Source organism: Pseudomonas sp. GW821-FHT03C07 (genome assembly GCF_059420925.1).
Map to the genome: position 1 here is coordinate 1 of NZ_JBWKUQ010000022.1, position 109,249 is coordinate 109,249.

Consider the following 109,249-nt stretch of genomic DNA (forward strand, 5'->3'; position numbering starts at 1 on the left):
CACGCGGACTACTGGTACAAGTACGTGGGCCTGGAAGGTCGTGTGATCGGTATGACCACCTACGGCGAGTCGGCGCCTGCGCCAGCCTTGTTCGAACACTTTGGCTTCACCCTGGAAAACATCCTGGGTCAGGCTGAAGAGCTGCTGGAAGACTAAGTTCAGGAGCAGCGGCGCCTGCTCCGGCCTCTTCGCGGGCAAGCTGCGCTCCCACAGGTTCGATGTCGTGCCAGAACTTTGGCCAGACACGGACACTGTGGGAGCGCAGCTTGCCCGCGAAGACGACCCCGCAGACGCCACTTCACTCCCAGACTCACAGGCAGGCCCGTTTCCATACAATCCATGCATTTGCGTGGGTGCTTGATATTCAAGCTTCGGCGAGATCCCCATGCCCCAACCGCGTCCTTACAGAGTTGCACTCAACGGCTACGGCCGTATCGGTCGTTGCGTCCTGCGTGCGCTGTTCGAGCGAGGGGATCGGGCCGCTTTTGAAATCGTTGCCCTCAACGATCTGGCCGATATGGCCAGCCTCGAATACCTGACACGTTTCGACTCCACCCACGGCCGTTTTCCTGGCGAAGTGCGGGTCGAGGACGATTGTCTGCATATCAATGGCCACTGCGTGAAAGTCTTCCGCTGTGCCACCCCCGAACAAATCGACTGGGCCGCGCTGGACGTCGACCTGGTGCTGGAGTGCTCCGGCGCCTACCACACCCGCGCGGACGGCGAGCGCTTCCTCGCCGCCGGCGCGCCCCGGGTGCTGTTCTCCCAGCCGATGGCCAGCGAGACGGATGTCGACGCCACCATCGTCTACGGCGTCAACCAGGACTGCCTGAGCGGCGACGAGCTTCTGGTCTCCAACGCCTCCTGTACCACCAACTGCGGCGTGCCGCTGTTGCGCCTGCTGGACCAGGCCATCGGCCTGGAATACGTGTCCATCACCACCATCCACTCGGCGATGAACGACCAACCGGTGATCGACGCTTACCACGCCGAAGACCTGCGCCGCACGCGCTCGGCGTTCCAGTCGGTGATCCCGGTGTCCACCGGTCTGGCCCGGGGCATCGAACGCCTGCTGCCGGAACTTGCCGGGCGAATCCAGGCCAAAGCCGTACGGGTGCCGACGGTCAACGTGTCCTGCCTCGACATTACGATGCAGACCGTCAGCGACACCGATGCCGTGGAGGTCAACCGGATCCTGCGCGAGGCCGCCACCAGCGGTCCGCTCAAGGGCTTGCTGGCCTATACCGAGCTGCCCCACGCCAGCTGCGATTTCAACCATGACCCTCATTCGGCGATTGTCGATGCGAGTCAGACCCGCGTTTCCGGCCCAAGGCTGGTGAACGTGCTGGCCTGGTTCGACAACGAATGGGGTTTTGCCAACCGAATGCTGGATGTTGCAGAGCACTACCTGCACACCATTCACCACAAACCGTAAACCAGAGATTGCGACCCATGACCGTGTTGAAGATGACCGACCTCGATCTGCAAGGTAAGCGCGTACTGATTCGCGAAGACCTCAACGTCCCCGTCAAGGACGGTGTTGTCACCAGCGACGCGCGTATCCTGGCTTCGCTGCCGACCATCAAGCTGGCCCTGGAAAAAGGCGCGGCAGTCATGATCTGCTCGCACCTGGGCCGTCCGACCGAAGGCGAGTTCTCGGCCGAGAACAGCCTCAAGCCGGTCGCCGACTACCTGAGCCAGGCCCTGGGCCGCGAAGTGCCGCTGGTGGCCGATTACCTGAACGGTGTCGAGGTCAAGGCCGGCGACATTGTGCTGTTCGAAAACGTGCGCTTCAACAAGGGCGAGAAAAAGAACGCCGACGAGCTGGCCCAGCAATACGCCGCGCTGTGCGACGTGTTCGTGATGGACGCCTTCGGCACCGCGCACCGTGCCGAGGGGTCGACCCACGGCGTGGCCAAGTTCGCCAAGATCGCCGCCGCTGGCCCGCTGCTGGCCGCCGAACTGGACGCACTGGGCAAGGCCCTGGGCGCTCCGGCCCAGCCGATGGCCGCCATCGTCGCCGGTTCCAAGGTGTCGACCAAGCTCGACGTGCTCAATAGCCTGAGCCAGATCTGCAACCAGTTGATCGTCGGTGGCGGCATCGCCAACACCTTCCTCGCGGCGGCCGGTCACCCGGTGGGCAAGTCCCTCTACGAGCCGGACCTGCTGGACACCGCCCGCGCCATCGCGGCCAAGGTCAGCGTGCCGCTGCCAGTGGACGTGGTGGTGGCCAAGGAGTTCGCCGAGAGTGCCGTGGCGACCGTGAAACTGATCGCCGACGTTGCCGCTGACGACATGATTCTCGACATCGGCCCGCAAACCGCCGCGCACTTCGCCGAACTGCTGAAGTCGTCGAAGACCATCCTGTGGAACGGTCCGGTCGGCGTGTTCGAATTCGACCAGTTCGGCAATGGCACCCAGGTCCTGGCCCAGGCCATCGCCGACAGCTCGGCATTTTCCATTGCCGGCGGTGGCGACACCCTGGCGGCCATCGACAAGTATGGCGTTGCCAAGGATATCTCCTACATTTCCACCGGCGGTGGCGCTTTCCTGGAATTCGTCGAGGGCAAGGTACTGCCCGCCGTGGAAGTACTGGAAGCACGCGCCAAGGCCTGAGCCGGCGTTGGCCTTTGACAGGAGTCTCATATGGTCAAGCCGTTAGTGCTGCTGGTCCTGGCGGGTGTGCTGGTCGGTTGTGCCGACAAACACAGCGCCGGGCCAGCGGCGGAGGTCGCCCCGGCGGCCGCTAAAGGTTGCTACCAGGCCGACTGGCAGGCGGAAACCGCGCCGGTGATCAACAAGCGCCTGGGCCCGGATGGGTTGGAAAAATACGACACAGCGTCCGGGACCCGGGAACAGGGTTGTCCTTGACGGGTCAGATTCATTACAGGCAGTGCTGACGGCCAGCAGTCGTCAGTCGAGGAACCGGCATGAAAGGCTTTATTGCCCTTGTTTCACTGGTCGCACTGGGTGGCTGCGCAGCCTTCAATGCCACCTTCAATCAGGCGTCGGCCCCGGCGGACACCTGGACGCGCTGGACCTGTGACAGCCAGGCCGAAGTGTTTTGGCGTTATGCCGACAGTACGCAACAGGCGGTCGACGTGCGTTTGGCCAGCGGTGACCAGGTCTATCGCCTCAAGCCTGAGGCCGGTGCCGTCGATAGCGGTGTGCTGTACAGCGACAACGTCTTGGCGTTTCACAAAAAAGGTGAGGAAGGCCTGGTTTACTGGGTCTCCACCAACGATTTGATCGGCCGGGCCTGCAAGGCGCACTAACGGCCGAGCGCGGTTCCCTGTAGGAGCGAGCTTGCTCGCGATGGTGGTCCAGGCACCGCGGGGTATCAGGTTCCCCGTGTTATCGTTGACGCCCATCGCGAGCAAGCTCGCTCCTACATTCGCAGGTCGGGGTAACCCCTGATCTGCAATGACTTGAATAGCAGCCGCCGCTCCGGCAGGCTTGCACGATTAACGACCCTCGACCGGGAGAGACACACACAATGGCACTTATCAGCATGCGCCAGATGTTGGACCACGCAGCCGAATTCGGCTACGGCGTTCCAGCCTTCAACGTCAACAACCTTGAGCAGATGCGCGCCATCATGGAAGCCGCTGACAAGACTGACTCCCCGGTGATCGTCCAGGCTTCGGCCGGCGCCCGCAAATACGCCGGCGCGCCGTTCCTGCGGCACCTGATCCTGGCCGCCATCGAAGAGTTTCCGCATATCCCGGTGTGCATGCACCAGGACCACGGCACCAGCCCGGACGTCTGCCAGCGCTCCATCCAACTGGGCTTCAGCTCGGTGATGATGGACGGTTCCCTGGGTGAAGATGGCAAGACCCCGACCGACTACGAATACAACGTCCGCGTGACCCAACAGACCGTGGCCATGGCCCACGCTTGCGGTGTTTCGGTTGAAGGCGAGTTGGGTTGCCTGGGTTCGCTGGAAACCGGCATGGCCGGTGAAGAAGACGGCATCGGCGCCGAAGGCGTGCTCGATCACAGCCAGATGCTGACCGACCCGGAAGAGGCTGCGGACTTCGTCAAGAAGACCCAGGTCGACGCCCTGGCCATCGCCATCGGCACCAGCCACGGCGCCTACAAGTTCACCAAGCCGCCTACCGGCGACGTGCTGGCGATCGACCGCATCAAGGAAATCCACAAGCGCATCCCCAACACTCACCTGGTGATGCACGGTTCCTCTTCGGTGCCGCAAGAGTGGCTGGCGATCATCAACCAGTACGGTGGCGACATCAAGGAAACCTACGGCGTACCGGTTGAAGAAATCGTCGAAGGCATCAAGCACGGCGTGCGCAAGGTCAACATCGACACTGACCTGCGTCTGGCCTCCACCGGTGCCATGCGTCGCTTGATGGCCACCCACCCGAGCGAGTTCGACCCGCGCAAGTTCTTCGGCGCCACCGTGACCGCTATGCGTGATGTGTGTATCGCCCGTTACGAAGCCTTTGGTACTGCCGGCAACGCTTCGAAGATCAAGCCGGTCTCCCTGGAAGCGATGTTCCAGCGCTACTTGAAGGGTGAGTTGAACGCCAAGGTCAACTAAGACTATTTGGGGTTATAAAAAACCGTCGAAAGACGGTTTTTTATTGTTTGTTTTTTGACCGCGGCGCGGAGGAGCAGTGAATTTATTTCAAGCTATTGTGATCCTTCTCCTGTCCGACCTCCGAGGGGTGGGAAGACTGGCCATGCCAGATATCGCCTACACACACCTCTTCACCCGGATTGATGGCAATCCAGCGCCAGCCCCGAAGGTGAGTTGGGTGATAGTCAGGCTTGCGTTCTGACTCCACTATTTCACTCACGTAAAAGCCGTGAACGCTGGACTCCATGAGCAAGGCCCATTTCATAGCTACCTCTACATATCGCTGATAGTAGGTTGTGGAAAGTGTTGCCCAGGGTTTGCAAGCCGGTCTACTGTCAATAATGACAGTTTTATAGGCTGTTTCCGAATAGTGAATAGTCCCTTAAAGAATAAAGCGATGTTGTTTGGCAATTGCTGAGTTATTGATTCTGTAAGGTATGTGGATTTATGGAAGATTACAGAATATGAAGCAGTCGAAAATAATATAAAAAACTGTCAGTTCTGACAGTAGTCAGATGGGGTCGAGTGCGACCCTTTCAGGGCTCATTTACTGTAAGGGAGTGTACGGTCATGAGCTCAAAAGACAAAAAAGTGAAAAAGACCAGTGTGGGTTTTAAAGGTCCAGCTGAGGCTACGCTTACGCCGGAGGTGAAACCGGGTTTCAAGGGTGCGGTTGAGGCCACGCTCCAGCCGAAGGTGAAACCAAAAGGTCCGGCCCCCGTCAACTCTCACATTCAAAAAAGCACGACGAACGGTGATGAAACTCACTTGCAATTTATAAAATGCAAAACTAAATTTCTGTCTTATACATAAATATGTCTGAATTTCTCTACGCCGCATGACCCGCAGCAACGTCCAGTAGCGAAGACATCATATTGGAGTCTAGCTATGGAAGAAGCATGGATACTGGTCGATCCAAATGATCGTGAAATCGGTTCTGCCCCGAAGTTGTACGTCCATCAACAGGGTCGGCCGTACCGAGCATTTTTGACGGCAACTGCCGCGTGCTGTTGCAACGACGTGCCTTGGGCAAATACCACTCTCAAAGCCTGTGGAGCAACGCCAGCAGCGAACATCCGCTCCCGCGTCGCGGCCAAGCGCCGACTGCACGAAGAGATAGGGCTCAACTGCAAGCTGACGCCGGTCTCCACGCCGCTCTACCACGAACGCGTGTCGAACCTGCTCATTGAACATGAACACAATCATATGTTCGCCGGTGTCGGCCGCACGGCACCGATTGCCAACCCCGAGGAAGCCCACAGTGGGCAATGGCTGAAGCTCTCCGAGATTCCGCTACGCATCGCGCGCGCCCCTGAAACCTTCAGCGTCTGGTTCCGCTGGATCTTCGAGCAGGTCGGACCAGCCGGGGTGCACCGCTGGAAAGAACTCGCGCATAGCTACCGCTGGACACTGTTGCTTTGTCCGCACCCTCACGAGAAATCCACCATGAGTTGCGCACAAGAGCATGAAGTGAATATCCACAAGGAGAAAGCCATGAGCAGCCAACCTAAAACCAATACCCTCGCCGACGAACCCCGACTGCCTTATCAAATCATCCAGGGCTCGAGCGTCGATAACTATCAGGAAAAAGTCGCGTACACCTACGGTGATAGTCCGGAAGACTGGAGCAAGGCCATTGGTGATTACCGGCTATTCCAGTTCGGTGTCTATGACGATCCACGCTCGACACCACCCATCAGCCTCAATGAATCCGGAATCCGCTACTTCGAACGACAATTGCAACTCGCGGGCCTCGAAGAACCGGATCGTCCACCGCTCAGGCGCATCCTCGACATCGGTTGCGGTTGGGGCTACATCCTTAAATACCTGGCGGATCGTTTCCCTGAATGCCAATGCCTGGACGGGGTTAATGTCAGCCACCGACAACTGGAGCACTGCGCGAAATTCCATGCCGAGCAAGGATTGTCCGAACGCATCAACCTCTACCTGTGCAATGCCAAGGATATCGAGCTGCTGCCGAACAGCGATGAGCTTTACGACCTGGTGATCATCCGCGGCGTGATCTCACACTTCCCCGACGCACTCTACGAAACCACCATGGGCGCGTTGATCGGCCGCGTGCGCGAAGGCGGTGTGGTGGTCATCTCCGACAATCTCTACAACACCTCGCCCGCGACCTACACCTCCGACACCCTGGACGAAGTCGACCGCCTCGCCTGCAAACACCGAAAATCACCGACGTACTTCCTCGATGTGCTGGAACAGAGTGGCTTCACGATCCACGACATGCGAGTACTGCCCTCTAATATCGATGTGGCGCGCTGGTTGATGGATTCGAAAGCCAATATCGAAAACAAGAAGTTGTTCCCTCATGGCGTAACGGGGGCATTGGAAGAGTTACGGATATTGGCGGAGAACTGGTCGGTGGCGCTGCTTAAAAACAAAGTTTCGACATATAGCGTAGTTGTGCATAGACCCATCAGCACTAAAAAGAAACCATAATTATTCACCGCCTAGCTTTAATTCAGACATCAAACTAATATTTCAAGCGTTGGAGAGTCATCAATGAACCCTCTGAGATCACCGCAAAAAATACCCGCACTTTACTGGCCTCACCCCGTAAAAATGCATCCCCAAATAGATGAGCTCGAAAAAAACTCTATCGAATTTCTTGACCGCTTTCGTCTCTACGACGATGAAAAACAACGCAACCGCCTAATACTAGCACGTTGTGCGGGAGGATTAACTGGAATGTTATTTCCTACGGGCCCGATGGAGCTGCAACAAGCGGCGTCAGATTATTCGATGTGGGTATTTGCATTTGACGATTATTACTGTGATGAGGGTCCTACCAGAAACGACCCCGCAGGATTAGCATCGGCAACTGCAAGATTTCACCGGGCCATAGAAGCGCCAGAGCTGGTAATTGATCCTGAGGATAATTATGCCCTGGCACTTCGAGACGTGAGATTACGATTGGATAAATATGCGCCTGCCGAGTTGGTCGCCCAATGGACAGATGCAATTAAAGGATGGTTTTTGATTGAAATATTTAAAGCAAGCAATGTACTTAATAAAGTAAAACCCGGATTAAGTGATGGCGCCAACCTCCGACTACAGTGCGGGGGAGGATACGGATATATCGCCCTCATTCCCATTGTGCGACAAATAAATATATCTATAAAAGCTCTTTGCGACCGGAGAATTCGTGCATTATGGGAAATGTCAAACATGATTGTAAACTGGGGGAGCGAGGCTTATGCCTACCATAAAGAAGCCCACCGAGCTCATGATGAGCACAATATGATTGATGTAATAAAAAATGAATATAAATGCACTTCGGAGCAAGCGCTCGCGCACCTGAACAGCATGTATGAGCGAATTACCAGTCGTTTCCTTCAGCTTCACTCAGAAGTTTTCAAAGATTTGAGAGATACTACAGAGAAAGAATATCTTGAGGCATTAATCGACTATGCAAGTGGAGGGTTGCGCTGGAGCCAAATTAGTAAACGAAATGTTTTTCTAGATACCGTTGATGATGGGACCAAGGCATTTATAGATAGTGGATTAACAGGAGTGGCACACGAAGATCTCTCATGTGAGCCCGTTCCCATTCCGGCGCTTGCTTGGTGGTGGGCGGTCGGCGCGAGAAACAATTGTGATCGAACGGCCCTCCCAGCAGGCTTCCCGGCCGCCCAAGCAACCTGAAAAAAACGACCACGTCACCGCCTTCTTTCCGCCTGCATCACCATCCTTCGATACATTTCGACGCCCTCTGGAAAGAGGCTGTAAAGTGACATAACCTTTGGTGGAGCCTAGCTAGTCGTCACTTGGCAAGGCTTCGAACGATAATCTCAAGCCTGATATAAAAAGGCGGCGGAATGATTGATTATCCGCCGCCTTCCTCGTGCCTGTCCGCGTTTACGTTGGCCGTACGGCCGCACCTTCCAGCAGCGCATCCACCACCGCCCGGGCCATTTCCACGGAGCGGACCATGGAACCGATCAGGCCGTGCTCGATGCTGCTGGCTTCGGTGATTTCATCGGATATTTCTTCCGCCCCAATCAGCAACAGCGAAACATGTCGCAATGCTTCTTCGGCACTGATACCGGAGCGCACGGCAAACAGCGGGTGGTTTTCCCCGTCAAGGCAACCGAAGGTGCTCAGGCCGGTGGAGGGCAAGCCTTCCAGCAGGGGACGTTTGCTGTCGCGCACCACTTGCAGCAAAGCCTCGTTGGTTTCCTTGAGGATCGCGGTAATGCGCTGGCGGGTGTAGTTGATGGGTGGATCGGGGACGAGCTTTTTCATGATTTGTGACTTCCTGTGGATAACAAGAAGCTGCCGGCTCTCACTTCCACGCAAGAAGGTGGCAACTGTACGCAGGTGTGGAAGACCGGGCCACAGAAAACCCCGGCGCACCCGAAGGTACCCCGCGCACAGCCGCCATGACACGAATGAACAGTCGTATTCGTATTTGAGCGTCTGTGCACTTTTCTGTGCTTCGGACTTCCACATCCGACCACTGATCAGCAGTGGTGAACGAAGACTAGACGCGAAGAATTCAAGGGCGCAAGCCGCTCAGGGGCGATTACGATTTTCTAGGAAATGACCTGCAAATGACAGCGTAAAGTTCTGACAGGCCAACCCTGTTGTTTACTTGAGTGCGTTCAATTTGTGAGGGCTCAGAGCTTGTCGGATCACCGCCCCGCCGCGAAGAGGCCCTGAGACCGCTAAAAGCTTCGCGGGCAAGTTCCGCTCCCACAGTTAGAAGGCGTTCGGCTCAAGTAAGCGGCATGACTGACGAGCGTCAATCCATGTACTCTGGGCGAAAAGCAGGAGGCTATTATCGGAAGGCACTGGGCGTTACTGGGGATTTATACAGGCGAGAAAAAGCCCAGACTGGTCGGGCTTGAAGGTTATGCGTGAGCTGCTTCGCGCTCAGGGACCAGGCGGACCTCTACACGTTGACCAAGTGCACGGGCAGCGCTGGCCAGGGTTGCCAATGTCATACCTGCGTCATTCTGATCAAGCGCGCGATCAACAGCCGTACGGCTGGTGTGCATCCTCTCAGCAAGAGATTTCTTGCTGACGCGTTGCAGTTTCATGATCTCGGCAATTTGCCAGGAAATGACGCGCTTGAGGGCGGCAGCGGAGACTTCTTCTGCAAGGCCTTGCTCGGCGAGAAAGTCGTCAAAGTCAGATCCGATGTGTTTGTTCATATGCGGTGCCTCATAGTCTTGCTTTGCGTTGTTTGGCGGTTGCCATATCCGACGCCGGTGTTTTTTGGCTTTTCTTGATGAAGCCATGCAGTAGGACCATATCCGATCCTACGACTGTAAAGAGAACCCTTGCGTTGGTGTCGCCGAGGTCTATCCTGACTTCCCAGAGATCCTTGTCTAGCTTGCGAACCACCGGCATGCCGATTGGCCAGCCAAGCTGGACAGTCTTGATATCTGTACCTATCAGTCGGCGGTGCTCTCTGGGAAGATCGGTCAACCATTCGCGCACTGGTTCGTTACCAGCTTCCGTGCGGAAGAAACGTACGTTGAGTACGGGTGCGATATCTGTCATGGAGGTAGTGTACCTAAATAGGTGCATAGCGCAAGGCTTCACAAGAATTTGGTTGTACCTGCCTCACTGGCATTCCATCCACACTGGATGCCTGACGAGGTGAGCAGCATGACTGACGAACCTCAGCCCTTCACATGATCAATATCCAACTTGTAAAAGGTCACCATCCCGCCCTCGCTGGTATAGCCAGTGTTGTCTTGCACATAGACCCCCGCCTTGAAATACAGCGGTTTGTCGCGCCAAGTGGTGCTGATCTGGGTATACCAGGACGCATCGGCGGCGTGCACGCTCAGGTAGCCGCCGCGACTCAGGTGAATTACATAAGTGAAGGACTTATCCAGCGGCACGTCATCGGCGATCTCGATGACACGGCTTTCCTTGTCGTCAGGGTGGTTGCGGATCTTCACCACGATAATCCCGGTCTTGCGACTGTCCTTGTACTGGTACTCGACCTTGAGCATCGGCTGGGTGCTGTTGTACGCATGGATCTGGCCGATGACGATCTTGCCCGACGAGGGCACCTGGTTTACCGCCAGGGTGGCGCGCAGGTAGTTGTTGGCCTCGCTGTACAACCAGTTGCGCAGCCGGCCATCGGGCCAGGTCTCGCGCAATTCGCTGCGCGGGTAGATGGCGTTTTCGGTCTTGGAGCCGGTAACCGGCGACCAGAAAAACAGGGTGCCGCTGTCGGAGTGAAAGTACTGATCCTTGAAGCCCTGTACCAGCTTGGGCGTATCGATCGTCGCCGGTGGGCTGCCGACGGGAACGCTGAGGTTCCAGGTTGTCAGGTCGATCATGTCCGTTCCTTCCTTGTAAGCCGCTTGCACGCGGGCCGCGATTCAGCCTGGGAAAATTCAGACAAACCGCTTTGGCTCGCGCTTTCGGCGTCCTTTATAACGGTTGAAGAATAGTTTGTTAACGCCGATCCGGCGAACGGTTGACGTCAATCCATCGACGAGCAGCGACCCTCGCGGCCAGCCATAGAAGAGTCGTGTTGGGCTTTTATTAAGAAGCGATATAAACACCTGTTATTTATGACAGTTGTTTTTCACCCGGCGAATTCCCACGATAAAGGTTCAATCGCTAACAACAAGGGTCTCACTATGGACGAAGAGGAAGCACGGAACGAGCCTGAATATCTGAAGTACTTCAAGCGCAAACAAAAGATCAACCTGCGCGGCAGGCTGCATGGCGGGCCGGTGGAGTCCGAGCGCGGCGAGCTGTGTGGTATCGACTGGACGCACCGAACGCTGACTTATCATGGCGAATTCGGTTTATACAACACGGTGCGTTTCGACGAAATCTATGAAATTGAACCTATCGCGCAATATAGAACCTCATAACCTGGACCGAGCGCATTGACGGTCGTCAACGTGGTACGACGTGGGCTTGTAGGCTTGAGGTATTTTCCGAGCCGCGTCCGAGTGGTGATGAACGACCGTTAGTCGGGAGATTGTGGCAGTGGCTGGATGATGGCCTATTGCTCACTACGCTTTGCACAATCCCGGTCTAGAGTAGTCCTTAGGTTTAGCCCGGATTTTTTGATTTCCGGCGGAGTTCCTCGAACAAGAGAAGCAGCATGGATTGCGTGCAACAGATACCCGGTGATGGTAGTTCCGTCCTTCTGGTCGTCGATGATTACCCTGAAAATCTGATCAGCATGCGTGCATTGCTGGAACGTCAGGATTGGCAGGTGGTTACTGCCGCCTCAGGCATTGAGGCGCTGACGTTGCTGCTGGAGCATGAGATTGATCTGGTGCTGCTGGATGTACAGATGCCCGGGATGGACGGTTTTGAAGTGGCCCGCCTGATGCGCGGCAGCCAGCGCACACGCCTGACCCCGATTATTTTCCTCACCGCCAACGAGCAGTCCCAGGACGCCGTGATCAAGGGTTATGCCAGCGGCGCGGTGGATTACCTGTTCAAACCCTTCAATCCGGATATTCTCCGGCCCAAGGTCCAGGCATTGCTGGAACAACAGCGCAACCGCCGTGCCTTGCAATCCCTGAGCCGCGACCTGGAGGCCGCCCGGGCATTCAATGCCTCGGTGCTGGAGAATGCCGCCGAAGGTATTCTGGTGGTCAACGACGACGGCACGATCCGTTTCGCCAACCCGGCGATTTCGCGTTTGCTCAATCTGTCGCTGGAAGCCCTGGCCGGCCAGCCATTCCTGGATTTTCTGCAAAACCCGCACTTTCCCGACTGGCGGAGCTCATTGCTGTACGAGGAGTACCTTAAAGGCGAGACCTATCGCCTGCATGATGCGTATTTGCGCACCAGCCAGGACCAGATGTTGCCGGTGGCGTTGTCCTGCGCGCCGCTGTCCTCCGACCAGAAGGCCATGGTGGTGACGGTGCTGGACATGTCGGTGGTGCGGCATCTGCACCAGCAGTTGGAGTTCCAGGCGGTGACCGATCCGCTGACCGGCCTGCTCAATCGCCGCGGCTTCTACCAGACCGCGGAAAATACCCTGCGCCGCAGTGACGGCGCGGACAAGTCCCTGGTGCTGATGTACCTGGACCTCGATGGCTTCAAGCGGGTCAACGATTCCCTTGGCCATGAAGCCGGCGACCGGGTGCTGCGCTGGGTGTCGGAGCAGTTGAAGTCCTGCCTCAATCCCTTCGATATCCTCGCGCGCATGGGCGGTGATGAGTTCACCACTTTGCTCAATCTGGAGCGTCCCGAGCAGGCGGCGAAAATCGCCGAGCGGCTGATCGAGCGGGTGTCGATTCGCCAACAGATCGACGGCATGGAAATGACGCTCGGGGTCAGCATCGGCATTGCCACTTACCCGGATTGCGGTTCCAACCTCGATGGCTTGCTGCGGGCGGCGGACATTGCCATGTACGAGGCCAAGCGCGCCGGTCGCCAGCAGTATCGCTACTACGATCACGAGATGAACGGCCGCGCGCGCTCGCGCCTGATGCTCGAGGAAAGTGTCCGCTCGGCAATCGAGGGCAAGGAATTCAAGATGGTCTACCAGCCCCAGGTGTCCCTCGTGGACGGTCACCTGCGCGGGTTCGAGGCCTTGCTGCGCTGGCACCATCCGAGTGTTGGCGATGTGCCGCCGGGGTTGTTCCTGCCATTGCTGGAAGAGGTGCGGCTGATCAGCCGGCTGGGCAGTTGGATCTATCGCCAGGCGGCGACCCAGCGACATGCCTGGAGCGGCGTGTTCGCCGAGGACCTGGTGCTGAGCGTCAGCCTGAGCGCCACGCAGTTCAGCATGCCGAACCTGGCGGACGAGCTGCAGGAGGTGCTGGAGCGCCATGACCTGCGGGCGCATCAGCTGGAAGTGGAGGTGACGGAAGAGGCCTTGATGCAGGACTTCGAGGCTTCGCGCAAGCAACTGCGGCGGATCCGCGCCCAGGGGGTGCGCGTGGCCCTGGACGACTTCGGTTCTGGGCACTGTTCGCTGAACCACCTGCGCGACCTTGAGCTGGATACGCTCAAGCTCGACCGCCAATTGATCGCCAAGATCCTCAACTCACCCCGGGATGCGGCCTTGGCCCGCACGGTGATCGACCTCTGCGAACAATTCGGTTTGCTGGTAATCGCCGAAGGGGTGGAAACCATCGAGCAGTGGCAGTGGCTCAAAGCCAACGGTTGCCCGATGGTCCAGGGTTTCCTGGTGGCCCGGCCGCTGACGGCCAAGGACGCCACCGGCTTCGGCTCAGCGTTTGACTGGAGCGCGCTGTCGGCCTGAATTCGCTACACTGAGCTCTTTTAGGTGTACGTAAGGCCTGTCATGACTGTGTTGAAATACCTTCAGGCTTATCCCACGTCCTTGCAGGAACAGGTCCGCCAGATGATTGCCCGGGACGCCCTGGGCGATTACCTGAGCAAGCGTTATCCGGAGCGGCATGCGGTGCAGAGCGACAAGGCGCTGTACAGCTATGCCCTGGCGTTGAAGCAGGAGCATTTGCGCAATGCGCCGTCCATCGACAAGGTGCTCTTCGATAACCGCCTCGACCTGACCCACCGCGCCCTCGGTCTGCACACCGCGATTTCGCGGGTTCAGGGCGGCAAGCTCAAGGCCAAGAAGGAAATCCGCATTGCCTCGTTGTTCAAGGAGGCGGCGCCGCAGTTTCTGAAAATGATCGTGGTGCACGAGTTGGCGCACCTCAAGGAGTCCGATCACAACAAGGCCTTCTACCAGTTGTGCGAATACATGCAGCCCGGCTATCACCAGCTGGAATTCGACCTGCGGGTGTACCTGACCTGGCGCGACCTGCAGGGCAAATCTGCAACCCCGTAGGCGCCGGGTGTGCGCTTGAGTCGAAGCATTGGAAGGTCAACCTTAAGGACTACCGGATGGACGTCAGCAAGACCAAGAGCAGTTTCTACCGCCGTCTGTACGTGGCGTGGCTGATCGACAGCGAGATTGCCAGCAGCGTCCCGGCCCTGACCGAAGCCACTGGCATGCCCCGGCGCACGGCGCAGGACACGATCCTGGCCCTGGCGGACCTGGACATCGTCTGTGAGTTCGAACAGGAAGACGGTGCCCGCAATCATGCCGGGCAGTACCGGATTCGCAGTTGGGGTGCGATCGACAAAAGCTGGATCGGTCGCCATGTGCAACAGATCAAGGACGTGCTGGGCTATCCCTGAGTTTTGTGGTGTCTGTGCTGGCCTCTTCGCGGGCAAGCTCCGCTCCCACAGGATCGAGTCACATCGCAAACCCTCGGTCAGCCCCGGACATTGTGGGAGCGGAGCTTGCCCGCGAAGAGGTCTGGGAAGGCGCCGAAAAACCTCAGGCCTTGCGCATCCCGATATGCGGGATATCGTCTTCCAGATACACCGCGCCCACCACTTCGAACCCATAGCTTCCGTAATAACTCTGCAGGTGCGCCTGGGCCGACAGGTAGATTGGTTGCCCCGGCCAGAGCTTCTCGGCCTGTTGCAAGGCCTCGGCCATCAACTCGTGTCCCAACCCCAGGCCGCGGGCCTCGGGGGCGATCACCACCCGCCCGATCACCACGTCGCCGCCCTGGGAAATCGGGTCGAGCAGACGCAGGTAAGCCACCAGTCGATCATCGCGCCAGCCCATCAGATGGCAGGTGTCACCCTCCAGATCGCGGCCGTCGACTTCCTGGTAGGGGCATTTCTGCTCGACCACGAAGACTTCGGTGCGTAGCTGCAGGATGCTGTACAACTGTTCCTTGCTCAGGTCGCCGTGATGTTTGCAGAGCCAGTCGATGGTCATTCTCGCCTCGGGATTCAATCACTCGCTATCGATACTAGGCGGGTTGTCGGCGGGCGCCAACCGCGGATTTTCTTTGCCCGCCAGGGCCGGGGCTGGAAGGTTCCTTGCAAGGGATTTCGAAGCGGTGTTCCGGTGCGGTAGTAGCTACTTGCCGTTATTCATTTTGCTTGGCGCCGTCATCTTTGTGTAATCTGCTGAGCCATGCTTTTGCTATGGCTTGGATGAGCTAATGTTAGGACCAGGGATGTGGCCGGTTGCTTTGGGACGGTCTCCTCGGGCTTCGGCTAACTGTGCTGGGCTATGTGCCCGCTAAGGATCTTAAGCATGCCGCGATTGCATCGAGCTTTTGTTTTGCTTGGATTGCTGCTGCTTTCACAGGGCGCCACCGCGGATAAATTGCGTTTGGTGGCCGATGGTTGGCCGCCGTTTACCGATGCGACATTGGTTAACGGCGGCCTGGCCACCGATATCGTCAGCACGGCGCTGACGCGGGCCGGCTATGCCAGCGACTTCGAGCAGGTGCCCTGGGCGCGAGCGCTCAAGGGCGTGGGCGAAGGGCGCTATGATGTGCTGATCAGTGCCTGGTACAGCCGCGAGCGCACCCTGCTGGGGCAGTTTTCGGCTGAGTACCTGGTCAACCGCGTGCTGTTTCTCAAGCGCAAGGAGTCGGCCATCGAGTTCGATAACTTGGGCCAACTGCACAACCTGCCGATTGCGGTGGTGCGCGACTATGCCTATAGCGCCGAGTTCGACGGCGACACGCAGTTGCAGAAGATCCCGGTGCACAACTTCGCCATGGCCGTGCGCATGCTCGCGGCGGACCGCGTGAAGTTGACGCTGGAAGATGAGTATGTGGCGCGCTACTACCTCAAGAGCGAGGCGCCACGGGTGCGCAACGCCGTGGAGTTCCTGCCCAGGCCGCTCAGCGAAAACAGCCTGCATATCCTGGTCAGTCTGAAGAATCCGCAGCATGAACAGATTGTCGCCGGCTTCGACCGTGAGATCGCGGCGATGAAGGCCGACGGCAGCTATGAGCGCCTGCTCAAGCTGCACGGGATGTAACCACCCCCGCGAAACCTTGTGGGCGCTGGCTTGCTGGCGATGGCGGCCGATCAGGCGATGCAAGGCTGACTGGCCTCATCGCCGGCAAGCCGGCTCCTACAGGGGAGCGTGGTGTTTCAAGATTCTGCGTTTTCTTCCGGGTCCTTGATCAGGTGCGCCGCCAGGGTGCGCAGCGGTCCTAGCTGGCGGCAGATCAAGGCCAGTTGGGTCTGCACCAACCGCTGGATTTCGTCGATCTCGTCCGGCATCTGTTCCAACCCAGTGGCCAGGGCTTCCTCGGCATCGCTTTGAATGGCAATGGGCGTCTTGTTCGCCAGGCCCATGGCAATCTCTTCGATACTCGCCGCCAAGGTGCCGGCAGCCCCTTCGAGCAGATGATCGCGGACTTCTTCCGGCAACTGGTTGTCGCGGTGCGCGCCCAGCCCCGAGAGGTAGCTGAGCAAGGTGTGCGAGAGCACCAGGAAGCGGAACCCCACGTCGGCTTCCTTACGGAAGTGCCCCGGCTCCATCAGCATATTCGCCAGTGTGGTCGACAGCGCTGCGTCGGCGTTGTGGGCGTTGCGTCGGGCCAGGCGATAGGCGAGGTCGTCGCTCTTGCCCTGGGCGTACTGGCGCATGATCTGGCGCAGGTACAGGCTGTTGCAGCTCAGGGTGTTGGCCAGCACCTTGTTCAGGCGTCGACCTTGCCAGTCCGGCAGGAACAGGAACACCGCGAGGCCGGCGATCAACGCACCCAGCAGGGTATCGAGCAGGCGCGGCAGGAACAGGCCGTAGCCGTCGCCCACCTGGTTGAAGCAGAACAGCACCGTCAGGGTCATGGCGGCGGTCGCCAGGGTGTAGCGGGTGGTGCGGTTGATAAAGAACACCACCCCGGCGGCGATGGTGAACAAGGCCTGGATCAGCGGGCTTGGGAACAGGTCGAACAGCGCCCAGGCGGCGGTCAGACCAATGGCCGTGCCGAGGATCCGCTGGCCCAGTTTGCGCCGGGTGGCGCCGTAGCTCGGCTGGCAGACGAACAAGGTGGTGAGGATGATCCAGTAGCCTTGGGATGGATGCACCAGGTGCACCATGCCATAGCCGATGCTCAGTGCCAGCGGCAGGCGCAGAGCGTGGCGGAACAGCAGCGAGGTCGGGGTCAACTGGGTGCGCAAGCGCGTCCAGACGTCCTTGAGGTTGCGCGGCGAACGGTCCAGCAGGCTGCTGTCGGTGGCGTCGGCCAGGCTGTCGGGGTTACTCGCGTCGCTCAGCAGGCGGTCGAGGGTGCCGAGGTTGGCGGCCAGGGCCCGCAGCGAACGCAGCAGGCCGCGCCAGGCCGGGTTGCTCTGGATGCGCAGGTGCTCCAGGGAGGCGTGCAGGTCACCAAGGGCTTCGGCGAAGCTGGCGTTGTAGATGAACGGCTGGCGCAGCTGGATCGACACCGCGAGAGCCTGGCAGGCCTTGCCTTGCTCACGCAGCAGGCGTTGGCAGCGGAACAGCACGTCGCTGTGAAAGAACGCTTCGGCCAGGGCGTTGTAGGGGTAGTGCGAGGAGCTGGCGCGCTCGTGGATGTCCTGGGCGAGGAAGTACAGCTTCAGGTAGCGGCTGACCTTCGACCCCGGCCGACCGTTGCCGACCCGGTGCAGGATGATTTCCTTGGCGCTGTTCAGCGCCGCCACCACCTTGCCGTTCTGTTGGGCCAGCTCCAGGCGCCGGGCTTCGACGTCCAGTTGGCGGATCGGTTCGAACAGCGAGGACTTGAGCTTGAGGTAGTAACCCAGTTCGCGGAACAGCCGGGCCAGGCTCTGTTGCACCGGCTGGTTGGAGAACAGCGCCTGCCAGAGCACCGAGAGCACGCCATACCAGGCCGCGCCAGTGACCAGCAGCACCGGCTCGTGCCAGAGGTTGGCGACTTCGCCGCCGCGCTGGTCGACGCCGATCATGGTGTAGACCGAGAGGATCAGGGTCGCCGAGGCAATCGCGCCATAGCGTTCGCCCAAGGCACCGAGCATGGTCAGGGCAAAAGCCGCCAGGGCCATGGCGCAGACGAAGATCAGCGGGTAGGGGAACAGCAGCTCGACTGAGAACGCCGCGACACTGAAGCACACCAGCGTTACCGCCAGGGCATTGAGGCGGCCCTGCCAACTGTCGTCGGTCTCGGCCAGGGCACTGGCGATGACCCCGAGGAACAGCGGGATCAGCAGCTTCATCTCATTCTGCAACCAGCACAGGGTCATGATGCCGGTCAGGGCGATAAACACCCGAACGCTATAGCTGAATTTGTCCAGCGCCCAGAGACGGCGCAGGGACTGGTTGAACGAGGTCGATGCCATGAAGGTGAGAGAGCCTGCCAAGCGGTTGATCTGAATGATGGGTAGACGGGCGGCATTGTGATGACGCCACATCGGTCTACAGCAAAATTTGTTCCGTGATCGACAATTGTTCCTGGATGCGGCCTGTTATCAGCATGGAGGTGGGCAATTGCGTCTTGTATCGCCTGTTCGAGCGCCATCGCCGGCAAGCCGGCTCCCACAATGTCCGTGTCGTGCGCACAACCTGCAATCGACGCCGGACCTGTGGGAGCCGGCTTGCCGGCGATGAACGATAACGCGGTCTACCTGCGCTGCCGCATTGCCTGAAACGCGCGCAAACGTCAGGCGAATTGCGCCGCCGCGTACCCCGAGGCCCAGGCCCACTGGAAGTTGAAGCCGCCCAGGTGGCCGCTGACATCCAGCACTTCACCGATGAAATACAGCCCCGGGCTTTTCAGCGATTCCATGGTTTTCGACGACACTTCCCGGGTGTCGACGCCGCCCAGGGTGACTTCTGCGGTGCGATAACCTTCGGTGCCGGCCGGCACCAGGCGCCAGTCGCCGAGTTTCTGCGCGACGTCGGCCAACTCCGCCGGGGTGTACTGCTTCATCGGTTTGGAGACGAACCAGTGCTCGGCCAGCAGGTTGGCCATCTTCTTGGTGAACAGCTCACCGAGCAGGGTTTTCAGTTCACTGTTGGGCCGTTCGGCCTGTTGCTGTTGCAGCCAGTCCAGTGCGTCGTGGTCCGGCAGCAGGTTGATGTGCAACGTATCGCCAGGATTCCAGAACGAGGAAATCTGCAGGATCGCCGGGCCGCTGAGGCCACGGTGGGTGAACAGGATATTTTCCCGGAAGCTCTGCTCGTTGCAGCTCACCAGGCAATCCACCGAGGTTCCGGACAGCTCGGTGCAGAGCGCCTTGAGTTGATCGGTAATGGTGAATGGCACCAGCCCGGCGCGGGTCGGTAACACCTGGTGACCGAACTGTTTGGCCACTTGATAGCCGAAACCGGTCGCGCCCAAGGTTGGGATCGACAGGCCGCCGGTGGCGATGACCAGCGATTGGCAGGTGATCTGGCCGAGGCTGGTTTGCAGCAGGTAGCCGCTTTCCAGCTTTTCGATGTGCTGGATGGCGGTGTCCAGGTGCAGGCTGACACCGACCTGGTCGCACTCGTCGAGAAGCATGCCGAGGATGTCGCTGGACTTGTTGTCGCAGAACAGCTGACCGAGTTTTTTCTCGTGATACGGCACGCCGTGCTTGGCCACCATCGCGATGAAATCCCACTGGGTATAGCGGGCCAGGGCCGACTTGCAGAAATGCGGGTTCTGCGAGAGAAAGTTGCCAGGTTCGCTGTACATATTGGTGAAATTGCAGCGACCGCCGCCGGACATCAGGATTTTCTTGCCGGCTTTGTTGGCGTGGTCGATCAGCATCACCTGGCGCCCGCGGGCGGCGGTGGTAAGGGCGCACATCAAGCCGGCGGCACCGGCGCCGATGATCACAACTTCAGTAACGGGCACAACGATGTCCTCGGGAGTTCAGGTAGGGGAACGCGGTCTTGCAAGCACAACAGAGATCTTTAGCGCGGCACTGAACCTATGTGGGAGCGGAGCTTGCCCGCGAAGAGGCCCTTGAGGCCGCCAAAAGCTTCGCGGGCAAGCTCCGCTCCCACAAAAGCGCCATCAGCTAGACCCGCAGCATTCCCACAGTGATCAGTGTGATCCCGGGATGCAGATCAGTTTCAGAGAATCCGCACGCGCAGCGAGCGGCCCTTGATCTTGCCATCGTTCAGGCGCTGCAAGGCCTGCTTGGCGACGCCGCGCTCCACCGCCACATAGGCCTGGAAGTCAAAAATCGCGATCTTGCCGACCTGGGCACCGGGAATCCCGGCGTCGCCGGTCAGGGCTCCGAGGATGTCGCCCGGGCGGACCTTGTCCTTGCGTCCGCCACTGATGCACAGGGTGCTCATGGCCGGCAGCAGCGGGCTGCCACCCTGGGACTTGAGGTTGTCGAGCTGGTCCCAGTTCAACGGCGACTTCTGCACTTCTTCGATGGCCCGCGCGCGCAGGCTTTCGGACGGCGCCACCAGGCTGATCGCCAGGCCGGTCTCGCCCGCCCGGCCGGTACGGCCGACACGGTGGATATGCATCTCCGAATCACGGGCCAGCTCGACGTTGATCACCATGTCCAGCGCATCGATATCCAGGCCGCGTGCGGCCACGTCGGTGGCCACCAGCACCGAAATACTGCGGTTGGCGAACATCGCCAGGACCTGGTCGCGGTCACGCTGTTCCAGATCGCCGTGCAGCGCAACGGCGGACACGCCCTTGGCGGTCAGGGTGTCGACGGTTTCCTGGACCTGCTGCTTGGTGAAGCAGAACGCGACACAGGACTGCGGACGGAAATGGTTGAGCACCTTGAGCACCGCTTCCATGCGCTCTTCCGGAGAGATCTCGTAGAAGCGCTGCTCGATCTGGCTGTCGGCATGCATCGCCTCGGACTTGACCTGCTGCGGGTTGCGCATGAACTTGGCGGCCAGCTGCTTGATGCTCACCGGGTAGGTGGCGGAGAACAGCAGGGTCTGCCGACGTTCCGGGAGCTGGGCAATGATTTCCTCGATGGCGTCGTAGAAGCCCATGTCGAGCATGCGGTCGGCTTCGTCGAGGACCAGGGTGTTGAGGCCGTGCAGGACCAGCGAGCCCTTGCGCAGGTGCTGTTGGATACGCCCCGGGGTGCCAACGATGATGTGGGTGCCGTGTTCCAGGGAGGCGATCTGCGGACCGAGGGACACGCCGCCGCAGAGGGTCAGCACCTTGATGTTGTCTTCGGCGCGGGCCAGGCGGCGGATTTCCTTGGCGACCTGGTCGGCCAGTTCGCGGGTGGGGCAGATCACCAGCGCCTGGCAGCCGAAGAAGCGCGGGTTGATCGGGTTCAGCAGGCCGATGCCGAAGGCGGCGGTCTTGCCGCTGCCGGTCTTGGCCTGGGCGATCAGGTCCATGCCCTTGAGGATCACCGGCAAGCTTTGCGCCTGGATCGGCGTCATCTGGGCATAACCGAGGGAGTCGAGGTTAGCCAGCATGGCGGCGGACAGTGGCAAAGAGTTAAACGCGGTGGCGATGGTGGTCACGGGACGGGCCTGCAAAACAAAATGTCGCGCAGTGTATCAGTCCCGGCCGGCGGCGCCGCAAATTCTGGACGAAAAGTAGCCAAATACTGGCAGTGCAGGCCAATTATTGTGAGGGGCTGGGTCATACCCTGGAACTGTGGTGTTTTTGCTGGCCTCTTCGCGGGCAAGCTCCGCTCCCACACTGAGATTGGAGCCAGGCGCAAGTGTTGCAGGCACTGCGCAACTTGTGGGAGTGGAGCTTGCCCGCGAAGAGGCCCCAGAGCGCACCCAATAAATCCCTGGCACTCAGTGCTCGATATGCTGCTCCTGGACCACCTTGGCCCGCCGCCCATCCTGGGATGAAAGCTGGAGGAAAATCGTCGCCGCCAGCATCGCCATGATGCCCACGGTGAGGAAGGTCAGCTGGAAGGCGCCGAGTACCGTCTCCACCCCATCGTTGCCGACGGCGGCGGTAAAGCCGCCGAGCAGGGCGCCGGCGCACGCCACGCCAAGGCTCAGGGACAATTGCGCCACCACCGACAGCAGGCTGTTGCCGCTGCTGGCGGACTTGTCGTCGAGGTCGATCAAGGTCACGGTGTTCATCGCCGTGAATTGCAGCGAGTTGATCGCCCCGGCAATCGCCAGCATGACCAGCAACAAGGGGTAAGGCGTGTGCTCGGTGACCAGACCCATGACCGCGAGCATGATGCCCAGCGCCAGGGTGTTGCCGGTGAGCACGATGCGATAACCGAGGCGCTCGATCAGCGGTCGGGCAATCGACTTGGCGAACATCGCCGCCGCCGCCAGCGGCAACATGCTCATCCCGGCCTGGGACGGCGAGTAGCCCAGGGCCACTTGCAGCAGCAGGGGCACCAGGAACGGCAGGGCGCCACTGCCCAGGCGGGCGAACAGGTTGCCGAGGATGCCCACGGCAAAGGTCCGGGTCTTGAACAGCGACGGGGCGAATAACGGATTGTCGATATGCCCGGCCCGCAACCAGTACGCCGCCAGGCAGGCGAGGCCGGCGAACAGCAGCAACATCACCCGCAGGTGCGGCAATTGCAGTTCGCCCAGGCCTTCCATGGCGATGGTAATCAGCAGCATCGCGGCGCCGAACAGCAGGAAACCGATGCCGTCGAAGCGCGTGCGCTCGCTGCCGCGCAGGTCCGGGATGAACTTCCACACCGCGTAGCAGCCGAGCAGGCCCACCGGCAAGTTGATCAGGAAGATCCAGTGCCAGGTCAGGTACTGCACCATCCAGCCGCCCATGGTCGGACCGATCAACGGACCGAGCAGGCCGGGAATGGTGATAAAGCCCATGATTCGCACCAGCTCCGAGCGTGGGTAGGCGCGTAGCACCACCAACCGGCCGACCGGCAACATCAGCGAGCCGCCCAGGCCCTGGATGATCCGCGCGCCGATCAGCATGTTCAGCGAACTCGACAGGGCACAGAGCAGGGAGCCGATGCTGAACAGCAGGATCGCGCTGAAGAAGATGCGCTTGGTGCCGAAGCGGTCGGAAATCCAGCCCGAGGCGGGGATCAGCAAAGCCACGGTAAGCATGTAGGCGATCACCACGCCTTGCATGCGCAAGGGGTTTTCCGCCAGGTCCAGGGCCATGGCCGGTAATGCGGTGTTGAGGATGGTCCCGTCGAGGGACTGCATGAAGAAGGCAATGGCCACCACCCACGGTAGCCAGCGAGCGGTCGTTACGTCGAGAGGGGCACGGTCGGGCATGAGCGGCTCTATTTGTTAGCTGGCTACGTAGTTGCAGTATGCCTGATCGGTCAGGAACGGTGTAGGCGCGTGTTTGATTGTTGCTGTCGGATGCAAGTCCTGTGAGAGATTCCATGGGCTTGCGTTGTTCTCGAGGGCGCCATTGCTGGCAAGCCAACGCCTACAGGGGATCGCGTCGGACACAGGATTTGCGTACGCCCACATCCTGGGTGGGAGCCGGCTTGCTGGCGATGAACGATGACGCGGTGTTTCTGATAGACCGCGTCGCCTGGATCGTCAGCAAGCCGGCTCCTACAGGATGAGGTGTTACCCGGCATTGGGTGTTAACAGGAAACCGAGCAATGCCTGATGCACCGCGTTGGCCGCCTGGCGAGATTCCAGGTCGAGCAAATGGCCGGTGTCCTCGGCGACGCTAAAGCTGCAGTGGGGGATGTATTGCTGAAACACCCGCGCCCCTTCGGCCGGGGTGTAGATGTCCTTGGCACCGTTGATGAAATGCACCGGGCCCTGGATCACCGACAGTGCCCGCAGGTAGTTGCCGTCGCCCAGTTGCAGCACCTGGTCGATATGAAAGCGCGCCTGGCGGTATTCGGTGCTGGGCATCGAGGACAGGTGCTGGTGGTTGGTGGTCTTGAGGCGCGCCGGCAGGTAGTGGCCGACGGTGTCGTTGAGCAGATGGCCGATGGCGGATTTGTCGTCCACCGCGATCAACTCGTGGACCCGCCGCACGTAAGCCAGCATCGGCGGGTTCAGGTCGGGCGCCAGGGCCATCACCACCGAGCTTTCGATGGTCGGCGGGTGCCGGGTCAGGGCCAGCAGGGCGGAAATGCCGCCCCAGGAGGCGGACACCAGGTGATTGACCTCGAAACGTCGCACCAGGGCCAGGAGAATCTCCACCTCGTCATCCTTGGTCACCAGGCCCGGATCGGGGTTGTAGGGTTGTGAGCGCCCGGCGAAAGGCAGGTCGAACAGCACCACATTGAAGTGTTCGGCCAGGCATTTGCCGGTGCGGGTGAAGGAGCTGGTGGTGGCCAGGGCGCCATTGACCAGCAGCACCGTCTTGCGCCGCGGATCGTCGCCGATGCGCTCGACGTGGATGTTGAAATGCCGGTACAGGTTGTTGATGACAAAGCTTCCATGATTCATATCAAGCTCCAGCAAAGCACTTTCGGGGGGGATGAAAGAGGTGCGGTGTTGAGTAAGGAAATCGCGGGTCGAGCCTGGTTTTTCTGAATGTTTCTGGACGAAGGTGGCGTTTTGATAGTGCGACAAAAGCAGAGGGAATGTATAGCGCGCCGGGCGGCGTCAGGGCAACTGGCTGAACGGATAGGTGGGCGGGTATTTCGGTCAGGGCGCCGGGGGCGATTTTTTGGCTGTTGTGGATCTTGTAGGAGCCAGCTTGCTGGCGATGGTCGTCAACGATAACGCGGGGTTCCTGAAACCACGCGGCGTTCTTGAACTCATCGCCAGCAAGCTGGCTCCTACGGGTGTTGCTGTGTCCGCAAGAGGTTACAGGGTCAAGGTCAGTTTGCTGATCAGCGCCCCCGGCAGCAGGTTCGACGCGGTCTGCCGCTGGTCGTAGGTGCTGGCCGACAGCAGCAGTTCGCGCTCCTGGGTCAGGGCTTCCAACTGGCTGCCCAGCAGGCTGTAGGCACTGTCATCGAAGCGCATGGTGCTGACCGGCGCCTGGATCTCGCCGTTCTCCACCCAGAAGGTGGCGAAGCGGGTCATGCCGGTCATCCGCGCCGCCGGTTGGTCCGAATAGTTCAGGTACCACAGGTTGCTGATGTACAAGCCGGTGCCCAGTTGCTTGAGGATATCGGCCTGGGCAAGCACCCCGGCGCGCATCTGCAAGGCGCCGGGGTACTCGCCGCCGCTGGCGCCGTTGGTGGTCAGGCCATATTCGGCGGCACTGCGGGAGTTGATCAATTGTTGATCAGCCACGCCCGCCGCGACCAACGACACATCGCCGCGCGGATAACCTTCGCTGGAAAACGCCGGGCTCAACGAACCGCTGATCTGCTCACCGAGCCAGACCCTGGGACTGAAGCTGGCCTCGCCGGCGTAGAGCTTCTGCAGGGGGCTGTGCTTGCTACCGATGGCCTGGGCCGAGAAACCGCCCCAACTGAGCATGCCCATGACTTCTTCGAGTGCCGCCGGTGCCAGGTAGGCGCGATATTCGCCCGGCGCCAGGGTGCGCAGCGGGCGCCCGAGAAACTCGAGTTGTTCACGGGCCTGCTGGAAGCGTCGGGCAAAGCTGTCGCTGTTCCAGTCATGGCCGGCGAAACTGGCTTTCACCGCCTGGCCGTTTTCGTGGAACAGGCTCCAGTCGAAGTTGAAACTATTGGCCTGGTGCCAGCCGAAAGCCCCGTCGGAACTGGCAAAGCCGCGGCTGATGGGCCCGGCGGCGTAGAACCCGACCAGGTCCAGACCGACCGCGGCCCGGCTGATTTCTTCCAGTACCTGGGCGGTTTCCGGCAATGCGTGGCTCTGCACGTTGTGGCTTTGCCAGGCGTTGTGGTTGAGCAGCAGGTACGGATCCGCCGGCAGCAGCGCAAGGATTTCGCGCAGTTGTTGCAGGCCGTCCGCCAGGCGCTGACGGTCCGGCCCCGGTTCGCCGGAGAGGGTGATCTGCAAGTCAGCGTGGCGCCCGTCGTTGATCAGCTTGAAGCTCAATGTGGCCTGTTGCACCTGCCCGGCCTGGCGCACCCGGCCGTGATTGAAACGGATAAAGTCCGACGCTTCGGCGGCATATCCCAGGGTGAAACGTTCCGGGGCGCGGAGTTGTTCCTGCAAGCCGTCGACCAGCGCGCGGAAGTGTTCGACCTGACTCAGTGAAGTACTCATCAGGCATCTCCTCCAAACACATCGACATTGCTGAAGACACAGGCGGGCGATGCATGCCCGACCCGGATCACCTGGTTCGGCTCGCCCTTGCCGCAGTTCGGCGTGCCCAGCACCTGGAAGGTCTCGGCATTGCCGACAGCGCTGAGGTTGCGCCAGAACTGTGCGGAAATCGCCCGGTAGTTGGGGTTTTTCACCACACCCTTGAGCTCACCGTTCTCGATCAGTTGACCCCACTCGCAGCCGAACTGGAATTTGTTGCGGGCGTCGTCGATGGACCAGGAACGGTTGGTGGACATCAGGATGCCCTTCTCGATACCACCGACCAATTGGGCGAAGGACTGCTCGCCAGGTTCGATATTGAGGTTGGCCATACGGTCGATGGGCGGGCGATTCCAGCTACAGGCGCGGCTGTTGGCGACCCCGTCGAGGCCGGAGCGGAACTGCGACAGCGCGCCGCCCAGTGGGCGCAGCAGCCGGCCCTCACGAATCAGGAACTCCTTGCGTGCTGGTGTGCCATCGTCGTCATGAGCGTAGCTGGCCAGTTGTTGCGCGATGGTTGGATCGAAGGTCACGTTGAGCAGCGCCGAACCATATTGCAGGCTGCCGAAGTCGCTGGTCTTGACGAAGCTGGTGCCGGCGTAATTGCGTTCGTCGCCGAGGATGCGGTCCAGCTCCAGCGGGTGACCGATGGATTCGTGGATCTGCAGGATCATCTGGTCCGGGGTCAGCAGCAGGTCGCGCGGACCTTGCGGGGTGTTGGGCGCCAGCAGCAACTGCAGGGCCTGGTCGGCGATCCGTATGCCGGAACCGATCAGCCCGGAACGGCCGATGACATCGGCGCCGCCTTGCTGGCCGAAGTTTTCCCGGCCCAAGGTGCGGGTCTGGCTGTCCGCGCCGTCGTAGGCGGTGACGCTCAGGCCCGGGTAGACGAAGCGCAGCGCCTGGCGCAGCTCGGCGCCGGCGTTGTTCAGGTAGATCTGCTCGACCTGGGTCAGGCCGAGGCTGACTTCCCAGTTGACCAGCCGCTCGTCCTTGGGCACCGCGGCCGATTCGGCGCCGAGCAGGGCGTAGCAGTCGCTCAGGGACGGGAAGGGCTGGTCGAGCTGGGGCGAGCGATAATCGGCGCGGTCGCTGGACACGGCCTGTTGGCGCAGGTCGAGCAGGGCGTGGGGGGCCATCAACCGGGCGTAGTTTTCGGCGCGTTCGAGAGCGCTTTGCAGGCCGGCCTGGGACAGGTCGTTGGTGGCGGCGTAGGCTTCGACACCGTTGACTCGTACGGTCAGCATCGCACCTTCGTCGAGGCGCAGGCTGGGGGGTTCCGCCACGTTCTTGCGTACCGACAGGTATTGGCCAGATTCGCGCAGGTAACGCAGCGAGAAAAATTCAGCGCCTGTGCGCAAGCCGGCGAAACGCTGCTTGAGCTGGGGGTGGAAGTCGAACATGGGGAACCTCCCTGGAAATGGCGGTGGCCGTGAGGGGGGCCGTATAGGATGCCCCAATGACCAGTCTGTCAGGAAAAGGCGACTTTGCGAACGACACGAGCCTGGAACCGACTCGCTGACGCCTGCAAGGCCCGCGCGCAACACTCACTGTAGGCGCCAGCTTGCTGGCGATGGTCGTCAACGAAAACGCGGGGCATCAGAATGATCGCGGTGTGGCGACGTTCATCGCCAGCAAGCTGGCTCCTACAGGGGGGGCGCGAAGCCAGGGGTTACAGCGGACAGCCCTTGGCGCGCAGGATCGCGTCGAAGCGGTCCGGGTCCAGGGTGCCGGCTTCGATCGCCGCCAGCGTGGCTTTTTCCCGCGCCAGCAGATCGTGGCAGCGCACCAGCAACTCCGGTAGTTCGGAGCGGGCGGCGGCGACAACGCCGTCACCGTCGCCGATCATCAGGTCACCCGGGGTCACCAGCATGCCAGCACAGGAAATCGCTACGTTGATCTCGCCACCGCCGTCGGTGCTCGGGCCACGGTGCACGCCGCCAATGGCATAGGCTGGCAGCTCGCCGGTCTGCCATTCGTCGAGGTCACGCAGGGCGCCGTTGATCACCACGCCGACGATCCCGGCCTTGAGGGCCATGGCGCGCATGATGCCGCCGAACACGGCGCGGGTCAGGTCGGCGCTGCCGTCGATCACCAGCACGTCGCCCGGACGGGCCATCTGCATGGCCTTGAGGATCATCAGGTTGTCGCCCGGACGTACACGTACGGTCAGGGCATTGCCGAGCATCGGGGTGTTGCCGTGGAACGGTCGCAGGCCCAGGCCGCCGACGTTACGACCGAGGCAGTCGCTGACCGCGGCGGCCGGGATCTTGCTGAATTCCTTCAGCCACTTGGGGTCCATGGGTTCGGGGTTGGGATTGATCAGGTAGCCGGTGGGCCATTTGCTCGAAGAGACGACATCAAACATGGGAAAGCCTCGTGGCCAGCAATGTGGCGGTGTGTCGAATTGGGGCGGGGTGAAACGTTTGCGCGCCATTAGATTAGGCCTGCGCGGGGGGGAGGAGCAAGGGCGGGGCGGTGTGGGGATTGTTTACGTTGTGTGCAGGGTGGAGGCTTGTACGGCCGTGAGAGCTCCTTTGCGGAATTTTCGTCTGGCACAGATCTTGGGCAGGACAACGAACCTGTAGGAGCCGGCTTGCCGGCGATGGCGGCTGATCAGTCGATGCAAGACTGACTGGCCTCATCGCCGGCAAGCCGGCTCCTACAAGGATCTGTGTCGCTCCATGGGGGTTACTGCGCGGTCCGGCTCACTTCACGCAGCGGCTTGCCGCGCACCGGCGCTTCGCCGGCCACGTAGTAGTCGGCCTGGCTGCGCGGCAGGGGTTGGCGGCCACGGATCTTGTCGGCGATTTTCTCGGCGATCATGATCGTCGGCGCGTTCAGGTTGCCGGTGGTGATAATCGGCATGATCGACGCATCGACCACCCGCAGGCCCTGCATGCCATGCACGCGCCCCTGGCTGTCGACCACCGCCATCTCGTCGCTGCCCATCTTGCACGAGCAGGACGGGTGGAACGCGGTCTCGGCGTGCTCGCGGACAAACCGGTCGAGTTGCTCGTCGGTCTGCACCTCGATCCCTGGGCTGATTTCGCGCCCACGGTAAACATCCAGTGCCGGCTGTTGCATGATTTCCCGGGTCAGGCGGATGCCGTCGCGGAATTCCTGCCAGTCCTGCTCGGTGGCCATGTAGTTGAACAGGATGCTCGGGTGCTGGCGCGGGTCCTTGGACTTGGCCTGCACCCGACCACGGCTCGGCGAACGCATGGAACCCATGTGCGCCTGGAAGCCGTGCTCTTTCACACCGTTGCTGCCGTTGTAGTTAATCGCCACCGGCAGGAAGTGGTACTGGATATTCGGCCATTCGAATTCCGGGCGGGTGCGGATGAAACCGCCGGCTTCGAACTGGTTGCTGGCGCCGATACCGGTGCCGTTGAACAGCCATTCGGCACCGATGGCCGGTTGGTTCCACCACAGCAGCGAGGGGTACAGCGAGACCGGCTGGGTGCAGGCGTATTGCAGGTACAGCTCCAGGTGGTCCTGGAGGTTTTCACCGACGCCCGGCAGGTCGTGGACCACCGGGATGTCCAGGCTTTGCAGCAATTTGGCCGGACCGACGCCGGAGCGCTGGAGTATCTGCGGCGAGGCGATGGCGCCGCTGCACAGCAGGACTTCCTTGCGCGCGCGGACTTCGACCGGTTCTTCGGCCGAACCCAGCAGGTAACGCACGCCGACCGCACGCTTGTCTTCGAATAAAATCTTGTCGGTCAAGGCGTGGGTGACGATGGTCAGGGTCGAGCGCTGCTTGGCGGTGTCCAGGTAACCACGGGCGGTACTGGCGCGGCGGCCCTTGGGCGTCACGGTACGGTCCATCGGACCGAAGCCTTCCTGCTGGTAACCGTTGAGGTCCACGGTACGCGGGTAACCGGCCTGTACGCCGGCTTCGACCATGGCGTGGAACAGCGGGTTGTTGCCAGCTTTGGGCGTGGCCACGCTGACCGGGCCTTCGCCACCGTGGTAGTCGTTGGGACCGATGTCACGGGTTTCCGCCTTGCGGAAATACGGCAGGCAGTCGAGGTAGGCCCAGTCTTCCAGGCCTGGCAGCTTGGCCCAGCCGTCGTAGTCCATGGCGTTGCCACGGATGTAGCACATGCCGTTGATCAGCGAAGAACCGCCGAGGCCCTTGCCGCGGCCGCATTCCATACGACGCCCGTCCATGTGCGGTTCCGGGTCGGTTTCGTAGGCCCAGTTGTAGCGTCGGCCTTGCAGGGGGAAGGCCAGGGCGGCGGGCATCTGGGTACGGAAGTCGAAGCGGTAGTCGGGACCGCCGGCTTCGAGCAGCAGCACGGTGACGCCGGCGTCTTCGGTCAGGCGGGTGGCCAGGGTATTACCGGCGGAGCCGGCACCGATGATGATGTAATCGAATTCTTGGGACATGAAATGCAGCCCTCGTTGAAGTGGGTCGAGCGGGGCGTCTCAGGGCGAGTGCTGCGCACTCGATCGCCAGCAAGCTGGCTCCTACAAGGTTTGCGTCGCACATCGGTTATGTGAACGCCCCAACTCTGTAGGAGCCGAGCTTGCTCGCGAAGACGGCCTCACGGGCAATACAAGGCTCGGGTCTTAGAACACCGAGTTGTATTCGCCCAACTCAACCTGTACCGATTTGATCCGGGTGAAGTTGTTCAGCGAACTGATGCCGTTCTCACGGCCGACACCCGACTGCTTGTAGCCGCCGACCGGCATCTTGGCGTCGGACTCGCCCCAGGCGTTGATCCAGCAGATACCCGCTTCGAGCTGATGAATCACGCGGTGGGCGCGGTTCAGATCCTTGGTCACCACACCGGCGGCCAGGCCGAAGTCGGTGTCATTGGCGCGACGGATCACTTCTTCTTCGGTTTCGTAGCTGAGGATGCTCATCACCGGGCCGAAGATTTCTTCACGGACGATGCTCATGTCGTCGCTGCAGTCGGTGAACACGGTCGGCGCGACAAAAGCCCCCTTGGCGAATTCGCCGGCGCTCAGGCGTTCGCCGCCGCACAGCAGGCGCGCGCCTTCTTCCTTGCCCTTGGCGATGTAGCCCAGCACGCTTTCCATATGAGCGAAGCTGACCAGCGGGCCGAAGTTGGTGTTCTCGTCTTGCGGGTTACCGATGCGAATCCGCGCCACACGCTCGACGATCTTGGCTTCGAAAGCGGCTTTCAGGTGGCTCGGCACGAACACGCGGGTGCCGTTGGTGCAGACCTGGCCGGAGCTGTAGAAGTTGGCCATCATCGCGGTGTCGGCGGCGCGATCGAGGTCGGCGTCGTCGAAAATGATCAGCGGCGACTTGCCGCCCAGTTCCATGGTCACGTCCTTGAGCGACGAGCTGGAAGCACTGGCCATGACTTTCTTGCCGGTGTCGGTGCCGCCGGTGAAGGAGACTTTCTCGATACGCGGGTGTTCGGTCAGCCAGGTGCCGACTTCACGGCCGCTGCCGGTGAGGACGTTGAACACACCGGCCGGCACGCCGGCCGCGGTATAGATCTCGGCCAGTTTCAGGGTGGTCAGCGAGGTGACTTCGCTCGGCTTGAAGATCATCGCGTTGCCGGCGGCCAGGGCCGGAGCGGATTTCCACAAGGCGATCTGGATCGGGTAGTTCCACGCGCCGATCCCGGCGACCACGCCCAGCGGCTCGCGACGGGTGTAGACAAACGAAGTGCTGCGCAGCGGGATCTGCTCGCCTTCGATGGCGGGCACCAGGCCGGCGTAGTATTCCAGCACGTCGGCACCGGTGACGATGTCGACATAACGGGTTTCCGAGTAAGCCTTGCCGGTATCCAGGGTTTCCAGGGCGGCCAGTTCGTCGTTGCGCTCACGGAGGATATCCACGGCGCGACGGAGGATCCGCGAGCGCTCCATGGCGGTCATCGCGGCCCAGATTTTCTGGCCTTTTTCGGCACTGACCACGGCCCGCTCGACGTCTGCCTTGGTCGCGCGTTGCACGGTGGCTAGCACTTCACCATTAGCTGGGTTGATGGCGTCGAAAGTGGCATCGCCGCTGGCGTCGCTGTAGCCGCCGTCGATGTAGAGTTTTTGCAGTTCGAAACGGGCCATAGTGTCCTCGCAAGTGCAGTGTGGGTTGGCAGACCTCGGAGCGGAAGCCCTGTAGCCGGGGCAACGCGAGTCCGCGATCGTTCAGGTGCCGAAGCGTTCTTGGCCGCTTATGCACACCTGTTTTGCCAGTTGGAAATCCATATATTCATAAGCGATCCGTTGTGCCTGCGCGGTGTCGAAAGCATCTCCCGACAGCGCGCCGCGCAACCACAAACCATCGATCAACGCGGCCAGTCCGCGTGCCGCGCTGCGCGCCGCGGACAACGGCAGGACGCGGCGGAACTGGCAACACAGGTTGGAATACAGACGGTGATCGTTGATCCGCTGCAACCTGTGCAAAGACGGGTGGTGCATGCTGGTGGCCCAGAAGGCCAACCAGGTTTTCATGGCCGGGCCATTGACCTGGCTGGCATCGAAGTTGCCTTCGATAATCACCTGTAGATGCGCCCTGGGGCTGTCGTCTGTCAGCGCCAGGCGGCGCGCGGCGACGTTCTCGATCAGGACATTCATCAGGTAGCGCATCGTGGCGGCGATCAGGCCATTCTTGTCCCGAAAGTAGTGGCTGATGATGCCATTCGAAACCCCGGCCAAGCGGGCGATCAGCGCAATGCTGGCATCCGCCATCCCAACCTGATCGACCGCCGTCAACGTGGCGGCAATCAATTGCTGGCGGCGTATGGGTTGCATACCGACCTTGGGCATCGTGCACCTCTCCTCAGACCTGTTGGCGGCCAGGAAACGGCTACCGGTATGGGGACCAGTCTATTTTGTTTTGATTGAACGTTCAATTAACAAAAAAGCAGGGTTACGACAAATCGCCGTTGCCCGGCGCTTCTTCCCGCCTGCCATCAGCGGTAAAACGGCATCCCGAAAACAACGACGCCGCGATGCGCTCGCGGCGTCCTTGCCGGTCTCTCAACCCAGGTTCTTGCCCAGCAGCGCGTGATACAACTCGCTGTCGCCGAGAATCCCCACCACCTTGTTGTTATCGTGCAGCACCAGCTTGTTGCCGGTCTGGTAGCGGATCTGCAGCGCATCGCGCATACCAATGTTCGAGTCCACCAGTGTCGGCGTACGCCCCAGGGCTTCCACCGATTGGCCCTGCACCCAGCTTTGCAGGTTCAGGCTGGCACCGTTCTGGCGCGCACCCTTGATGGTGTTGCCTTCGGCCAGGTCGATCCACGAATCGCCGCCCGGGTCGATGCACACCGAACCGTTGACCCGCTTGCAGTTGTCCAGGGTGCGCATCAGGCTGCGCCCGCAGAGCACATTGAGCGGATTGGTGTGGGCCACGAAGGTGCGCACGTATTCGTCCGCCGGGTTGAGCACGATGTCTTCGGGCTTGCTGTACTGGATGATCCGGCCGTCTTTCATGATGGCGATGCGGCTGCCCAGCTTGAGGGCCTCATCCAGGTCGTGGCTGACGAACACGATCGTCTTGTGCAGCTTGCGTTGCAGGTCGAGCAGTTCATCCTGCAAGCCTTGGCGGATCAGTGGATCGAGGGCCGAAAAGGGTTCGTCCATCAACAGAATGTCGGCGTCCATCGCCAGGGCGCGGGCCAGGCCCACGCGTTGTTGCATACCGCCGGACAGTTCGTCGGGCTTCTTGTTACGCCATTGCTCCAGACCCACCAGTTGCAGCTTCTCGTCCACCAACTGGCGGCGTTCCTTCTCGGGACGACCCTGCATTTCCAGGCCGAAGCTGATGTTCTCGCGCACCGTCAACCAGGGCATCAGGGCGAACTTCTGGAACACCATGGCGATGCGCTGGGTGCGCATCATCTTCAGTTCGGCGTCGGTGCAGTTGGCGATGTCGATCTGCCGACCTTCATGTTCGACGAACAAGTGGCCACGGCTGACCGTGTTCAAACCGTTGATGCAGCGCAGCAAGCTGGACTTGCCGGAGCCGGACAGGCCCATCAGTACGCAGATCTCGCCTTTCTCGATTTCCAGGCTGGCGTTTTCCACGCCGACGATCTGCCCGGTCTTTTTCAGGATCTCTTCACGCTTGAGGCCTTTGTCCAACAACGCGAGGGCCTCTCGCGGGTTCTTGGAGAAGATGACGTCTACCTTGTCGAAGCGAATGATGCTCATGCGTCACCCCTTACCTGTGCGTCGGGTTGTTTGCAGATACGGTCGAGCATGATTGCCAGCAATACGATCGCCAGGCCGGCTTCGAAGCCCAGGGCGATATCAGCGGTGTTCAGTGCGTTGACCACGGGTTTGCCCAAGCCATCGGCACCCACCAGTGCGGCGATCACCACCATCGACAACGACAGCATGATGCACTGGGTGACACCGGCGGCGATGCTCGGCATGGCGTGGGGCAGTTCAATGCGGGCGAGCAGTTGACGGCGCGAGCAGCCGAAGGCCTTGCCGGCGTCCATCAGTTCTTGCGGTACATCCTGGATGCCCAGGTAGGTCAGGCGGATGGGCGCGGCAATCGCGAACACCACCGTGGAGATCAGACCGGGGACAACACCCAGACCGAACAGGGTCAGGGTTGGAATGAGGTACACGAAGGTCGGTACGGTCTGCATCAGGTCGAGGACCGGACGCATGAGGGTGTAGAACATCGGCTTATGCGCGGCAACAATGCCCAGCGGCACGCCGATGACCACGCAAACCAGGGTGGCGAACATCACCTGGGCCAGGGTTTCCATGGTTTCCTGCCAGTATCCCAGGTTGAGGATCAGCAGGAAGGAAGCGATCACGAAGGCGGTCAGCCCCCATTTGCGCTGGATCAGGTGGGCGATCGCCGCGATCAGCGCAATCAATGCCAGCGGATTGAACCAGGCCAGCGCGAAGGTCACGCCGTGGATCATCGCTTCCAGCGTCGAGGCGATGAAATCGAAGTAGTTGGCACCGTGCTTCGTCAACCATTCGACGAACGCCGCGATGTACTGGCCCAGGGGGATTTTATGTTCAGTCAGCATGGTATTGAACGTCCACATGCGGGGAAATAAATGCCGGTCCAGGCGGGCGAACCCGCCCGGACGTGGCGGTTATTGCGCGAGCTTGGCTTTCACGGCGTCCAGGCCTGGTTTACCGTCAATGGTGGTCACGCCCGCCAGCCAGGTGGTCAGCACCTGTGGGTTCTTCTTCAGCCACGCCTTGGCAGCGGCTTCAGGCTTCATCTTGTCGTCGAGGATGTTGCCCATCAGCGAGCTTTCCATGTCGACGGTGAACTCGAGGTTCTTCAGCAGTTGGCCGACGTTGCTGCATTCCTGGGTGTAACCCTTGCGGGTGTTGGTCAGGACGGTCGCGGCGCCGAAGTCAGGGCCGAAGTACTCGTCACCACCGGTGAGGTATTCGATCTTGAAGCGCTTGTTCATCGGGTGCGGCGCCCAGCCCAGGAAGACCACGGCGGTGTCGCGTTTCTGCGCACGGTCGACCTGCGAGAGCATACCGGCTTCGCTGGACTCGACGACTTTGAAGCCAGCGTCTTTGAGACCGAAGGCGTTCTTGTCGATCATGCTCTGGATCAGGCGGTTGCCATCGTTACCCGGTTCGATGCCGTAGATCTTGCCGTCCAGTTCCTTCTTGAACTTGGCGATATCGGCGAAGTCATGCAGGCCCTTGTCATACAGCGCCTGAGGGACGGCGAGGGTGTACTTGGCGCCCTTGAGGTTGGTGCGCACGGTTTCCACGGTGCCGGCATCACGGTAGGCCTTGATGTCGTTTTCCATGGTTGGCATCCAGTTGCCGAGGAACACATCCATGTTCTTGCCGTCGGCCAGGGACTTGTAGGTCACCGGCACGGAAATCATGGTGGTCTTGGTCTTGTAGCCCAGAGCGTCGAGTACCACGCTGGTGGTTGCCGTGGTGGCGGTGATGTCGGTCCAACCGACATCAGAGAAGTTAACGGTACTGCACTGTGCCGGCTCTGCAGCCTGGGCCAGCATTGGCAGACTCAGCATGGCGGCCAACAACAACGACGGGGAACCTTTCATGGGTGGACTCCTGGATGTTTATTTTTGGCAGTGGTCCGACTGGACGATCGCGCTTAGTTATTTTGTGTTGCGGTTGTAGGCGCCGAGGACGGCTCTACCCCGGTGCCTTGCAATCGAGTCGAGACTGATCATGTACCAGCCTAAATCTGTCGCCTACAGGGTGCGTCGTATCCAGTACAGGGAGGGTCGCTTCCAGTGTCGGTGAGGTCGTTTACAGCTTTTTTCGGGCCTTTTTTCCCCTCTGCGCCGCAAAAAAACGCTGGAAATTACCTGTGCGCGGACACTGGCGTTGCTGGACATGGGTGCGTCGGTGTGGGACGTCGTGCGGGCTGTCAAAAGGCTGATGATGTTTTATCCCGGCGGATTGCGATCCTTGAGCGTAGCAGCTCCGCCACCGGACGCTCAGGCGTCTGGAACAGGCACTCAGAGGACTTCGCAACAATGGCAATCAGCGTGTTTGACCTGTTCAAGATCGGCATCGGCCCTTCCAGCTCCCACACCGTGGGCCCCATGCGTGCCGCGGCGTTGTTCGTCCAGGGGCTGCGTGAGCGCGGCGAGCTGGAACGGGTGACGCGGGTCGAAGTGCAGCTCTATGGTTCGCTGTCGGCTACCGGCATCGGCCACGGCAGCGACAACGCGGTGATCATGGGCCTGATGGGCGAGTGGCCGGACGCGATCGATCCGTCGCAAATCGGCCTGCGTATCGCCACCTTGCGGGAAACCGATACGCTGCTGCTGGATAACCGCCTGGCGATTCCGTTTGTCTGGGCGCGGGACATGCGCCTGATCGATGAGAACCTGGCGTTCCATCCCAATGCCATGACCCTGGTTGCTTTCGGCGAAGATAAGGATAAAGAGCTGCATCGCGATACCTACTATTCGGTGGGCGGTGGTTTTGTCGTCGACCAGGCCCAGGCGGAAAGCGGCGTGGCGGACATGGACCGCACGGTGCTGCCGTATGATTTTTCCAGCGCCGCGCAATTGCTTGAGTTGTGTCAGCGACATGGCCTGAGCGTTGCCGAGTTGATGTTGGCCAATGAAAAGGTCTGGCGGGCCGAAGACGAGATCCGCAGCGGCCTGATGAAGCTTTGGCGCGCCATGCAGGATTGTGTGGAGCAGGGCCTCAAGCACGAGGGCATCTTGCCTGGCGGCCTGAATGTGCGCCGGCGCGCGGCCAAGCTGCATCGCAGCCTGCAGGAACTGAACAAGCCCAATGTCATCGGCTCGACCTTGAGCGCCATGGAGTGGGTGAACCTGTTCGCCCTGGCGGTCAACGAAGAGAACGCGGCGGGTGGGCGCATGGTCACGGCGCCGACCAACGGCGCGGCGGGGATTATCCCGGCGGTGCTGCACTACTTTATGAAGTTCAGCGAGGTGGTGACCGACGCCAATGTCGTCGACTATTTTCTCGCGGCGGCGGCGGTGGGCATCCTGTGCAAGAAGAACGCCTCGATCTCGGGGGCCGAGGTCGGTTGCCAGGGCGAAGTGGGTTCGGCTTGCGCCATGGCGGCGGCGGGCTTGGCGCAGGTGCTCGGGGCGACGCCGGAGCAGTTGTGCAACGCGGCGGAGATCGGCCTGGAACACAACCTGGGGCTGACCTGCGATCCGGTCGGTGGGCTGGTGCAGGTACCGTGTATCGAGCGTAACGCGATTGCCGCGGTCAAGGCGATCAACGCGGCGCAGATGGCCTTGCGCGGCGACGGCCAGCACTTCATTTCGCTGGACCGGGTGATTCGCACCATGCGCGATACCGGCGCCGATATGCATGACAAATATAAAGAGACTTCGCGCGGCGGTTTGGCGGTCAGCGCGGTGGAGTGTTGATCCGGAAAATGTAGTGATTGTGCCGGCTTTTTCGCGGGCAAGCTCCGCTCCCACAGTTTTTCGCCGTACACAAAATCCGCGAACGACTCGGACCTTGTGGCAGCGGAGCTTGCCCGCGAAGACGTCAGCCCAGACAGCACAGAATGAAACCTGTGCACAAATCGCCCATTCACCCCATGACGCGCCACCTTTTGGCGCGTCGCAAACAGATAACTGGCAACCCTTCGCAACGACCTGTTTTTACCCGATTACCGTCTGTCGACTGTGCTTGCGGTGACACTCCTTCCTGGCGCTGCTCAGCGCCCAGCACACAAGTGCTACCGAAGTGCTCAAGGCACCTTGCCAGGGCGCTTACAGAGCTTTCCCGGGCCTTATAACCTGCACCCATGGCGGGGGCTATATAGACACATCGCGATGTCGTTTTCAGGAGTTATTGAATACCCATTCAACTTTCGGCATGGCAATTGCTCTGTCATTGCAAAGCCCTGCTCCGCGAGAGAATGAGGGCCATAACAAGAGCCTCCGCCTGAGGCCATCACCCGCTTTGTGTGAGGAGATATCGCGATGACGTCGTTCCAGCCCGGGGCTCAACCCCAGAACCGTGCGCCTCAATCCATCGGCTTCCTGCTGCTGGACAATTTCACGCTCATTTCCCTGGCTTCCGCCGTAGAACCCCTACGGATGGCCAACCAATTGTCCGGTCGCGAGCTGTATCGCTGGACGACCCTGAGCGTCGACGGCGGACAGGTCTGGGCCAGCGACGGTCTGCAGATCACGCCTGACGCCTCCATGCACAAAGCGCCGGCCATGGACACCGTGATTGTCTGCGGTGGTATCGGCATTCAGCGCACCGTAACCCGTGAACACGTCTCCTGGTTGCAGAGCCAGGCCCGCCAGTCGCGCCGCCTCGGCGCCGTGTGCACCGGCAGTTGGGCCCTGGCCTGCGCCGGGTTGCTCGACGGTTTTGATTGCAGCGTGCACTGGGAGTGTCTGGCTTCGATGCAGGAAGCTTTCCCGCGCGTGGCCATGAGTACTCGCCTGTTCACCCTCGACCGTAACCGCTTCACCAGCTCTGGCGGCACCGCGCCGTTGGACATGATGTTGCACCTGATCAGCCGTGACCATGGCCGTGAGTTGTCGGCGGCGATTTCGGAAATGTTCGTCTACGAGCGTATCCGTAATGAACAGGATCACCAGCGTGTGCCGCTCAAGCACATGCTCGGCACCAACCAGCCGAAGTTGCAGGAAATCGTGGCGCTGATGGAAGCCAACCTGGAAGAGCCGATCGACCTGGACGAGCTAGCGGTTTATGTCGCCGTGTCCCGTCGACAGCTGGAGCGGTTGTTCCAGAAGTACCTGCATTGTTCGCCGTCGCGTTACTACCTGAAGCTGCGCTTGATTCGGGCGCGGCAGTTGCTCAAGCAGACGCCGATGTCGATTATCGAAGTGGCATCGGTGTGCGGGTTTGTTTCGACGCCGCACTTCTCCAAATGCTACCGCGAGTACTTCGGTATTCCGCCGCGTGACGAGCGTGTTGGTTCTAATACTACGCAGCAGGTGGCAATGATGCCGATTCCGCAGGCGTTGGTATTGGCGCCGTTGTCCGGGCCGATGTCGGCGTTGAGCCAAGCGCGTAATGAATCGACGTTTGCCAGTGTGAGGCTCTGATCGAGCCACTTGGCAACAGGGGCTCGCAGGGGCCTGGGCTTGACGATATTTTTCGGTGAAACACCGTACCTGTGGGCACCTGGGCTTGACGGTATTTTGCGGTGAAACACCGTACCTGTAGGAGCTAGCTTGCTGGCGATTGCGATGTGACATTCATCACCGCTATCGCCAGCAAGCCGGCTCCTACAGGTTTCGTTGTGTTTTCAATTGGCCAGCCGCCGTTCCTGAATCAGGCCGGGCGGCTCTGCTGATACTGCGCCAACGCCGGCAACAACTGCTTGTCTATCGCCTGGCGCACGGCCGGCAGAATCGTCGCGCTGCTGGTGTACATATCCTTGACCATCTTGCGTAGCTCATAGGCCCGGGCATCGTCCAGGCCGCGCACCGCACATTCGCAGGCTTGCTCAGCGGTGGCACCGCTCGGCACTTGCAGGCCGAGGGATTTGAGCTGGCCCAACAGGTCTTCCTGGTCAATCAAATCCGCGTACATCATGGCGCTGGTCCTTGTTCCGATGTGATCGTGCTTCGATTCTGGTAGCCCTTCGCGGTGTCGGCAAGAGCCGATTGCCCGAGTGGCTCTGATACCTATGAACAGGTCGTTTTCGGCTAACTCGCGGGCCGGGCAAGCGAGCACACTGAGTACCAGTAGACCTGTCGACGGTTTGGTCACCCTCGGCCCGGATCTCTGCGGACACACTCTCTCACCCCGATCCTGTCACGGCTTGATCGGGGTTTTTTTTGCCTTTAATTCGCCTGGAGCGCTACGCAGTCCTGCGATCCTCTATCTGTGACAGACCGGGGATAGCTACTGGCGGTTGTTTGGCATTAGCATTGCGCTCATTCAAATTACAGGAATGCCTATATGCTCAATGCCTGTTCGCCCGACGAGGTGAACAAGGGTTGATTGCATACGCCGAGCTCGGCCGTTCAGGTCTGACCTTGGTCCTCTGGGCAAAACGGAAGGTAAAAAATGCTCAAGCGTTTGTCTCTCAAGGGGGTCGGGCCAGCTGAAACGTTCGGCCCTGTTGAGTTCGCTCCACGTCTCAACTTCATCACGGGCGACAATGGGCTGGGTAAAAGTTTTTTGTTGGATACGGCTTGGTGGGTCCTGACTCGGACCTGGGCCAGAGGCGTTGCGGCTGCTCCACAGCATTCCTCCGAGAACCCGAGCATTGGTTTTGCATTCAGCAAAGTGACTGCTGGGAATAAAGAGGGCGAGATAGTCTTCAAGAATGGAGCATGGCCTCAGCCAAAGGCCCGTCCTCCGATTCCAGGGGTTGTCATTTATGCTGGGGTCGACGGGAGTTTTTCAGCTTGGGACCCCGCTCGTAACTACTGGAACGATGAGTCCAGTACGGAAGAAAAGATCCGAGCCTTTAACTTTTCTCCCGAACAGGTCTGGAACGGCGCTATATCCGAAGAAGGTACCAATATCTGCAATGGACTGATTCATGATTGGGTGAGTTGGCAGCAGGAGGTAGACGATCCTTCTTTCGGTGAGCTGACCAGAGCGCTTGATGCCCTATCACCCTCAGGTGTCGAGAAACTCATACCGGGGAAGCCGCGTCGAATAGGCAAACTGGATCAGACCCGTTATCCGACGTTACAAATGGCCTATGGACAGGATGTGCCGCTGATTCATGCTTCTGCGGGCATGCGCCGTATTGCTGCCCTGGCTTATATGCTGGTGTGGACATGGAACGGTCACAAGCACGCAAGCCAAGAGCTCAGAAAACCACCAGCCAAAGAAATCATTTTTCTGATTGATGAGGTCGAGTGCCATCTTCATCCCCAATGGCAGCGCCGAATTGTCCCCGCGCTGCTCAAGGTCATGCGGGCAATGACCGGCGAAGAGGTCGCGGTTCAATTGATTGTGGCCACGCATTCGCCATTGGTTTTGGCTTCTGCTGAGCCGGAGTTCATTGAGGAAGAGGACGCCGTCTTCAACATTCACATGGAAGCGGGGCAAGCTCGGATTGTGAAAGAGGTCTGGTCCAAACAGGGGGATGTGGTCAATTGGCTGGTGTCCGATGCCTTTGGCTTGCAGCAGGCTCGGTCCGTGGCGGCTGAGGAAGCCATTGAGGCTGCCGAAGCCTGGATGCGGGATGACAAGGGTGTTCTGCCAGCTCATCTCCAGACCCCGCAAGCCATTCATAACGAGCTGCTCAGGGTGCTTCCTGGAATGGACGATTTCTGGCCTCGCTGGATCGTTTCCCAGGGCAAACTAACCTCTGGATCAAAGGCTCCTCGCAAATGATTCCGGTTGCCAGTCCTATCGTCGAGCCCAAGGCGTTTGATAAGAGTTGTCGGCAGAAAGGTAATGCCTGGCTGCTGGATAACCCTGACGCAAAACGCCCTCGGGATTTATGGTCGCCTTTTCGATTGGAACTTGCTGCCGGTTTCATGGAGCGCTGTGGTTATGCGGCGGTTTACCTTACCAGCGGTACGGTGGACCACAGTATCAGCTGGAATGAAGACCCGACGCTGGCTTATCAATGGTCCAATTATCGTTACGTCGATGGCTGGATCAATAGCGCCAAGAGCAAGCAAAAATCTGCTGACCTGCTTGATCCATTCGAAGTCGGCGAGGGGTGGTTCGAAATCCTTTTGCCGTCATTGCAGTTAGTCGCTACTGATGCAATCCCAGAAGAGTATCGGGAGCGGGCAGCCAATACCTTGCGGCAGTTGCCGATTCGCGACGATGAGAGAGTGTTGCGTGTGCGGCGTAAATGGCTAAGCCTTTATGAACGGGGGCTGGACTTGGAAATACTGCGTGAGATGGCTCCGCTCATTGCTGCGGCAGTCGAGAAGAAAGAGGCTCTGGAAACTGACCTGAATCATGCCGAGCGGTAGGATGTTTACCATCGAGCATTCTGAAGTATCTGCTTAAACAACTCCTCTCCGGTACGCTTGCGCATGGCTGTGCGACGTCTCTATAGTCCCTCCAGTCATTGCCAATTCAATGACTGGACGTCGCGGTCCATTTACGGAACCACACAATCGCCATGATACTGATGGCGATTGGCTGCCCAGCACCTGCGTTATGGCGGCTGTGCGAGGGACACCTTCGGGTGTGCCGGTAGGTTCCGTTTCCGGTCCGCGAACCCTTGCGCAGCTGCCACCCAATCAGCATCGCGGCTGACGGTAGTGGTTCCATTATGAAACGGAGCCATTCATGACGAACTTCATTGCATTTCAATCCAACACCACCGAAACCCCCGTCCTGTTTTTCAATCCCAATGCCCCCCTGCGCGACCTATGTGCGTTCGCCAGTCGCCGCCTGCGTGGCGCCCGCGATCTTTCGCAAACACTGACTTGTGCCACGATCAGCAATCTGGATGAGAAGGACGCCCTACATGCACTGGAGGTTATTTACATGTTGCTCGATGATGGTTGCGAAGTGCTGGAAGTGGTGGAGCAGCGGGTAATGAAACAGCCGGATCGGACTCAATAGGCAGACCGCGTTATCGTTCATCGCGAGCAAGCTTGCTCCTACAATTTCGCGGCGTGCGCAATATTGGCGCCCGACACAAAACTGTAGGAGCAAGCTTGCTCGTGATGGTCGTTAACGATAACGCGGGGTATCTGATACCCCGCTGGCCACAAAAATAGTTCGACTTGAGATTGTCCCGGGGCCAGACCTCCTCAGCCCTCAGCGCTGCAACACCAATATCCGCGACAACAACTCATCCCTATCGATATAGCACCCTTGGAAATGCCGTGCCCCGGTGGCCGGGTCGAAGGCATTGCGCGCGTGCAGGGTACGGCGGTTATCGAAGCACCAGAGTTCGCCCGGGTTGAGCCGCTGCATGATCCGGAAGCGCGCTTCGCGGGTCATGGCGATAAAGCGTCGATAGGCGCCGTACAGCACCGGCATCTGTTCCACCGACGCCTCGAACGGGCCCCGCAGGAAGTTGGCCATGCGGATCTCGCTGACCTGCCCGGTACTGTCCAGCGCGATGACCGGTGCCAGGCAGCGATAGTCGCTGTGTCGGTCCTTGTTGCGGAACTCCACGGGGATTTCGCTCAGGGCGCGGAACGCCGCCGGTTCTTCCCGGCGCAGTGCATCGGCAATGGCAAAGCCATCGACGAAAATGCTCTCGCCACCCTCGGCATCATTCACCAGGCAATGCAGGAATTGCAGGCCCGGTTGCAGCTCGCGGGTCGGCAGGTCGCTGTGCAACGGCAGATTGAAGGCGGTGTAGGCGTTGCTGTCGGCATCGGCCTTGGATTGCACGTTGAATAGCACGCCGAAATTGGTCTGGCGGATAAACGAGATCAGCTTGGCCACTTCGGCCAGCGAGCCAGGCTCGGTCGGTACGCCGCGGACTTGGGTCAGGCCGGTGTCGCGCAAGGCCAATAACCAGTGCAGCAAGGTTTTCGGGTCTTCCTTGAGGGCGGCGAACTCGAATACCGGCAACTCCAGGCTACTGGTCCACAGCCGGCTTTTCGGTTTGCCGGCCTGGCGTTCGATGCGCGACTCGTCGTCATAGGCATGCGCCCGCAGCCAGCCCGGGTCGAAGCGGCTGGCGTGACCGTCCCGCCAGTCGATGCACAGGCAGCCGCCGTCGTCGATACGGATGGCGGCGGGTGCCAGGTCCTCAGGCACATCGACGATTTCCAGCACTTGCTCACGGGTTACCGTGTACACGCATTGCGGGCACGGGCAGTTGTCCCGTAGCCACACGTGATGGTACGGACTGATACGAGCATCCGCCCAATACACCTCGATGCGATCCGCCAGCGGATGCGCGGCGGTCAGGGCACTGATCAGCGGGTAACTGCGGAAATCGGCAAACGCGGCGGCGGTGTTCACGGTGAGCTCCTTTTCGGTGGATTCTTATTTTTTCGCAGGCAATCCAATCACGCGGCCAATGTATTCCGGGGGCGGCAGGTCGCTCTGGTCTTCGAGGATGGCTTGCAGTTTTTCCAGCACGGCGTCGCTGAAAGGTGCCGAGCGCGGGCCGGCGAGGTCGACGTGCAGCAGCATTTGCTCGTTGCCGGCCAGTTCCTTGTCGCCGCCCACCAGATGCAGGCTGTGGTAGAGGTGCAGGCGTTTGGCGTCGTGGCCGATGATCTGGGTGCGCACTTCGACCTGGGCGCCGAGTTTGACTTCGTGCAGGTAGTTGAGGTGCAGTTCGAGGGTAAACAACGAGCTGCCGGTGGCTTCGCGGTTGTCGCTGTCCATGCCCAGGCGCAGCATCAGGGCGTCGGTGGCGTAGCTGAAGATCAGCAGGTAGAAGGCGTCGCGCAGGTGACCGTTGTAGTCGACCCAGTCGGGGATGACTTCGCTGGTGTAGGTGGTGAGGGTGGGCATGGTGGATGTCCGAAGAGGTGAACAGATCACGAATGAGGGGTGTCTGTCAGACCGCCTTCGCGGGCAAGCTCCGCTCCCACAGTTTTTCACCGTACACAAAATGTGCGAACGACTCGGACCTTGTGGGAGCGGAGCTTGCCCGCGAAGGAGCCCGTCCAGACACCAGTAAACTTACTCGCTGAAACTCATACCGTGCTTGGCCTTGGTGGTTTTCACCGCCTCCAGCACCGCCAGCAGGCAATCGTCGCGATAGCGTTCCAGGGCCGAGATGCTGTGTTTGCCCAACTGATCGCTGGTCCCGTCGACCACATCGTCGATCAGCTTGTCGGTCAGCTCCGGTGCCGGCAGGTAGGTCCACGGCAATTGCAGTGCCGGGCCGAACTGGGCCATGAAGTGCCGCATACCCGCATCGCCGCCCGCCAGGGTATAGGTCAGGAAGGTGCCCATGAACGACCAGCGCAGGCCGGCGCCAAAGCGGATCGCATCGTCGATTTCGCCAGTGGTGGCGACGCCGTCGTTGACCAGGTGCAGCGCCTCGCGCCACAGCGCTTCGAGCAGGCGATCGGCGATAAAGCCCGGGACTTCCTTGCGCACGTGCAGTGGGCGCATGCCAAGGGATTCATAGACTTTCATCGCCGCTTGCACGGCTTCAGGGGCGGTGTTCTTGCCGCCGACCACTTCCACCAGCGGCAGCAGGTACACCGGGTTGAATGGGTGACCGACCACGCAGCGCTCCGGGTGGGTGGCGCCTTCGTAGAATTCGCTGGGCAACAGGCCCGAGGTACTGGAGCCGATCAGGGCATTGGGCTTGGCCGCGGCGCTGATCTTGCCGTGCAGTTCGAGTTTCAGCTCCAGGCGCTCCGGGGCGCTTTCCTGGATAAAGTCGGCGTCTTTCACGCACTCTTCGATAGTCGCGACAAAGCGCAGGCGGTCTTGCGAAGCACCCGGGGCCAGGCCTTGTTTTTCCAGGGCGCCCCAGGCATTGGCGACGCGCTTGCGCAGGGCCGCTTCGGCGCCGGGCGCCGGGTCCCAGGCGATCACATCGAGGCCGTGGGCGAGGGCGCGGGAGACCCAGCCGCTGCCGATGACACCGCTGCCCAGGGCGGCGAAGGTTTTGATTTCGGTGATAAAGCTCATGGTGATGTCCTAAAGAGGTTCGCAATTCCTGTAGGCGCAGCCGGTCGACGCTCGATTGCTCGCGGGGGTGGCTCAGGCAATGCGGGGTATCAGGCACCCCGTGTCATCGTTGACGCCCATCGCGAGCAAGCTCGCTCCTACAGTTGAGGGTTGTACGGGGGATCAACCGCGCTTGGTCAGGCCCATCTTCACTCGCCCTTCGGCCGGGGTCAGGACGCGGGCACCGAGGCGGCTGAGGATTTCCGCGGCGCGCTCGACCAACTGACCGTTGGTCGCCAGCACGCCCTTGTCCAGCCACAGGTTGTCTTCCAGGCCGACCCGCACGTTACCGCCCAGCAGCACCGCTTGCGCGGCCATCGGCATTTGCATGCGGCCGATACCGAAACCGGCCCAGACCGCGCCCGCCGGCAGGTTGTCGACCATGGCCTTCATGGTGGTGGTGTCCGCCGGAGCGCCCCACGGGATACCCAGGCACAGCTGGAACAACGGATCGTCCAGCAGGCCTTCCTTGATCAGCTGTTTGGCGAACCACAGGTGACCGGTGTCGAAGATTTCCAGCTCGGCTTTCACGCCCAGCTCTTGAATACGTTTGGCGCCAGCGCGCAGTTGCGCCGGGGTGGAGACGTAGATGGTGTCGCCGTCGCCGAAATTCAGGGTGCCGCAGTCCAGGGTGCAGATTTCCGGCAGCAATGCCTCGACATGGGCCAGACGGGTCAGCGGACCGACCAGGTCGGTGTTCGGGCCGAACTCCATGGGGTTCTCGCCGGCACCGATTTCCAGGTCGCCGCCCATGCCGGCGGTGAGGTTGACGATGATGTCCACGTCGGCTTCGCGGATACGCTCCATCACTTCGCGATACAGCGCCACGTCGCGACTGAACTTGCCGGTTTCGGGATTGCGTACGTGGCAATGAACCACGGTGGCACCGGCCTTGGCCGCTTCCACGGCGGCGGCCGCGATCTGTTTGGGCGTGACCGGAACGTGGGGGCTTCTGCCGGTCGTGTCGCCAGCACCGGTGAGTGCGCAGGTGATGATGACGTCGTGGTTCATGGTGCGGGTTCCTTACAGGCGTGGTGGTTCACACCGCAGCCATCGAGGGCTGCGGGTGCGATTTTCGGTGGTTTATTGGCTGGTCAATTGCAGGTTGTCGGCGGCTGGCTTGCCATCGAAGGTGGTCACCCCTTCCAGCCAGCGGGCCTTGTCTTGTGGGTGATCCTTGAGCCACTGCTTGGCCGACTCGAGCGCGTCCTTGTGGTCGAGCAGCGGTTGCATCATGCGGCTCTCGTCGGCGGCGCTGAAGGTCAGGTTGCTCAGCAGCTTGTTCACGTTCGGGCATTGTTCGGCGTAGCTCGGCGCGGTAACGGTCCAGACGGTGGCCATGCCTTCGTTCGGGCCCAGGGCGTTTTCGCTACCGGTGAGGTAGGTCATCTGCACGTTGACGTTCATTGGGTGCGGCGCCCAGCCGAAGAACACCACGGCTTCCTTGCGGCGCACGGCGCGATCCACCGCCGAGAGCATGGCGGCCTCACTGGATTCCACCAGTTGGAACTTGCCCAGGCCGAACTGGTTCTTGGCGATCATTTCCTTGATCTGGGTGTTGGCGCCTGAGCCGGGCTCAATGCCGTAGATCTTGCCGCCCAGTTCTTTCTCGAACTTGGCGATGTCGGCGAAGGTCTTCAGGCCCTTGTCGGCCAGGTAGGTGGGCACGGCCAGGGTCGCGCGGGCATCCTTGAGGCTTGGTTCGGCCAGGACCTTGACCTGCTTGGCGTCGACGAACGGGGTGATGGTCTGGGTCATCAGCGGGTTCCAGTAGCCGAGGAACATGTCCAGGCGCTGGTCGCGGATGCCGGCGAAGATGATCTGCTGGGACGCGCTGGTCTGCTTGACCTGATAGCCCAGGCCATCGAGCAGTACCTGGGTCATGGCGCTGGTGGCCATGACATCGGTCCAGTTGACCACACCGAGGCGAACGTTCTGGCAGGAGGCTTGCTCCGCGGCCATGACCCCTGTGCTCAGGAGCGCGGTACCGGTGAGTGCAAGCGCACAGCGGCTGATCAGTCGTTTCATGATGGTTTCCTCGGCAGGTCGATTATTGTCGGTTCCGGTGTCTTTCGTGCGCCGGTGATGCCACGTTACGCAGCCGGGCGTTGCTGAAAACGCACAGCGGCGACTGACTCTTGCACAGCAGCGACCTGTGCTCTTGTGGCCTTCGTGCAACTGGCGTATCACGTCAGGAACGCTACCCGTCTTGCGAGCGCGCTTCATGTCCCAGGATTTCTATTTCTTGTTGATGCCGGGTTTTTCGGCGATGGGCTTTATCTCGGCGATCGAGCCCCTGCGGGTGGCTAATCGCTTTCGCGGCGAGTTGTATCGTTGGCACGTATTGAGTGCGGACGGTGGAGCGGTGCTGGCGAGCAACGGCATGTCGGTCAACGCCGATGCAGCGCTGGAACCGTTGAAGAAGGGTACGACGCTGTTGGTGGTGGCCGGTTTCGAGCCGCTGAAGTTCGTCACCCCAACGTTGGCGCACTGGCTGCGGCGCCTGGATCATGAAGGCGTGACGCTGGGTGGCATCGACACCGGCAGCGTGGTGCTGGCCGAGGCCGGCCTGCTGGAAGGGCACCGGGTGACCCTGCACTGGGAAGCGCTGGAGGCCTTCAAGGAATCTTATCCACAGCTGGAAGTGACCCAGGAGCTGTTCGAGATCGACCGCCGGAGGATCACCTGCGCCGGCGGCACGGCGTCCATCGACATGATGCTCGACCTGATCGGCCAGGCCCACGGCCCGGAACTGGCGATCCAGGTGTCCGAGCAGTTCGTGCTGGGGCGCATCCGCCCGCGCAAGGACCACCAGCGCATGCAGATCGCGACGCGCTACGGCATCAGCAACAAGAAGCTGGTGCATGTGGTTGGCGAGATGGAGCAGCACATGGAGCCGCCGTTGAGCACGCTGGAGTTGGCGGAATCGATCAAGGTCACGCGGCGCCAGTTGGAGCGATTGTTTCGGCTGTATCTCAAGGACACACCGAGCAATTTCTATCTGGGCTTGCGGCTGGAGAAGGCGCGACAGTTGTTGCGCCAGACGGACATGAGTGTGCTGGAGGTGAGCATCGCCAGCGGGTTCGAGTCACCGTCGTATTTCACCCGCAGCTACCGGGCGCGGTTTGCCCAGTGTCCGCGGGAGGATCGGCGCGGGATCAAGGCGTAGGAGCTGGGTGTTGCATTGGCGTGTACGGCCTGGGTGGCGCTTCGGCGAAACAGGATAGGAAGGCTGAACGCTGTCCTTGTGGGAGCCGGCTTGCCGGCGATTGCGATGTTACATTCACCACCGCTATCGCCGGCAAGCCAGCTTCCACAGTGTTCGCGGTGCCTTGGAAATGGGTTCAAGTCTGCTTACTTCTTCATTAGCGCCGCACAGGCCGCCTTGTAGGCCTCATGCTGATACTTGTTCAGCGTGGCCGGCAGGGCGAAGTCGAACTTCTTGTTCTGCGCGTTGATGGTTTGTGGCGACAGCAGCGTCACCTCACAGTTTTCCAGCAACTGGAAAATCCCTTCGATCTTGAAAGTGGTCGGCCCACCGGCAAATTCGCCTTTCTTGCTGCGCTTCTTGATAGCAATGCGCTCGATGCCCGCGTCCTGGATAAACGCTTTGACCTGGGCGGCGAAGGCTTTGACGTTGGCGGCTTCGTCATCCTCGTCCAGGGCGATTTTCTTGATGGCGACGGCCACGTGCGCAAGGGCGCTGCCCTGCAAGGTGGCGATGGCGAAGATGGCTTCGCTGCCTTTGATTTCGATGCCGCAGAGGGTCATTGGAGTCCTTGGGAAAAAGTGGAAGGCTTAGAGTTCCAGTTGCTGGGCTTTAATGCCGAAGGCCGCGGCAATCTTCTCGCGGGTCGTCTTGCGAGGTTTGTTCACGGACTCCTGCTGGGCGTAAGCCGGTTGGGAAATACCCAGGCGCTTGGCCACTTCGCCCTGCGTCAGGTCCAGATATTCACGCCACGCGCGAATGGGGGTGGCGCCGTCGACGATGCGGCTGACGACTTCGTGGGGAATCAAATCGGTTTCTGTCTGCTGCGCCACGTATTGCGCATAGGGGATGACGACGAACGCCGGCCGCCCGTCGGCACCGTTGATGATCTGGATTTCAGTAGGTACGTTCATCGCGTTTCTGGACCTCTTGAATACTGACTACTTTGATCGTCCCTTCCCAATCGAACAGAATCCTGTAGCGACCGACGCGCATACGGTAGCCATAGTCATGCTGACTCAGCGCCTTGACGTTGCTGACGTCAGGCAGACCGCTGAGGACGGTCACCGCGTCGCGAATGTGGACCTGATCCCGGGAATGCAATCTCAGAAGCTGCTTGGCCGCCTTTCGGGTCCAGAAAATCGTATTCATGGGATGATATAAGTCTTTTATAAGAATTGCGAATGCTTACTTATATGTTCCCGTAGAACAACGCATTAACGTTGTCCTGACGTTACGTCGGCGGGCCAAGCTATTCAGGAGCCAATCAGTAGTAGACACCCTCCTCACGAAACCTGGCCATCTGCCGGTAATTCCAGCCCAACAAGCAGAGACACAGCACGATCAGGCTGACACTGGCGCTGAAGATGTAGAAGTCCGCGCGCTTGAAACTGAATTCGGTCTTCAGGCTGTGAAAGCTCGGAAACCAGTCCGAATAGACGATCTGCACCGGATCGCCGATCTGGTACGTCGGGTTCTGCAGCATGGTGTTCAGCGAGAGAATGCCCTGGCCGCGGTGGCCCAGTTCGTAGTCGAAGGCGTAGTAGATATCCGCCGCAGAGGCCGGTTTGCGGGTATTGATGACCTGGGTGATGGTGCCAGTCACTTCCCGTGGCGCGGCCTTGATGGCGGCATACAGCAGCCCGCCGCTCTTGGACAACGCCGCCATGCCAAAGGCCAGGAAAATCAGGAAAAGCAGCAGGACACCTCGGGTAAAGAGGTAGTCCCGTTCGGTTTCTCGAGGAGAGTACATTCAAGTTCCTTTTGAATGAGTGAGTTCACTCCCCAGTCTAGTCGCAGTCTGCGGCCCGTGCAGGGTGTGTCAGTCCATGGTTTTACGCAGATCGAGCATGATCTGGTCGATGTAGTCGACACGGATAATGCCCAGCCGCGGAAACTCGAAGTCCAGGATCACATACAGCACGCAGACCATCACCAGCGCATAACCCAGGCTGTGCAGCCAGTTGCGCGTGGCCGTGCCGGCCATGCCATAACCGATGAACAAGGCGCTGATCTGGGTCAGGGCGATCAACATCAGGTAGATGACCAGCGGCGGGTGGGTTTGCGACGCCACGGCGCGGGTGGTGGTGATGTCGATCATCTGGTTGAGCGCTTGCAGCAGATTGGCGCCCAGCGTCGGTGTCGACATCTGCGGCAGCGCGGCGACCGTCTGTTTCCAGAGCTCCAGTTGCAAGGCGTTGGCCCGCTGGTTGTCGTGGCTGGAAAGCTCGATTTCATTGAGGTCGCGATAGTAGGCGATGCGCGCGTCGACATAGTCGCGAAATACCTGGCGCAAGGCCGGTTGGCTGGCCGGCGGCATCAGGTCGAGGCGCAACCAGGCGGTGCCCATGGCGTTGGTTTCTTCGACGATCAGGTTGCGGCGGATGTCCAGCCGGGTGGCCGCGCCGGAAAAGGTAAAGGCGATCAACAGTGCCAGCAGGCCGAAGACCGCGCCTTCGATGGCGCCGATGCCGGTTCGCGCACCCTCGGGGTCGACGGCCAGGTGGCGGGCGCCGATCCGCCGGCCTATTTCGATAAACAGCACAATGGCGACGAAAATCGCCAAGGCATACCACGGAATGGCTGAAAGTGAGCGCATGCGAAAATCCTGTGATGATCGTCGACGACTCGCCTGTACAGCCAATTCAGGACGGGACTTGATGCAGTGTAGACAGGCGTTCCAGCTTATTCCTGGGCAATTGACTCGAGAAACTCCGACCGTTCGTCGCTCTTGCTCGCGATGCAGTCGTACTGGTCGATGGTGAAGGCCTTGGTCCCGGGCTTGGCCGGCAGCGGCGCGATGGCGCAATCGGCATCCCGCGACTTGGTCCAGAGCTGCTGGGCAGTCTGCAGTTTGCCGGTGATGTCGGCCACTTGCGCCTTGTCATTGGCAAATTGCGACTTGACTCGCTCCAGCAGCGCCTCGAAGTTTTCCTTGAGCAATTGCTCGGCGGTGTTCTTGCTATAGGTGGCGCACTCCAGGGTCTGCTGGTCGTTTTCGACCGCGTCGCAGGGCGAGTTGTCCGCGTCTTCGGCCGCGTGGGCCCCCAGGCTGACAAGCGCCAAAGCCAGGAAAATCGATTTCATTGCGGCGTCCCGATTCTTGATCAAAAGAGGTGGCAGAGCGATGGAGGGCAATTCTGTCTTAAGCCCGCGTCAAAGAATAGTCGTACATGGACAAGTACTTAAACCTACGACCCTGAAATCCGCACGGCAACGCCCCTTTGTCGCGGATTGACGCTTTCGGCAATTCCCCTGTCGTTTTTGCACCCGGCTCTCCCGCCCCCGGGGCATATGCTGATCCCAAAGCGCCGGCAGACGATTCGGCGCGTGAATCGCTAATAGGGGACCGCCTGATGAGCCCAGCCGAACTGCACGCCGACAGCATCGTTATCGACGGGCTGATCATTGCCAAGTGGAGCCGCGAACTGTTCGAGGACATGCGCAAAGGTGGGCTGACCGCCGCCAACTGCACCGTGTCGGTGTGGGAGGGCTTCCAGGCCACCATCAACAGCATCGCCTCGAGCCAGAAGCTGATCCGCGAGAACAGCGACCTGGTGATGCCGGTACGCACCACTGCGGACATTCGCAAGGCCAAGGAGCTGGGCAAGACCGGTATCCTCTTCGGCTTCCAGAATGCCCACGCCTTCGAAGACCAGATCGGCTATGTCGAGATCTTCAAGCAACTGGGCGTCGGCATTGTGCAGATGTGCTACAACACCCAGAACCTGGTGGGCACCGGTTGCTACGAGCGTGATGGTGGCCTGTCGGGCTTCGGTCGCGAGATCGTCGCCGAAATGAACCGGGTCGGGGTGATGTGCGACCTGTCCCACGTCGGCTCCAAGACTTCCGAGGAAGTCATCCTCGAATCGAAAAAGCCGGTTTGCTATTCCCACTGCCTGCCGTCGGGGCTCAAGGAGCACCCGCGCAACAAGTCGGATGCGGAATTGAAGTTCATTGCCGACCACGGCGGTTTTGTCGGCGTGACCATGTTCGCGCCGTTCCTCGCCAAGGGCATCGACTCGACCATCGACGACTACGCCGAAGCCATTGAATACACCATGAACATCGTCGGCGAAGACGCCATCGGCATCGGCACCGATTTCACCCAGGGCCATGGCCAGGACTTTTTCGAATACCTGACCCACGACAAGGGCTACGCCCGTCGCCTGACCAGTTTCGGCAAGATCATCAACCCGCTGGGCATCCGCACCGTGGGCGAGTTCCCCAACCTCACCGAGACCCTGCTCAAGCGCGGTCACCCTGAGCGCGTGGTGCGCAAGATCATGGGCGAAAACTGGGTTACCGTCCTCAAGGACGTCTGGGGCGAATAAAGCCGCGGTCTTTTCCCACCTGACAACACACCCTGCGCGCCGGTCGCGCAGGGTGTAAGCGGCCAGCCGCGATCAATGAATTCTGGAGTGTTACCCATGGCTAAAATCGCCCCGCAACTGCCTATCGAAGTCGACAGCGAAACCGGTGTCTGGACTTCCGATGCCCTGCCGATGCTCTACGTGCCGCGGCACTTCTTCGTCAACAACCACATGGGTATCGAAGAAGTCCTGGGGGCCGACGCCTACGCCGAGATCCTCTACAAGGCCGGCTACAAGTCCGCCTGGCACTGGTGTGAAAAAGAAGCCGAATGCCATGGCCTGGAAGGCGTCGCGGTGTTCGAGCACTACATGAAGCGCCTGTCGCAACGCGGCTGGGGCCTGTTCAAGATCCAGGACATCGACCTCGACAAAGGCACCGCCAGCGTCAAGCTCGAACACTCGGCGTTCGTCTACGTCTACGGCAAGGTCGGGCGCAAGGTCGACTATATGTTCACCGGCTGGTTCGCCGGCGCCATGGACCAGATCCTGGCCGCTCGCGGCAGCGCGATCCGCACCGTTGCCGAGCAGGTCTACGGTGGCTCCGAAGAAGGTCACGACGATGGCCTGTTCACCGTCAAGCCGTTGTAAGTCGAGGATCGCACCATGGCTTTTGAAGCAATGTTCCAGCCGATCCAGATCGGCAAACTGACCATCCGCAACCGCGTGCTCAGTACCGCCCACGCCGAGGTGTATGCCACCGACGGCGGGATGACCACCGAACGTTATATCCGTTATTACGAAGAGAAGGCCAAGGGCGGGATCGGCCTGGCGATCTGCGGCGGTTCTTCCGTGGTGGCGATCGACAGCCCGCAGGAATGGTGGAGCTCGGTGAACCTGTCCACCGACCGCATCATTCCGCACTTCCAGAACCTGGCCGACGCCATGCACAAGCATGGCGCCAAGATCATGATCCAGATTACCCACATGGGTCGTCGCTCGCGTTGGGACGGTTTCAACTGGCCGACCCTGATGTCGCCGTCGGGCGTGCGCGAGCCGGTTCACCGTGCCACCTGCAAGACCATCGAGCCGGAAGAAATCTGGCGGGTGATCGGCAACTACGCCCAGGCCGCGCGCCGGGCCAAGGAAGGCGGCCTGGACGGCGTCGAACTGTCCGCCGTGCACCAGCATATGATCGACCAGTTCTGGAGCCCGCGGGTCAACAAACGGACCGACGAATGGGGCGGTACCTTCGAAGGCCGGATGAAGTTCGGCCTGGAAGTGCTCAAGGCCGTGCGCAAGGAAGTCGGCGACGATTTCTGCGTCGGCATGCGTATCTGCGGTGACGAGTTCCACCCGGACGGCCTGTCCCACGAGGACATGAAGCAGATCGCCAAGTATTACGACGACACCGGTATGCTCGACTTCCTCGGCGTGGTCGGTTCCGGTTGCGACACCCACAACACCCTGGCCAACGTGATTCCGAACATGAGCTTCCCGCCGGAGCCGTTCCTGCACCTGGCGGCCGGGATCAAGGAAGTGGTCAAGGTCCCGGTGCTGCACGCGCAGAACATCAAGGACCCGAACCAGGCTACCCGCATCCTTGAGGGTGGTTATGTCGACATGGTCGGCATGACCCGCGCGCATATCGCCGACCCGCACCTGATCGCCAAGATCAAGATGGGCCAGATCGACCAGATCAAGCAATGCGTCGGTGCCAACTATTGCATCGACCGCCAGTACCAGGGCCTGGACGTACTCTGCATCCAGAACGCCGCGACCTCCCGTGAATACATGGGCGTGCCGCACATCATCGAGAAATCCACCGGGGTCAAGCGCAAGGTGGTGATCGTCGGTGCCGGTCCTGCCGGGATGGAGGCCGCGCGCGTGGCCGCCGAACGCGGGCACGATGTGACCCTGTTCGAGAAGAAGGACGCCATCGGCGGGCAGATCACCACGGCTTCGAAAGCGCCGCAGCGTGACCAGATCGCCGGTATCACCCGCTGGTTCCAGCTGGAGCTGGCACGCCTGAAAGTCGACCTGCGCCTGGGGATCGCTGCTGACGCGGCGACTATCCTCGACCTGCGTCCGGATATCGTCGTGCTGGCCGTCGGCGGGCATCCGAACCTGGAACAGAACGAACACTGGGGCGCCGCCGAAGGGCTGGTGGTCAGCAGCTGGGACGTGCTCGATGGCAAGGTCGCACCGGGCAAGAACGTACTGGTCTACGACACCATCTGCGAGTTCACCGGGATGTCGGTGGCCGACTTCCTCGCCGACAAAGGCAGCCAGGTGGAAATCGTCACCGACGATATCAAGCCGGGCGTGGCGATTGGCGGTACGTCGTTCCCGACTTACTACCGCAGCATGTACCCGAAAGAAGTGATCATGACCGGCGATATGATGCTGGAAAAGGTCTATCGCGAGGGCGACAAGCTGGTGGCGGTGCTGGAGAACGAATACACCGGCGCCAAGGAAGAGCGGGTAGTCGACCAGGTCGTGGTGGAGAACGGCGTGCGTCCGGACGAGGAAATCTACTACGGGCTCAAGGAAGGTTCGCGCAACAAGGGCCAGATCGATGTCGAAGCCCTGTTTGCGATCAAGCCGCAGCCTTCGCTGAGCGAGGCGGGCGATGGCTACCTGCTGTTCCGCATCGGCGACTGTGTGGCCCAGCGCAACACGCACGCGGCGATCTATGACGCGCTGCGTCTGTGCAAGGATTTCTAACGGCATCACACCATCACCTGTGGTGAGGGGGGCAGATCCATCAGTTAAGGAAATGGGATATCGAAAACGCCACATAACCTGTAGGAGCCGGGCTTGCCCGCGAAGCTTTTAGCGGTCTCAAGGACCCCTTCGCTGGCAAGCCAGGCTCCTACAGGGAAGGCGTTTGGCCTTAACTGAGCGGTATCAGGGAGATCCCCTTAATCACAAGTAGGTGCATCGCTTTCACCGGCATGCATATGAACCCTTGCAAGACCCGAGGTCTTTGGGAGCTGCACCATGTTGAACACCCTTCTTCCCATCCTGCTGTTCGCCGCCCTGGGCCTTGCTGTCCTTGGCGCATTGCGGCGGGTAGCCATGTGGCGTCGCGGTCGAGCGTCAAAAGTCGATCTGCTCGGCGGCCTTTTCGCCATGCCCAAACGCTACATGGTCGACCTGCACCACGTGGTGGCGCGGGACAAATACATCGCCAACACTCACGTCGCCACGGCCGGCGGCGCGGTGGCGTCGATCGTGCTGGCGATCCTGGTGCACGGCTTCGGCCTGCATAACCGTATCCTCGGCTATGCCTTGCTGCTGATGTCGGCGCTGATGTTTGTCGGTGCGATCTTTGTCTACCTGCGTCGCCGCAACCCGCCGAGCCGCTTGTCGAAAGGCCCGTGGATGCGCCTGCCGAAAAGCCTGCTGGCGTTCTCGGCGTCGTTCTTCCTGGTGACCCTGCCGGTGGCCGGTATCCTTCCGGAGGACTTCGGTGGCTGGGTCATGGCCGTGATCCTCGGCATCGGTGTGCTGTGGGGCGTGTCGGAGCTGCTCTTCGGCATGACCTGGGGCGGCCCGATGAAGCATGCCTTCGCCGGTGCCCTGCACCTGGCCTGGCACCGTCGCGCCGAACGCTTCGGCGGCGGCCGTTCCACCGGCCTCAAGCCGCTGGACCTGAGCGACCCGAAAGCGCCGTTGGGCGTGGAGAAACCCACGGACTTCACCTGGAACCAACTGTTGGGCTTCGACGCCTGCGTGCAGTGCGGTAAATGTGAAGCCGCCTGCCCGGCGTTCGCCGCCGGCCAGCCGTTGAACCCGAAAAAACTGATCCAGGACATGGTGGTCGGCCTGGCCGGCGGCACCGACGCGAATTTCGCCGGCAGTCCATACCCTGGAAAAGCCATCGGCGAACATTCAGGCAATCCGCACCAACCGATCGTCAATGGCCTGGTGGACGCCGAGACCCTGTGGTCTTGCACCACCTGCCGGGCCTGCGTCGAGGAATGCCCGATGATGATCGAGCACGTCGATGCCATCGTCGATATGCGCCGTCACCTGACCCTGGAAAAAGGCGCGACCCCGAACAAGGGCGCCGAAGTCCTGGAAAACCTGATCGCCACCGACAACCCGGGCGGTTTCGCCCCGGGCGGGCGGATGAACTGGGCGGCGGACCTGAACCTCAGCCTGCTCAGCGAGAAGAAAACCACCGACGTGCTGTTCTGGGTCGGTGACGGTGCCTTCGACATGCGCAACCAGCGCACCCTGCGTGCTTTCGTCAAAGTACTGAAGGCGGCCAAGGTCGACTTCGCGGTACTCGGCCTGGAAGAGCGTGACAGCGGTGACGTGGCCCGGCGCCTGGGCGATGAGGCGACCTTCCAGCTGTTGGCCAAACGCAATATCCAGACCCTGGCCAAGTACAGCTTCAAGCGCATCGTTACCTGCGATCCGCACAGTTTCCATGTACTGAAAAACGAGTACGGTGCCTTCGACGGCAACTATCAGGTGCAGCATCACAGCACTTATATGGCTGAGCTGATCGGTGCCGGTGCCTTGAACCTCGGGCAGCACAAAGGCAACAGCGTGACCTACCACGATCCGTGCTACCTCGGCCGCTACAACGGCGAGTATGAAGCGCCGCGTGACGTGCTGCACGCCCTGGGGATCGAGGTCAAGGAAATGCAGCGTTCCGGTTTCCGTTCCCGTTGCTGCGGCGGCGGTGGCGGTGCACCGATCACCGATATCCCCGGCAAGCAGCGGATTCCCGACATGCGTATGGATGACATTCGCGAAACCGGCGCCGAACTGGTGGCAGTCGGTTGCCCGCAATGCACGGCGATGCTCGAAGGCGTGGTCGAACCACGTCCCCTGATCAAGGACCTGGCCGAGTTGGTGGCCGACGCCCTGCTTGAAGAAGCGCCACCCAGCAAACCAGCCCCCAAGCGTGAACCCGCGGAGGTGCACTGATGAGCGACATTATCCGCCGCGACCCTCGCGCCGAGTGGATCGCCCGTAACCGTCTGCATCCGTTGCACGCGGCCATGCAACCGCAGCAACAGAGCTGGATGGGCCCTAACGGCCTTATCCGCAAGAATGTCCATTGTGTCGGTTTTATCGGCCCCAACGGCATCAAGCGCATCGACCGCAGCGGCGCCCAGCAGGGCGGCGCGAGCAAGCGTTCGGCCAGTGTCGAAGTGCAACTGCCGCTGCACCAGGTGCCGCAACCGGCGTTCTATATCAGCGTGGTGCCGGATATGGTCGGCGGTCGCTTGAGCAGCCACGACCGCGACTTGCTCGGTCTGGCCCATCAGATGGCCGGCAAGGACGGTGCGGTATTGGCGGTGGTCTTCGGCGAGCACAAGGAGTCGGCCTTCGAAACCGCCGGCGTCGACCGCCTGCTGGTGCTCGACGGCAATGAGTTCAGCGGCTATTCCCCGGAACAACGGGTCCAGGGCCTGCGGGCTGTGGATAACCAGTTCAATCCCCGTCACTGGTTGCTGCCGGACAGCCGCAGCGGCGGTGGCGAACTGGGCCGGCGCCTGGCCGCGAGCCTGGGCGAACGCCCGGCCACGCGGGTCTGGCAGGTCAAGGGCGACGAGTGCATCGGCCGTGCCGGTGCTGGCTTGCAGGACCTGGCACGACCATTGGCGCGCTTGATCCTGGCCGCCGCCGAATGCGCCGAGCCGGTCAGCGAAACCCGTCATGAAGCCTTGCCCGTGGAGTTATCCACAAGCCTGGTGCGCAGCTTGTCGCGGATCGAGGATCTCGGCGCGGTGGCGGTGGACCCGGGGGCGATTCCCATGGCCGAAGCCGAATTTATTTTCTCCGGCGGCAACGGGGTCAAGGACTGGAAGCTGTTCCACGAAACGGCCGCGGCCCTGGGCGCCACCGAAGGCGCTTCACGGGTGGCGGTGGACGATGGCTTCATGTCCCGCGACCGTCAGGTCGGCGCCAGCGGCACCTGGGTCACCGCGCGGGTCTATGTGGCCGTGGGGATCTCTGGGGCGATCCAGCACCTGCAAGGCATCGGTGCCTGCGACAAGGTGGTGGCGATCAACCTCGATCCGGGTTGCGACATGATCAAGCGCGCCGACCTGTCGGTGATCGGCGAAAGCAGCGAGATCTTCCGCGCCCTGATCGCGGCGGTGACGGCATACCGCAACGGCGCCAAGCGCGATGCGGCTTAAGGTAGGGATGACGTCATGAGTACGAATGTAATCAGCCTGGTCTCCATCGGCGCCCACCCGACTTCCGGTCGTGCCCGTCGCGCCGAACAGGATGCCCGCGCGGTGGAACTGGGTTTGCAACTGGCTGGGGATAACTTGCAGGTGGTGCATGCCGGCGATGTCTCGGAGCCGGCGCTGCGCGCCTACCTGGGCATGGGCCTGGACGAGTTGCGGGTGCTGGAACAACCGGCCGGGGCCGATGCGCTGCCGGCCCTGACCGATTATCTGCGCGATACCGGGGCTCAGTTGGTACTCACGGGGAGCCAGGCGGAAACCGGCGAAGGCTCGGGCATGCTGCCGTTCCTGCTGGCGGAAAACCTCGGCTGGCCACTGGTGGTGGGCCTGGCCCAGGTCGAGTCCATCGAAAACGGCGTGGCCCATGTGCTGCAAGCCTTGCCACGCGGGCAGCGGCGCCGCTTGAAAGTGCGCCTGCCGTTTCTCGCGACTGTGGATAACGCCGCGCCCAAGCCTCGGCAGAGCGCCTATGGCCCGGCGCAGCGTGGCGTGCTGCAGGCCGAGGAAGTCGAGGTGCTGGAGGATGAGTTATTCACCGGCGCCTTGCTGCAACCGGCCAAGCCACGGCCCAAGCGTTTGAAGGTGATCAAGGCCAAGAGCGGCGCCGACCGGATGAAGGCGGCGACGGCCAAGGCCAGTGGCGGCGGTGGGCAGGTGCTCAAGGGCGTCAGCCCCGAGGCCGGGGCCGAAGCCATTCTCAAGCTGCTGATCGAGGAAGGCGTGCTGCGCTGAAGCCGGTTCCGGCGCCGCCTGTTCAGCGCCGATTCGGTCGGTACAGCACCAACAATGCACGGTAGTAGTGCCACACCTGCAACGCATAGTGCTCGCGTCCGCCGCCTTGCTCCGGCAGGGCGCCGGCGTTGTAGGCGCCTACGGCCTGCCAGCCGTAACCCAACTGCTGAATGAACTGCGCCAGAATCCAGGCCCCGACCATGACACTGGTGCAGGGCTCCCTACACCTCCACTGCAAGAACATGGCGCGTTGTGGACAGAGTGTAGTCGTACGCTCAAGGGTGTCATTTGCCACTGTGTAAAACCACAAACCGTCACCCGAGGAACAAGTGTCCACAGAGACTGTGGGCCGGCCTGTGGATAAGGTGTTCGTGCATGGCCGCAGCCCATGTAAATCACCGCCTGTAGCCCTTCGTACGAAAAATGATCAGCCTAACTGACGGTTTTTGTTGGAATTTTTATGTGGATAAGGGCATTGCCAGGTTTCGCTCGGGCGCAGACTTGTTAACAAAGTCTGTTGGCGTATTTGTGGATAAGATGTTTGCTGTCCTCTACAGGCCCTGTTTTATATGGCTTGTAGAGATTTGATCAAAAAACATACAAATGCGCTTTTTGCAGTCTTTGATCGGCCTGTAAGCTTCATATCTCGCGGCTTTCAGCGGTTTTCCACAGCGGCGTGAGAAAACCCCCGACTTGCACACAAAGTCTGTTGGCCGTTCTGTGGATAAGGTGTTCGCGGTCCTACACAGGCCTTTAAACACGTGGCCTGGATCAATATGATCAAAAATTGATCAATGGCTGCCGAAACTGGCCTTTCTGAATAAGTCACGGATTTTATTCAGATTCTATCGCCGTCGACAGTGCATAAAGCGCTACTTGCCCACATTTGCTGTGGGTGGCTCTGTGGATAAGTTGTTCGCTAAGGTCGCCAGACCCCGGTTCTTATAGCCCATAGTGCTATAGATCAAATTTCATACAGTTCTAAGGGTGTTTATTGACACCCCCCCGCTCAAAGTCTTCACTCATCGCACAAGGACGCAACGTTATTCGCATCCATATCAGGTTCAGGGAGAACGCTTGATGGGTCGTCAACCGCAGTACCGTCCGCCACCGTCCGCCCTTCTCAAGGTCGTGGCCCGAGCCAGTGCTCTGGTTCCCAGGCGCATTCACCGTCATGCCAGCAATCAGCGTGCTCGTCTATAGCGTCTGACCTGGCGCCTGTGCGCCACCCCCATCTTCGTCTGCATGCCCGGCTTGTCTGGAGAACCCGTGTGCGCGTGCGTTTGTTGCATCACCGTCTGCCCCCTGTAGCGGCAATCGCAGCGTTGCCCGACCTAGCCTGATAGAGGAAATGACCATGCCACGGATTTCGACATCCATCAGTGAGATCAAGGAACGCTACGACGTCATCGTGATCGGTTCCGGCTACGGCGGCGGTATTGCCGCGTCGCGGCTGGCGCGGGCCGGGAAAAGTGTCTGCCTGCTGGAGCGTGGGCGCGAGATCCAGCCGGGGGAATACCCCAACACCATGGTCGCGGCGACGGAGGAGTTGCAGGTGCATGACCCGGACGGCCATATCGGTTCGCGCACCGGTTTGTTCGACCTGCACGTCAATGCCCAGCAGAACGTGGTGGTCGGTTGCGGCCTCGGCGGCACCTCGCTGATCAATGCCAACGTCTCCCTGGAACCGGAGCCGGGGGTCTTCGATGACCCGCGCTGGCCCCAGGCGGTGCGCGAGCACCGTGACACGCTGCTGGCCGAAGGTTATGCGCGGGCCCGGGAAATGCTCAAGCCCACCCCTTATCCGGCGTCCGGACCCAAGCTGGCCAAGCTGGACGCCAACCGCAAGTCGGCGGATTTCCTCAAGGAAAAAGCGCATTTCTATACGCCGCCGATCAACGTGACCTTCGACAAGCTGCCCAACAACCTCAACCATGTCGGCGTTGAGCAACTGCCCTGCAACCAGTGTGGCGACTGCGTCTCGGGCTGTAACAACAAGGCCAAGAACACCACCTTGATGAACTACCTGCCGGATGCCTGGAACCACGGCGCGGAAATTTTCTGTCAGGCCGAGGTCCGGCACCTGGAACGCGACGGTGACGGCTGGATCGTGCACTTCCAGTACCTGGACAGTGGCCGCGAGAAATTCTCGGCACCGACCCTGTTCGTCAAAGCCAACATCGTGGTGGTCTCCGCCGGCACCCTGGGTTCCACGGAAATCCTCCTGCGTTCGCGCGGCAAAGGCGTGCCGATGTCCGACCAGCTCGGCGAAAACATGAGTGGCAACGGCGATATCCTCGGCTTTGGCCACAATTGCGAACAGACCATCAATGGCATCGGTTTCGGCGCCCATTCGGCCAAGGAGATGGAGCCGGTCGGGCCGTGCATCACCTCGATCATCGACATGCGCACCGAAGGCGACTGGCGCAGCCGCATGGTGATCGAGGAGGGCTCGATCCCGGGGGCGTTGGGGCGGCCCATGGTGCCGGCCATGGCCGGATTTGCCGGGATGATCGGCGAGGCCACCGACAAGGGCGTCAGCGCCGAACTGCATTACAAGGCCCGCGAGCTGGAAAGTTTCCTGCGTGGCCCGTACTACGGCGCGCTGCACAATATGCAGACCTATCTGATCATGAGCCACGACGACGGCAAGGGGCGCATGCTGCTGGATGACCAGGACCAACTGCGCATCGACTGGCCCGGCGTGGGCGAGCAGGAAAACTTCAAGCTCGGCAACGAGCGCCTGCACCAGTCGACCAAGGCCCAGGGTGGGGTCTGGGTACCGAACCCGATCTGGACCCAGTTGCTCAGGCACAGCATCGTCTCGGTGCACCCGCTGGGCGGCTGCGTGATGGGCGAGGACGCCGAGCAAGGCGTGGTCAACCACAAGGGCCAGGTGTTCAGCGGTACTTACGGCAACGCGGTGTATCCGGGGCTGTATGTGACCGATGGGGCGGTGATTCCGACCTCGCTGGCGGTCAATCCACTGCTGACCATCTCGGCGGTCAGTGAGCGCAACATGGGCCTGCTGGCCGCCGATCGTGGCTGGGTCATTGATTACCGCCTGCCGTCGGCGCCGCGCAAGCCGGTAGCGCCACCGACCCTTGGGGTGCAGTTCAGCGAAACCATGAAGGGCTATTTTTCCAAGGACTTCAACCGGCCCCAGGGTACCGACCTCAAGCTGTACGAGGCTGCTGCGAAAAGCGGCGAGGCGCAGAACTCACCCATCGAGTTCACCCTGACCATCACCGCCAACGACCTCAATCGCCTGATCAAGGAGCCGGAACATGCCGCGACCCTGGTCGGTACCCTCAATGCCCCGGCGCTTTCGCCTGATCCGCTGACGGCCAGCAACGGCGTGTTCAACCTGTTCGAGCAGTACCAGGAGCAGGTTGGCGTGCGCCATATGAACTACGACATGAAACTGACCGCCGAGGACGGTCGCGACTATTACTTCAGTGCCTTCAAGACCGTGCCCGAAGACAACGGCGTGCTGAATATCTGGGCGGACACCAGCACCCTTTACGTCACGCTCTACCAAGGGCCGGACAAGACCGGCGCGGTGATCGGCTCCGGGGTCATGCATATCCAGCCCGCCGACTTCGCCAGGCAGATGACCACCATGAAGGTGCTCAATGCCCGCAATGAACGCGAGCGGATCGAGGCCCTGGCGCGTTTCGGCAAGTTCTTCGCCGGGATCCTCTGGGACAGCTACGGCGGGGTGTTTGCCGGCGATATCTACTTCAACCCGGATGCGCCGCCGCGGCACAAGCGGCCGCTGGATGCACCGGTGCCGACCGTGCATTTCTTCGAAACCGAGGACAAGGTGCAACTGCGTCTGACCCGCTACCAGGCCGGGAGCAAAGGCCCCGTGATGCTGGTGCACGGCTTGGGCGTGGGCTCGAATATCTTCTCCACCGACACCATTCAGACCAATCTGCTGGAATACCTGTGCAAGCACGACTACGACGTCTGGCTGCTGGATTTGCGGGTCAGCATCCTGTTGCCGGCGAGCAAGCACGAGTGGAACGGCGACCAGATCGCCCAGTACGACTACAAGGCGGCCATTGCGCAGATTCGTCAGGCCACCGGGGCCGCGGACGTGCAGTGCGTGGTGCATTGCTACGGCGCCACGACCTTCTTCATGGCGCTGCTGGCGGGGCTGCAGGACGTGCGTTCGGTGGTCTGTTCGCAGATCGCCGCGGACACGGTGGTGGCCACGGCCACCGGGATCAAGGCCGGTCTGCACCTGCCGGGGATGCTCGATGCGGTGGGCATCAAGTCGCTGACCGCCTATGCCGACAGCAAGGAGAGTTGGTTCAACAAGCTCTATGACAAGGCCCTCAATGTCTATGCGCGGATCGAGGCCCAGGGTTATTGCACCAATCCGGTCTGTCACCGGATCACCTTCATGTATGCCTCGCTGTACCGTCACGACACCCTCAACGAAACCCTGCACGACAATCTGCACGAGCTGTTCGGCCAGTCGAATATCCAGACCTTCGAGCACCTGGCGCTGATCTGCCGCAAGGGACATCTGGTGGACTTCAAGGGCAACGACGTCTACATGCCGCATTTCCACCGGCTGCAGTTGCCGATCTGCTTTATCAGCGGTGCCGACAACCAGTGCTACCTGCCGGAAAGCACCGAGAAAACCTACGACCGACTGGTCGATCTGCATGGCCCCGAGCTGTTCAGTCGCCATGTGGTGCCGGGTTATGGCCATATCGACTGCATGTTCGGCAAGAACGCGGTGGTCGATGTGTATCCGCTGATCCTTGAACATCTGGAGAAAACCGCGCTGGGCTGATGCGCGGCGGTCTTGAACACGCCGCCACACCTTGTAGGAGCCGGCTTGCCGGCGATGGGGCCAGTAAGCCTTGCATCGCTTGCTCGACCGCCATCGCCGGCAAGCCAGCTCCTACAAGGACCGTGATCGGCCGGAAGAAATGGATTGGCAAGGAAGGGTGATATGGACAATTACATCCGCTGGTTTCAACGTTTTATCTGGATTGGCATCGTGATGAACATGGTGTTCGCACTGCCGGCCCTGTTCGCCCCGGCGCTACTGACCTCGGTGGTCGGCCTGCCGCCGGAGCTCTCGGACCCCTGGCTGGAAAACGCCGGCATGTTGCTGGTAGGCATCAGCCTGTTCTACATGCCATCGGGCTTCAACGCTCAGCGCTTTGTGATCCACTCCTGGTTATGCGTATTGAGCCGGCTGGTCGCCGTGGCCTTCTGGATCTACCTGATCGACACCAGCGCCACCCCCACGGTATTCGTGCCCATGCTCTACGGCGACCTGAGCATGTTCCTGCTCCTGGGCGTCACGCTTTATATGGGCTGCACGCCGGCGACCCGGCCCTGGGCCTTACTGGTGGATGGCGTGCGGGCCTGGTGCCATGGCTGGGAGCTGCGCTGGCAGCGCCATGGCTTTCGGCTCGGCCTGCTGATCACCCTGCTGGTGCTAGGCTTTATCGGCTACGAGAGCTGGTACAACATGCTGCGGGTGGTGCCCGAAGAGAAATTCGCCTCCGACGAGGATCACTTCAAGTACGCGGCCATCGGCCTGGGCATCGAGGCGCGAATTCCCTACTACCTGTTTGCCGTGCTGCCGCAGATGTGCCCGGAAAAAATGCCCAAGCCCGGTGGCTGGGAGGCGTTCGGCTTTCTCTATGAAAACGGTCGCGACCTGCCCATCGGCATGGCCAAGCGGCAGATCGGCTACCCGACCGTGGAGCCCAACTGCGCCCTGTGCCACACCGGCTCCTACCGCGCCTCAGCGAGCGATGTGGCCAAACCGATCGCCACGGCGCCGGCCAATACCCTGCAACTGCAAGCCTTCCAGTGGTTCGCCTACGATTGCGCCAGCGACCCGAAATTCACCACCGATGCGGTAATGACGGCGATCAACGGCAAGTTCCAGCTGGGCTTCTTCGAGCGCCTGTACAACCGCTACCTGATCATCCCCATGGCCAAGACTGCGCTGCTCAAGCAGAAGCAGGCCTACGCCTGGCAGAAGCAGCGGCCGGCACAAGGTCCGGGGCGCACCGACACCTTCAACCCGACCAAGATGGTGGTCTTCGGTTTCCCGGATGACTCGACCATCGGCACCGTCGACCTGCCGCAGATCTGGAACCAGAAACCGCGGGAATCGCTGTACCTGCACTGGGACGGCAACAACAACGATATCCACGAGCGCAACTACGCCGCCGCCATGGCCGTGGGTGCGACGCCGCAGTCGGTGTTGCCGGCCAGTTTCAACCGGGTGACCAACTGGTTGCTGGGTACCAAGCCGCCGGCCTGGCCGTTCGCCCTGGATGAGGCGCGGGTGGCCCAGGGCAAACCGCTCTGGGGCAACAACTGCGCGGGGTGCCATGAGTTCGGCAAGACCGACACCGGCCAGGTCACCACCCACATCGACCAATTGGGCACCGACCCCCATCGCCTGGATTCCTTCACCGTCGGCCTGGTGCAGGCGTTCCATGGCTTCAAGACACCGCCCTTCGATTTCAACGCTTATCGAAAGACTCAGAGCTACAGCAATACCCCCACCGACGGTATCTGGATGCGCGCGCCGTACCTGCACAACGGTTCGGTGCCGAGCCTGTGGGACCTGCTGCAGACACCGGACAAGCGACCAGTGGTGTTCAACACCGGCTCGGATGTCTACGACCCGGTCAAGGTGGGGTTCGTCACCCGTGGCGCACTGGTCCAGGCGCCGACCTACTTCAGGTATGACACACGCCTGGAAGGCAACCACAACAGTGGCCACCTGTACGGGACCCAACTGACCGACGCCGAGAAGTGGGCGCTGATCGAATTCATGAAGACGTTGTAGGGAGACAGCCATGAACTTGCCTCATCTGGAACATGAACTTGCAAAAATCCGCGTCCGTCTCAGTGGCCTGAAAGCCCGGCTGGAGTTGTCCTGGAAAAAGCTCACCAGTGACATCGAGCCCGAGGAGTTCCAAGCCATCCAGCTGTTGTTGCAACGCGGGCATGACCAGGCCCAGTACGTGCTGGAGCACGGCGACTTGCCGCCGGGCGAGCCGTCGGTGCCGTGGGAGTTGTCCCATGGCCTGTCGATCCTGCATATGGGCAGCGCCACGGCCTTGCCGACTTCGGAGTCGCAATTGCAAACCCGGGTGCTCAAGGACGGTACATTGCTGGGCTGTCGCAAATGGGAGCTGCTGGACCTGCTGTGGAGCGAGGCGCTGATCAAGTGGATCGAGAACCTGCGGCGCCATGCGAGCTTCGGCAGCACGCCGCTGGTGATGATGATCGACAACGACGTGACCCTGGCGATTGCCGGTGACTGGGGCACCGGGCCATTCGAAAGCCATGCCCCGGCGGTCAATGTCGCCAACCAGATACAACTGGCGCAGGCCGATTTCACCATTCACCTGGGCGACGTCTACTACGCCGGCACCGGCTCCGAGGAGGATGTCGACATGGCCGGCTGGCCGATGGGCAAGCACGGCGCCTTCACCCTCAACTCCAATCATGAGATGTACAGCGGTGCCCACGGTTATTTCGCCGAGCTCAACTCACGCTTTCCGGTGCAGCAGGGCACCAGCTACTTCGCCTTGTACAACGATCACTGGTTGATTGTCGGGCTGGATTCGGCCTATGCCTCCGCGCCGCTCGGTCTTTATATGGATGGCGCTCTGAACCAGCAGCAGATCGACTGGCTGAAGAGCCTGCCCACGGACAAGAAGTTGATGGTGCTCAGTCATCATCAGGGCTTCGATATCAGCGGGCAGGACAAGACCACGCTGTATCAGCCGGTGTGTGATGCCTTGGGCCGCGTGCCGGACTACTGGTACTGGGGGCACCTGCACAACGGCATCGTCTATGCCGAGCAGGACGGCTTGCGGGCGCGCTGTGCCGGGCATGGGGCGATTCCCTATGGCGTGACCAGCGAGTTGGACGGCAATGAACGGGTGCTGTTTTCCGAGCGGAAGAATGCCATGGACGACGAATACCCGGAGCGGGTGCTCAATGGGTATGTGAAGGTGCGCTTGAGCGGGGAGAATATTATCGAGGAGTTTATTGGCGAGGATGGGTCGCTGAGGTGGTCGTCTCACGGGTAAGCCGGTGTTGAATGTACCGGCGCCTTCGCGGGCAAGCTCCGCTCCCACAGGGTCTCTGTCATGCCACGGATGTGTGGTCGAACCGAGAACTTGTGGGAGCGGAGCTTGCCCGCGAAGCTTTTGCCCTTAGCCGTGAACCGGAACACCCTTGAGGTAAGGCGCAGGTTCCGCCCCCAGGTTGCTCAGCAGCCGCTCGCTGTACCAATCCACGAAGTTGACCACGCCAAACTCATAGGTCTTCGAGTACGGGCCCGGCTGGTAGGCCGTAGAGTTGATGCCGCGCTGGTTTTCTTCAGCCAGGCGACGGTCCTGGTCGTTGGTTGCATCCCAGACTTCACGCATGCGCGCCACGTCATAGTCGACGCCTTCCACCGCATCCTTGTGCACCAGCCACTTGGTGGTGACCATGGTTTCCTGGGCGCTGATCGGCCACACGGTGAACACGATGATGTGGTCGCCCATGCAGTGGTTCCACGAGTGCGGCAGGTGCAGGATGCGCATCGAACCGAGGTCCGGGTTCTTGATCCGGCCCATCAGCTTCTTGCAGCCCTGCTGGCCGTCCATGGTCATGGACACGGTGCCCTTGAGCAGCGGCATGCGCACGATACGGTTACGCAGGCCGAAGCTGGCGTGGGCGTAAGGGATTTTCTCGGCTTCCCAGGCCACGGTGCATTCGGCCACGTGGTCCTTGAATTTCTGGTCGGCCCGCGGGTCGGTGACGTCGTCCCATTCCAACAGGGTTTTCAGCAGTTCCGGGTGGGAGCCGCCGCAGTGGTAGCACTCGCGGTTGTTCTCCAGCACCAGTTTCCAGTTGGCCTTTTCCATCAAGGTGGTTTGCACCGCCACCTTGGTGTTTTCCATGTCGTAGGGTTCCATGTAGTGGTTCAGCGTCGCCAGGAACTCATCGATCGGCGGTGGGTTTTCCGCCAGGCTGATGAAGATGTAGCCGCCGGAGTTCTTCACATGCACCGGCTTGAGGCCGTACTGCTTCATGTCGAAGTCGGCGCCCATCTCGGTACCGGCGAACAGCAGGCGACCGTCCAGCTCGTAGGTCCACTGGTGGTAGTGGCAGACCAGCTTGGCGACCTTGCCCTTGTCGCTGGTGCACAACCGCGAACCGCGGTGGCGGCAGACGTTGTGGAACGCGTGGACCACGCCGTCGGCGCCGCGAATCACGATGATCGGGTTCTTGCCGATCTGCAGGGTGATGTAGTTGCCCTTGGTCGGGATTTCGCAGGTCATGCCGGCGATCAACCACTCTTTCTGAAAGATTTCCTGCATATCGATTTCGAACAGCCGCTCATCGGAGTAGAACGGTTGTGGCAGGGAGTAGGTGCGCTCGCGCTCTTGCAACATTTGCGCGGTGGCCTTGCGTGCGGGTTCCAGCGGATCGCCCAGGCTCAGGGTTGCGGTGACGTCCATCGATTTAGTCCTCATGGCCATGCGGTGTGGCCGGCGAATAGTGGCTGATACGGTTGCGACGCAAGACAGAAATACAGCAGATCATTTGCGATGGAGTGTGCGGCGGGTAGCGACACGAACCTTATCCATGGGCGACATGGCCGAATCCGTTCCCGACGCGCAAGCCCCGGTCGTTGCGGGCTGGTCGCGATAAGCATGCCAATGTCGCGGATAGGTAAATGGTCGCTTCGACCCTTGCGCAGAATCGCCAACTATAGAGCCGACAGTCGGCGGTGGAGAACAATATGTCGAACAGCTTCCTGAATCCGGTAACCACCCAGACCTGGGCCAATGGTCGGCATATCGTGCGCTGCGTGAAGGTCATCCAGGAAACCTGGGACGTGCGCACCTTCTGCTTCATGGCAGACCAACCGATCATGTTCTTTTTCAAGCCGGGGCAGTTCGTCACCCTGGAGCTGGAAATCGAAGGCGAGCCGATCATGCGCTCCTACACCATTTCCAGTTCGCCGTCGGTGCCTTACAGCTTTTCGGTGACCATCAAGCGCGTGCCCGGCGGCCGGGTCTCCAACTGGTTGCACGACACCCTGCACGAAGGCCAGGAGCTGGCGGTGCACGGACCGGTGGGGTTGTTCAACGCCATCGACTTCCCGAGCCCGAAGGTGCTGTACCTGAGTGGCGGCGTCGGTATTACCCCGGTGATGTCCATGGCTCGCTGGTTCTACGACACCAACGGCAATGTCGACATGGTGTTTATCCACAGCGCCCGTTCGCCGAAAGACATCATCTATCACCGCGAGCTGGAACATATGGCGTCGCGGATCGACAACTTCAGCCTGCACCTGATTTGTGAAAAGCATGGCCTGGGCGAGCCCTGGGCCGGTTACCGTGGCTATCTGAACCACAAGATGCTGGAACTGATGGCGCCGGACTTCCTTGAGCGCGAAGTGTTCTGCTGCGGCCCGACGCCGTATATGAATGCGGTGAAGCGTCTGCTGGAAGCGGCCGGGTTCGACATGAGCCGCTACCACGAGGAATCGTTTGGCGCGACGCCGGCGGAAGCCCGTGCTGACGCGGTGGAACAGGCCGAGCAGGCCGCCGAGGCGCCGGAAGTGGATGCCGCGGACCTGCACCAGGTGGAATTCACCGCTACTGGCAAGAGCATTCGCGTGGCCCCGGGGGAAACCGTGCACGCGGCGGCGGCCAAGCTTGGCCTGATGATTCCCAAGGCTTGCGGCATGGGCATTTGCGGCACCTGCAAGGTGTTGAAGCTGGGCGGTGAAGTGGAGATGGAGCACAACGGCGGGATCACCGACGACGATGTGGCCGAGGGTTATATCCTGTCGTGCTGCAGCGTGCCGAAGGGTGATGTGCGGATCGAGTACTGAGGTCGCCGCATACGCCCCCTGTAGGAGCGAGCTTGCTCGCGATGGTAGCCGCCACACCGCTGGGCATCAGGGGCCCAGCGTTATCGTTGACGTTTATCGCGAGCAAGCTCGCTCCTGCAGAAGAGGGTGTGCGCGATAGCGGTTTACAGACTGAACCGCGCCACCATGCTGTTCAAATCCACCGCCAGTCGCGACAGCTCATTGCTCGCGGCGCTGGTCTGGTTGGCCCCGGTCGCCGATTGCACTGACAAATCGCGGATGTTCACCAGGTTGCGGTCCACCTCGCGAGCCACCTGAGCCTGCTCTTCCGCCGCACTGGCGATTACCAGATTGCGCTCGTTGATCTCGACAATGGCGGTGTTGATGGTGTCCAGCGCCAGACCCGCGCCCTTGGCGATGTTCAAGGTCGACTCAGCCCGCTCGGTGCTGTTGCGCATCGAATCCACCGCCTGTTCGGTCCCGCCCTGGATACTGCCGATCATCCGTTCAATTTCGCTGGTGGACTGCTGGGTACGGTGTGCCAGGGCCCGGACCTCATCCGCCACCACGGCAAAACCACGACCGGCTTCCCCGGCCCGTGCCGCCTCAATCGCCGCGTTCAGGGCCAGCAAGTTGGTCTGATCGGCCAGTCCGCGAATCACGTCCAGCACCTTGCCGATATCCTGGGATTCCTTGGCCAGGTTGCCGATCAGTGTCGAGGTGCTCTGCACATCGCTGCTCATGCGCTCGATGGCACCGACGGTTTCCTGTACCAGGTCGCGACCGTCGCCGGCCGAGGCGGTGGCATTCTTAGAGGCTTCGGAGGTGCTCACGGCATTGCGCGCGACTTCTTCCACGGCGCTGGTCATTTCATTGACGGCGGTGGCGGCCTGCTCAATCTCGTTGTTCTGTCGCACCAGACCCTTGGCGCTTTCGTCGGTGACGGCGTTCAGCTCTTCCGCCGCCGAAGCCAACTGAGTGGCGGAGCCGGAAATACGTTGCAGGGTGTCGCGCAGTTTCTGCTGCATCTTGACCATGGCCTGCAACAGGCGCCCGGCTTCGTCATTGCCCTCGACCTTGATCGGTCGGGTCAGGTCGCCTTCGGCAATCTGCTCGGCGGCGGTCAGGGCGTCGGCGATGGGGCGGGTAATGCTGTTGGTCAGCAGCCAGGCGAACAGCAAGGTCAGGCCAGTGGCGACTACCAACAGGCCGACCACCAGATTGAACGCCGAAGCGTACTGGTCGGCGGCCTGTTGATTGGTGTCGTTGCTCTGCTGGGTATTGATCACCACCAGTTTTTCGAGCACGTTGTTCATCTGTTCGGAGTTGGCCTGCAGCTCGCTGTTGATCAGGGCCGCCAGCTCGCTGAGCTGATTGTTGCGCGACAGGCCCTTCATGCGCTCTTCGAGCTGACGGTACTGGCCGAGCACCTGCCCATACTGGTCGTAGGCCGCGCGCTCGTCAGGGCTGGTAATCAGCTTCTCGTAAATCGCCTGGGCCTTGCCGATCTGCTGGCTGCGCTGGGTGAACAGGTCGAGGATTTTCTGTTGCTCGTCAGGTGTGCGGTTGGTCACCAGGCGATAGGACAGTACCCGCAGGCGCAAGGTCAGTTGGGTGAGATCGTCGAGGCTCTTGATGCTCGGCACGCTGTTGGCGCTGAGCTCTTCGGCCGCGCCGCGAATTTTGCTCATCTGGTTCAGGGCAAATATCCCCAGGATCAGCATCAGCGCGCCGATCAGGGCGAAGCTGAGGAATGCGCGCGGAGCAATGTTCATGTTGCGTAGGGACATGGTGGCTACCTGAGAGAAGGGCGCATTCCGTGCGGCTTTTAAGGCGGGTCTGAAAGACCTATCGGTCATTAGACTAAAGTCTTAAGCCCCTGCGCGTATTTGTCGCAGGTGAAGGTTTCCGACAGGGGGTGGGGAACATGTCCTGGCAATCGCAGTCACTAAGCTTCGAAGAAAAGTATCCCGCCAGGAAAATCAAGGCTTTGCGACAGTTTTCCCCTGGCAAACAAGGGGGCTTTTCTTTATCGTACGCGCCCTTTGAAACTGCCCGAGAGATCAAGAAAAATGTTGGAAGCTTCCCTGAGTCAACTGGAACAACTGGTCAGCGAGCTGGTTCAGCAAAAACAGGAACTGCTGGCCGCCAATACCGCGCTGAGCACCGAGCTGGCCCAGGCCAAGGACGAAAACGAAAGCCTGCAACTGAACCTGATGGAGCAGGAAGAAAAGCACGGCGCCACTGCCGCCCGTATCCAGGCGCTGGTCGAGCGTGTCAGCGCAGGTCCCGTGAGCGCATGAGAACCAGCAGCGACGGGGTGACCGTCATCTCGATCCTCGGCGAGGACTATTCGATCAAGGCGCCCGCCGGCCAGGAGCGGACGCTGCAGGACGCGACCGTGATGCTCAGGGCCGCCTTGGCCGACACCAAGAAAAAGTTCCCCACGCTAATCGGCGACAAGTTGCTGGTATTGGCGGCGTTGAACCTGTGTTCGCAGCAGATCGAAGCACAGCAGCGTCACCGCGAAGAACTTGACCGTTACCAAGAGCAGGTCAGCGCCACGGTCGAAGTGATTTCGAAAACCATCGGGCAGAACTGATGGCGCCACCGATTTCGGGGCTTGTGCGCGGCCCCCTGTAGGAGCTGGCTTGCCAGCGATGAGGCCGGTAAAGCTTGCGCTGCTCTCGCGGACGCCATCGCCGGCAATCTCCCACAGGACCCTGTTCAGCACAATCCTTCGTCGTGCCCGGGGCCCCTGTAGGGGCTTCGAAGGCTCGTAACCTCTGGGGTCAGGCGGCCATCACCTCGCGGATATCCGCCGCCAGTTCCCGCACCCGTGCTTCCTCGGTGTCCCACGAGCACATGAAGCGCGCGCCGCCCTTGCCGATAAAGGTGTAGAAGCGCCAGCCCTTGGCGGTCAGCGCGGCGATGGCCGCTTCCGACAGTTGCAGGAACACGCCGTTGGCCTCCACCGGGAACATCAGCTCCACGCCGGGAATATCCTTGACCAGGCTGCTGAGCAGTTGCGCGCAGTGGTTGGCGTGGCGGGCGTGCTTGAGCCAGGCGTGGTTCTCCAACAGGCCGACCCAGGGCGCCGAGAGAAAGCGCATTTTCGAGGCCAGCTGTCCGGCCTGTTTGCAGCGATAGTCGAAATCCACCGCCAGGTCATGGTTGAAGAACAGGATCGCTTCACCCACCGCCATGCCGTTTTTCGTGCCGCCGAAGCACAGCACGTCGACGCCGGCCTTCCAGGTCAGGTCCGCCGGAGAACAGCCGAGGTAGGCACAGGCATTGGAGAACCGCGCGCCGTCCATGTGCAGATTCAGGCCCAGTTCCTTGCAGGTGGCGCTGATGGCGCGGATTTCGTCCGGGGTGTAGACGCTGCCGACCTCGGTGGCCTGGGTCAGGGTCACTACGCGGGGCTTGGGGTAGTGGATGTCCTGGCGCTTGAGGGCGATTTCGCGGATCGCGTCCGGGGTCAGCTTGCCGTTTTCGGTCCGCGCGGTGAGCAGCTTGGAACCGTTGGAGAAAAACTCCGGCGCGCCGCATTCGTCGGTTTCGGCGTGGGCGGTCTCCGAGCAGATCACGCTGTGGTAGCTCTGACACAGCGACGACAGGGCCAGGGAGTTGGCCGCGGTGCCATTGAAAGCAAAGAACACTTCACAGTCGGTTTCGAACAGCTGGCGGAAACCGTCGGCGGCGCGCTGGGTCCATTCGTCGTCGCCGTAGGCGCGCTGGTGGCCGTGGTTGGCCTGTTCCATGGCGGCCCAGGCCTCGGGGCAGATACCGGAGTAGTTGTCGCTGGCGAATTGTTGGCTCTTGTCGGTCATGGCCCGGTCCTTGTGAACGATTATGGTGCGCACTGTAACCAGAATTGACCTTATCGCACAGGCTCAGTTGTGGGAGCGGAGCTTGCCCGCGAAGGGGCCAGGGTTAGCAGCACACAAAATAGCTCGACAGTGCCGACGCCTTCGCGGGCAAGCTCCGCTCCCACAGGGTTGTCCAGGCATTGATCATCCTTGTGCTTGAAGTCATGTCGTAAACGCACCTTTGCGTGGCGTCCATAGGCATTTGATCGGCCTGCGACGGCCATACCATCGCATTCAAAGGGCACTGCCGTCAGGCACAGGCCTCACCGATAAGAATGGCGCACCGCCGCCGCTGGGAGAGACGCGATGTTCAGCAAGCAAGACCAGATCCAGGGTTATGACGATGCACTGATGGCGGCCATGAATGCCGAGGAGCAGCGCCAGGAAGATCACATCGAGCTGATCGCGTCGGAAAACTACACCAGCAAGCGCGTCATGCAGGCCCAGGGCAGCGGCCTGACCAACAAATACGCCGAAGGCTATCCGGGCAAACGCTACTACGGCGGCTGCGAACACGTGGACAAGGTCGAGGCCCTGGCCATCGAACGCGCCAAGCAACTGTTCGGCGCCGATTACGTCAACGTCCAGCCGCACTCCGGCTCCCAGGCCAACGCCGCGGTCTACCTGGCCCTGCTCAACGCTGGCGACACCGTGCTGGGCATGAGCCTGGCCCACGGCGGTCACCTGACCCACGGCGCCAAGGTCAGCTTCTCCGGCAAACTCTACAACGCCGTGCAGTATGGCATCGACACCACCACCGGCTTGATCGACTACGACGAAGTCGAGCGCCTGGCCGTCGAGCACAAACCGAAAATGATCATCGCCGGGTTCTCGGCCTACTCGAAAACCCTCGACTTCCCACGCTTCCGTGAAATCGCCGACAAGGTCGGTGCCTATTTCTTCGTCGACATGGCCCACGTCGCCGGCCTGGTCGCCGCCGGCCTGTACCCGAATCCGCTGCCGTATGCCGACGTGGTCACCACCACCACCCACAAGACCCTGCGCGGTCCCCGTGGCGGCCTGATCCTGGCCAAGGCCAACGAAGAGCTGGAAAAGAAATTCAACGCCGCGGTATTCCCCGGTGGCCAGGGCGGCCCGCTGATGCACGTGATCGCCGCCAAGGCCGTGAGCTTCAAGGAAGCGCTGGAGCCGAGCTTCAAGGTCTATCAGCAGCAAGTGATCGATAACGCCCAGGCGATGGCGAGCGTGTTTATCAAACGCGGCTACGATGTAGTGTCCGGCGGTACCGACAACCACCTGTTCCTGGTCAGCCTGATCCGTCAGGGCTTGACCGGTAAAGAGGCCGATGCCGCCCTGGGCCGTGCCCATATCACCGTGAACAAGAATGCCGTGCCGAATGATCCACAGTCGCCGTTCGTCACTTCCGGTCTGCGCATCGGTACCCCGGCCGTCACCAGCCGTGGTTTCAAAGTGGCCCAGTGCGTCGAACTGGCCGGCTGGATCTGCGACATCCTCGACAACCTCGGCGACGCCGATGTCGAAGCGAACGTCGCCCAGCACGTGACAGCCCTGTGCGCGGACTTCCCGGTTTATCGCTGAGAGCGGTTTTGGAGTAAATGACTATGCAACGCTATTCGGGCTTCGGCCTCTTCAAGCACTCTCTCAGCCATCACGAAAACTGGCAGAAAATGTGGCGCACGCCGACCCCGAAAAAGGTCTATGACGTGGTCATCGTCGGCGGTGGCGGGCATGGTCTGGCGACCGCCTACTACCTGGCCAAGGAGCACGGCATCACCAACGTGGCCGTGGTCGAGAAGGGCTGGCTGGGCGGCGGTAACACCGCGCGCAACACCACCATCGTACGTTCCAACTACCTGTGGGACGAGTCGGCGCACCTGTACGAACACGCGATGAAATTGTGGGAAGGCCTGTCCCAGGACCTGAACTACAACGTGATGTTCTCCCAGCGTGGCGTCTACAACCTCTGCCACACCCTGCAGGACATCCGTGATTCGGAGCGTCGGGTCAGCGCCAACCGCCTCAATGGCGTCGATGGCGAACTGCTCAACACCCAGCAGGTGGCGGACGAGATTCCGTACCTGGACTGCTCGAAGAACGCCCGTTACCCGGTGATGGGCGCCACCGTCCAGCGTCGCGGCGGCGTGGCCCGTCACGATGCCGTGGCCTGGGGCTTCGCCCGTGCGGCCGACGCCCTTGGCGTGGATCTGATCCAGCAGACCGAAGTGATCGGTTTCCGCAAGGAAAACGGCGTGTGCATCGGCGTCGAAACCAACAAGGGCTTTATCGGCGCCAAGCGCGTCGGTGTGGTCACTGCCGGTAACTCCGGGCACATGGCCAAGCTGGCCGGTTTCCGCCTGCCGATCGAATCGCATCCGCTGCAAGCACTGGTGTCCGAACCGATCAAGCCGATCATCGACAGCGTGATCATGTCCAACGCCGTGCACGGTTACATCAGCCAGTCCGACAAGGGCGACCTGGTGATCGGTGCCGGTATCGACGGCTACAACGGCTACGGCCAGCGCGGTTCGTATCCGGTGATCGAGCACACCATCCAGGCCATCGTCGAGATGTTCCCGGTGTTGTCCCGCGTGCGCATGAACCGCCAGTGGGGCGGCATCGTCGACACCACTCCGGACGCCTGCCCGATCATTTCGAAAACCCCGGTGCCGAACATGTTCTTCAACTGCGGTTGGGGCACCGGCGGCTTCAAGGCCACACCTGGTTCGGGCAACGTGTTTGCCGCGAGCCTGGCCAAGGGTGAAATGCACCCATTGGCCGCTCCCTTCTCCATCGACCGTTTCCACAACGGTGCGTTGATCGACGAACACGGTGCTGCTGCGGTCGCCCACTAACAGGAGAAATCCCTATGTTGCATATCTTCTGTCCTCATTGCGGCGAGCTGCGCTCCGAAGAGGAATTCCATGCTTCCGGCCAGGCGCATATCCCGCGTCCCCTGGACCCGGGCACCTGCACCGACGAGCAGTGGGGCGACTACATGTTCTTCCGCGACAACCCCCGTGGCCTGCACCACGAGCTGTGGGACCACGTTGCCGGTTGCCGCCAGTATTTCAACGCGACCCGCGACACCGTCACCTACGAGATTCTCGAAACCTACAAGATTGGCGAAAAGCCGCAATTCACCGCTAAAGCAGACAGTTCGAAAGTGCCCGGCGCGGCTGTGGGAGAGAAGGTATGAGCCAGGTCAATCGCCTGTCCAACGGTGGTCGGATCGACCGCAACAAAGTCTTGAGCTTCACCTTCAACGGCCAGGTCTACAAAGGCTTTGAAGGCGACACCCTGGCCGCCGCGTTGCTCGCCAACGGTGTGGATATCGTCGGCCGCAGCTTCAAGTATTCCCGCCCACGGGGCATCTTTGCCGCCGGTGCCGAAGAGCCGAACGCGGTCCTGCAGATCGGCGCCACCGAAGCAACCCAGATCCCCAACGTGCGGGCTACCCAGCAAGCGCTGTATCAGGGCCTGGTGGCCACCAGCACCAACGGCTGGCCAAGCGTCAACAACGACATGATGGGGATTCTCGGCAAGGTCGGCGGCAAGCTGATGCCGCCGGGCTTCTATTACAAGACCTTCATGTATCCGCAGTCGTTCTGGATGACCTACGAGAAGTACATCCGCAAGGCCGCCGGTCTTGGTCGCTCGCCGACCGAGAATGATCCGGACACCTACGACTACATGAACCAGCATTGCGACGTGCTGATCGTCGGTGCCGGCCCTGCCGGTCTGGCCGCCGCACTGGCTGCCGCGCGCAGCGGTGCCCGGGTGATCCTGGCCGATGAACAGGAAGAGTTCGGCGGCAGCCTGCTCGACTCCCGCGAAAGCCTCGACGGCAAGCCGGCGGCCGAGTGGATCGCCAGCGTTATCGCCGAATTGAAAAGCCTGCCGGATGTCCTGCTGTTGCCACGGGCCACCGTCAACGGCTACCACGACCACAACTTCCTGACCATTCACGAGCGCCTGACCGATCACCTCGGTGACCGTGCGCCGATTGGCCAGGTGCGTCAGCGTATCCATCGGGTCCGCGCCAAGCGCGTGGTCCTGGCTACCGGTACCCATGAGCGTCCGCTGGTCTATGGCAACAACGACGTACCGGGCAATATGCTGGCCGGTGCCGTTTCGACCTACGTTCGCCGTTACGGCGTGGCGCCGGGCAAGAAGCTGGTGCTGAGCACCAACAACGATCACGCCTACCGCGTGGCGTTGGACTGGCTCGATGCCAGCCTGCAAGTGGTCGCTATCGCCGATGCCCGCAGCAATCCGCGCGGTGCGTTGGTGGAAGAGGCGCGGGCCAAGGGGATTCGCATCCTCACCGGCAGCGCTGTGGTCGAAGCTCGTGGCAGCAAGCATGTCACCGCGGCGCGCATCGCCGCCATCGACGTCAAGGCCCATAAAGTCACCAGCCCTGGCGAATGGCTGGAGTGCGACCTGGTTGCCAGTTCCGGCGGCTACAGCCCGGTGGTCCACTTGGCCTCGCACCTGGGCGGCAAGCCGACCTGGCGTGAAGATATTCTCGGTTTTGTTCCCGGCGAAGCACCGCAGAAACGTGTGTGCGTCGGCGGTATCAACGGCGTCTACGGCTTGGCCGATGCCCTGGCCGATGGGTTTGAGGGCGGCGTTCGCGCAGCCAGCGAAGCCGGTTTCAAGGCCGTCGAAGGCGTATTGCCTAAAGCGCTGTCGCGTCTGGAAGAGCCAACCCTGGCGCTGTTCCAGGTGCCCCATGAAAAAGCTACCGCACGGGCGCCGAAGCAATTTGTCGACCTGCAGAACGACGTCACCGCCGCCGCCATCGAACTGGCGACCCGCGAGGGCTTCGAGTCGGTCGAACACGTCAAGCGCTACACCGCGCTGGGCTTCGGCACCGACCAGGGCAAGCTGGGCAACGTCAACGGCCTGGCCATTGCCGCTCGTTCGTTGAACGTGACCATCCCGCAGATGGGCACCACCATGTTCCGTCCGAACTACACGCCAGTGACTTTCGGCGCGGTCGCCGGCCGTCACTGCGGGCATATCTTCGAGCCGGTGCGCTACACCGCCTTGCAGGCCTGGCACGTGAAGCAGGGCGCCGAGTTCGAGGACGTCGGCCAGTGGAAACGGCCGTGGTACTTCCCACGCAACGGTGAAGACCTGCACGCGGCGGTCAAGCGTGAGTGCAAGGCCGTGCGCGACAGCGTCGGCCTGCTCGATGCCTCGACCCTGGGCAAGATCGACATCCAGGGCCCGGACGCGCGTGAATTCCTCAACCGCATCTACACCAACGCCTGGACCAAGCTCGATGTGGGCAAGGCCCGCTACGGCCTGATGTGCAAGGAAGACGGCATGGTCTTCGACGACGGCGTGACCGCCTGTCTGGCCGACAACCACTTCCTGATGACCACCACCACCGGCGGCGCGGCTCGCGTGCTGCAGTGGCTGGAGATCTACCACCAGACCGAATGGCCGAACATGAAGGTGTACTTCACCTCCGTGACCGACCATTGGGCAACCATGACCCTGTCCGGACCGAACAGCCGCAAGCTGCTCAGCGAAGTCACCGACATCGACCTGGACAAGGATGCGTTCCCGTTCATGACCTGGAAAGAAGGCCTGGTCGGCGGTGTTCCGGCGCGGGTGTTCCGGATTTCCTTTACCGGCGAGCTGTCCTACGAGGTCAACATCCAGGCCGACTACGCCATGGGTGTGCTGGAGAAGATCGTCGCGGCGGGCAAGCAGTACAACCTGACCCCGTACGGCACCGAGACCATGCACGTGCTGCGGGCCGAAAAGGGTTTCATCATCGTCGGCCAGGACACTGACGGCTCGATGACCCCGGACGACCTGAACATGGGCTGGTGCGTGGGCCGGACCAAGCCGTTCTCGTGGATCGGCTGGCGCGGGATGAACCGTGAAGACTGTGTGCGCGAAGAGCGCAAGCAGTTGGTCGGGCTCAAGCCGATCGATCCGACCAAGTGGCTGCCGGAAGGCGCGCAGTTGGTGTTCGACACCAAGCAGACGATCCCGATGAAGATGGTCGGTCACGTCACCTCCAGCTATGCCCACAACTCCCTTGGCTATTCGTTTGCCATGGCCGTGGTCAAGGGCGGGCTGAAGCGTATGGGCGAGCGAGTGTTCGCGCCATTGGCCGATGGCAGCGTGATCGAGGCGGAAATCGTTTCTTCGGTGTTCTTCGATCCTAAAGGGGACCGCCAGAACATCTGACGCCGTAACCCCTGTGGGAGAGGAGCTTGCCCGCGAAGAGGCCCTTGAAGCCGCCAAAAGCTTCGCGGGCAAGCTCCGCTCCCACACAGGGCCACGGTTGTTCATGAGGTGGAGTCAGGCATTGACCCACCGCCAAGACAGAATTCAACACAGGTGTTTCACATGACCACAGCCAACGTTTACCAACAACGCCCGACTTCCGGGGCCAAGGCCGAGTCGTCGTTGCACCATGCCGATCTCGCCAGCCTGGTGGGTAAAGGCCGCAAGAACGCCGGCGTGACCGTGCGGGAAAAGAAACTGCTCGGTCACCTGACCCTTCGTGGCGATGGCCATGATGCGGCCTTCGCCGCCGGCGTGCACAAGGCTCTCGGCCTGGAACTGCCAGTGGCGCTGACCGTGGTTGCCAAGGGCGAGACCAGCCTGCAATGGCTCGGCCCGGACGAGTGGCTGCTGATCGTCCCGAGTGGCGAAGAGTTCGCCGCCGAGAAGGCGTTGCGCGAAGCCCTGGGCGACCTGCATATCGCCATCGTCAATGTCAGCGGCGGCCAGCAACTGCTGGAGCTGAGCGGGCCGAAGGTCCGTGAAGTGCTGATGAAGTCCACCAGCTACGACGTGCACCCGAACAACTTTCCGGTGGGCAAGGCCGTCGGGACTGTGTTCGCCAAGTCGCAACTGATGATCCGCCATACCGCCGAAGACACCTGGGAGCTGGTGATTCGTCGCAGTTTCTCGGATTACTGGTGGTTGTGGTTGCAGGATGCAGCGGCCGAATACGGTCTCAGCGTCCAGGCCTGAGAGGTTGTTTGACCTGTAGGAGCCAGCTTGCTGGCGATGAGGCCGGTGAGCCTTGCATCGCCTGAGCGGCCGCCATCGCCAGCAAGCTGGCTCCTACAGGGTTTGGTGTCGAACACAAGGGCAAGGATTGCCTGGAGCCGCTACCAAGAGGCTCGCGATCAACCGCTGGGCGGTTGCCCCTCACGAACAGGAGTCAAGCAATGAGCCGCGCCCCCGATACATGGATTTTGACCGCCGACTGCCCCAGCGTGCTCGGCACGGTGGATGCGGTGACCCGCTACCTGTTCGAGCAGGGCTGCTACGTCACCGAGCACCATTCGTTCGATGACCGCCTCTCGGGGCGTTTCTTCATTCGCGTGGAGTTTCGCCAGCCCGAGGGTTTCGACGAACTGGCCTTCCGCGCCGGCCTGGCCCTGCGCGGTGAGACCTTCGGCATGCTGTTCGAACTGACCGCGCCGAACTACCGGCCGAAAGTGGTGATCATGGTCTCCAAGGCCGATCACTGCCTCAACGACCTGCTCTACCGCCAGCGTATCGGCCAATTGTCCATGGATGTGGCCGCCGTGGTCTCCAACCACCCGGACCTCAAGCCCCTGGCCGACTGGCACCAGATTCCCTACTACCATTTCCCGCTGGACCCGAACGACAAGCCGGGCCAGGAGCGCCAGGTCTGGCAGGTGATCGAGGAGTCCGGCGCGGAGCTGGTGATCCTTGCCCGTTACATGCAGGTGCTCTCGCCTGAGCTGTGCCGCAAGCTCGACGGCAAGGCCATCAATATCCACCACTCGTTGTTGCCTGGGTTCAAGGGTGCCAAGCCCTATCACCAGGCCTACAACAAGGGTGTGAAACTGGTGGGCGCCACCGCGCACTACATCAACAACGACCTGGACGAAGGTCCGATCATCGCCCAGGGCGTCGAGGCGGTGGACCACAGTCACTACCCTGAAGACCTGATCGCCAAGGGCCGCGATATCGAAGGGCTGACGTTGGCGCGGGCGGTGGGTTATCACATTGAGCGGCGGGTTTTCCTCAACGCCAACAGAACAGTGGTGCTCTGAAGGTCGGTCGTTTTACGACCTTCGCGGCGGTGCGGCGGTCCGACCAGCACCGCTCCCACATTAGATTTGTGTCGTACTCAGCAAGTACATACGACTCGGGACCTGTGGGAGCGGAGCTTGCCCGCGAAGAGGCCCGCAAGAACAACGCAACAACCACAAGCAGTAACCCGGGCAATCTCCCACAGTGGGCGCGGTGCCTGCCGTGACGCAATTCCCTTGTGGGAGCCGGCTTGCCGGCGATGGGGCCCGTAAGAACAACGCAACAACCACAGGCAATAACCCGAGCAATCCGCGCGTTGCCCCCTGGCGGCGCGCTGCTACATAAAAACAACAGCGAGGTGAAAGCATGTCTGGCAATCGTGGTGTGGTGTATCTCGGCAATGGCAAGGTCGAGGTGCAAAAAATCGACTATCCGAAAATGCAGGACCCACGCGGCAGGAAGATTGAGCACGGTGTCATCCTGCGCGTCGTCTCCACCAACATCTGTGGTTCGGACCAACACATGGTCCGTGGCCGTACCACCGCCCAGACCGGTCTGGTCCTGGGTCACGAAATCACGGGTGAAGTGATCGAGAAGGGCAGCGATGTCGAGAACCTGAAACTCGGCGACCTGGTCTCGGTACCGTTCAACGTGGCTTGCGGGCGCTGCCGCTCCTGCAAGGAACAACACACCGGCGTCTGCCTGACCGTCAACCCGGCCCGTGCCGGCGGTGCTTACGGTTATGTCGACATGGGCGACTGGACAGGTGGCCAGGCCGAATACGTGCTGGTGCCGTACGCCGACTTCAACCTGCTCAAGCTGCCGGATCGCGACAAGGCCATGGAGAAGATCCGCGACCTGACCTGCCTCTCCGACATCCTGCCTACCGGCTACCACGGCGCGGTCACCGCGGGCGTCGGCCCGGGCAGCACCGTGTACATCGCCGGTGCTGGTCCGGTCGGTCTCGCGGCGGCGGCTTCGGCACGCCTGCTGGGCGCAGCGGTGGTGATCATCGGTGACGTCAACCCGATCCGCCTGGCACACGCCAAGGCCCAGGGTTTCGAAATCGCCGACCTGTCCAAGGACACCCCGCTGCACGAACAGATCGCCGCGCTGTTGGGCGAGCCTGAAGTGGATTGCGCCGTCGATGCCGTAGGCTTCGAAGCCCGTGGTCACGGTCATGAAGGCGTGAAGCACGAGGCTCCGGCCACCGTGCTCAACTCGCTGATGGGCGTGGTACGGGTGGCGGGCAAGATCGGTATTCCGGGCCTGTATGTGACCGAAGACCCGGGTGCGGTAGATGCCGCCGCGAAAATCGGCAGCCTGAGCATCCGCTTCGGCCTCGGTTGGGCCAAGTCCCACAGCTTCCACACCGGCCAGACCCCGGTGATGAAGTACAACCGCCAGCTGATGCAGGCGATCATGTGGGATCGGATCAAGATCGCCGATATCGTCGGTGTCGAAGTGATCAGCCTCGACGACGCGCCGCGCGGTTACGGCGAGTTCGATGCGGGCGTGCCGAAGAAGTTCGTGATTGACCCGCACAAGCTGTTCAGTGCGGCGTAAGCAGTAAAGGGCAAGACGGAAAAAGGGCGACTTCGGTCGCCCTTTTTAATGTTGCGGTTTTTGTTTTGGCTCTGGAAAGGCAAGGTCGTTTTTTGTCCGCTCGACATTCCAGGGGGACTGCCGGTTTTTTGAAGGCTTAGAGACCGATCGCGTTGATCGCAGCCTTTTCGATGATGTCGTAAGAGATATGGACATCCTCCTTCGGATCGAAGCCCGCGAAGGCATGGATAACGATGGGGGTGTTGCTGTTGTAAGGAAGGGTGTAGCCCTGGCCCTTGAGCTTATGAGTTTCTACATGCTTGGGGGGCGGGCAGCCCATTTTCGTTGACGCATAAAGCGGTCGATTGAGGCGGTAATAACCGGCCGTTGTTTTCTCAAGATTGCTCTCGAGGCCCTCGCGCCTGAGGTAATCAGACATGTTGCAGTCGTACAACAGGCTGATTCGGGCGTTGATCCTGACCTCGAGTTGCTCTTCGTCTGGGCGTTTTTTCAGGAAAAACACAAACTTTCTATAGCCGTTTTCGAGGGGCTGATGTTCCAGGCAGGTCGCATGATCGGCGTCCGTGAGAGCAGACAGGGTGTCGATGCCTGCTTCGATGATTGCGCTGGTGAACATATCCATATTCAAGCCTCTGTGCATTGATTGAGGGGTGTTGTCCTGCACAGTCATCTTCGTCAATGTCGAGCGGGGGCCGATGAGAGATAATTATGGAAAGCACCCTCCATAACAGATCTTGAAAAAACAAAAATATGGCAAAAATAGCCAGATTTCTGCAGCCTTGCTATAGTGAGCAGGCCCTCCCAGCTTGCGAGCACATGCCATGATTGCCTTGCCTGACCTGCTTGATCTGCCCCGCCAGAATGCCTCCCAGGTGAAGAACAAGTGGGCCGACGTTGTCCGTCTGGTCCATCAGTCCGGCACTGTGGCGGTGACTAACCACTCGACTGTGGAAATGGTGCTGCTGGCCGCCGAGACCTATCAGCAACTGATCGCCGAAGTACAAGCCTACAAGGCCCGGGAGCAATCGGCCCTGGAGGAGTTGACCCAGCGTTTCGATGCCCGCCTGGAGGTTCTGCAACAGCCTGAATCTGCCGCTGGCGTGCGCTCGCTGCTGGCGGCCAAAGGCAAGCTGGGCAAGCGACCCAAGGCAGGATCCTCCTACTGATGAGTGAAGTGTTACCCAGCGAACGTCCCTACATTTTCGTCTTGGCAGGTGTCAATGGTGCCGGTAAAAGCTCGGTAGGTGGTGCGCTCCTGGCAGAATACGGGCTGGAGTGGTTCAACCCGGATAGCATGGCGCGTGAGTTGGTCGGTTCCCGGGACATTGATCCTGTTCAGGCTAATGCCCTGGCTTGGGAGTACGGTCGCTCCCGGCTGGAAACCGCGCTGCTCCAGGGGCACAACTATGCCTTCGAAACCACGCTGGGTGGTAACACGATTGCGCGTTTGCTGGCACAGTCCGCCCGGACTCATGATGTGGTGATGCTGTTTTGCGGATTGTCTTCTGCGGAGCAACATCTGCAACGGGTACGTTTTCGCGTGTCTGTCGGTGGTCACGATATTGCGGAAAAGAAGATTCGCGAGCGTTGGGTCTCCTCTCGAGCGAATCTGGTCAGCCTGATGCCACTGTTGGCGCACTTGCAAGTCTTCGATAACAGCGCCGACGCCGCGCCGGGTGAGGATATTCCAGACCCCGTGCTGATTCTGGAGATGGTGGCTGGACAGATCACTTTTCCGGATCCGGAAGATGCCGCTGCCTTGCAGGGCACACCACAATGGGCGCGGCCGTTGGTGCAGGCCGCTATTGAATACCTTGCGCAATAGTCAGTATGGAACGCCGCTGATCCTGCAGGACCACGCGGCTTTTGGGTTCAAAGCGCCGCCAGCGCCCCTTGATACAATACCGGTCCGGTCGGTTGCCCAGTCGGCGAGCCGCCCGTTGGCTCAAGGCTGACCGCCAGCACCACCGAGGTGCCGAGCAACGCCCTATGCGCTTCGCTCAACTCGACCCGCCCCTTGCCTTCCTTGGGCAGCAGTCCCAGGGACACCGGTTTGCCGCCCACCGGAATCACCCAGAGTTCCAGGCTGCGGTCGGCTTGTACCGCCGCCAGGCTCAACGGCTCCACTTGCAGATAGCCGGCATGGGTCTGGACTCGCAATGCCGGGGTTTGCGTGCCGCTGAGCAGGGTCGCGCTGGCGCTCGCCGGATCATGGTTGTAGAACACGCCCAGGGCGACCACCAGCACCAGTGAACACACCGCTGCGAGGATCCGCAGTCCGCTCCAGAACCGCCGTTTCTCAGGCAGGTGCAAGCGTTGCGGGTCGATCCGTGCGACAACGCCTTGCCAGACGCGATCCGGCACCGGCTGATCGGCCACGGACTCGGTCAGGGCCATCAGGTTTTCCTGCCATTCGGCGACCTGGGCGCGCAGTTTCGCGTCATCGCGCATCAATTCTTCGAAGCGTCGGCGCGCGGCCTTGGACATCAGGCCAATGGCATAGTCGGCGGCCAGGGCACGGCGCAGGCGGGGGTTCTGGTAGTTCATGATTCAAGGCACCTGCGCAGGCGCTCCATGCCGCGACGAATCCAGGATTTGACCGAACCCAGCGGCGCGGGCAGTTGTTTGGCCAGTTCCGCGTAGGACAAACCGTGGAAATAGGCCAGGGTGATCGACTGGCACTGCGGGCCCTCCAGGGTTTCCAGGCAACGGTTCAGGGCGCTGGCCTCGCGGGCGCTGTCGAGCAGTTCGTGGGCCGACGGGCTGTCGTCAGCCACGCTGTCTTCCTGCCCATCGGTCAGGGGCACTTCACGCAACCTGCGCAACTGATCGATGGCCAGGTTGCGGGTGATATTGACCATCCAGGTCAGCGGCGCCGAAAGGTGCGCTTCGTAGCGCGAGGCGTTGTTCCAGATGCGCACGAAGCTCTCCTGGAGGATTTCTTCGGCCAGGTCGGCACGGCCCAGGCAGCGCAAAGCCACGCCGTGCAGGCGCGGGGCGACACTGCGATACAGCGTTTCAAAAGCATGGCGGTTGCCCTGCGAGCACTGGGCCAACAGCTGCCTGAGTTGATCGGCGTCGGCGGTGGAAATGGCTGTTCTCCAGACAATCACAAGACGATGTATGGGCCGCGCGTTGCGCTCGTTACCGGCTGAGGGTAGTCCACGGCGCGCGGTTGTTCCATTCATGGGGGCCTCACGGGCTACACGGCCTTACGGATACTGTCTTGGCCATGGACCCGTCACTAGGGTCAACGCGGTCATTGTAGGAGCCAGCTTGCTGGCGATGGCGGTCAATGATGACGCGGGGTGCCTGAACCCCCCCGGCGTCCTTGAGTTCATCGCCAGCAAGCTGGCTCCTACAGGTAGAGCGGCGGTAGGGCCGGGTTCAGCTTTTAGGCAGCAGTACCTTGTCGATTACCTGGATTACGCCGTTGGATTGCATCACATCGTAAGTGGTGATATCGGCGCTGGAGCCTTTCTCATCCTTGATCACGATGTTGTGCGGGCCGTTCATCATCGCCCACAACTTGCCACCTGCGACGGTGGTCAGTTCGGTCTGGCCGCCACCGGCCTGGATGCGCTTGGCCAGTTCGGCCATATCCAGTTTCCCGGCCACCACGTGGTACGTGAGGATATGGGTCAGGGTGCCCTTGTTTTCCGGTTTGAGCAGGTTGTCGACGGTGCCGGTGGGCAGGGCGGCGAAGGCGGAGTTGACCGGGGCGAAGACAGTGAACGGACCCTTGCCCTTGAGGGTAGGCACCAGCCCGGCGGCCTTCACGGCGGCGACCAGGGTGGTGTGATCGGCGGAATTGACCGCGTTATCTACAATATCCTGGCTCGGCAGCATGCTTTGTCCGCCGACCATTACACTGTTGTGGTCCATGCTCGCCGCCTGGGCCAGGCCGCCGGACAACGCGAGGGTCAGCAGGCTGGCAATCAGGGGGGCTTTGATCGAAGTGCATTTCATGATGGAGAATCCTTGTCGGTATGAAGTCGGCCAGGAAGTTCTGTCCGTGCTTGATATACGCACGGGAGCGAGGATCGGATGCACCGGCGGTACAGTTTTTTTACAGGCGCGGTGGGAGGATTCGGCGAGCGCGGAACAAGTCCGGTTTTTTTGACTCCAACGGCAAGTGTTCAGCGCCTGTCCCTGCTGGCGGTCGGTTTTGATGACTTTCGAGGTGTTGCAATGAAGATTTCACGCGGTGTGGTACTGGCTTCGTTCCTGGCATTCGCCGCTACGCCGGTGTTCGCGGCGTTCAGCCTGAGCGATGCGGCCAATGCGGTCTCGTCCATGCAAGGCGAGCAGGGCGGCAATGCGGCGGCACCGGCAGGCGGCCTGCTCAGCGCCCTCGGGTCGCAACTGAATGTCACTCCGGAACAGGCGGTGGGTGGCACGGGTGCAATGCTGGGCTTGGCGAAGAACCGGCTCAGTGGTAACGATTATTCGCAGTTGAGCAAGAGCGTGCCGGGGCTTGACCAATTATCGAGCGGCGGTGCCCTGGCCGGCCTGGGCAGTTTGCTCGGCCAGTCGGATAACTCGTCGGCGTTGGGCAACGCGCTGGGCAATGTGCAAAACACCAGTGACCTGAACAAGGCCTTCGGCGCCCTGGGCATGGACAGCGGCATGGTCGGCCAGTTTGCCCCGGTGATTCTGCAATACCTCGGGCAGCAGGGCATCGGTGGTCCGTTGCTCAAGAGCCTGGGCGGTATCTGGGGCGCCGGTAGCTGATCAAGCATCGGGCTGGAATAAAAACGCATCGAACGGTTCGAAACTGTTCGATGCGTTTTTTTGTGGCACGGGCGCAACGCTATTTTTGCGCGGGGACGCGGTTTTGTGGGAGCCGGCTTGCCGGCGATGGCGTCCGAACAGGCATCGTGAGACTCAAGGGCCTCATCGCCGGCAAGCCGGCTCCTACAGGTGCGGGTCAACCGGGCCGGTCTGTTGGCTCGCTCTCGCTACGCAAAGCCGTAATGCGCGGATCCTTTTCGCTCCAGAGCTGGTTGACCCAATCCTGGATCCGCTGGCGAAACAGCGGATCGTTCTCGTAGTCGCCTTGCCACAGGTCCGCAGTCAACTCGCGGGTCTGGAAGTCGATGATGACCTTGGGCAGGTTGCCGCTGATCAAATCCCAGAACCCCGGAATCCGCTCTTGTGGATAAACCACGGTGACGTCGAGGATCGCGTCCAGCTGCTCACCCATGGCCGCCAGTACGAAGGCCACGCCGCCGGCCTTGGGCTTGAGCAGGTGGGTGAAGGGCGAGTCCTGCGTCTGGCGCTTGGCCGGGCTGAAGCGCGTGCCTTCCAGGTAGTTGACCACGGTCACCGGCTGGCGCTTGAACAACTCGCAGGCGGCCTGGGTGATTTCCAGGTCATGGCCCTTGAGTTCCGGGTGCTTGTCGAGAAAGGCCTTGGAATAGCGCTTCATGAACGGGTAGTCCAGCGCCCACCAGGCCAGGCCGAGGAACGGCACCCAGATCAGTTCTTTCTTGAGGAAGAACTTGAAGAACGGCGTGTGCCGGTTGAGCGTCTGGATCAGCGCCGGGATATCGACCCAGGATTGATGGTTGCAGACCACCAGGTACGAGGTGTCGCGACGCAGGCCCTCGGCACCGCGAATATCCCAGCGGGTAGGGATGCACAGGACGAAGATCAGCTTGTCGATCTCGGCCCAGGTTTCGGCGATCCACATCACTGCCGCGCTGGCGTAGTCGCGCAAGCGACCCGGCAACAACAGCTTGAGCAGGGCGAAGAGCATCAGCGGGCCGAACAGTACCAGCGTGTTGAGCAAAAGCAGGAAGGTGACGAAACTGCCGGTGAGCAGGCGGCGCATACAGGGACTCTTTCAAAGCGTGAGGGCGCGCCATGATAAAGGCGGGCGCGGGCGGACACCAAATTGCCCGGGCGAACCTGATCAGTCTGGGGTGAACACGATCCCTGTAGAAGCTGGCTTGCCAGCGATGGCGATGTCATATTCACCATCGCTATCGCCAGCAAGCTGGCTCCCACAGGTTGGAGGTGTCGGTCTGTCAGATTTGTTCATGAACCAACGCGGTAACAGCGGTCTAAAATGGCGCCCCTTGTGCGTCCACTTAAAAGGTACAGCGAAGTGAAATCCATTCTTGCCCTGTTGTCCCTCCTGGCCCTGCCGGTCATGGCGGCCGAACCGACCCTCTACGGGCGCTACGAATACATCCAGTTGCCGGAAATCGGCCAAACCTTCAAGGCCAAGATGGACACCGGTGCCTTGACCGCCTCGCTGTCGGCCAAGGACATCGAGCTGTTCAAGCGTGACGGTGAGGACTGGGTGCGTTTCCGTCTGGGCACCGCCGATGCCGACGGCAAGGTCTATGAACACAAGGTCGCGCGCATCAGCAAGATCAAGACCCGCTCCGAGGAAGACGAAGACGGCGAAGTCAGCGACTCGAGCAAGCGCCCGGTGGTGGAGCTGGAAATGTGCCTGGGCAACGTCAAGCGCAGCGTCGAGGTCAACCTGACCAACCGCAGCAGCTTCAACTACCCGCTGCTGATCGGCGCCAAGGCCTTGCGTGAATTCGGCGCGGCGGTGAACCCGGCGCGACGTTATACCGCCAATCAACCCCACTGCTGATTGACGCGGCGGCACGCGTCCGGCACCGTTGCGCGATCAACAACCGTGCTCGGACGCCATGCCCCATATCCTGATTGTCGAAGACGAAGCGGCGATTGCCGATACCCTGATCTATGCCCTGCAGGGCGAGGGGTTCACTACCACCTGGCTGAACCTGGGCGGCGCGGCGCTCGAGCACCAGCGGGCAACGCCGGCCGACCTGCTGATTCTCGATATAGGCCTGCCGGACATCAGCGGCTTCGAGGTGTGCAAGCAACTGCGGCGCTTTACCGAAGTGCCGGTGATGTTTCTCAGCGCCCGCGATGGCGAGATCGACCGCGTGGTGGGCCTGGAAATCGGCGCCGACGACTATGTGGTCAAGCCTTTCAGCCCGCGGGAAGTCGCGGCGCGGGTGCGGGCGATCCTCAAGCGCGTGGTGCCCCAGGCGCCATCGCCGGTTTCCAGCGAGCGCTTCCTGGTCGATCACGAGCGAGTACAGATCGGCTATCGCGGCCAGCCCTTGAACCTGACCCGCCACGAATTCCGCCTGTTTGCCTGCCTGCTGGAACAACCCGAACGGGTTTTCAGCCGTGAGCAGTTGCTCGATGCCCTGGGGGTGGCGGCGGATGCCGGCTACGAGCGCAATATCGACAGCCATATCAAAAGCCTGCGGGCCAAGCTGCGGGCGGTGGCCAGCGATGCCGAACCGATCCAGACCCATCGCGGCCTGGGCTACAGCTACAGCCCGGGGAACAGCTGATGCCGTTGGGGATCCGGATTTTCCTGGTGTACTTCCTCTTCGTCGGCCTGACCGGCTATTTCGTGCTGAACACGGTGATGAAGGAAATCCGCCCCGGCGTGCGTCAGTCCACCGAAGAAACCCTGGTGGACACCGCCAACCTGCTGGCGGAAATCCTCCATGACGATGTGAAGAACGGCACCCTCAGCCAGAGTCGCCTGCCCGAGGCACTCAAGGCTTACGGCCAGCGCAAGCCGGCGGCGACCATCTGGGGCCTGGAGAAGAATCAGGTCAACCACCGGATCTATGTGACCGACGCCCACGGCATCGTGTTGCTCGATTCCGCCGAGCAGGCGCTGGGGCAGGACTATTCAAACTGGAACGATGTCTACCTGACCCTGCGCGGCGAGTACGGCGCCCGCTCGACCCGTACGGTGGATGGCGACCCGAACTCTTCGGTGATGCACGTTGGTGCGCCGATCAGCGACAACGGTCAGGTCATTGGCGTGGTCACGGTGGCCAAACCCAACAGTTCGTTGCAGCCTTACGTGGACCGCACCGAGCACCGTCTGTTGATGTACGGCGCCGGGTTGATCGGCCTGGGCCTGTTGTTCGGCGCGCTGCTGTCCTGGTGGCTGAGCGCAGCGTTGCGGCGCCTGACCGCTTACGCCCAGGCGGTCAGCGAAGGTCAAAAGGCCGAGCTGCCAAGTTATCGCGGCGGCGAGCTGGCGCAGTTGGCCAACGCCGTGGAGCACATGCGCACGCAGTTGGAGGGCAAGGCCTATGTCGAGCGCTACGTGCACACCCTGACCCACGAACTGAAAAGCCCGCTGGCGGCGATTCGCGGGGCGGCGGAGTTGTTGCAGGGGGAGATGCCGGAGGCCCAGCGCGAGCGTTTTGTCGGCAATATCGACAGCGAAAGCGCGCGGATGCAGCAGTTGATCGAGCGGCTGCTGAATCTGGCATTGGTGGAGCAGCGTCAGGTGCTGGAGGAGCAGGTCGAGGTCCCCTTGGCGAGCCTGGTGGATGAGGTGTTGCAGGCCCAGGCCGCGCGGATCGAACGCGGGCGCTTGCAGGTAGAGCAGTCGATTGCGCCGGACCTGACGGTATTCGGCGAGCCGTTCCTGCTGCGTCAGGCCATCGGCAATCTGCTGGACAATGCCCTGGACTTCACGCCGCCGGAAGGGACTGTACGCTTCAAGGCCGAGCGTCAGGGCCGGCAGTTGTGCTTCAGGCTGTTCAACCAGGCCGAGGCTATCCCTGAGTATGCCCTGCCGAGATTGAGCGAGCGCTTCTACTCCTTGCCACGGCCGAGCAGCGGTCGCAAGAGCACCGGACTGGGGCTGAATTTCGTCGAGGAAGTGATGAAGTTGCACGGCGGCGAACTGCGTATCGGCAATGTGCACGGTGGCGTCGAGGTCAGCCTGACCTTTCCCTGATAAACACGGCCTCTCCACACAGTCTCCACATTCGCCCCATCAAGCCCCCACACAGGCTGCGCAGACTCTCCCCCATACCAACAGGGAGAGAACCCATGAACCGCAGTCTGGCTATAAAACTCGGGGCGATTGCCCTACTGATGCTGTTGTTGCTGATTCCCTTGATGATGATCGATGGTGTGATCACCGAGCGTCAGCGCCTGCGCGATGGTGTCCTGGAAGATATCGCCCGCAGTTCCAGCTACAGCCAGCAATTGAATGGTCCGTTGCTGGTGGTACCGTATCGCCAGACGGTTCGCGAATGGAAGACTGACGCCAAGGGCGAGCGCTACCAGCAAAGCAGCGAAGTCAGCGGGCGCCTGTATTTTTTGCCGGAGCGTTTCGAGCTCGATGGCAAGGTCCAGACCGAACTGCGCTCGCGGGGCATTTATGACGCGCGGCTGTTTCACGCCAATAACCAGATCAGCGGGAGCTTCGTGTTGCCACTGCAATTGGGCATCAGCGAAGACTTTGCCGATTACCGCTTCGACGAGCCGTACCTGGCGGTGGGTATCAGCGATATCCGCGGCATCGAAAACGCCCTGACTTTGCAGGTGGGTAGCCAGAACCTGGAGTTCCGGCCCGGGACCCAGGTCAGTTGGCTGGGTGACGGTGTGCATGTGAACTTGCCACGTGTCGATGGTCGCCAAGAGCAACGCCTCGACTTTGCCTTCAATCTGGCGCTGCAGGGCACGGGTCAGTTGCAGGTGCTGCCGGTGGGCAAGACCAGCAATATCCATTTGAGCGCCGATTGGCCACACCCGAGCTTTATCGGCAACTACCTGCCGGTCAAGCGGGAAGTCACCGACCAGGGTTTCAGTGCCCAGTGGCAGACCTCGTTCTTCTCCACCAACCTGCGCGAAGCCCTGAACAATTGCCTACAGACCAGCGACTGCGACGGCTTCAAGGCCCGCAGCTTTGGCGTGAGTTTTATCGAACCGGTGGACCAGTACCTCAAGTCCGACCGGGCGATCAAATATGCGCTGCTGTTTATCGCCCTGACCTTTGCCGGTTTCTTCCTCTTCGAAGTGCTCAAGCGCCTGGCGGTACACCCGGTCCAGTACGCCCTGGTCGGGGTGGCGTTGGCTTTCTTCTATCTGCTGTTGCTGTCGCTGTCCGAGCACCTTGGGTTTGGTCTGGCGTATCTGTTGTCGGCCGGGGCCTGTGTCGGGTTGATTGGCTTTTATGTTTGTCATGTGTTGCGCAGTTTGGTCCATGGCCTGGGTTTTGGTATCGGCCTGGCCGCCTTGTATGGCTTGCTCTACGGGCTGCTCAGCGCCGAGGACTATGCGTTGCTGATGGGCTCGTTGCTGCTGTTCTGCCTGCTCGGGGTGTTTATGGTGCTGACCCGCAAACTCGATTGGTATGGGATCGGCCAGGGCAAACCCGCCGAGGCGCTGAACGTTGATCGCGGGGCCGCCCATGAGTAGGTCGCTGGGATTACGCGAGGATCAGCGATGGGGCGCGGAATTGGCCCGTTTGCTGGCCAGTCAGTCAAGACCGAACACGGTCGTTGTGGGTGCGGTGCTTGTCGGATCGCCGCACCGCCGCGAAGAGGCCCGCGAGACCGCTGAAAGCTTCGCGGGCACGCCTCGTTTCAGATTACCTGACGCTTTGTCTTGAAGGCCTCACCAGCGGTCATCCGTGGCGACGGCCCAGCAGCCCGTGCAGGGAGAGGGCCGCCGGAATCCCCAGCCCCAGCCAGCTCAGCGCGTCCCAGGCGCCATCGCCCAGCAGCGCGGCGAACAGGCCGGCGGCGCTGAGCAGGGCGATCAGCGCGGGAATACCGAAGACCTTCCGGATATTCGATGAGTGCGGTTTCATCGGGCGCCCTCGGTTTTCAGGGCGCTCCGCCGGCGCACCCACCACAGGTACACGCCGCTGCCGAGCACGATGATGGTCAAGCCATCCAGCACGGCCCAGAGCACCTTCATCGGCAGGCCGCCGTAATCGCCGAAATGCAGCGGTTGCGACATGCCCATGGCATCCATGTACCAGGGGCGCTGGCCCACGGCGGTGACTTGCAGGGTACTGGCGTCGATCAGCACCGGGGTCAGCAGGTGCGAGGTGAGATGGGTGCTGCCTTTCATAAAGACCGCGTAGTGGTGCGCGCTGGAAAAGCGTGTACCGGGGAAGGCGGTGAAGTCCGGGCGCATGCCGGGGGCGGCTTCGGCGGCGATTTCCAGCAGGTGCGTGGCCGGGGCGAGTTCGGTCAGCGGCGGGGCGTTGCGGTAGGGCGCGACCATGGCGCCGAGGGTGTCGGTGCGCCAGGCGGCGATCAGCAGATCGGCACAGGCGCTGATGACCCCGGTGATACCCACCACCAGGCACCAGGTCAGGGTCACGATGCCGATCAGGTTGTGCCGGTCGAGCCAGCGCAGGCGGGTGGATTTATCCCGGCGCACGCTGGCGAACTTCCGCCGGCGCATGAACGGCAGGTAGAGCACCACGCCGGAGACGATCGCCAGTACGAACAGTACGCCCATGAAGGCCAACAGCAGTTTGCCGGGGAGCCCGGCGAACATATCCACGTGCAGGCGCAGCAGGACCATCATCAGTCCGCCATTGGCCGAGGGCAGTGCCACGGCCTGGCCGCTGCGGGCGTCGAGCATGAAGGTGTGGGAGGCGTTGGGTTCGGTGCCAGCGGTTTGCGCCATGATGGTGGTCACGCCATTGGGCTCGTCCTCGTCCCAGCCGAAATACTGCATGACCTCGCCCGGGCGATGGGCCTCGGCGGCGCGGACCAGTTGCTGCAGGTCCAGGCGCGGGGTGTCGACGGGCAGGGTGGGCAGCTCGGCGGCGTCGCCCAGCAAGTAGTCGATTTCGTGGTGGAAGATCAACGGCAGGCCGGTCAGTGCCAGCATCAGCAGGAACAGGCTGCAGATCAGGCTGGTCCAGGTGTGGACAAAGGACCAGCGACGGATGGTTTGGCTTTTCATGGTTTGCCACAGTCTGGATGGGGGCCGCTATAGAAAAGGGGCTTGCCTCAAGGTTGTTCAGCTAAGCAAGTGGGACATGGGAAACGCCGCAAAATCTGTGGGAGCCGGCTTGCTGGCGATAGCGTCCGAATGGGCGCTGCAAGGCTCAGGGGCCTCATCGCCAGCACGCCGGCGCCTACAGGTCCGCGGTGTTTCAGGTGGCCCGCGTGATCAAGGCGTGCGCGGGTGCGGTTACCACTTGTAGTTCACGCTGGCGGCCACGCTGCGTTCGTCGCCGTAGTAGCACCAGTAGCCGTCGCAGGTGGCGAGGTAGTCCTTGTTGAACAGGTTCTTGGCGTCCACGGCCAGAGAAGCTCCCTTGAGGCTTTGGCCCAGGCGACCGAGGTCGTAGTGCACCGAGGCGTCATAGATGGTGTAGGCGCCGACATGGCCCAGAGCGGTGTTGCTCTGATTGCCATAGGTGTCACCCACATAACGAACCCCCGCGCCGACGCCAAAGCCGTCCAGTACCCCGGCATGCCAGGTGTAGTCGCCACGCAAGGTCGCCTGGTTGCGAGGAATCTGCGGTACGCGGTTGCCCTTGTCGTCACCGTTGAGGATTTTGGTCTCGGTGTAGCTGTAAGCGCTCACCAGCTTCAGGTTGTCGGTGACGTCGGCGGTGGCTTCCAGTTCCAGGCCCTGGGCCTTGATTTCTCCGATCTGGCTGGTGATGCTGTTCTCGGTGATCGAGACGTTCTTCTGACGCAGGTCGTACACGGCGGCGGTCAGCAGGGTCCTGCTGCCGGGTGGCTGATACTTGATCCCGGTCTCGTATTGGCGACCCTGGGTTGGCTTGAGCGAGCGGGTGGCGCTGACGTTGGCACCGGCGGCCGGCTGGAAGGACTCGGTATAGGAAATGTAGGGCGTAATGCCGTTGTCGAAGACGTAGCTCAGGCCGGCATTGCCGCTGAAGGCGCTGTCGCGCTGGGTGCTGGTGACACCATTGTTATTGTTGAAGGTGGTGCCGGTATGGACCCAGTCCTCCCGTCCGCCGAGGGTCAGGCGCCATTGGTCGAGGCTGATCTGGTCCTGGGCGTAGAGGCCGGTCTGGTCGGTCTTCTGGTTGTAGTTGTATAGGTCGAAGTACTGGATATTGGAGAAATTCTGGCCGTAGATGGGCCGGATGACATTGGTGCCCGGCGCCGTACCGTACTGCCAGCGGTAGTCGGTGTCGGAGCGTTGGTGATCCAGGCCTAGCAACAGCGTATGGGTCAGAGCAGCGGTCTGGAAGTCGGCCTGGAAGTTGTTGTCCACGGCGATCTGGGCGATGTCTTCGTTGACGATACCGGCGGAGCGGCCGATGTTGCCGTCGGCGTCGACCGCGTTGGCGCCGCTGGCCACGGTCAGGCCCTGGAAGTGCAGTTCGCTCTTGGTGTAGCGCAGGTTCTGCTTGAACTGCCAGATATCGTTCAGGCGATGATCGAAGGCATAGCCGAGGGCGTAATAGGTGCGGTGGTAGAACTCCCAGTTCGGGTCTCCCAGGTCCTTGCTGTGGGAGATCGGGCCAAAGGGCGAGTCGATTTTTGTTCCTTGCAGGGGCAGGAACTGCCCGGTGATGCCGGTGTTGTCGTGGGTGTACTGGGAAATCAGGGTCAGGTGGGTATCGTCGTCGATATTCCAGGTCAGGCTCGGCGCAATGTTGTAGCGCTCGTCCGGGATATGCTCGGTGGCCGAGCCGCTGTCGCGCACGACACCGCTGACACGGTAGAGAAAGCGGCCTTCGTCATCGATTTTTCCGCTGCTGTCGAAGTTGATCTGCTTGTGGTCGTTGTTGCCGGCCTGCAGTTCGATCTCGTGTGTGCTTTCTGCCTGCGGGCGGCGGCTGAGCATGTCGAGCATGCCACCGGGAGGCGTCTGGCCGTAGACCGAGGACGCCGGGCCGCGCAGTACGGTGATGCGCTCCAGGTTCCAGGGCTCGACTTTCGGGTTGGCGTAGGAGCCTTTGGGCAGGGGCAGGCCATCGAGGAACTGCGTCGGGTCGAAGCCGCGAATCCGCAGCCAGTCGGCCCGGGAGTCGGAACCATAACCGCTGCTGGTGACGCCGGCGGCATAACGCAGCGCGTCGTTGAGGTTGAGCACGCTGCGGTCGTCCATCTGCTGGCGGGTGATCACCGACAGGGAGCGTGGGACTTCGACGATCGGCGTATCGGTCTTGGTGCCGGCGGCGGTGCGCATGGCGGTATAGCCTTCGACCGGGCCCCAGGCGCTTTCAGCAATGCCCTGGCCAGTGATAGTGGTTTCCGGTAAGGCCACGACGCCGCTCGGGATCGCGATCAGGGTGTAGGTCCCGGCGCTGCTCTGGAGCAATTGCAGACCGGTACCGCCGAGAGCGGTGTGCAGGGCGGTGATGGCATCGAACTGGCCTTTGACCGGTGCCGAAGTCTTGCCCGAGGCCAGCGCCGGGTCGAGGCTGAGGGCCAGGCCCGCCTGGCTGGCGATCTGGCTCAGGGTTGAACCCAGCGGCCCGGCCGGCAGGTTGTAGGCATGCACGTTGGAAGTCTGTTCGGCCGCGACCAGCGTCGGGCTGAGCAGTGGGGCGCCAAGGGCAATGGCGACGGCGAGGAGACTGGGGCGCAGCCAGGTATCGAGCGAGCGGGACATAGGGCGGGTTCCTGAATGGAAAAATTTCTCAATGCCTATGGGCCGGACGAAACGCTGGAAGTGATAGGGCTGATTGAAAATAATTTAGATTCACATCGGTGGCAGGGGCGAACACCGACCTTGTAGGCGCCGGCTTGCTGGCGATGGCGTCCGCGAATACACCGCAGGACTCAAGGGCCTCATCGCCAGCAAGCCGGCTCCTACAAGGTGGGGACGTATTCCAAGGCGTATCAGGGCTTGGTGTCGGCCTTGGCCTGCACCGTCACCCACCACTGGGTATGCCGTGCGATCTGTACCGGCAAGGTCGGCAGCAACGCGGTTAGCGCCAGATTGGTATCGTGCAGCGGGAAACTGCCAGTGATCCGCAGGTTGGCGACTTTCGGGTCGACGCCCAGATGACCAGGGCGGTAGCGACCCAATTCCTCGAGCATGTCGGCCAGGCGGACGTTGTCCACCACCAGCATGCCCCGGGTCCAGGCATCGGCACCGGGGGTGAGGGCCTGCAGCGGACCCAGGCCGTCGCGGCGCATCAGCACTTGCTGGCCTTCATGCAGGATCTGTTCGTCGGCAGCGGCCTGCGGATGAGCGGCCACCGCCGATTGCAGGACGCTCAAGAGCGTGCCGTCGTCCTCGCGCTTGACCAGGAAACGTGTACCCAGCGCGCGCATGCGTCCTTCATCGGTTTCGACGATAAACGGCCGGGTATCGTTATGCCCGGTTTCGATCAGGATTTCGCCATCGCGCAGGACAATGCGCCGAGTCTTCTCATCGAAACGTACATCCAGCGCACTGTGGGTATTGAGCTGGATCAGCGTGCCGTCGACCAGGTGCAGGGTGCGTTGCTCACCGGTGGCGGTGCGCTGGTCGGCCAGCCAGTAATCGATGGGCAGATAACGGTGGCCGAGGAACAGTGCCAGACCGCAGGCCAGCATCACACTGGCCAGGCCACTGCCGAGTTTGCGCAGCCGCTGTCGAACGCTGTCGTGGGATTTCAACAGGGCACCGCGTGCCGGGCCGCTGGTGCCGCTGAAGCGTTGGTCGAGTATGCCCAATTGCGACCAGGCGCGGGCGTGTTCTTCATGGGCCGCATGCCATTTCTCGAACTCGGCCTGTTCCACCGTGTTGTGCCCACCGGCGTCCAGGCACAACTGCCAGGCAATCGCGGCATCGAGGACGCGGGTGGACACCGGCCTGGCGCTGAATGGGGTCATGTCGGCTCGCCGTACAGCGCGATATAGCACTGGCGAATGCCCTGGGCCAGGTACTGGCGCACCCGGGGCACGGAAACCCCGAGCTTTTCGGCGATCTCGGCATGACCGAGGCCGTCCAGGCGACTGTAGAGGAACGCGCCGCGGGCTTTGCTTGAGAGCTTGCCGAGCAGCTGGTCGATGGCTCGCAGGTCTTCGAGGATCAGGTGTTGTTCTTCCGGGGACGGTTGTTCGCCTTCCGGGATCCGCACCAGTTCTCTGAGGTAGGCCTGTTCCAGCGCGGCGCGGCGGAAGTGATCGAACAGAAGGCCCTTGGCAATGGACACCAGGAAGGCCCGGGGTTGTCGTGGGGTGTTCAGTTCGTCGCGACCCAGCAGGCGGACGAAGGTGTCCTGGCTCAGGTCTTCGGCCCGCTGCGGGCAGGCAATGTTGCGGCGCAGCCAAGCCAATAGCCAGCTGCGATGGTCGCGATACAACGCGCCGACAAGGGCATGATGGGGGCTTCGGACTGACGACAACGGACATCACCGATAAAAAGTTTAAACTAACGAGAATTATTCGCGATTGTGTCAGGGCATAGGAAGAGGCGCAATTACAACTAGAAGGAGGGGCTCTGCCGACGACGTTTCCACTGGCCCAAACGCTGTTGCAGATTCAACGGACTGTGGATCTGTTGCTGCCGTGCCCGACTGAACAGGATCAGTGCCAGTTCGGCGGTGGCCAGGGCGTCGGCACTGGCGTGATGGCGCTCTTGCACCTGCAACTTGAAATAGTCGATCCAGTCGTCCAGTCCGGCTTCGCGCAGGGTCGCGTGCGGGCACAACAACCGCGCGATATCGGCGACATCGAGAAACGCATGTTGCAGGCGGTAACCGAGGCTGTCCTTCAGCGCGCGCGCCAGCATGTGCTGGTCGAAGGGTGCATGGAACGCCAGCAGCGGGCTATCGCCGACGAACTCCATGAATTCAAGCAACGCCTGCGCCGGATCGCTGCCGGCGGCCAGGGCACTCGGGCCGAGGCCATGGATCAGCACGCTGGGATTGACGCTCTGCCCGGGGCGCAGCAAGGTTCGTTCGAAGCACTGCCCCAGGTCGATGGCACCGTCTTCGATGACCACCGCGCCGATGGACAGCACCTGGTCGCGGTTCAGGTTCAGGCCGCTGGTTTCCAGGTCGACGACAATCCAGCGCTGCTCCCGCAGCGAGCACTCGCCCAGGGGCTCGGCGGCCGGCAGTTGCCTGAGTCGCGCCTGTGTCGCGGCATCGAGGGTTGGCTCGTTGCTCCTCAGCCAGGAAAACAGCCTCATAGCTGATACCGCAGGGCCAGGCTGCTTTGCAGGCGTTGGGCCTGGCGCAGGGCTTCACGCAGGATGCGCCGGTCCAGCTGGTTGAGGCTGTCCGGGTCAACCCGGTTGGAATACGGCAGGTTGTGCCGGGTTTGCAGTTGATGCTGTTGCAGACGGGTCTGCTGGATGAAGTGATAGGCCTCTTCATAGGCCGCGCCATCGAGGCGTTCGATGACTTCCTTGGCCACCAGCTGGCGCAAGCGTTCGAGGGTGTTGCCGGCGTCGATGCCATTGGCCAACGCCAGCAGGCGGGCGCCGTCGACGAACGGGGTCAGTCCCTGGACTTTCAGATCGAGAGTGGCCTTGTCGCCACCGTTGCGGCTCAGTACGAACTCGCGCAAACGCCCTACCGGTGGGCGTTGGCGCAAGGCATTGTCCGCCATCATGCGCTGGAACAGCCGGTTGTCGGCGACCTGGGCGAGAATGCCCTGGCGCAGTTGCTGGCAACCCTGTTCCTCGCCCCAGACCACCCGCAGGTCGAAATAGATGCTCGATGCCAGCAGGTTTTCCGGCGTGGCCTCGCGAATAAAGGCGGCGAAGCGCCGCGCCCATTCGGCCCGCGACAGGCACAGCTCGGGGTTGCCGGCCATGATATTGCCCTTGCACAGGCTGAAGCCGCACTGCGCCAGGCTCTGGTTGATCTGCTGCGCCAGGGGCAGCAGTTTGCCGCGAATCTCGGCGGCCTGGGCGGCGTCGCGGGCCTCGAAGAGGATGCCGTTGTCCTGGTCGGTGTACAGCGTCTGTTCGCGGCGGCCTTCGCTGCCGAAGCTCAGCCAACTGAACGGTACGCCCGGGTCGCCCTTGTCGGCCAGGGTCAGTTCGATGACCCGACAGACGCTGTGATCGTTGAGCAGGGTGATAATCTGGGTGATCTGGGTCGACGAGGCGCCGTGGGCCAGCATGCGCTCCACCAACTGGCCGATCTCGCCGCGAATGGCGATCAGGCTGTCCAGCCGCGGGGCGCTGCGGATGGTGCGCGCCAGGTGCACCAGGTCGACCCGCTGCAGGGAAAACAGGTCGCGTTCGGAGACCACGCCACACAGGCGCTGCTCCTTGACCAGGCAAACGTGGGCGATGTGCCGTTCAGTCATGGCAATCGCGGCGTCGAAGGCACTGTGGTCGGGGGTCAGGGCAAAGGGCGCCTGGGTCATGTGCCGGTCGATGGGCAGGTTGAAGTCCTGGACACCGTCGGCCACCACCTGACGCAGGTCACGCAGGGTGAAGATGCCGACCGGGGCCTTGGCCCCATCGACCACGACGATGCTGCCGACCTGTTGCTCGTGCATCAGGCTCACCGCTTCGCGCAGCGGGGTGTCCGGACTGCAGGTCACGGGGTGGCGCATCGCCAGTTCGCCCAGGCGGCTATTGAGCGAGTATTGGGTGCCGAGGGTTTCCACGGCTTGGCGCTGGACCTGCTGGTTGACCAGATCGAGCAGGCTGCTGACGCTGCGCAGGGCAAAGTTGCGAAAGACCTCGGAGGACGAGAACAGCTTGATAAACGCGGCTTTGTTCAATTGCAGGCAGAAGGTGTCTTCGCCGGCCAGGTGTGCGGTGCGGGTGGCCCGCTCGCCCAGCAGCGCCGCCAGGGGGAAACACTCGCCGCTGGTGATTTCGAACACGGTTTCGCTGCCGTCCTTGGCGGTGTACGGGCGTTCACCGACCACGCGGCCCTGCTTGACGATATAAAAGTGCTCCACCGGCCCATCCGTGGGCTTGATGATGCTCTCGCCGGTGCCGTAGAAACGCAGCTGGCACTGCTCGACCAGATAGGCCAGATGGGCGTTCTCCATCTGGTTGAAGGGCGGGAATCGTTGCAGGAACTGCAAGGTACCGTGGATGTTTTGCAACACCGCGGTCTTCCCGGCCTGGGTGAATGCATCCGCTTTGCTCATGAGCGCTACCGCTTTTTTTGTCCGTTGTCAGAAGGGCGAAGACTCGCTGTTGCAAGCATGGTCGGCCCCCGCTTCCCGGGTGCCCATTGGACGTAAGTCTAGGTTTGTGAAATGGCCTACAGTTGAATAAGCAGATTCTTAACAAATATCGACTTGGAAAACTTTCCGACGAAGTGCACATTGAGCATCCGTTTAGCGATGTCTGAGCACTGTGCTAGGGAATTGGATTGCTAAGGGATACCAGAGAGCCGTATGTCCGACCACGATATTTTGAGCGATGCCGAGCGCGAGGCCATTTTGCAGGTAATGCAGGCGCCGCAATTGTCGTATCAGCGGGTCCTGATCGTCGATGACGACCAGGATGCCCGGGAGTTGCTGTCGGAAATCCTGGCCCTGCACGATATCCACTGTGTGACCGCCGCCAGTGGCGCGGCCGCCTTTGCGTTGCTGGAGTCCAACCGCGGCATCGGTCTGCTGATCACTGATTTGCGCATGGCCGATGATGGGCTGGATCTGATCCGCAAGGTGCGCGGCTCGGAGCGGGCAGCGCTGCCGATCATCATCGTGTCCGGCAATGCCGATGTGCGCGATGCGATTGATGCGATGCATTTGAGCGTGGTGGATTTTCTGCTCAAGCCCATCGATACCACGCATTTGCTGCGGCTGGTCAAGCGTGAGCTGGGGATGGTGGTGTAGGCGCAGCAGGATGCCTGGAATGAAAAAGCCCTGATCGTTACCGATCAGGGCTTTTTGTTTTCAGCGCGGGATTACAGGCCGTTACGGGCCTTGAACTCGCGACGCCGACGGTGCAGCACCGGCTCGGTGTAGCCGTTGGGCTGTTTAGTCCCTTCGATCACCAGTTCGACCGCCGCCTGGAAGGCGATGTTGCTGTCGAAGTCCGGGGCCAGCGGGCGGTACAGCACATCGCCGGCATTCTGCCGATCGACCACCGGGGCCATGCGCTTGAGGCTTTCCATGACCTGGTCCTGGGTGACCACGCCATGGCGCAGCCAGTTGGCGATGTGCTGGCTGGAAATGCGCAGGGTGGCGCGGTCTTCCATCAGGCCGACATCATGGATGTCCGGCACCTTCGAGCAACCGACACCCTGGTCGATCCAGCGCACCACGTAGCCGAGGATACCCTGGGCGTTGTTGTCCAGTTCGTTGCGGATGTCCTCGGCCGACCAGTCGGTGTTGCTCGCCAACGGGATGCTCAGGATATCGTCGAGCGAAGCCCGCGCGCGCTTGGCCAGTTCGGCCTGGCGGGCGAACACGTCGACCTTGTGGTAATGCAGCGCGTGCAACGCGGCCGCCGTGGGCGACGGTACCCAGGCGGTGTTGGCGCCGGCCAGTGGATGGGCGATCTTTTGTTCGAGCATCGCTGCCATCAGGTCGGGCATGGCCCACATGCCTTTGCCAATCTGGGCGCGACCTTGCAGGCCGGTGCTCAAACCGATATCGACGTTCCAGTTCTCGTAGGCGCCGATCCATTTCTCGGCCTTCATCGCCGCCTTGCGCACCATGGCGCCGGCTTCCATGGAGGTGTGGATTTCGTCGCCGGTGCGGTCGAGGAAGCCGGTGTTGATAAACACCACGCGCTCGCTGGCGGCCTTGATGCAGGCTTTCAGGTTGACGGTGGTGCGCCGCTCTTCGTCCATGATCCCGACTTTCAGGGTGTTGCGCGGCAGGTTCAGGACGTCTTCGATGCGGCCGAACAGCTCGTTGGTGAACGCCGCTTCTTCCGGACCGTGCATCTTCGGCTTGACGATATAGACCGAGCCGGTGCGGCTATTCTTGCGCACGCTGTTGCCGTTGAGGCTATGGATCGCCGCGAGGCTGGTGAGCAGGCCGTCGAGAATCCCTTCAGGCACTTCGTTGCCGTGGCTGTCGAGGATCGCGTCGATGGTCATCAGGTGACCGACGTTGCGCACGAACAGCAGCGAGCGACCGTGCAGGCTCAATTCACTGCCGTCGACGGCGGTGTAGCGGCGGTCGGCGTTCATGGTCCGGGTGAAGGTGGTGCCGCCCTTGGCGACCTGTTCCGCCAGGTCACCCTTCATCAGGCCGAGCCAGTTGCGGTAGATCACCACCTTGTCATCGGCATCGACGGCGGCGACCGAGTCTTCGCAGTCCATGATGGTGGTCAGGGCCGCTTCCATCAGCAGGTCCTTCACGCCGGCGGCGTCGGTCTGGCCGACGGGGCTGTTGGCATCGATCTGGATTTCGAAGTGCAGGCCGTGGTTTTTCAGCAGGATCGCGCTGGGTGCCGCGGCATCGCCCTGGAAGCCGATCAACTGGGCATCGTTGCGCAGGCCGGTGTTGCTGCCGCCTTTGAGGCTGACCACGAGTTTGCCGTCGACGATCTTGTAGCCCACGGAGTCGACATGGGAGCCGGCGGCCAGGGGCGTGGCCTCGTCGAGGAAGACGCGGGCGAAGGCGATGACCTTGTCGCCACGGACCTTGTTGTAGCCTTTGCCTTTTTCCGCGCCGTCCGCCTCGCTGATGGCATCGGTGCCATAGAGCGCGTCATACAGCGAGCCCCAACGGGCGTTCGAGGCGTTGAGGGCGAAACGCGCGTTCATCACCGGCACCACCAGCTGTGGGCCGGCCATGCGGGCAATTTCGTCGTCGACATTCTGGGTCGTGGCTTGGAAGTCCGGCGCTTCTGGCAGCAGATAACCAATGTCTTGCAGGAAGGCTTTGTAAGCCACGGCGTCGTGGGCCTGGTCGGCCCGGGACTGGTGCCAGGCATCGATCCGGGCCTGGAAATCATCGCGTTTGGCGAGTAGGGCCTGGTTCTTCGGTGCCAGGTCATGAATGACCTTGTCGGCGCCGGCCCAGAACTGCTCGGCGGTCAGACCGGTACCGGGAATGGCTTCGTGGTTCACGAAGTCGAACAGGACTTTGGCGACCTGAAGGCCACCGACTTGAACGTGTTCAGTCATTGCTTGCCTCACTCTGCTCAGCTATTCAGCTCTTCTGTTTAAAGCCTTGCGTGCTTCTCTAGACACAGTACCAGAACATGCCCTTGCAGGCGGCTGGGCGAACCCCGCCAACGCGAGCGGGCAGGGCTTTGCGTGCTTTCGCAGGCACTCGGGCAGATGTCGTTGCAGCGTTATGTAGTGCTTGCTGGCGCATACTACATGATGCATTGCGGTTGTGAAAATTAGACTAAATACGTCGTTTCGCGACCAGTGGGTTCTGCCTGGTCATGCCGCGGGCGTTGATGTTCTCAAGAAATGTATGAATTGTTCCAGATAAATATAAAAATCGTACACGATTTTTCTTGGTGGCCTTATCGCAATCGGCGTACGGCGGCCGACAGGGGCAGTGCCTATACTGGATCAACCAACCAGAGGGCTATCCCGTGGACCATCTCGTACTGACTGTATTCGCACCCGACAAGGCCGGCCAGGTCGAACAGATTGCTCTGTGCATCGCCGAGCATGGCGGCAACTGGCTTGAAAGCCGGATGTCGGGCTTGGCCGGGCAGTTTGTCGGGATTGTTCGGGTCGAGGCGCCGGCCCAGAGCCATGACGCGCTGATCAAGGCGCTCCAGGCGCTTGGCAGCCAAGGGATTCAGGTCCAGGTGATTCCCGGCGGCGGCGAAACGCCTGGCCAGTGGAAACCCATCGCGATGGAATTGGTGGGCAATGATCGCCCGGGCATCGTGCGGGATATCACCCGCCTGCTGACTGAACAGGGCATCAATCTGGAACAACTGGTGACCGATGTAAGCCCCGCGCCGATGAGCGGCGATCCGCTGTTTCATGCCGAGGCGATCCTGGCGGTGCCCCTGGACCTGCCGCTGGAAGCCTTGCAGTCGTGCCTGGAAACCCTGGCCGATGAACTGATGGTGGAGTTGATGTTGCGCAGCGACGAAGACTGAGGCGGGTTATCCAGTTTTAACGGGGACGGGCCTGTGGATAACCTGGGGAGATCCGGCCCTCGGCCAGGCCGGCCGGGGCTTTCCAGGCACTGAGCAAAAAACGAGCAGTTTCAAGGGCTTGTGCACAAACGCCGTGGACCGGCTTGTGGATAACCTTGGGGTAGAAGCCTGCAGCCCAGGTAGAACAAAGCTTGCAGGCTTTTGTGTGTTTTTTGATCAGCTGCGCTTGCGCAGGCTGAGCCAGGCATCGACGCTGTACACCGCCAGTCCTGTCCAGATAAACACGAAGGCCATCAGGTTGCTGGCGGTCAGGTGTTCGTCGTACAGCAGCACGGCCAGCAGCAGCACCAGGGTTGGCGCGATGTATTGCAGGAAACCCAGGGTGGTGTAGGGCAGATGACGCGCCGCGGCGTTGAAGCTCACCAGCGGGATCAGCGTGACCGGGCCAGCGGCGATCAACCACCAGGCTTGCGAGGTGCTCCAGAATTCGGCCTGGGCGCTGGTGGCGAGCGGATTCAGCAACAGCCAGCCGAGGGCGATGGGCACCAGCATCCAGGTCTCCACCACCAACCCCGGCAGGGCCTTGACCGGTGCCTGTTTGCGGATCAGCCCGTAGAAACCGAAGGTCAGCGCCAGCACCAGCGAGATCCAGGGCAGGCTGCCAACTTGCCAGACCTGCTGCGCCACACCCACGGCGGCGAGGCCGACGGCGATCCATTGCAGGCGGCGAAGGCGTTCGCCCAACAGCAGCATGCCGAGCAGTACGTTGACCAACGGATTGATGTAGTAACCCAGACTGGCTTCGAGCATGCGCCCGTTGTTGACCGACCAGACGTAGGTCAGCCAGTTGGCGGCGATCAGGGTCCCACTCAGGGCCAGGATCGCCAGGCGGCGCGGGTTGTCGCGCAGTTCGCGCCACCAGCCCGGGTGTTTCCAGACCAGCAGCAGCAGGGAGCCGAACAGGGCGGACCAGAGCACGCGGTGGATGATGATCTCGACGGCCGGTACCGCGGCGATGGCTTTGAAGTAGATCGGGAACAGGCCCCAGATGATGTAGGCGCTGAGGCCGAGGATGTACCCGCGACGCGGGTTGGCGGCTTGCATGCAGAGTCCTTTCTTGGGCTGCTGACTGATTGTCGTTATTGGGGGGCTTGGTTGGTGTAGTGGGGCTGATGGCCCTATCGCTGGCAAGCCAGCTCCTACAGGTTCCGGGTTTGACTGGAGGGCGATTGGATGTAGATACCGTCTTGACCCTCATCGCGCAAGCGCGATGTTTGGGTCAAACGGTACGCCTGATTTGAGCACCCCATA

Annotated in this window: 96 protein-coding genes and 2 pseudogenes; 48 read left to right on the forward strand and 50 right to left on the reverse strand. The window is 61.3% G+C overall.

The annotated features are described in order from the left end of the window. From AC07VG_RS28470 to AC07VG_RS28510, 9 genes are all read left to right on the forward strand, one after another. The coding region (locus AC07VG_RS28470; RefSeq protein ID WP_495004035.1) for a transketolase-like TK C-terminal-containing protein at positions 1-156 on the forward strand (156 nt) is incomplete at its 5' end. A 229-nt stretch (positions 157-385) separates the two neighbouring features. Then, complete coding sequence (epd, locus tag AC07VG_RS28475; RefSeq protein ID WP_495022283.1) at positions 386-1,435, forward strand: erythrose-4-phosphate dehydrogenase; 1,050 nt, start codon at positions 386-388, stop codon at positions 1,433-1,435. Positions 1,436-1,452: 17 nt separating this feature from the next. After that, positions 1,453-2,616: a phosphoglycerate kinase gene (locus AC07VG_RS28480; RefSeq protein WP_495003982.1), complete on the forward strand. Its 1,164-nt coding sequence runs from the start codon at positions 1,453-1,455 to the stop codon at positions 2,614-2,616. Positions 2,617-2,646: 30 nt separating this feature from the next. Next, on the forward strand, positions 2,647-2,871 hold the full coding sequence (locus tag AC07VG_RS28485; RefSeq protein ID WP_495003983.1) for a hypothetical protein: 225 nt from the start codon (positions 2,647-2,649) through the stop codon (positions 2,869-2,871). Between the two features lie 59 nt (positions 2,872-2,930). After that, the gene (locus AC07VG_RS28490; protein WP_495003984.1) at positions 2,931-3,275 is read left to right on the forward strand and encodes an MliC family protein; all 345 of its coding nucleotides are present in this window, start codon (positions 2,931-2,933) and stop codon (positions 3,273-3,275) included. Between the two features lie 221 nt (positions 3,276-3,496). Further along, on the forward strand, positions 3,497-4,561 hold the full coding sequence (gene fba / locus AC07VG_RS28495; protein ID WP_495022284.1) for a class II fructose-bisphosphate aldolase: 1,065 nt from the start codon (positions 3,497-3,499) through the stop codon (positions 4,559-4,561). 609 nt (positions 4,562-5,170) lie between these two features. After that, positions 5,171-5,413, forward strand: coding sequence for a hypothetical protein (locus tag AC07VG_RS28500; protein ID WP_495022285.1), 243 nt, complete (start codon positions 5,171-5,173; stop codon positions 5,411-5,413). Positions 5,414-5,488: 75 nt separating this feature from the next. Then, positions 5,489-7,063, forward strand: a complete 1,575-nt coding sequence (locus AC07VG_RS28505) for a methyltransferase domain-containing protein (RefSeq protein WP_495022286.1) — start codon at positions 5,489-5,491, stop codon at positions 7,061-7,063. 63 nt (positions 7,064-7,126) lie between these two features. Continuing rightward, the gene (locus AC07VG_RS28510) at positions 7,127-8,269 is read left to right on the forward strand and encodes a terpene synthase family protein (RefSeq protein ID WP_495022287.1); all 1,143 of its coding nucleotides are present in this window, start codon (positions 7,127-7,129) and stop codon (positions 8,267-8,269) included. A gap of 213 nt (positions 8,270-8,482) precedes the next feature. On the opposite strand, the gene AC07VG_RS28515 is transcribed toward AC07VG_RS28510, so the two are convergent. The 4 genes from AC07VG_RS28515 to AC07VG_RS28530 form a co-directional block, all read right to left on the reverse strand. Further along, on the reverse strand, positions 8,483-8,869 hold the full coding sequence (locus AC07VG_RS28515; protein WP_495022288.1) for a DUF3077 domain-containing protein: 387 nt from the start codon (positions 8,867-8,869) through the stop codon (positions 8,483-8,485). Between the two features lie 608 nt (positions 8,870-9,477). Then, positions 9,478-9,780 carry an XRE family transcriptional regulator gene (locus AC07VG_RS28520; RefSeq protein ID WP_152741138.1) on the reverse strand — a complete coding sequence of 101 codons (303 nt, stop codon included), beginning with the start codon at positions 9,778-9,780 and terminating at the stop codon, positions 9,478-9,480. 10 nt (positions 9,781-9,790) lie between these two features. Continuing rightward, complete coding sequence (locus AC07VG_RS28525; protein WP_178129958.1) at positions 9,791-10,132, reverse strand: type II toxin-antitoxin system RelE/ParE family toxin; 342 nt, start codon at positions 10,130-10,132, stop codon at positions 9,791-9,793. Between the two features lie 122 nt (positions 10,133-10,254). Beyond that, positions 10,255-10,926, reverse strand: coding sequence for a polysaccharide lyase family 7 protein (locus tag AC07VG_RS28530; RefSeq protein ID WP_495022289.1), 672 nt, complete (start codon positions 10,924-10,926; stop codon positions 10,255-10,257). A 306-nt stretch (positions 10,927-11,232) separates the two neighbouring features. Between AC07VG_RS28530 and AC07VG_RS28535 the strand changes: the two genes are divergently transcribed. From AC07VG_RS28535 to AC07VG_RS28550, 4 genes are all read left to right on the forward strand, one after another. Further along, a complete protein-coding gene (locus tag AC07VG_RS28535) occupies positions 11,233-11,472 on the forward strand; it encodes a hypothetical protein (protein WP_495003989.1) in 240 nt (79 codons plus the stop codon). Between the two features lie 236 nt (positions 11,473-11,708). Further along, positions 11,709-13,832, forward strand: coding sequence for a putative bifunctional diguanylate cyclase/phosphodiesterase (locus tag AC07VG_RS28540; RefSeq protein WP_495003990.1), 2,124 nt, complete (start codon positions 11,709-11,711; stop codon positions 13,830-13,832). 42 nt (positions 13,833-13,874) lie between these two features. Continuing rightward, a complete protein-coding gene (locus tag AC07VG_RS28545) occupies positions 13,875-14,384 on the forward strand; it encodes a YgjP-like metallopeptidase domain-containing protein (RefSeq protein ID WP_495003991.1) in 510 nt (169 codons plus the stop codon). A 56-nt stretch (positions 14,385-14,440) separates the two neighbouring features. Continuing rightward, positions 14,441-14,737, forward strand: a complete 297-nt coding sequence (locus AC07VG_RS28550) for a winged helix-turn-helix domain-containing protein (RefSeq protein WP_218224335.1) — start codon at positions 14,441-14,443, stop codon at positions 14,735-14,737. A gap of 142 nt (positions 14,738-14,879) precedes the next feature. On the opposite strand, the gene AC07VG_RS28555 is transcribed toward AC07VG_RS28550, so the two are convergent. After that, positions 14,880-15,332, reverse strand: a complete 453-nt coding sequence (locus AC07VG_RS28555; RefSeq protein ID WP_495003992.1) for a GNAT family N-acetyltransferase — start codon at positions 15,330-15,332, stop codon at positions 14,880-14,882. A 324-nt stretch (positions 15,333-15,656) separates the two neighbouring features. Between AC07VG_RS28555 and AC07VG_RS28560 the strand changes: the two genes are divergently transcribed. Continuing rightward, a complete protein-coding gene (locus AC07VG_RS28560; RefSeq protein ID WP_495022290.1) occupies positions 15,657-16,394 on the forward strand; it encodes a substrate-binding periplasmic protein in 738 nt (245 codons plus the stop codon). Between the two features lie 116 nt (positions 16,395-16,510). On the opposite strand, the gene yccS is transcribed toward AC07VG_RS28560, so the two are convergent. From yccS to AC07VG_RS28630, 14 genes are all read right to left on the reverse strand, one after another. Beyond that, positions 16,511-18,703 carry a YccS family putative transporter gene (gene yccS, locus AC07VG_RS28565; protein WP_495022291.1) on the reverse strand — a complete coding sequence of 731 codons (2,193 nt, stop codon included), beginning with the start codon at positions 18,701-18,703 and terminating at the stop codon, positions 16,511-16,513. 320 nt (positions 18,704-19,023) lie between these two features. Beyond that, positions 19,024-20,202, reverse strand: a complete 1,179-nt coding sequence (locus AC07VG_RS28570) for a BaiN/RdsA family NAD(P)/FAD-dependent oxidoreductase (RefSeq protein WP_495003995.1) — start codon at positions 20,200-20,202, stop codon at positions 19,024-19,026. 221 nt (positions 20,203-20,423) lie between these two features. Continuing rightward, entirely contained in the window at positions 20,424-21,761 is a 1,338-nt protein-coding gene (gene dbpA, locus AC07VG_RS28575) for an ATP-dependent RNA helicase DbpA (protein ID WP_495004038.1), read from the reverse strand. Between the two features lie 333 nt (positions 21,762-22,094). Beyond that, positions 22,095-23,525, reverse strand: coding sequence for a multidrug transporter subunit MdtD (gene mdtD, locus AC07VG_RS28580; RefSeq protein WP_495003996.1), 1,431 nt, complete (start codon positions 23,523-23,525; stop codon positions 22,095-22,097). A gap of 306 nt (positions 23,526-23,831) precedes the next feature. Continuing rightward, the gene (locus AC07VG_RS28585; RefSeq protein ID WP_495003997.1) at positions 23,832-24,671 is read right to left on the reverse strand and encodes an alpha/beta fold hydrolase; all 840 of its coding nucleotides are present in this window, start codon (positions 24,669-24,671) and stop codon (positions 23,832-23,834) included. Positions 24,672-25,034: 363 nt separating this feature from the next. Continuing rightward, entirely contained in the window at positions 25,035-26,372 is a 1,338-nt protein-coding gene (locus AC07VG_RS28590; RefSeq protein WP_495003998.1) for a TldD/PmbA family protein, read from the reverse strand. After that, on the reverse strand, positions 26,372-27,814 hold the full coding sequence (locus AC07VG_RS28595) for a TldD/PmbA family protein (RefSeq protein WP_495022292.1): 1,443 nt from the start codon (positions 27,812-27,814) through the stop codon (positions 26,372-26,374). The genes AC07VG_RS28590 and AC07VG_RS28595 overlap by 1 nt, the downstream gene beginning before the upstream one ends. 269 nt (positions 27,815-28,083) lie before the next feature. Then, positions 28,084-28,779, reverse strand: coding sequence for an RraA family protein (locus AC07VG_RS28600; protein ID WP_495004000.1), 696 nt, complete (start codon positions 28,777-28,779; stop codon positions 28,084-28,086). A gap of 323 nt (positions 28,780-29,102) precedes the next feature. Further along, positions 29,103-30,806 carry a choline dehydrogenase gene (gene betA, locus AC07VG_RS28605; protein ID WP_495004001.1) on the reverse strand — a complete coding sequence of 568 codons (1,704 nt, stop codon included), beginning with the start codon at positions 30,804-30,806 and terminating at the stop codon, positions 29,103-29,105. A 183-nt stretch (positions 30,807-30,989) separates the two neighbouring features. After that, entirely contained in the window at positions 30,990-32,462 is a 1,473-nt protein-coding gene (gene betB, locus AC07VG_RS28610; protein ID WP_495004002.1) for a betaine-aldehyde dehydrogenase, read from the reverse strand. Between the two features lie 81 nt (positions 32,463-32,543). After that, positions 32,544-33,164, reverse strand: a complete 621-nt coding sequence (gene betI, locus AC07VG_RS28615; RefSeq protein ID WP_495004003.1) for a transcriptional regulator BetI — start codon at positions 33,162-33,164, stop codon at positions 32,544-32,546. 213 nt (positions 33,165-33,377) lie between these two features. Beyond that, entirely contained in the window at positions 33,378-34,556 is a 1,179-nt protein-coding gene (choV, locus tag AC07VG_RS28620; protein ID WP_495004004.1) for a choline ABC transporter ATP-binding protein, read from the reverse strand. Next, positions 34,553-35,398 carry a choline ABC transporter permease subunit gene (gene choW, locus AC07VG_RS28625; protein ID WP_100942575.1) on the reverse strand — a complete coding sequence of 282 codons (846 nt, stop codon included), beginning with the start codon at positions 35,396-35,398 and terminating at the stop codon, positions 34,553-34,555. The genes choV and choW overlap by 4 nt, the downstream gene beginning before the upstream one ends. A 69-nt stretch (positions 35,399-35,467) precedes the next feature. After that, positions 35,468-36,415: a choline ABC transporter substrate-binding protein gene (locus AC07VG_RS28630; protein WP_121135228.1), complete on the reverse strand. Its 948-nt coding sequence runs from the start codon at positions 36,413-36,415 to the stop codon at positions 35,468-35,470. 441 nt (positions 36,416-36,856) lie between these two features. Between AC07VG_RS28630 and AC07VG_RS28635 the strand changes: the two genes are divergently transcribed. Both AC07VG_RS28635 and gbdR read left to right on the forward strand, forming a co-directional pair. Then, entirely contained in the window at positions 36,857-38,239 is a 1,383-nt protein-coding gene (locus AC07VG_RS28635; RefSeq protein ID WP_495004005.1) for an L-serine ammonia-lyase, read from the forward strand. Positions 38,240-38,803: 564 nt separating this feature from the next. After that, positions 38,804-39,907 carry a choline metabolism transcriptional regulator GbdR gene (gbdR, locus tag AC07VG_RS28640; protein ID WP_103499851.1) on the forward strand — a complete coding sequence of 368 codons (1,104 nt, stop codon included), beginning with the start codon at positions 38,804-38,806 and terminating at the stop codon, positions 39,905-39,907. A gap of 229 nt (positions 39,908-40,136) precedes the next feature. Here gbdR and AC07VG_RS28645 read toward each other — a convergent pair whose 3' ends face one another. Beyond that, positions 40,137-40,400: a hypothetical protein gene (locus AC07VG_RS28645; RefSeq protein WP_495004006.1), complete on the reverse strand. Its 264-nt coding sequence runs from the start codon at positions 40,398-40,400 to the stop codon at positions 40,137-40,139. A 477-nt stretch (positions 40,401-40,877) separates the two neighbouring features. On the opposite strand from AC07VG_RS28645, the gene AC07VG_RS28650 reads away from it, so the two are divergent. From AC07VG_RS28650 to AC07VG_RS28660, 3 genes are all read left to right on the forward strand, one after another. After that, positions 40,878-42,164 (forward strand): AAA family ATPase, encoded by a 1,287-nt coding sequence (locus AC07VG_RS28650; RefSeq protein ID WP_495022293.1) that lies wholly within the window; start codon positions 40,878-40,880, stop codon positions 42,162-42,164. Continuing rightward, positions 42,161-42,760, forward strand: coding sequence for a hypothetical protein (locus AC07VG_RS28655; protein WP_495022294.1), 600 nt, complete (start codon positions 42,161-42,163; stop codon positions 42,758-42,760). The genes AC07VG_RS28650 and AC07VG_RS28655 overlap by 4 nt, the downstream gene beginning before the upstream one ends. 322 nt (positions 42,761-43,082) lie before the next feature. After that, positions 43,083-43,361 (forward strand): hypothetical protein, encoded by a 279-nt coding sequence (locus AC07VG_RS28660; RefSeq protein ID WP_495022295.1) that lies wholly within the window; start codon positions 43,083-43,085, stop codon positions 43,359-43,361. Between the two features lie 198 nt (positions 43,362-43,559). Here the strand turns inward: AC07VG_RS28660 and AC07VG_RS28665 are convergent, their stop codons facing one another. The 5 genes from AC07VG_RS28665 to choX form a co-directional block, all read right to left on the reverse strand. After that, complete coding sequence (locus tag AC07VG_RS28665; protein WP_495022296.1) at positions 43,560-44,723, reverse strand: gamma-butyrobetaine dioxygenase; 1,164 nt, start codon at positions 44,721-44,723, stop codon at positions 43,560-43,562. A gap of 24 nt (positions 44,724-44,747) precedes the next feature. Continuing rightward, positions 44,748-45,224 (reverse strand): thioesterase family protein, encoded by a 477-nt coding sequence (locus AC07VG_RS28670; protein WP_495004010.1) that lies wholly within the window; start codon positions 45,222-45,224, stop codon positions 44,748-44,750. A gap of 171 nt (positions 45,225-45,395) precedes the next feature. Continuing rightward, positions 45,396-46,361: an L-carnitine dehydrogenase gene (locus tag AC07VG_RS28675; RefSeq protein WP_121135222.1), complete on the reverse strand. Its 966-nt coding sequence runs from the start codon at positions 46,359-46,361 to the stop codon at positions 45,396-45,398. 162 nt (positions 46,362-46,523) lie between these two features. Next, on the reverse strand, positions 46,524-47,411 hold the full coding sequence (cdhC, locus tag AC07VG_RS28680) for a 3-dehydrocarnitine:acetyl-CoA trimethylamine transferase CdhC (RefSeq protein ID WP_248795226.1): 888 nt from the start codon (positions 47,409-47,411) through the stop codon (positions 46,524-46,526). 72 nt (positions 47,412-47,483) lie between these two features. Continuing rightward, a complete protein-coding gene (gene choX, locus AC07VG_RS28685; RefSeq protein WP_495004011.1) occupies positions 47,484-48,428 on the reverse strand; it encodes a choline ABC transporter substrate-binding protein in 945 nt (314 codons plus the stop codon). 196 nt (positions 48,429-48,624) lie between these two features. On the opposite strand from choX, the gene AC07VG_RS28690 reads away from it, so the two are divergent. After that, positions 48,625-49,569, forward strand: a complete 945-nt coding sequence (locus AC07VG_RS28690) for a GlxA family transcriptional regulator (RefSeq protein ID WP_495004012.1) — start codon at positions 48,625-48,627, stop codon at positions 49,567-49,569. 185 nt (positions 49,570-49,754) lie between these two features. On the opposite strand, the gene AC07VG_RS28695 is transcribed toward AC07VG_RS28690, so the two are convergent. The 6 genes from AC07VG_RS28695 to AC07VG_RS28720 all read right to left on the reverse strand — a co-directional run bounded on the left by AC07VG_RS28695 (position 49,755) and on the right by AC07VG_RS28720 (position 52,695). Then, entirely contained in the window at positions 49,755-50,171 is a 417-nt protein-coding gene (locus AC07VG_RS28695; protein WP_495004013.1) for a DUF3010 family protein, read from the reverse strand. Positions 50,172-50,198: 27 nt separating this feature from the next. Further along, complete coding sequence (locus AC07VG_RS28700) at positions 50,199-50,522, reverse strand: helix-turn-helix domain-containing protein (protein ID WP_495004014.1); 324 nt, start codon at positions 50,520-50,522, stop codon at positions 50,199-50,201. Then, positions 50,506-50,760, reverse strand: a complete 255-nt coding sequence (locus AC07VG_RS28705; protein ID WP_495004015.1) for a type II toxin-antitoxin system RelE family toxin — start codon at positions 50,758-50,760, stop codon at positions 50,506-50,508. The genes AC07VG_RS28700 and AC07VG_RS28705 overlap by 17 nt, the downstream gene beginning before the upstream one ends. 115 nt (positions 50,761-50,875) lie before the next feature. Then, positions 50,876-51,361: a hypothetical protein gene (locus AC07VG_RS28710; protein ID WP_495022297.1), complete on the reverse strand. Its 486-nt coding sequence runs from the start codon at positions 51,359-51,361 to the stop codon at positions 50,876-50,878. 69 nt (positions 51,362-51,430) lie between these two features. Next, on the reverse strand, positions 51,431-52,207 hold the full coding sequence (locus tag AC07VG_RS28715) for a bestrophin-like domain (protein WP_495004017.1): 777 nt from the start codon (positions 52,205-52,207) through the stop codon (positions 51,431-51,433). A gap of 86 nt (positions 52,208-52,293) precedes the next feature. After that, positions 52,294-52,695 (reverse strand): lysozyme inhibitor LprI family protein, encoded by a 402-nt coding sequence (locus AC07VG_RS28720; protein WP_495004018.1) that lies wholly within the window; start codon positions 52,693-52,695, stop codon positions 52,294-52,296. Positions 52,696-52,964: 269 nt separating this feature from the next. On the opposite strand from AC07VG_RS28720, the gene AC07VG_RS28725 reads away from it, so the two are divergent. From AC07VG_RS28725 to etfB, 6 genes are all read left to right on the forward strand, one after another. After that, complete coding sequence (locus AC07VG_RS28725; RefSeq protein ID WP_495004019.1) at positions 52,965-53,942, forward strand: dipeptidase; 978 nt, start codon at positions 52,965-52,967, stop codon at positions 53,940-53,942. A 96-nt stretch (positions 53,943-54,038) separates the two neighbouring features. Continuing rightward, positions 54,039-54,569: a DUF5943 domain-containing protein gene (locus AC07VG_RS28730; protein WP_100942520.1), complete on the forward strand. Its 531-nt coding sequence runs from the start codon at positions 54,039-54,041 to the stop codon at positions 54,567-54,569. Positions 54,570-54,584: 15 nt separating this feature from the next. Beyond that, a complete protein-coding gene (gene dgcA, locus AC07VG_RS28735; protein ID WP_495004020.1) occupies positions 54,585-56,645 on the forward strand; it encodes a dimethylglycine demethylation protein DgcA in 2,061 nt (686 codons plus the stop codon). 276 nt (positions 56,646-56,921) lie between these two features. Beyond that, positions 56,922-58,865, forward strand: a complete 1,944-nt coding sequence (gene dgcB / locus AC07VG_RS28740; protein ID WP_495022298.1) for a dimethylglycine demethylation protein DgcB — start codon at positions 56,922-56,924, stop codon at positions 58,863-58,865. Further along, positions 58,865-60,085 (forward strand): electron transfer flavoprotein subunit alpha, encoded by a 1,221-nt coding sequence (gene etfA / locus AC07VG_RS28745; RefSeq protein ID WP_495022299.1) that lies wholly within the window; start codon positions 58,865-58,867, stop codon positions 60,083-60,085. The genes dgcB and etfA overlap by 1 nt, the downstream gene beginning before the upstream one ends. 15 nt (positions 60,086-60,100) lie before the next feature. Then, positions 60,101-60,871: an electron transfer flavoprotein subunit beta gene (etfB, locus tag AC07VG_RS28750; RefSeq protein ID WP_495004023.1), complete on the forward strand. Its 771-nt coding sequence runs from the start codon at positions 60,101-60,103 to the stop codon at positions 60,869-60,871. Between the two features lie 22 nt (positions 60,872-60,893). Here the strand turns inward: etfB and AC07VG_RS28755 are convergent, their stop codons facing one another. Continuing rightward, a complete protein-coding gene (locus AC07VG_RS28755; protein WP_495004024.1) occupies positions 60,894-61,115 on the reverse strand; it encodes a transglycosylase SLT domain-containing protein in 222 nt (73 codons plus the stop codon). A gap of 1,113 nt (positions 61,116-62,228) precedes the next feature. Between AC07VG_RS28755 and AC07VG_RS28760 the strand changes: the two genes are divergently transcribed. From AC07VG_RS28760 to AC07VG_RS28770, 3 genes are all read left to right on the forward strand, one after another. Next, positions 62,229-65,681 carry an alpha/beta fold hydrolase gene (locus tag AC07VG_RS28760; protein WP_495022300.1) on the forward strand — a complete coding sequence of 1,151 codons (3,453 nt, stop codon included), beginning with the start codon at positions 62,229-62,231 and terminating at the stop codon, positions 65,679-65,681. A gap of 162 nt (positions 65,682-65,843) precedes the next feature. Beyond that, positions 65,844-67,712: a c-type cytochrome gene (locus AC07VG_RS28765; RefSeq protein WP_495004026.1), complete on the forward strand. Its 1,869-nt coding sequence runs from the start codon at positions 65,844-65,846 to the stop codon at positions 67,710-67,712. Between the two features lie 10 nt (positions 67,713-67,722). Beyond that, entirely contained in the window at positions 67,723-68,967 is a 1,245-nt protein-coding gene (locus AC07VG_RS28770; protein WP_495004027.1) for a metallophosphoesterase family protein, read from the forward strand. Between the two features lie 126 nt (positions 68,968-69,093). Here the strand turns inward: AC07VG_RS28770 and gbca are convergent, their stop codons facing one another. Beyond that, complete coding sequence (gbca, locus tag AC07VG_RS28775; protein ID WP_495004028.1) at positions 69,094-70,389, reverse strand: glycine betaine monooxygenase oxygenase subunit; 1,296 nt, start codon at positions 70,387-70,389, stop codon at positions 69,094-69,096. A gap of 284 nt (positions 70,390-70,673) precedes the next feature. Here gbca and gbcB point away from each other — a divergent pair, with 284 nt between their 5' ends. Further along, positions 70,674-71,774, forward strand: a complete 1,101-nt coding sequence (gbcB, locus tag AC07VG_RS28780) for a glycine betaine monooxygenase reductase subunit (protein WP_495004029.1) — start codon at positions 70,674-70,676, stop codon at positions 71,772-71,774. Positions 71,775-71,917: 143 nt separating this feature from the next. Here the strand turns inward: gbcB and AC07VG_RS28785 are convergent. Continuing rightward, a pseudogene (locus tag AC07VG_RS28785) lies at positions 71,918-73,012 on the reverse strand (methyl-accepting chemotaxis protein); the annotation flags it as partial. 36 nt (positions 73,013-73,048) lie between these two features. Then, a pseudogene (locus AC07VG_RS28790) lies at positions 73,049-73,612 on the reverse strand (MCP four helix bundle domain-containing protein); the annotation flags it as partial. Positions 73,613-73,825: 213 nt separating this feature from the next. Here AC07VG_RS28790 and AC07VG_RS28795 point away from each other — a divergent pair. Together AC07VG_RS28795 and AC07VG_RS28800 are read left to right on the forward strand one after the other, a co-directional pair. Beyond that, entirely contained in the window at positions 73,826-74,056 is a 231-nt protein-coding gene (locus AC07VG_RS28795) for a hypothetical protein (RefSeq protein WP_121135201.1), read from the forward strand. Beyond that, complete coding sequence (locus AC07VG_RS28800) at positions 74,053-74,355, forward strand: cell division protein ZapA (protein WP_495004030.1); 303 nt, start codon at positions 74,053-74,055, stop codon at positions 74,353-74,355. Before AC07VG_RS28795 ends, AC07VG_RS28800 begins: the two co-directional genes overlap by 4 nt. Before the next feature lie 190 nt (positions 74,356-74,545). Here AC07VG_RS28800 and AC07VG_RS28805 read toward each other — a convergent pair whose 3' ends face one another. Next, positions 74,546-75,586 (reverse strand): threonine aldolase family protein, encoded by a 1,041-nt coding sequence (locus AC07VG_RS28805; protein WP_495022301.1) that lies wholly within the window; start codon positions 75,584-75,586, stop codon positions 74,546-74,548. Between the two features lie 345 nt (positions 75,587-75,931). Here AC07VG_RS28805 and glyA point away from each other — a divergent pair, with 345 nt between their 5' ends. The 7 genes from glyA (at position 75,932) to fdhA (ending at position 85,216) form a co-directional block, all read left to right on the forward strand. Then, positions 75,932-77,185 (forward strand): serine hydroxymethyltransferase, encoded by a 1,254-nt coding sequence (gene glyA, locus AC07VG_RS28810; protein WP_495004032.1) that lies wholly within the window; start codon positions 75,932-75,934, stop codon positions 77,183-77,185. A gap of 23 nt (positions 77,186-77,208) precedes the next feature. Next, the gene (locus AC07VG_RS28815; RefSeq protein ID WP_103498195.1) at positions 77,209-78,459 is read left to right on the forward strand and encodes a sarcosine oxidase subunit beta; all 1,251 of its coding nucleotides are present in this window, start codon (positions 77,209-77,211) and stop codon (positions 78,457-78,459) included. 14 nt (positions 78,460-78,473) lie between these two features. Then, positions 78,474-78,803, forward strand: a complete 330-nt coding sequence (locus tag AC07VG_RS28820) for a sarcosine oxidase subunit delta (RefSeq protein ID WP_495004033.1) — start codon at positions 78,474-78,476, stop codon at positions 78,801-78,803. Next, a complete protein-coding gene (locus tag AC07VG_RS28825; protein WP_495004034.1) occupies positions 78,800-81,817 on the forward strand; it encodes a sarcosine oxidase subunit alpha in 3,018 nt (1,005 codons plus the stop codon). The genes AC07VG_RS28820 and AC07VG_RS28825 overlap by 4 nt, the downstream gene beginning before the upstream one ends. Before the next feature lie 162 nt (positions 81,818-81,979). After that, positions 81,980-82,612, forward strand: coding sequence for a sarcosine oxidase subunit gamma (locus AC07VG_RS28830; protein WP_495003333.1), 633 nt, complete (start codon positions 81,980-81,982; stop codon positions 82,610-82,612). Between the two features lie 200 nt (positions 82,613-82,812). After that, positions 82,813-83,670, forward strand: a complete 858-nt coding sequence (purU, locus tag AC07VG_RS28835; RefSeq protein WP_495003334.1) for a formyltetrahydrofolate deformylase — start codon at positions 82,813-82,815, stop codon at positions 83,668-83,670. Positions 83,671-84,016: 346 nt separating this feature from the next. Next, complete coding sequence (gene fdhA / locus AC07VG_RS28840) at positions 84,017-85,216, forward strand: formaldehyde dehydrogenase, glutathione-independent (protein WP_495003335.1); 1,200 nt, start codon at positions 84,017-84,019, stop codon at positions 85,214-85,216. 136 nt (positions 85,217-85,352) lie between these two features. Here fdhA and AC07VG_RS28845 read toward each other — a convergent pair whose 3' ends face one another. After that, entirely contained in the window at positions 85,353-85,838 is a 486-nt protein-coding gene (locus AC07VG_RS28845; RefSeq protein WP_495022302.1) for an ecotin family protein, read from the reverse strand. A gap of 199 nt (positions 85,839-86,037) precedes the next feature. Between AC07VG_RS28845 and AC07VG_RS28850 the strand changes: the two genes are divergently transcribed. Further along, positions 86,038-86,382: a type II toxin-antitoxin system Phd/YefM family antitoxin gene (locus AC07VG_RS28850; RefSeq protein WP_191489568.1), complete on the forward strand. Its 345-nt coding sequence runs from the start codon at positions 86,038-86,040 to the stop codon at positions 86,380-86,382. Then, entirely contained in the window at positions 86,382-87,041 is a 660-nt protein-coding gene (locus AC07VG_RS28855) for an ATPase (protein WP_495003337.1), read from the forward strand. Before AC07VG_RS28850 ends, AC07VG_RS28855 begins: the two co-directional genes overlap by 1 nt. A gap of 47 nt (positions 87,042-87,088) precedes the next feature. Here the strand turns inward: AC07VG_RS28855 and AC07VG_RS28860 are convergent, their stop codons facing one another. From AC07VG_RS28860 to AC07VG_RS28870, 3 genes are all read right to left on the reverse strand, one after another. Further along, entirely contained in the window at positions 87,089-87,763 is a 675-nt protein-coding gene (locus AC07VG_RS28860; RefSeq protein WP_495022303.1) for an anti-sigma factor, read from the reverse strand. After that, complete coding sequence (locus AC07VG_RS28865) at positions 87,760-88,404, reverse strand: sigma-70 family RNA polymerase sigma factor (RefSeq protein ID WP_495022304.1); 645 nt, start codon at positions 88,402-88,404, stop codon at positions 87,760-87,762. The genes AC07VG_RS28860 and AC07VG_RS28865 overlap by 4 nt, the downstream gene beginning before the upstream one ends. Before the next feature lie 199 nt (positions 88,405-88,603). Beyond that, positions 88,604-89,185, reverse strand: a complete 582-nt coding sequence (locus AC07VG_RS28870; RefSeq protein WP_495022305.1) for a fasciclin domain-containing protein — start codon at positions 89,183-89,185, stop codon at positions 88,604-88,606. 222 nt (positions 89,186-89,407) lie between these two features. Here AC07VG_RS28870 and AC07VG_RS28875 point away from each other — a divergent pair, with 222 nt between their 5' ends. Further along, the gene (locus tag AC07VG_RS28875; RefSeq protein ID WP_495003341.1) at positions 89,408-89,950 is read left to right on the forward strand and encodes a DUF2780 domain-containing protein; all 543 of its coding nucleotides are present in this window, start codon (positions 89,408-89,410) and stop codon (positions 89,948-89,950) included. A 196-nt stretch (positions 89,951-90,146) separates the two neighbouring features. Here AC07VG_RS28875 and yihG read toward each other — a convergent pair whose 3' ends face one another. After that, on the reverse strand, positions 90,147-91,052 hold the full coding sequence (gene yihG / locus AC07VG_RS28880) for a 1-acylglycerol-3-phosphate O-acyltransferase, YihG family (protein ID WP_495003342.1): 906 nt from the start codon (positions 91,050-91,052) through the stop codon (positions 90,147-90,149). 276 nt (positions 91,053-91,328) lie between these two features. On the opposite strand from yihG, the gene rloA2 reads away from it, so the two are divergent. The 4 genes from rloA2 (at position 91,329) to creD (ending at position 95,455) form a co-directional block, all read left to right on the forward strand. Further along, complete coding sequence (gene rloA2 / locus AC07VG_RS28885) at positions 91,329-91,829, forward strand: retropepsin-like aspartic peptidase RloA2 (RefSeq protein WP_495003343.1); 501 nt, start codon at positions 91,329-91,331, stop codon at positions 91,827-91,829. Between the two features lie 58 nt (positions 91,830-91,887). Beyond that, a complete protein-coding gene (gene creB / locus AC07VG_RS28890) occupies positions 91,888-92,568 on the forward strand; it encodes a two-component system response regulator CreB (protein ID WP_495003344.1) in 681 nt (226 codons plus the stop codon). Next, positions 92,568-93,986, forward strand: coding sequence for a two-component system sensor histidine kinase CreC (creC, locus tag AC07VG_RS28895; RefSeq protein WP_495022306.1), 1,419 nt, complete (start codon positions 92,568-92,570; stop codon positions 93,984-93,986). Before creB ends, creC begins: the two co-directional genes overlap by 1 nt. A 95-nt stretch (positions 93,987-94,081) precedes the next feature. Further along, entirely contained in the window at positions 94,082-95,455 is a 1,374-nt protein-coding gene (gene creD, locus AC07VG_RS28900; protein WP_495022307.1) for a cell envelope integrity protein CreD, read from the forward strand. 208 nt (positions 95,456-95,663) lie between these two features. On the opposite strand, the gene AC07VG_RS28905 is transcribed toward creD, so the two are convergent. From AC07VG_RS28905 to AC07VG_RS28935, 7 genes are all read right to left on the reverse strand, one after another. Continuing rightward, positions 95,664-95,849, reverse strand: a complete 186-nt coding sequence (locus tag AC07VG_RS28905) for a hypothetical protein (protein ID WP_495003347.1) — start codon at positions 95,847-95,849, stop codon at positions 95,664-95,666. Then, the gene (locus AC07VG_RS28910) at positions 95,846-96,964 is read right to left on the reverse strand and encodes a PepSY-associated TM helix domain-containing protein (RefSeq protein ID WP_495003348.1); all 1,119 of its coding nucleotides are present in this window, start codon (positions 96,962-96,964) and stop codon (positions 95,846-95,848) included. Before AC07VG_RS28910 ends, AC07VG_RS28905 begins: the two co-directional genes overlap by 4 nt. Before the next feature lie 231 nt (positions 96,965-97,195). Next, a complete protein-coding gene (locus AC07VG_RS28915; RefSeq protein ID WP_495003349.1) occupies positions 97,196-99,604 on the reverse strand; it encodes a TonB-dependent siderophore receptor in 2,409 nt (802 codons plus the stop codon). 230 nt (positions 99,605-99,834) lie between these two features. After that, positions 99,835-100,815, reverse strand: a complete 981-nt coding sequence (locus AC07VG_RS28920) for a FecR family protein (protein ID WP_495003350.1) — start codon at positions 100,813-100,815, stop codon at positions 99,835-99,837. Next, entirely contained in the window at positions 100,812-101,330 is a 519-nt protein-coding gene (locus AC07VG_RS28925) for an RNA polymerase sigma factor (RefSeq protein WP_495003351.1), read from the reverse strand. The genes AC07VG_RS28920 and AC07VG_RS28925 overlap by 4 nt, the downstream gene beginning before the upstream one ends. Positions 101,331-101,410: 80 nt before the next feature. Next, complete coding sequence (locus tag AC07VG_RS28930) at positions 101,411-102,118, reverse strand: 3'-5' exonuclease (protein WP_495003352.1); 708 nt, start codon at positions 102,116-102,118, stop codon at positions 101,411-101,413. Further along, positions 102,115-104,049, reverse strand: coding sequence for a putative nucleotidyltransferase substrate binding domain-containing protein (locus tag AC07VG_RS28935; protein ID WP_495003353.1), 1,935 nt, complete (start codon positions 104,047-104,049; stop codon positions 102,115-102,117). The genes AC07VG_RS28930 and AC07VG_RS28935 overlap by 4 nt, the downstream gene beginning before the upstream one ends. Positions 104,050-104,301: 252 nt before the next feature. Between AC07VG_RS28935 and AC07VG_RS28940 the strand changes: the two genes are divergently transcribed. Beyond that, entirely contained in the window at positions 104,302-104,745 is a 444-nt protein-coding gene (locus AC07VG_RS28940) for a response regulator (protein WP_495003354.1), read from the forward strand. A 71-nt stretch (positions 104,746-104,816) separates the two neighbouring features. Here AC07VG_RS28940 and AC07VG_RS28945 read toward each other — a convergent pair whose 3' ends face one another. Further along, on the reverse strand, positions 104,817-106,994 hold the full coding sequence (locus tag AC07VG_RS28945) for a malate synthase G (RefSeq protein WP_495003355.1): 2,178 nt from the start codon (positions 106,992-106,994) through the stop codon (positions 104,817-104,819). Between the two features lie 422 nt (positions 106,995-107,416). Here AC07VG_RS28945 and AC07VG_RS28950 point away from each other — a divergent pair, with 422 nt between their 5' ends. Continuing rightward, complete coding sequence (locus AC07VG_RS28950) at positions 107,417-107,938, forward strand: glycine cleavage system transcriptional repressor (protein ID WP_495003356.1); 522 nt, start codon at positions 107,417-107,419, stop codon at positions 107,936-107,938. Between the two features lie 216 nt (positions 107,939-108,154). On the opposite strand, the gene rarD is transcribed toward AC07VG_RS28950, so the two are convergent. Continuing rightward, positions 108,155-109,042 (reverse strand): EamA family transporter RarD, encoded by an 888-nt coding sequence (gene rarD, locus AC07VG_RS28955; RefSeq protein WP_495003357.1) that lies wholly within the window; start codon positions 109,040-109,042, stop codon positions 108,155-108,157. Between the last annotated feature and the right edge of the window lie 207 nt (positions 109,043-109,249).

Excerpts from the sequence above, each read along its gene's own strand:
- epd (WP_495022283.1), top strand. The coding sequence starts at position 386 with ATGCCCCAACCGCGTCCTTACAGAGTTGCACTCAACGGCTACGGCCGT.
- AC07VG_RS28480 (WP_495003982.1), top strand. The coding sequence starts at position 1,453 with ATGACCGTGTTGAAGATGACCGACCTCGATCTGCAAGGTAAGCGCGTA.
- AC07VG_RS28485 (WP_495003983.1), top strand. The coding sequence starts at position 2,647 with ATGGTCAAGCCGTTAGTGCTGCTGGTCCTGGCGGGTGTGCTGGTCGGT.
- AC07VG_RS28490 (WP_495003984.1), top strand. The coding sequence starts at position 2,931 with ATGAAAGGCTTTATTGCCCTTGTTTCACTGGTCGCACTGGGTGGCTGC.
- fba (WP_495022284.1), top strand. The coding sequence starts at position 3,497 with ATGGCACTTATCAGCATGCGCCAGATGTTGGACCACGCAGCCGAATTC.
- AC07VG_RS28500 (WP_495022285.1), top strand. The coding sequence starts at position 5,171 with ATGAGCTCAAAAGACAAAAAAGTGAAAAAGACCAGTGTGGGTTTTAAA.
- AC07VG_RS28505 (WP_495022286.1), top strand. The coding sequence starts at position 5,489 with ATGGAAGAAGCATGGATACTGGTCGATCCAAATGATCGTGAAATCGGT.
- AC07VG_RS28510 (WP_495022287.1), top strand. The coding sequence starts at position 7,127 with ATGAACCCTCTGAGATCACCGCAAAAAATACCCGCACTTTACTGGCCT.
- AC07VG_RS28515 (WP_495022288.1), bottom strand. The coding sequence starts at position 8,869 with ATGAAAAAGCTCGTCCCCGATCCACCCATCAACTACACCCGCCAGCGC.
- AC07VG_RS28520 (WP_152741138.1), bottom strand. The coding sequence starts at position 9,780 with ATGAACAAACACATCGGATCTGACTTTGACGACTTTCTCGCCGAGCAA.
- AC07VG_RS28525 (WP_178129958.1), bottom strand. The coding sequence starts at position 10,132 with ATGACAGATATCGCACCCGTACTCAACGTACGTTTCTTCCGCACGGAA.
- AC07VG_RS28530 (WP_495022289.1), bottom strand. The coding sequence starts at position 10,926 with ATGATCGACCTGACAACCTGGAACCTCAGCGTTCCCGTCGGCAGCCCA.
- AC07VG_RS28535 (WP_495003989.1), top strand. The coding sequence starts at position 11,233 with ATGGACGAAGAGGAAGCACGGAACGAGCCTGAATATCTGAAGTACTTC.
- AC07VG_RS28540 (WP_495003990.1), top strand. The coding sequence starts at position 11,709 with ATGGATTGCGTGCAACAGATACCCGGTGATGGTAGTTCCGTCCTTCTG.
- AC07VG_RS28545 (WP_495003991.1), top strand. The coding sequence starts at position 13,875 with ATGACTGTGTTGAAATACCTTCAGGCTTATCCCACGTCCTTGCAGGAA.
- AC07VG_RS28550 (WP_218224335.1), top strand. The coding sequence starts at position 14,441 with ATGGACGTCAGCAAGACCAAGAGCAGTTTCTACCGCCGTCTGTACGTG.
- AC07VG_RS28555 (WP_495003992.1), bottom strand. The coding sequence starts at position 15,332 with ATGACCATCGACTGGCTCTGCAAACATCACGGCGACCTGAGCAAGGAA.
- AC07VG_RS28560 (WP_495022290.1), top strand. The coding sequence starts at position 15,657 with ATGCCGCGATTGCATCGAGCTTTTGTTTTGCTTGGATTGCTGCTGCTT.
- yccS (WP_495022291.1), bottom strand. The coding sequence starts at position 18,703 with ATGGCATCGACCTCGTTCAACCAGTCCCTGCGCCGTCTCTGGGCGCTG.
- dbpA (WP_495004038.1), bottom strand. The coding sequence starts at position 21,761 with ATGCTGGCTAACCTCGACTCCCTCGGTTATGCCCAGATGACGCCGATC.
- mdtD (WP_495003996.1), bottom strand. The coding sequence starts at position 23,525 with ATGCCCGACCGTGCCCCTCTCGACGTAACGACCGCTCGCTGGCTACCG.
- AC07VG_RS28585 (WP_495003997.1), bottom strand. The coding sequence starts at position 24,671 with ATGAATCATGGAAGCTTTGTCATCAACAACCTGTACCGGCATTTCAAC.
- AC07VG_RS28590 (WP_495003998.1), bottom strand. The coding sequence starts at position 26,372 with ATGAGTACTTCACTGAGTCAGGTCGAACACTTCCGCGCGCTGGTCGAC.
- AC07VG_RS28595 (WP_495022292.1), bottom strand. The coding sequence starts at position 27,814 with ATGTTCGACTTCCACCCCCAGCTCAAGCAGCGTTTCGCCGGCTTGCGC.
- AC07VG_RS28600 (WP_495004000.1), bottom strand. The coding sequence starts at position 28,779 with ATGTTTGATGTCGTCTCTTCGAGCAAATGGCCCACCGGCTACCTGATC.
- betA (WP_495004001.1), bottom strand. The coding sequence starts at position 30,806 with ATGTCCCAAGAATTCGATTACATCATCATCGGTGCCGGCTCCGCCGGT.
- betB (WP_495004002.1), bottom strand. The coding sequence starts at position 32,462 with ATGGCCCGTTTCGAACTGCAAAAACTCTACATCGACGGCGGCTACAGC.
- betI (WP_495004003.1), bottom strand. The coding sequence starts at position 33,164 with ATGCCCAAGGTCGGTATGCAACCCATACGCCGCCAGCAATTGATTGCC.
- choV (WP_495004004.1), bottom strand. The coding sequence starts at position 34,556 with ATGAGCATCATTCGCTTCGACAAGGTAGACGTCATCTTCTCCAAGAAC.
- choW (WP_100942575.1), bottom strand. The coding sequence starts at position 35,398 with ATGCTGACTGAACATAAAATCCCCCTGGGCCAGTACATCGCGGCGTTC.
- AC07VG_RS28630 (WP_121135228.1), bottom strand. The coding sequence starts at position 36,415 with ATGAAAGGTTCCCCGTCGTTGTTGTTGGCCGCCATGCTGAGTCTGCCA.
- AC07VG_RS28635 (WP_495004005.1), top strand. The coding sequence starts at position 36,857 with ATGGCAATCAGCGTGTTTGACCTGTTCAAGATCGGCATCGGCCCTTCC.
- gbdR (WP_103499851.1), top strand. The coding sequence starts at position 38,804 with ATGACGTCGTTCCAGCCCGGGGCTCAACCCCAGAACCGTGCGCCTCAA.
- AC07VG_RS28645 (WP_495004006.1), bottom strand. The coding sequence starts at position 40,400 with ATGATGTACGCGGATTTGATTGACCAGGAAGACCTGTTGGGCCAGCTC.
- AC07VG_RS28650 (WP_495022293.1), top strand. The coding sequence starts at position 40,878 with ATGCTCAAGCGTTTGTCTCTCAAGGGGGTCGGGCCAGCTGAAACGTTC.
- AC07VG_RS28655 (WP_495022294.1), top strand. The coding sequence starts at position 42,161 with ATGATTCCGGTTGCCAGTCCTATCGTCGAGCCCAAGGCGTTTGATAAG.
- AC07VG_RS28660 (WP_495022295.1), top strand. The coding sequence starts at position 43,083 with ATGACGAACTTCATTGCATTTCAATCCAACACCACCGAAACCCCCGTC.
- AC07VG_RS28670 (WP_495004010.1), bottom strand. The coding sequence starts at position 45,224 with ATGCCCACCCTCACCACCTACACCAGCGAAGTCATCCCCGACTGGGTC.
- AC07VG_RS28675 (WP_121135222.1), bottom strand. The coding sequence starts at position 46,361 with ATGAGCTTTATCACCGAAATCAAAACCTTCGCCGCCCTGGGCAGCGGT.
- cdhC (WP_248795226.1), bottom strand. The coding sequence starts at position 47,411 with ATGAACCACGACGTCATCATCACCTGCGCACTCACCGGTGCTGGCGAC.
- choX (WP_495004011.1), bottom strand. The coding sequence starts at position 48,428 with ATGAAACGACTGATCAGCCGCTGTGCGCTTGCACTCACCGGTACCGCG.
- AC07VG_RS28690 (WP_495004012.1), top strand. The coding sequence starts at position 48,625 with ATGTCCCAGGATTTCTATTTCTTGTTGATGCCGGGTTTTTCGGCGATG.
- AC07VG_RS28695 (WP_495004013.1), bottom strand. The coding sequence starts at position 50,171 with ATGACCCTCTGCGGCATCGAAATCAAAGGCAGCGAAGCCATCTTCGCC.
- AC07VG_RS28700 (WP_495004014.1), bottom strand. The coding sequence starts at position 50,522 with ATGAACGTACCTACTGAAATCCAGATCATCAACGGTGCCGACGGGCGG.
- AC07VG_RS28705 (WP_495004015.1), bottom strand. The coding sequence starts at position 50,760 with ATGAATACGATTTTCTGGACCCGAAAGGCGGCCAAGCAGCTTCTGAGA.
- AC07VG_RS28710 (WP_495022297.1), bottom strand. The coding sequence starts at position 51,361 with ATGTACTCTCCTCGAGAAACCGAACGGGACTACCTCTTTACCCGAGGT.
- AC07VG_RS28715 (WP_495004017.1), bottom strand. The coding sequence starts at position 52,207 with ATGCGCTCACTTTCAGCCATTCCGTGGTATGCCTTGGCGATTTTCGTC.
- AC07VG_RS28720 (WP_495004018.1), bottom strand. The coding sequence starts at position 52,695 with ATGAAATCGATTTTCCTGGCTTTGGCGCTTGTCAGCCTGGGGGCCCAC.
- AC07VG_RS28725 (WP_495004019.1), top strand. The coding sequence starts at position 52,965 with ATGAGCCCAGCCGAACTGCACGCCGACAGCATCGTTATCGACGGGCTG.
- AC07VG_RS28730 (WP_100942520.1), top strand. The coding sequence starts at position 54,039 with ATGGCTAAAATCGCCCCGCAACTGCCTATCGAAGTCGACAGCGAAACC.
- dgcA (WP_495004020.1), top strand. The coding sequence starts at position 54,585 with ATGGCTTTTGAAGCAATGTTCCAGCCGATCCAGATCGGCAAACTGACC.
- dgcB (WP_495022298.1), top strand. The coding sequence starts at position 56,922 with ATGTTGAACACCCTTCTTCCCATCCTGCTGTTCGCCGCCCTGGGCCTT.
- etfA (WP_495022299.1), top strand. The coding sequence starts at position 58,865 with ATGAGCGACATTATCCGCCGCGACCCTCGCGCCGAGTGGATCGCCCGT.
- etfB (WP_495004023.1), top strand. The coding sequence starts at position 60,101 with ATGAGTACGAATGTAATCAGCCTGGTCTCCATCGGCGCCCACCCGACT.
- AC07VG_RS28755 (WP_495004024.1), bottom strand. The coding sequence starts at position 61,115 with ATGTTCTTGCAGTGGAGGTGTAGGGAGCCCTGCACCAGTGTCATGGTC.
- AC07VG_RS28760 (WP_495022300.1), top strand. The coding sequence starts at position 62,229 with ATGCCACGGATTTCGACATCCATCAGTGAGATCAAGGAACGCTACGAC.
- AC07VG_RS28765 (WP_495004026.1), top strand. The coding sequence starts at position 65,844 with ATGGACAATTACATCCGCTGGTTTCAACGTTTTATCTGGATTGGCATC.
- AC07VG_RS28770 (WP_495004027.1), top strand. The coding sequence starts at position 67,723 with ATGAACTTGCCTCATCTGGAACATGAACTTGCAAAAATCCGCGTCCGT.
- gbca (WP_495004028.1), bottom strand. The coding sequence starts at position 70,389 with ATGGACGTCACCGCAACCCTGAGCCTGGGCGATCCGCTGGAACCCGCA.
- gbcB (WP_495004029.1), top strand. The coding sequence starts at position 70,674 with ATGTCGAACAGCTTCCTGAATCCGGTAACCACCCAGACCTGGGCCAAT.
- AC07VG_RS28795 (WP_121135201.1), top strand. The coding sequence starts at position 73,826 with ATGTTGGAAGCTTCCCTGAGTCAACTGGAACAACTGGTCAGCGAGCTG.
- AC07VG_RS28800 (WP_495004030.1), top strand. The coding sequence starts at position 74,053 with ATGAGAACCAGCAGCGACGGGGTGACCGTCATCTCGATCCTCGGCGAG.
- AC07VG_RS28805 (WP_495022301.1), bottom strand. The coding sequence starts at position 75,586 with ATGACCGACAAGAGCCAACAATTCGCCAGCGACAACTACTCCGGTATC.
- glyA (WP_495004032.1), top strand. The coding sequence starts at position 75,932 with ATGTTCAGCAAGCAAGACCAGATCCAGGGTTATGACGATGCACTGATG.
- AC07VG_RS28815 (WP_103498195.1), top strand. The coding sequence starts at position 77,209 with ATGCAACGCTATTCGGGCTTCGGCCTCTTCAAGCACTCTCTCAGCCAT.
- AC07VG_RS28820 (WP_495004033.1), top strand. The coding sequence starts at position 78,474 with ATGTTGCATATCTTCTGTCCTCATTGCGGCGAGCTGCGCTCCGAAGAG.
- AC07VG_RS28825 (WP_495004034.1), top strand. The coding sequence starts at position 78,800 with ATGAGCCAGGTCAATCGCCTGTCCAACGGTGGTCGGATCGACCGCAAC.
- AC07VG_RS28830 (WP_495003333.1), top strand. The coding sequence starts at position 81,980 with ATGACCACAGCCAACGTTTACCAACAACGCCCGACTTCCGGGGCCAAG.
- purU (WP_495003334.1), top strand. The coding sequence starts at position 82,813 with ATGAGCCGCGCCCCCGATACATGGATTTTGACCGCCGACTGCCCCAGC.
- fdhA (WP_495003335.1), top strand. The coding sequence starts at position 84,017 with ATGTCTGGCAATCGTGGTGTGGTGTATCTCGGCAATGGCAAGGTCGAG.
- AC07VG_RS28845 (WP_495022302.1), bottom strand. The coding sequence starts at position 85,838 with ATGGATATGTTCACCAGCGCAATCATCGAAGCAGGCATCGACACCCTG.
- AC07VG_RS28850 (WP_191489568.1), top strand. The coding sequence starts at position 86,038 with ATGATTGCCTTGCCTGACCTGCTTGATCTGCCCCGCCAGAATGCCTCC.
- AC07VG_RS28855 (WP_495003337.1), top strand. The coding sequence starts at position 86,382 with ATGAGTGAAGTGTTACCCAGCGAACGTCCCTACATTTTCGTCTTGGCA.
- AC07VG_RS28860 (WP_495022303.1), bottom strand. The coding sequence starts at position 87,763 with ATGAACTACCAGAACCCCCGCCTGCGCCGTGCCCTGGCCGCCGACTAT.
- AC07VG_RS28865 (WP_495022304.1), bottom strand. The coding sequence starts at position 88,404 with ATGAATGGAACAACCGCGCGCCGTGGACTACCCTCAGCCGGTAACGAG.
- AC07VG_RS28870 (WP_495022305.1), bottom strand. The coding sequence starts at position 89,185 with ATGAAATGCACTTCGATCAAAGCCCCCCTGATTGCCAGCCTGCTGACC.
- AC07VG_RS28875 (WP_495003341.1), top strand. The coding sequence starts at position 89,408 with ATGAAGATTTCACGCGGTGTGGTACTGGCTTCGTTCCTGGCATTCGCC.
- yihG (WP_495003342.1), bottom strand. The coding sequence starts at position 91,052 with ATGCGCCGCCTGCTCACCGGCAGTTTCGTCACCTTCCTGCTTTTGCTC.
- creB (WP_495003344.1), top strand. The coding sequence starts at position 91,888 with ATGCCCCATATCCTGATTGTCGAAGACGAAGCGGCGATTGCCGATACC.
- creC (WP_495022306.1), top strand. The coding sequence starts at position 92,568 with ATGCCGTTGGGGATCCGGATTTTCCTGGTGTACTTCCTCTTCGTCGGC.
- creD (WP_495022307.1), top strand. The coding sequence starts at position 94,082 with ATGAACCGCAGTCTGGCTATAAAACTCGGGGCGATTGCCCTACTGATG.
- AC07VG_RS28905 (WP_495003347.1), bottom strand. The coding sequence starts at position 95,849 with ATGAAACCGCACTCATCGAATATCCGGAAGGTCTTCGGTATTCCCGCG.
- AC07VG_RS28910 (WP_495003348.1), bottom strand. The coding sequence starts at position 96,964 with ATGAAAAGCCAAACCATCCGTCGCTGGTCCTTTGTCCACACCTGGACC.
- AC07VG_RS28915 (WP_495003349.1), bottom strand. The coding sequence starts at position 99,604 with ATGTCCCGCTCGCTCGATACCTGGCTGCGCCCCAGTCTCCTCGCCGTC.
- AC07VG_RS28920 (WP_495003350.1), bottom strand. The coding sequence starts at position 100,815 with ATGACCCCATTCAGCGCCAGGCCGGTGTCCACCCGCGTCCTCGATGCC.
- AC07VG_RS28930 (WP_495003352.1), bottom strand. The coding sequence starts at position 102,118 with ATGAGGCTGTTTTCCTGGCTGAGGAGCAACGAGCCAACCCTCGATGCC.
- AC07VG_RS28935 (WP_495003353.1), bottom strand. The coding sequence starts at position 104,049 with ATGAGCAAAGCGGATGCATTCACCCAGGCCGGGAAGACCGCGGTGTTG.
- AC07VG_RS28940 (WP_495003354.1), top strand. The coding sequence starts at position 104,302 with ATGTCCGACCACGATATTTTGAGCGATGCCGAGCGCGAGGCCATTTTG.
- AC07VG_RS28945 (WP_495003355.1), bottom strand. The coding sequence starts at position 106,994 with ATGACTGAACACGTTCAAGTCGGTGGCCTTCAGGTCGCCAAAGTCCTG.
- rarD (WP_495003357.1), bottom strand. The coding sequence starts at position 109,042 with ATGCAAGCCGCCAACCCGCGTCGCGGGTACATCCTCGGCCTCAGCGCC.